This window comes from Nocardia sp. NPDC059180 (genome assembly GCF_042754945.1).
Lineage (GTDB): Bacteria > Actinomycetota > Actinomycetes > Mycobacteriales > Mycobacteriaceae > Nocardia.
The window spans coordinates 113,226-224,327 of sequence record NZ_JBHZBU010000009.1 but is presented as its reverse complement, the minus strand read 5'-3'; the positions used below and the strand labels follow the sequence as shown (position 1 = coordinate 224,327).

Sequence of the window (111,102 nt, the reverse complement as noted above, 5' to 3'; positions counted from 1 at the left end):
TGGGCGGCACCTCCGATCGTGGGTCGGTGCCGGTATCCGATCGACCCGGCATGTCGACTTCTGGGGTGCCGCGGCCCGAGCAAAGAGCGGGCTCGGGTGCCGCTGAACCCGGCTCGATCGAGGATGTGCCCGATTCGCTGCGCGCCAAGGCAATGCGCAGGGGAGTGGTGGTCTGGTGGACGCTGCTGGCGGCAATCCTCGCCTGGCAGGGCTATGCCTATGTGCGGCAACCGGATCGGTCGATCGCGCACTACGACTATCCGACGCTGTCGACGTTGATAGATCCGGTTCTGGAACAGGGACCGCTGCGGTTGCTGGGATGGCTGGCGTGGCTCGCGGCCGGCTGGTGGTTGGTGCGGCGATGACCGACAGGGCGGTGATCATCACCGGTTTCGCGATCCTTCTCGGCATCGCGCTGGCCCTCACGGCCGTGGCGCATCTACGCCGCGACAGCCTCGCGTCACTCGGTGTGGTCGTCGCCCTCGCGCTACGCACAAGGACCGCCCGCCTACTCACCCTGCCGCTGTGGTTCTGGCTCGGCTGGCATTTCCTGGCCCGTTGAGCCCCGGCCGGTGTATCCGACGGCTATGCCGCGTAGGACCCGCGGCCCACGTCGTATCCGTGATGGGTTTGCGTTCAGGTGTTGATGACATCAACCCCAACAGGGCTGCGATGGTCGCGCCTGGCGTGACTCAGCGGTGCCCGCCGGAGTGGTCGTGGGCGCAGGTATCGGTGCGACGGCCGTCTGTGCCGGCAGCCGCCTGCCCCGCGCCGTGGCCCTCCAGGGCCGCGAACGGTCCACACTTGTGGGCGGTGATCCACACGTGGACCATCGGGTTGCCCGCGCCGGGGTTGACCGAGTTGGGCGGGCAGTTGCCCTGTTCGTCGGTGACACCGGCGACCTGCGGACCGTTGTCGCCGGCCTTCCAGCAGAGGTTGTCGTGGACGTGCCACTGCATCAGCGGCCCGCCGTAGTCCACCAGCTCGGGGTCGTCGATCGTCTTGTCCTTGGCGATGTACATGGCCGAGACCAGCGTCCGATCGGCGCCGTCGACCCGGTAGACCAGCGATTCAGGGTAGGAGGCGTCGAGGAATCGGTCATCGCGGATGTAGCCGGCATTGATGTAGTGCTCGTAACCGGTGGCCGAGTCGCCGATGGAGCGGAAACCCAGCGCGCCGACCGAATTGACGTCGGCGAACGCGGGCAGCTGGTCGAGGGTGCTGCGAATCAGGGCGGTCGCGCGCTGCTCCTGCGCGGCGGTTACGCCTGGTACGCCGGACACGTCGATCGGAGTCGCCGGATCCCAGGGCCGCGGCCATGCGTCGCCGGTCCCGTGGTCGCCGCCGCCCTGGCTGTGGCCGCCGCCGGTTCCATGGTCGCCGCCGTGGCTGTGATCGCCACCGGCGGCAGCATGAGTGTGGTCGCCGCCCTCGCCGTGGCTGTGCACATGTCCGGCGCCGCCGAGCATCGCCGCGACAGCGAGGACACCGGCCAGACCGGCGGCGGTCGCGGTCGATGCCATCGGCAGTTTGGCCCCTGGCCGCACCAGGGCGACGGTCGCACCAGCGATCGCGAGCACCCCCAGCGCCGCGCACGCACTGTCGAGGAACTGCGGCGCCTCGGCCGTACCGAGACCGTCAGGCCACGGCAGCCCCGCGAACCGGGTGTACCCCCAGATCCCCACCGCGCCGAGGTTCACCCCGATCACCATGACCGGCATGGCCTTTCGCGTACTCACCGACGCCAGCAGCCCGACCACGCACTGTGCCGCCGCCAGCACCACCATCAGCCGGGCGAGCGTGGTGTGCTCGGTATGCAGCCCCGCGGCGAACACGTGCAAAGCACCCGCCCCGATCGATGCCGCCCCACCCAGCAGCAGGAACCCGTTGCGCTCACCGGCCATGTTCGATCTCCTCATTGCTCACCGCGAACTCTACGGGGCCGGGTCGCGGTCGCGCGTCGGCGATTCATGAGGGAACTCTGTGGTTTCCAGGTCGGGGGCGAGGGACGACTATCCAGTTCGGAATCGAGGACGGTCTGCGTCTCGACAGCCATAAACGCCAGAGTTCCTTGGCGCTCTTCGGGCGGCAGAGTCCGGCGGTCATATCGCTCGGTCGGTCAGAACTGGCCGACCAGGAACCCGGCGAACAAGACCAGGAAACCGCCGATCTCTCCGGCGATGAGCGCGAACATGGTCAGGCGCAGGCTCGTGTCGATATCGCCGTGGAACTGGTTGGTGGTGTCGCGACGGTAGCCGTGCCAGGCGTAGGTGGCGATGGCGCCGACGAAGAACGCGAAGACGACGGCATCGGCGATCAGGTTCACCGCCGTCGGCCAGGCGCTCAGCTCGGTGAAAACGGCCAGGACCAGGCCGGCGAAGGCGTACATGAGTGCCGCGCGGTGGGCGATATCGACGTAGATGTGGGCGGCGCCTTCGGGCGAGGTGCGGATGCCGTGGTACTTCCAGGTGCCCAGGACCAGGGCGGACAGGAAGATGAGGCCCGTGGCGACGAGCGTCAGGCGGGTGTCGATCCCCAACGCGAGGTCGGCCGATGCGCCATGCGCCAGGACCTGCTGCAAACCTTCGGTACCACTCACGACCTCAACCTAGCGGTAGGGTCGTTTGGCCTGAAACGGAGACGGTACGGAGCGTAAAGGCGGCAGCTACCGGAATGTCCGCTAGTGCGCCGCCCCTTCAGGGCGGTGGTGAAGGCGGACGCGGAGGGCCGTCAAGGCCCGAGCGTGCCCTAGACCGGTAGGTTCTGCTGTTCCGGTCTCGCAAGGACAACCGGCAGTCGATCCGGTTCACCCGCAATGCCCGGTTCGCGGTGACGGCGGGCGGGAAGCTGCGGTTGCCGAAGATCGGCGACGTCGCGGTCCGTTGGTCGCGGGAGTTGCCGTCGGCCCCGTCGTCGGTCACGGTCGTCAAGGACGCGGCGGGCCGGTATTTCGCGTCGTTCGTGGTCGAAGTGGACAATGAACCGTTACCCACTTCGGACTCCGAGGTCGGTATCGACCTCGGGCTGACCACGTTCGCGGTCTTGTCGAACGGCAAGACGATCGCCTCGCCGAGATTTCTGCGGCAAGCCGAACACCGGTTGCGGAAGGCGCAACAGGCGTTGTCCCGCAAACAGAAGAGTTCCGCGAACCGAGCGAAGGCCCGTGTCCGGGTCGCGAAAGCGCACGCGAAAGTAGCCGACACCCGGCGAGATTGGGCGCACAAGCAGTCCAGGACGATCATCCGCGACAACCAAGCGGTGTACGTCGAGGACCTGTGCGTGAAGGGTTTGGCTCGCACCCGGCTGGCGAAGTCGGTGCACGACGCCGGGTGGGGCATGTTCACCCGCATGCTCGAGGAGAAAGCCGCCCGATACGGGCGCACCTTCGCCCGGGTGGACCGCTGGTTCCCGTCCACCCGCCTGTGCTCGGTGTGCGCAGTCGTGAGCGAGAAGAAACCCCTACACGTCCGCGAATGGACCTGCGTGTGTGGCACGACCCACGACCGCGATCTGAACGCGGCCGTTAACATCTTCGCCTGCGGGAGCATGCACTGGATGCCGTTGACAGTTCGGCAGGTAGCAAAGGAGTTTCTGGCGTGACAGTTGACCTAGCCCATGCCCGTTGGTTCAAGAGCAGTCGGAGTCAACCAACGGGCGAGTGCGTCGAAGTCGACTTCCTCGATAACGACCTCGTCGGCGTCCGCGACTCCAACAACCCGGCAGGCGCCGCCCTCGTCTTCGCCCCCAGCGACTGGGAAGCCTTCACCACCGGAATCACCACCGGCAAGTTCGACCGCTCCTGAGTGACGGGCGCGGGACGTGAGCCTCGAGCCCAACTAAGACCCGAGGCTCACGTCCGGCTGCTCCCGTACTCGCAGGACTTCATGCCCGACGTTCACGTCCAGGCCGAATAGCCGAAGGCGCTCTGGCCGATTCGTCCATCGGGAATCGGCGTGCCAGACAAGGTGTCTGGAGTATTCGACCGAGTCGTCGGGATGCTCCGTATTCCGGGGCTTACACGGCTCAGCCGCAGTGGGTAGGGCCGTTCGGCGACCAGGCGCTCGTCCTGCCGTTGTGCTGGGCGGAACCTCCCCACCGGATGCATTTGCCTGCGGCATCCACCTTCACGGGACCGGCATAGTATGCGAACTGCCCGTAGTCGACCTGAGGATTGGTGTTCCAGAGTCCAACCTCAGCCGAGGTCCATGTCTTTTTCCCGATGTCGAGCTTCTTCCAGGTGACGACACAGTTCGTTCTGCCGTTGTAGAGCAGATAGACGGTGGCGTAACCATCCAGGTTGTGGCTGTCGATAACGTGATAGCTACCGCCTCCACACGCCGCCGCCGGGGATGACGCGGCGTTCGCTGGGGCGGCCATGGTCAGCGATCCGGCGAGAATTGCCGCTACGGCAAGGCCGAGCCGGGCTCCGTTTTTGAGCACACGCATTGTTCAACAGTCCTTCCAACACACAATCGATCGCGCATACGGGCAACGTCACATTGGCGATCGGTTACCGCATGGCAATCGGTGATCCTGCCAAGCTCCGGCGACGAACAGGATGAGGAAGATTCCCAGCAGTGGGAGGTGCTCAAAAGGGCCCGCGAACAGTCCGCATTTACCGGAAGTGCTGAGGCGGTTCTACCCGAGATCGCCCACCAATGCTCAATCGAGCGGCAATTTCTTCCACCAATCCAGCAGCTGGTCCAATGACGGGTCGTTGCTGGCACCGAGGCCGTAGGAGTAGACCAGCAGGTTCTCGCGCTCGGGATCGTTCGGGAAGGTTGTCGCGATCCGCGGAGCCGACGTGGGTTCGGATCCGGCTTTGACGTTTGTGTACTTTGTGCCGTTGTTATTGAGATCTTGCTCTTTGGGCTGGGCGCCGAGGCCGCGGATAACCTGCTGGACTTCCGACGCCGACTCGTACCGGAAGATACGGACGTCGGGCCATCGGATGTTGTCTTCCGGGATCATGTAACTGTTGGCATAACCGCACTCCCAATATGCGGTTGGTCGACCCATATCCGGGGCGGGATTGTTGATGAAATACCAGTGCAGCTGGAGACCGTCCCTCATTACCTGAGCACTGCAACCCATGCCGTCGAATCCGGTGCCCTGCCCCCATGTTTGGCCGGCCGGAATCTCGCCGGGTGGCAGCACATCGGGGAAGGCGAGTCGCATCTCTTCGAGGTGGCGCTGCTCTGGGGTCTTGTCCCGGTTTGCGAGCGCAACGGCGGTTCCGATGCCCGCAACTACAACGATGACCAGCATGATGCTGAGTCCGACAATCCATCCCACGTTCGAACGCCGCGGCCGCATCGGAGGATAGGGGAACGCGCCATGCGGCACATGCCCATGTTGCTGGCGCATTTGCGCGTGCTGCTGGTGAACAGGTGCCGGGTATCCGTTGCGCTGTCCCGCGCCGAGCGGTGGCGCGACGGGCGCCGCCGCGACAGGCATGGCCGCGGCGGGCGTGGGCGATGCCGCGAACTGCGGGGCCTCGCCGATCAACGCTCGCCGAGCCGCTTCCGCGAACTCGGTGCAGGAGGCGAACCGGTCGACGGGACGTTTCGCCATGGCGCGGTTCATTACCGCGTCGATGACTGGGGGTAGATCGGCGCGAGCCGCGGTGACCGGCGGCGGTGGCTGTTGCAGATGCCCCTGGATGACGGTGGCGGGGTGCGTGGATTCGAAGGGCGCGGCGCCGGTCAGCAGCCAGTGCAGCGTGCAGGCGAGCGCGTACTGATCCGACCTGCCGTCCATCGCGGCACCGGTCAGCTGCTCCGGCGAGGCGTAGGCGAGAGTGGCGGTGAAGGAACCGGTTTGGGTGAGCCGGCTCGCTTCGTCGGCGATGCGGGCGATACCGAAGTCGGTGAGGTAGACGCGTTCCTGACCGTTGGTGCTGTTGGCGAGCAGGATGTTGGCGGGTTTGACGTCGCGGTGGAGAACGCCTCTGCCGTGGGCGAAGTCGAGGGCCTTGGCGGTCTCGGCGATGATCTGGACGGCCCGATGCGGCGGCAGGGTGCGGGGGTCGACGTCCGCCGCATCGATACCCTCGATGTACTGCATCGAGATCCACAACCTGCCGTCGTCGGCGCCGCGGTCGTAGACGGTGACGATATTGGGGTGCTCGAGCTGCGCGACCAGATCCGCTTCGCGTTCGAAACGGGCCCGCAGCTCTTTATCGGTGAACAGCTCCTGATTGAGCAGCTTCAAGGCGATCCGACGTGGGAGGCGAGGGTGTCGTGCGAGGTATACCGCACCCATCCCGCCTCGACCCAGTTGGCGGTCGATTGTATAGCCGGCGAAGACCTCACCGTCTTGCATCGTGCTCGCTCCCCGTTCATTGCATCAGCGAGGTCGATCCTAGGGCGTGGCTCGTCGGCCGGCGTGGGTGGATTCCCGCGGCTCTACAACCGGAGCCGGTTCGGCCGGAGTGGTCGGTGAAACTGCTTGTCCGCGAGCCCGAGACAGGCCCGGCCCCTCATTCGCGGTGGTCGGCTTTGTCGCGTAGGTAGCGCTGTTCGACCTCGTTGCTGGTCAGGTCGGCGGCCTCGCGGAAGAGTGTGGCCGCGGTGGAGGTGTCGCCGGTCTGCTGGAGCAGGTGGGCGCGGACGGCGTGTTCGCGTTGGCGGGTCAGCGGGTTCTGATCGAGGTGGTGGTGGCGGTTGAGGTCGTCCAGTAGGGCGAGGCCGCGGGCCGGGCCGTAGGCGTGGGCGACCGCCACGACGCGGCTGAGCTGGACCGGGGCGGTGGGAGTGAGACGTTCGAGCCACAGGTAGAGCATCGCGATCTGGGGCCAGTCGGTCTCCTCCGGTGCGGAGGCCGCGGCGTGCACGGCGGCGATCGCGGCCTGGAGTTGGTACGGGCCTGCCTGGCCGCGGTTCCAGACGCTGTCGATGAGCGTGGTGCCTTCGCCGATCAGGTCGCTGTTCCACTGCGTTCGGTCCTGATCCTCGAGCGGAACCAGTTCGCCGGACGAGCTGCGGGCGGTGCGGCGGGACTCGGTGAGCAGCATCAGGGCCAGTAGGCCGGTCACTTCCGGGTCATCGGGAATCGAAGTGTGCAGCATGCGGGTCAGCCGGATCGCCTCGCGGGTCAGATCGACCCGTGCGAGTTCGTCGCCCGCGGTGGCCGTGTAGCCCTCGTTGAAGATCAGGTAGAGCACACTCATGACTGATGCTGTGCGGCTGTCACGGTCAGCGTCGGTGGGTGGGGTGAAGCGCGCACCGGCCTGGGCCAGTTGCCGTTTGGCGCGACTGATCCGTGTACCCATGGTGGCCTCGGTGACGCCGTAGGCGTGCGCGATCTCGGCTGTGGTCAAGCCGCCGACGGCGCGCAATGTGAGCGCCACCTGGGAGGTGTGGCCCAGTGCGGGATGACAGCACAGCAACAGCAGGGTGAGGCTGTCGTCGGTGGCGTTCACGGTGTGCGCTGCTCGGGCCGGTTCGCTCATTGCCAACTCTGCCGTTCCGGTCTGCAATTCGCGGTGGCGGCGGGCTTGGTCGGAGCGGAGCAGGTCGACCATCCGCCGGTATCCGATGCGGATCAGCCAGCTGCGCGGATTATCGGGAACGCCCTCGTCCGGCCACGTTTGGCTGGCGGCGAGCAGTGCTTCCTGGACCGCGTCCTCAGCGATGTCGAAACGACCGAAGCGGCGGACCAGCGCGCCGAGCACCTGCGGCGCCTCGGTGCGCAACAGGTGCTCGACGTCGGGGGTCATGCGGTGAAGTCCTCGCCCATGATCGGCCGGATCTCGATCGGTTCGCCGAGCGCCTCGACGATGCGCGCGGCGATCTCGACGGCGCGTTCCTGGCCGGTCACGTCGATCACGGCGAAACTTGCCAGCACCTCCTTCAGCTCGGCGAACGGGCCGTCGGTCGCCATGACGCCCTCGGGGGTCTTGCGGACGGTGGTGCTGACCGCGGGGTGCCCGAGGCCCTCACTTCGGACGAATTCGCCGGACTCGAACAGTTCCTGTTCCAGCCGCTGGTAGGTGGCGAACGCGGCGAGCGCCTCCTCCGAGGGGGTGTCGGCGGTGGCCGCGTCCCATGCGGTGGCCGGGGTGTAGCCGAGCAGCAGGTATTTCATGGTTCATCCTCCACATCGGGTGGGAGTCACGTTATCCAGTTTCGTGAATCGTGTCAGGCGGTGCTGGCGAGTCATCGCTTGCTACCTCGGAGCCGCAACGCGGAATCCGACACCCTTTGACTGTGATGCAGGTCACAGCAATTGAGTGTCGAAGTCGGCCGGCCGGCTTCGAGGTAGCAGCAACAACCCACACAGGAGGATCACAATGATCGAGAACCAGTCACAGCCCAGCACCGAAGTGAAGGCCCTCGAGCGTCTCATCGGGACCTGGAAAGTTACCGGCGGCGCGGAAGGAACCGTGCGTTACGAATGGATGTTCGGCCGGTTCTTCCTGATCCAGCACATCGACCTCACGCAGTTCGGGGAACCGGTCGTCGGCATGGAAGTGATCGGCAACCTGCGCCCGTTCGGCGAACCGACCGGCACCGACGTGATGTCGCGGTACTACGACTCGCTCGGCAATACCTTCGACTACGTCTATGAACTCGTCGGTGACAAACTGACGATCTGGGGCGGGGTCAAGGGGAGTCCCGCCTACTACGAGGGCGCCTTCGACGCCGACGGCACAACTGTGACCGGCGAATGGGTCTATCCCGGCGGCGGCGGATACGCGTCGGTCATGACGCGCATCTGATCTCGGCCATGGCCCGGGAACCGTGAGTTGCACACCGTTCCCGGGCGGTCTTGACGGCTACCGCCACTCCGGTCACCGCCGGCGAGATCACGGTGAGTGCCAGCCGATGATCTGCGCGTTCGTCAGCGTTCGGATAACTGGCCGTCGGCCAGGTGCCAGCGGCGGGTGGCGCTCACGGAGTCGAGCATGCGGCGGTCGTGGGTGATCAGCAGCATGGTGCCGGTGAAGGATTCGATGGCCTGCTCGAGTTGTTCGATGGCGGGCAGGTCGAGGTGGTTGGTCGGTTCGTCGAGGACCAGCAGGTTGACGCCTCGGGCCTGGAGTAGGGCCAAGGCGGCTCGGGTGCGTTCGCCGGGAGACAGAGTTTCGCAGGGGCGCTGGACGTGCGGGCCGCGCAGGCCGAACTTGGCGAGGAGGGTGCGGACTTCGGCGTCCGGCCAGTCGGGCATTTCGGTGCCGAAAGTGTCCGCGAGGGCGGATTCGCCGCGGAACAATCCGCGCGCTTGGTCGACCTCGCCGATTTCTACTCCGGAGCCGAGCATCGCGGTTCCGCTGTCCGGCAGTAGCTTTCCGAGCAGTAGGGCTAGCAGAGTGGATTTACCGGCACCGTTTGCGCCGGTAAGGACGATACGGTCGGCCCAGTCGACTTGGGTCGTGATCGGGCCGAGGGTGAAATCGCCGCGGCGCACCGTTGCTTCGGACAGGGTGGCGACGACCGAACCGCTGCGTGGTGCGGCGGCGATCGTCATCCGTAGCTCCCATTCCTTGCGTGGTTCCTCGACCACTTCGAGCCGTTCGATCCGGCGTTGGGTCTGCCTGGCTTTGGCGGCTTGCTTCTCGGTGGACTCGGCACGCATCTTGCGGCCTGCCTTGTCGGAGTCGACGCGGGCTTTGCGTCGAGAGTTGCGCACGCCGTGTTCGAGCCAGTTGCGTTGCATCTGCGCCCTGGACTCCAGATTCGCCTTGGTGTCGGCGAATTCCTCGTAGGCTTCGCGGGCGTGCCTGCGGGCGATTTCGCGTTCGGCCAGGAATGCCTCGTAGCCGCCGTCGTAGACGTCGACGCGCTGCTGCGGCAGATCCAGTTCGACGATCCGGTTCACGGTGCGGGCCAGGAACTCTCGATCATGGCTGATCACCATGAGTGGGACGCGCACGCCCGTCACGAACTGCTCCAGGCGGGCCAGACCGTCCAGATCCAGGTCATTGGTCGGCTCGTCGAGCAGAAGAATATCGAAGCGGGACAACAACACCGAGGCCAAGCCCGCGCGGGCTGCTTGACCGCCGGACAGGCCGATCATCGGGGTATCGAGGCCGTTGGCGAGGCTGTCAGCGAGACCGAGTTCATCGGCCACCTCCAGCGCTCGCTGATCCAGGTCCGCGCCACCGAGCGCCAGCCAGCGCTCCAAGGCGGGTGAGTACTCGTCGTCTCCGCCGTCAGCGAGACGTTCCGCCGCGTCATCCATGACTTGCTGGGCGGCGGCCACACCCGTTCGGCGGCCGAGGAATTCGAGCACGGTTTCGCCAGGAAGGCGTTCGGGCTCCTGCGCGAGGTAGCCGATCGTGGCGTCTGGTGGGCTGAGCGTAATGGTCCCGTTCGCTGCTCTGCGATCGGCCAGCATGCGCAGCAGCGTCGACTTGCCTGCGCCGTTCACACCGACCAAGCCGATCACGTCGCCCGGAGCGAGGGTCAGATCCAGGCCGCTGAACAGGGTGCGTTCGCCGTGCTCAGCGGACAGGTCGCGCGCGTGCAGAGTGGTGCTCACCTGCATGAGTGTGCCGTGTGCCAGGGGTCACCCTGAGTCCGGCCCTGGCAGAAATCAGGGTGGGTATCAGCAGCGTGGCCGATGCCGTCCCGGCGGAATACGCGGACAGTGGATGTCGTAGCGATCGACACCGAGGAGAGTTCCCATGACCGCACCCGCACGCCGTTTCACCCGCTCCACCAGCGACAAGTGGATTGCTGGAGTCTGCGGCGGCATCGCCGAATACTTCGGGTGGAACGCCAACATCGTCCGCCTGGTCTTCGTGCTGTCCTGCCTGCTGCCCGGCCCGCAGTTCCTGCTCTACCTGGTGCTCTGGTTGATCATCCCCAAGAAGTGAGGGCTGGGGGTGCGGTGCCGACACCCCTGGAACCTGAACGGCGGCCGCGCGGTATTCGCGCGGCCGCCTTTGTGTGCCTGCGTACGCACTCGACGGCAACCGCTCGTGGATGACAGGATGTAGCGGTCCGCCATTCGCCTGGCGACCGCGCCCCACACGAGTCCCGTTTCAGGAGGAGCCATGATCAGCTCGGGTGAATTCCCCGGCCTGGATCTGCCCGACATCGACGCATCCTCGTCCCTGGACGGCCTCGGTGCGGTCGAACTCAACAGCCCCACCCAGGACATCAACGGAGACGGCATCCTCGACTCCATCACCACCACCGACGACGACGGTATGCACGTCTGGACGGATACCGACCTCGATGGGTATGCCGACCATGTGACCGTGGTGGAAGACGACGGTGACTATGCGGCGTGGGAGTACCACCGGAATCCGGATGGGTCGGGGGAGTGGAAGAAGACCGATCAGGGGCGGTTAGGGGAGAAGTAGCTCCTCGCCTGCGCTTGGCCCGCCCGGCCGGGCCCAGTAGATTTCCCTGCGGGAGATCCGGCCGAAGTCGGCCGAGATCCGATGGAACCGAACCGGGGTCGCGTGCGTCGAAACCTAGTAGACAGCACTCGACCCCGAGGGCGGTTCGGGTCGTGAACGAGGAGCAGGGATGGAGGGGACTGGGCTATGACGACGGTCGGTGCAAAGACCGCTGAGCTGGAGAAGCTGGGGGCCGATATCAGTAGTTCCGCCGCAGCGGTCAAGGACCAGGTCAAGAAGGTCGCAGACAATATGATCGGTACCGCGGAGGTGGGGAGGAATTACGAGGACAAGGGAAAGAAGATCCAGTCCGGGCTAGAAGCTGTTCGGAAGTGGCTCGAAGATTGGGCAGAGGCGGGAACTCTCACAGGTCAGGGAGTGGGTGCCTCTGCGGTGTCGATTTCCAACGTTGACCTGCAGAACGCCACGAACACAGGGAAGACCGGGAGCTGAGTCCTTTGGCTGGTGAATACTCTGCTGGTATGCCCACAAGCGGTGGCGTTTCCGAGATTTTGGACTGGGGCGCTGCGGGGCTGCGATACTTTGAGAAGTTCGGTCCGTTGTATGAAAAGGCGGTTTCCGGCGACGCGCCCGCGGGGATCCTCAGCTACAACAAGCTTTGCCAACGTTACGACGAGCAGCGCGAGCTCGATGATGACAAGATTCAGAATGCTGCCGACGGACTGAAACAAGCCATCGACGGAGCGAAAGAACAGCACGGCGTACAAAAGGGCTATGCGCAGACCATGCCGACCATATGGCAGGGCGAATCTGCGACGAAGGCGACCGGGATGTTCGGCACGCAGCTGTCTATGGCTGAGAAGGATATCGCGACGGCTGAAAAGGTGTGGACTGAGCTCAACAAAGCGCCTGAAGCTTTGCGTACTGTCGTGAAGGCAAAAGCGGACTTAGTTTTCAAATTTCTCGACAACGGTTATGTAAGAATGGGTGGCAAAACGGTCGATGATGTCGAGGCGATCGTTGCAGGGCGCGACATCGGCGCAACTAATGAGTGGTCGAGCGACACGCTGCTGAGTAAAATTGAAAGGATATTCCCCGAGCTCAGTTCGGGAGTGGGCGGGAGCGTCAACAAGTATCTTTCGACGGGCGGTGGCACGGGTCTCTTGATTCAGGGTACTCCGTATGCCGACAAAATTGAGGCTCGTTGCCATCACTGGGTCGACAATGTGCTGAAGGTTGAATACCCGCAGAAAATGTCGGTTTTCACCGGGGCATGCGACACCGCGAATAATGGCATCGAGGTTATTTATGACGGAATAATTGCGCCATTCGCCGATCTAACCGAGGAGCCCTACCCGTGCCCGGAGGGTCCGCAGACTCCGAGCACGCCAAGCCAGCCGAGCACACCGAGTACGCCAAGCACGCCGAGTACGCCGAGTACGCCGAGTACGCCCTCGACTCCTAGCACGCCGAGTACGCCGTCGACTGAGGAGGAAGAAGACGACGACGACTCGGCGACCGACTCATTAGTGAGCGGTTTGGCGGCGTTGGCCGATGTGGCGACCGAGCTTTCACCGTTGATCACCACGGTTGCTTCTGCGGTCGGGGATGGCCTGACTTCGTTGGCGGGTGCGATCACCGACGGTGTCGACGGCGCAATACAGCAACTGCAAGCGAACGCTTCGGGCTTGGTGGACGCCGACGGAGACGGTGTGCCCGATAACGACAAGGATGGCGATGGGAAGCCGGACGAGGATGGGGGCCTCGACCTTGCCGGGAAGCAGGTGAAACTCGAGATGGGTCCGGATGGACAGCTGAAGATGGTTGTCACGGAGCCGGATGGAACGACCATGGACTACAAGGTCGAACTCAATGAGCAGGGGCTGCCGGTGGTCGTCGGTGAAGGAGGCAAGACTGGCGAGGAGAAGCCGGAGGGGGAACAAGGCGAGAACTCGGACCAGAACCAGGGGCAGTCCGGAGGCGGCTCGATGCCGCGCGGTGTGCCCGGTGGCAAGCGAGAAGAGGATGGCGAGCACAAGTCGCAGAACTATCCGACGCCTGAGGTCGAGGGCGGCGTCGATCCGGGTTTCGTGCCCGAGCCGGTTCCCATCCCCGAACCTGTGCCGCCGGCCCAGCCCGTGCCGCCGCAGCCGGTTCCGCCGCAGCCATTCGACACCGGTGCCGAACTGTCCGAAGCGGGCCCGCTATGAGGCACTTTTCGTGAGTGAGAACCGATAGCCGAGGAGGACCAGAATCGTGAGCTACGAGACCGACATAGACAGCATCGTCGAGGAAACTCGTCGCCGTTGCGCGATGCTGATCGACGAATTGGACGACATCGATCGGCGCACTGCACAAAAGAGCCGCGAACTGGACGAACAGGCGGCTATCGACATGCGCCAGTTCTGGGAGGAACAGGCCGAGGAGTACGAAAAGGCTCAGGCGGAGGCTGACAAGGATCGCGAAGCGGCGGAGGCCGAGGCCGAGAAGGAAAGGCTCGCCGCCGAAGAACGGGAACGCGTCGAGGCTGAGGCTCGTGAGCAGCGGGACGCTATCGCTCGGTCTATGGCGGCGCGGCAGTCCAAGGATGTGGTTGTGCCGATCGACGAGGACGACGAGGAATCGCAGTACTACCAGCGGAAGAGTTGGTTGGTCTAGTCAGCGTGGCGGGTCCTGTCGGACAACGTGATAACGAGTGGCACATCAGCGAGGCGAAACCCGAGAGGTGCCGCGATGGTGTGCCACTCGCCGTTGTCGGTTGCGGCAGTCGCTGGTTGACGTGACGGCCAGGCGCTACTTCCGCAGAAGAGCAACCAACTGCCCCAACTTCGCCGGGCTCGGCTTGTCGACGGGCGCCTCGTCGGCGCTGGGGTCGATGAGGTGGGTGTGGGGGATGGACGCCTCGGGGTCGGCGAAGGGGGCGTAGGTTTTGTCGCCCTGGACCGTCGCGAGCAGGTAGCCGGTGAGCAGGGCTCGGGTGGTTCGGGTGGTTTTGTGTTCGTGTTTGCCTGCGCCGAGTAGGGCTATCAGGCGGCGGCCTTCGGCCAGGCCGTCGGCGGAGGCCTTGTCGATCGTGCGCAGGAGCATCGGGCCGCCCCAGGCTGCGGCCAACGGGATGGCGTTGGAGTTGGTGGAGCGGAGGTCGGTGGCGCCGGCGAGGATGAGGGCCGGGGTGTCGATGTCGGCGGCGATCGATTCGGCGGCGGGGGCGGTCGGCGCCGGGAAGAGAGCGGCTACGGCGGCGACGCGGCGTTGGGCGGCGGCGATGACGGCTGCTCCCGCGCCCATGCCGTGGCCGGCCACAACAAGCCGGTCCGGGTGGACGCTGATGTCGCCGTCGCCGAGGCGTACTCCGGCGCAGATGTCGAGGGTGGTGAGCAGGTCGGTGGCCAGGCCCAGGTGGGAGGGGATGGGGCCGCGTTCGGTGTCGGGGGCGGCGGCTACGAAACCCCAGGACGCGAGGTGTTCGAGCAGGGTCCGGTAGTTGTCGGAGCCGGTCATCCAGCCGTGGCCGAAGGCGATCGCGGGTAGATTGCGGCCGGATTCGGGGGTGTACACGACGCCGGGCTGGCCCGCGATAGCCAGGTTGCCGCGCAGCACCCGATGCGGGCCGCGGCTGGTCAGGGTGCTCAGGAGGGATTTCACAGACGCCGACACGACGTGAACGTTATCCGATAAGTACTCTGGTGAGCCATGTGCGGAATCGTGGGGTACGTCGGGTACCGGGATGCTCTCGGCGTCGTCGTCGACGCGTTGCGCCGCATGGAATATCGCGGATACGACTCTGCCGGGGTCGCGATCCTCGACGGCGCGGGCGCGATCGCGGTGGAACGCAAGGCCGGGCGCCTCGCGAATCTGGAGGCTGAGCTGGGCGAAGCCGGTGCAGATCAGTTCGCGGGCAGCACCGGTATGGGGCACACTCGCTGGGCCACGCACGGAGCGCCGACCGACCGCAACGCGCACCCGCATCGGGACGGAGCGGGTGCCGTCGCTGTGGTGCACAACGGGATCATCGAGAATTTCGCGCCGCTGCGTCGCGAGCTCGAGGAGGCCGGAGTCGAGCTGCGCAGCGACACCGACACCGAGGTCGCGGTGCATCTGGTGGCTCGCGCTTACGCCGAAGGGCCGACGGCGGGCGACTTCGAGGCGAGTGCGCTGGCTGTGCTGCGCCGGCTCGAGGGTGCGTTCACGCTGGTCTTCACCCATGCCGAGCATCCGGACAAGATCATTGCCGCGCGTCGCTCCACCCCGCTGGTAGTGGGTGTGGGCAAGGGCGAGATGTTCATCGCCTCGGATGTGACGGCCTTCATCGAGCACACCCGCGAGGCCGTGGAGCTCGGCCAGGACCAGGCTGTGGTGATCACCGCCGACAGCTACCGGGTCACCGACTTCTCCGGCGACGACGCGGGCTCGCGCACTCGGCCGTTCACCATCGACTGGGATCTGGCCGCCGCCGAAAAGGGCGGACACGATTACTTCATGCTCAAGGAGATCGAGGAGCAGCCCGCCGCGGTCGCCGAAACCCTGATGGGGCATTTCGACACCAGCCACGGTGGTTCGGGGCGGATCGTGCTCGATGAGCAGCGCCTCGCCGATCAGGAACTGCGTGACGTCGACAAGGTGTTCGTCGTCGCCTGCGGCAGCGCCTACCACTCGGGCTTGCTGGCCAAGTACGCGATCGAGCATTGGACCAGGCTGCCCGTCGAGGTGGAGCTGGCCAGCGAATTCCGCTACCGCGACCCGGTGCTGGACCGCTCCACGCTGGTGGTGGCGGTCTCGCAGTCCGGCGAAACCGCCGATACGCTGGAGGCGGTGCGCCACGCCAAGGAGCAGAAGGCGCGCGTGCTGGCGATCTGCAATACCAATGGCGCCCAGATTCCTCGCGAATCCGATGCGGTGCTCTACACCAGGGCCGGACCGGAGATCGGTGTCGCCTCGACCAAGGCGTTCCTGGCTCAGGTGACCGCCAACTACCTGGTCGGGCTGGCGCTGGCGCAGGCGCGCGGCACCAAGTACCCCGACGAGGTGGCGCGCGAGTTCGCCGAGCTGGAGGCCATGCCGAAGCTGGTCTCGCGGGTGCTCGAGGTGGCGCCGCAGGTGCGGGCGATCGCACGTGAGCTGGCGCAGGTGCCGACGGTGCTGTTCCTGGGTCGCCACGTCGGCTACCCGGTGGCGCTCGAAGGTGCGCTCAAGCTCAAGGAGCTGGCGTACATGCATGCCGAGGGTTTCGCTGCGGGTGAGCTCAAGCACGGACCGATCGCCCTGATCGAGGACGGGCTGCCGGTGATCGTGGTGATGCCGTCGCCGAAGGGGCGCGCGGTACTGCATTCGAAGCTGCTGAGCAATATCCGCGAGATCCAGGCGCGTGGCGCGCGCACGATCGTCATCGCGGAGGAGGGCGACGATACGGTGCGCCCGTTCGCCGACGACCTCATCGAGATTCCGTCCGCGCCGACCCTGTTCCAGCCGCTGCTGTCGACGATCCCGTTGCAGATCTTCGCCGCCGAGGTGGCGCAGGCGCGCGGTTACGACGTGGACAAGCCTCGCAACCTGGCGAAATCGGTCACGGTCGAATAGGTACCTGAAACGACCAACATCGACCTGGCCGAAATCGGCCAGGTCGATGCGGTCCCGATCCGTATCACGTAGCGCCGAGCCGCCCCACCGAGGGCGTCGAGTGGCACATGGCTGCGGCATCGCGCGAGTAGGCCCCTCGCTGAGGTGCCACTCGGCCGGGGGCTGGTGCCGACGGCGGCGTGCGGTCGATCGCGGTTCGATGACCTGGTCGGCTGGTTCGGCGCTACCGAACCTGTGCCATGACGTCATCGTCGACGGCCGTGACCTGGGCGCTGTGCTCCTGCTTCGCCGAGACTTCACGGCGTTCCAGCGTTGCCGACAGCACTGCCAGTCCAAGCGCACTCACGGCGAGCAGCGCCCCCACCCAGTTGGGTGCGGTGTAGCCGAGACCGGCGGAGATGACGAGCCCGCCGAGCCACGCCGCCAGCGCGTTGCCGAGGTTGAACGCGCCGATATTGATCGCCGAAGCCAAGGTCGGCGCGCCCGCTGCCTGATCGAGCACTCGCTTCTGCAAGGGCGGGACGGTGGCGAATCCGAGTGCCCCGATCAGCACGACGGTGATTGCCGCAAGAGGCTTGCTGTGCGCGGTGACGGTGAACAGCGCGAGGACCGCGGCGAGCAGGCCGAGCGCGACGTAGAGCATCGGCATCAGATGGCGGTCGGCGTAGCGGCCACCGATCAGGTTGCCCGCGAACATGCCCAGTCCGAACAGCACGAGCAGCCAGGTGACCGAGCTTTCGGAATATCCGGTGACCTCGGTCATCATCGGCGCGAGATAGGTGATGGCCGCGAACACGCCACCGAAGCCGAGGACCGTCATCGCCATGGCGAGCAGCACCTGCGGATTGGCCAGCGCGGAGAATTCCGTCCGCAGCCTGGCCTCACGCGGTGCGGGCTGCTCGGGGACAAGCGCGGCGACACCGATCATCCCGATCACGCCGATCACCGCAACCAGCGCGAAGGTGAGTCGCCAGCCGAACTGCTGTCCGAGCAGCGTGCCGAGCGGTACGCCGACGACGGTCGCGGCGGTGAGGCCGGTGAACATGATGGCAATCGCGCCGGCCTTACGTTCCGCGGCGACCAGGCTGCCCGCGACGACCGCGCCGATGCCGAAGAACGCGCCGTGCGCCAGCGAGGCCACGATCCGCCCGGTCAGCATGAGGGCGAAGCTCGGAGCCAGCGCCGACAGTAGATTTCCGGCGATCAGTAGCAGCAATGACCCGAGCAGCATGCGTTTGCGAGACACACGGGTACCGAGCCCGGTCATGACCGGCGCGCCTGCGACGACGCCGAGCGCGTATCCGGTGACCAGCAGGCCGGCAGTGGGGATGGACACCGCGTAATCGGCAGCGATGTCGGGCAGCAGTCCGACGACGATGAATTCGGTCGTCCCGATGGCGAACGCCCCGAGGGTGAGGGCGAGCAGTGCGAGCGGCATGGGATGAGCCTCCACTTGATGTTGCGTATGAGCTTTACAGGCGTTGACAATAATTGCACATGCATTTAATTGCAAGCGCGGGCTATTTCGGAAGTCATCTATCCTGTGGAGGAGAGTTCCGAGGGAAGGACCACCATGACCGCCGATGCCGCCCTCACCGGCCTCGCCGATGGCTGGTACGCGCTATCGCTGCTGCACGCTCGGATCGAGGCGCATATCGAACGCGCCTTGCAGACCGGCCACGATCTGAGCGTGCGCGAATACTCCCTGCTGGTGGTGCTGTCTCGGCAGCACGACGGACCGGGCGGGCACCTGCGGATGAACCAGGTCGCCGAGGCGGTCGTGTTGAGTCAGAGTGCGACGACGCGCCTGGTCTCGCGGCTGGAGGATCGGGGACTGCTGCAGCGCTACCTGTGCCCCGATGACCGCCGCGGCATCTACACCGATGTCACGCCGAAGGGGCTCGAGTTGCTCGAGCGGGCGCGCCCCACCCATGACGCAGCCCTGACGAGCGCACTACAACAGGCCGCCGCGAATCCAGAGCTGGCGCCGCTGGTCTCGGCGGTCGAGGCGTTGAACGCGGGAAGCCCGCGTACCCGCGAATATCGTCCCGTCTGAGGACTATTCGACGGTGATCGTGCCGCGCATCTCCGGATGGATCGGGCACAGGTACCGGAAGGATCCGGCGCTGGTGAAGGTGTAGCTCCACTCGCCCTCGGTGAACAGCGGGCTGTTGATGCCCATCGCCTTGTCGCCGATGCCCTGCACGCCGTGCACCACGTCGTCCTCGAACTTCCATGTGACGGTGTCGCCAACGGAGATGGTGAGATCGGCGGGGGAGAAGGTCATATCGTCGACGGTGACGGTGAAGGTCTGCGCCTGCCCGTTGTCGGTGGCCGGGGCAGCCGGGGCAGAGGTAGCGGCCGAGGTCGCGCTGGTGGCGGGCTCGGAGGGACTCTCGTCGTCGGAACCGCATCCGGACAGTAGCGCCGCGGCCAGGACGAACCCGGCGGCGATGACGGAGGTGGCGTGACGACGGGGCATGGCCATGAAGGTCAAGCGTAGTCTGCTGACGTCACGGCCCGAACAACCAGTGGAGGTGCGTGTCCGATGTCGTCACAGCGTGGCTATTTCACCGTCGATGCGGTCCGGGCGGCCGAGGCGGAACTGTTCACCAGGGTCGCTGATGGTGTGCCGATGCGACGCGCGGCCTACGGATTGGCGACCGTCGTCGCCGGGGAATTGCGTGCCCGCACCGGGGGCGTGGCCGGGCGGTCGGTGACATTGCTCGTCGGGTCGGGTGACAACGGCGGTGACGCGTTGTGGGCCGGCTATTTCCTGCGACGACGTGGGGTCGCGGTCGACGCGGTGCTGTTGAATCCGGATCGGGCTCATGTGGAAGGCCTTGCTGCGCTGCGGAAAGCCGGAGGCAGAGTGCGGCCCGAGGTCGGTGATCCCGACCTGGTGATCGATGGGATCGTCGGGATCTCCGGGCGCGGTTCGTTGCGGGCGGCCGCGGCGGAGATCGTGTCGAGGATCGAGGCGCCGATCGTCGCGGCCGATCTGCCGAGTGGGGTCGATCCCGATACCGGTGCGGTGCACGGTCCGGCGGTGCGTGCACAGGTGACCGTCAGTTTCGGCGCGCACAAACCGGTGCATGCGCTGGCTGCCGCGTGGTGTGGGCGAATCGAGTTGGTGCCCATCGGGTTACGGCTCCCGTCACCAGATCTTGCCGCGCTCGAACCCTCCGCGATCGGCGCGCGGTGGCCGGTGCCCGGTGCCGCCGACGATAAGTACAGCCAGGGCGTCACCGGGATCTGCGCGGGCAGCGCGGCCTATCCGGGCGCCGCGGTGCTGTGTACCGGAGCGGCGGTCGCGGCGACATCCGGCATGGTCCGCTACGCGGGCACCGGGGCGGAGGATGTGCTCGCGGCGTACCCCGAGGTCGTCGCCGCCCGCAATATCGCCTCGACCGGCCGCGTCCAATCCTGGGTGTTCGGCCCCGGCGCGGGCACCGATGACGGCGCATGGGCCCGCCTCGCGCAGATCCTGTCGACCGACCTGCCCGTGGTCGTCGACGCCGACGGCCTGACTCTGCTCGCCGACCATGCCGCCATGGTGCGCGAGCGCACCGCGCCGACGGTGCTGACCCCGCATGCCGGTGAGTTCTCCCGTCTCACCGGGGAACCGCTCGGCGACGATCGAGTGGCTGCGGTCCGCGAGCTGGCCGAGTCGTGGGGAGTCACAGTGCTGCTCAAAGGGCGCGCGACCTTGATCGCCGAACCTGGACGTCCGGTCCTTGTGAACGAGGCGGGCGGCTCATGGGCGTCGACCGCCGGTGCCGGTGACGTCCTGTCCGGCGTGATCGGCGCCCTGCTCGCCGCGGGGCGGGACCCGGCCTGGTCCGCCGCTGCCGCCGCCCGCGTCCATGCCCTCGCTGCCAACCTCGCCGCCGCCGAGGGCCCGGCCGCTGCCCCGATCTCCGCGACCCCGCTGCTGCACCATCTCAGGCCGGCGATCCGCACCCTGCGCGCGCTGGCAGATTGAATGGGTCAGGCGGCCTGCTCTCTGCCGCCGAGGATCCAGCTGCCGCGCCGATCTCCGCATTATTCCCGCAATCTTCGCCCGGGGATTCGGGCCATGCGCGTCGCGGTCGGTGGTGGAATCGCCGGTGCTGATCGTCGGTGTCGGGTGCTCGGCACCGCGGGAGTGGCCGGAGCGACCTGGAGAAGGGCTCGGGCGGTGTGCTCTCTGCCGGCTGATATCACCCTCGCGAAGTGGTCTCGGTCCTGTGCTTGCCGCGGTCGGAGCCGTAGGTCGAAACAAGTGATCGCCCCGGGCGCCGCAACATGCACGGCGTCGCCGCTCGGAGCGCTGTGTTGTAGCTTCAAGTTAATCGGACCGTCGCCGCGAATGACAGGTGGTCGCTCACCGTCGGAGACCCCCGTGGTGGCAGGATCGGGAATCGTGAATGCGCAAGTGGAGACGGTCGTCGATCTGGATGCCATCGCTCATAACGTGCGGATCCTGCGTGAGCACGCCGGCGACGCGGCGGTGATGACGGTGGTGAAGGCCGACGGCTACAACCATGGCGCGGTCGAGGTCGGGCGGGCTGCGCTGGCGGCGGGAGCGGCCGAACTCGGCGTCACCACGATCACCGAGGCGGTGCAGCTACGGGAGGCGGGGATCACCGCCCCGATCCTGTGCTGGCTCAACAACTCCGGTGCCGACTACGGTGCGGGCATCGCCGCCGATATCGAGATCGGCGTCTCCTCGATGTCGCAGTTGCGGGCTGTCGAGGCGGCGGCGCGGCAGTTGGGGCGCACCGCGACGCTGACGCTCAAGGTCGATACCGGACTCAACCGCAACGGTGTCTCTGTCACCGAATATCGCGACGTACTCACCGCGCTGCGCCCCCTCGTCGACGAGCAGGTGCTGCGATTGCGCGCGATCTTCTCCCACCTGGCCCACGCCGACGAACCACATCACCCCACCATCGACGTCCAGCGCGACCGTTTCGTCGACGCCATCGCCACCGCCAAGGAATACGGCCTGGTGCCGGAGGTGACGCACCTGGCCAATTCGGCTGCCACCCTGACCCGCCCGGATCTGGCCTTCGACATGGTGCGGCCCGGCATCGCGATGTACGGGCTGTCGCCGGTCCCCGAACTCGGCGATTTCGGCCTCCGCCCGGCGATGACCTTCCAAGCCGAGGTCTCGCTGATCAAACACGTCGCCGCCGGTGAGGGCGTCTCCTACGGGCACGAATGGATCGCACCGCACGACACCACCGTCGCACTCATCCCGGCCGGATACGCCGACGGCGTCGCGCGCCGACTCGGCGGACGCTGCCAGGTGTGGGTGCGAGGCGCACGCCGCCCTAGCATCGGGCGAGTGTGCATGGACCAGATGGTCATCGACCTCGGCGACAACCTCGACGGCGTCGCCGAGGGTGACACCGCGATCCTGTTCGGCACCGGAGAATCCGGCGAACCGCACGCCCAGGACTGGGCCGACCTCCTCGACACCATCCACTACGAGGTGGTGTGTTCACCCCGGGGCCGCGTGGTGCGCCGCTTCCGAGGCGGTCCGCGGTGAGCCGCAGGCGGGTGACCATCCTGCGCGGTGGGATGGCGACGGCGGGCCTGGTCGGAGCATTGGCGGGCGTGCACGCGCTGCGCCGCGCTGGAGCGCGCGTGCTCGTGCCGGTGAGCCGGGACCCCTACCGTGGCGAAGACTTCTCCCTCATCGATGCCGACACGGCCGACGAGGTCAGCGCCGAGGACGGCGTGCTGCTCGCCACCAGGGAATGCGGTCCCGTCGACGCGCCGGTCACCGTCGTCTTCGTGCACGGTTTCTGCAACACCATGGAGTCGTTCCACTTCCAGCGCCGCCACCTCGAACAACGCTGGGGCCCGCAGGTGCGGATGGTGCTGTTCGATCTGCGCGGACACGGGCGCTCGGGAGTCCCGGAGACCGAGACCTGCACCGTCGGCCAACTCGGTCGCGACCTGGCGCACGTCATCGAGGCGAAGGCGCCCGACGGACCGCTGGTGCTGGTCGGGCATTCGCTCGGCGGGATGGCGATCCTGGCCGCCGCCGCCCAGTTCCCCGACCTGTTCGCGCAGCGGGTGGCGGGCGTGGCGCTGCTGTCGACGGCGGCGGCCGAGGTGGCCGGCGCCGGTATCGGGCAGCTGTTGCGCAATCCGGCGCTGGACGGGTTCCGGATGGCGGTGCACACCGCGCCCGCGCTGGTGCAGACCGGGCGGGTGACCGCCAAACACGTGATCACGCCGATCCTGCACGTCAGCTCGTTCCATGGACCGGTGAGCCCGACGCTGTCGCGGTTCGCCACGCTGATGATCGACCGCACTCCCGTCGAGACGATCGTCAAGTTCCTGAAGGCGATCGAACTGCACGACGAATCGGCCGCGCTGCCGGTGCTGGCCGATATCCCGGTGCTGATCATGGGCGGTAAACACGACCTGGTCATTCCGTTCCGCAATTCGCGCGCACTGGCCCGCGAACTGCCCGGCGCCGAACTCGTCGAACTGCCGGATGCCGCGCACATGCCCCAACTGCAATTCCCCGACCTGATCGACACCGCCCTCGACCAGCTGCTGCTGCGCGCGGGCGTCGTCACCGAGACCGGCACACCGGAGGTGAGCGGTGACTGAACCACACCGGCGAGTCCTGCCCACCGTGGACGACACCGAGGCGCTCGGCCGCGAGCTGGCCGCAGACCTGACCGCGGGCGATCTCGTGGTGCTCGACGGTCCGCTCGGCGCGGGCAAGACCGCACTCACCCGAGGCATCGCCGCCGGGCTCGGGGTGCAGGGCCGAGTCAGCTCGCCGACCTTCATCATCGCCCGCAGACATCGGGCAGGCGAACGCGATGACGCGGCGCCGGTGGCCCTGGTGCACGTCGACGCCTATCGCCTCGGCGGCGGGCTGGACGAACTCGACGCCCTCGATCTGGACACCGATCTGCATGACGCGGTGGTCGTCGTCGAATGGGGCGGTGGTGTCGTGGAACACCTCTCCGACCGTCATCTGCGGGTGCGGCTGGCCCGCGATCCGGAATCGGAAGTGCGCACCGCGACCTGGGAATGGGTTGAGCGCCAGGCCGATCCCGCCGCGGGCTAGGGGCACCCCGCCCACGCTTCGGACAGGCGCGCCCCCTCGGCACGCCGTGCCCGGCTGCGCGGTGGGGCGTACCTGCGCCACACGCGGCCCGACTCCGAGGCGCCCGCCACGGCCCGGCAACGCTGTGACGTGGGCAACCTCGACGGGGACGGGCACATACGCATCCCGGCCGCGACCCTCATGGCTGCGCGGCGCGTGGGGACCAACCGGTATCGTTGGGCCAATCATGCTTGTACTTGCTGTCGACACCGCGACGCCCGCCGTTACAGCGGGATTGGTGGAACTGGAGCAGTCCGCGGCCGGTGCCGAGGCACCGGCCGACGTGCGCACCATCGCAGTCAGGGTGCGGGTCGACGCCCGCGCCCACGCCGAGGTGCTCACCCCGCAGATCCTCGAATGCCTCACCGAGGCAGGTCGTTCCAGGACCGATATCGCGGCCGTCGTTGTCGGTCTCGGGCCGGGTCCATTCACCGGATTGCGCGTCGGAATGGCGACGGCGGCGGCGTTCGGCGACGCGCTCGGCATCCCGGTGTATGGCGTATGCAGCCTGGATGCGATCGCCGCCGACGGCGCGCGCGATCTGGCCCCCGGCGCGGAGCTGCTGGTGGTCACCGACGCCCGTCGCCGCGAGGTGTACTCCGCGCGCTACCGCGAGGACCTGCCGTGGGCGATGGGCGGCATCGGGCGCCGCGTCGCGGGCCCGGATGTCGGCAAACCCGGCGAGCTGGATACCGAGCAGGCGACGGTGATCGCGGGCTCCGCGTCCCACGTCGATCTGTTCGATCTGCCGGTTCTTCCGGTGGAGACCCCGTCACCGGCCGGCTTGGTGCGCGTGGCCGCACCCGCCGTGCTGGCGCGCGCGGTGCCCGAACCGCTGGTCCCGTTGTATCTGCGCAGGCCGGACGCGGTCGAGAAGAGCTACCGCACCCTCGATCGGACGGGAGCGTAAGCGTGGGCATCCGCATCGAACTGATGACCGTCGGGGATATCGACCGCTGCGTGGAGCTCGAGCAGTTGCTGTTTCCCGAGGACGATCCGTGGCATGCGATCTCGTTCCGGTCGGAGCTGGCGGCACGGCACAACCGCTACATCACCGCACGCGACGACGACGGCCGCATGGTCGGCTACGCCGGAATCGCGCTGCTCGGTGACGCCGAACACCCCGAGGCCGAGGTGCACACCATCGGCGTCGACCCGCAATGTCATCGTGGTGGGGTCGGCACCAAACTGCTCGAGGCGCTGCTCGCCGAGGCCGGACGACGCGGCGGGCCGGTGTTCCTCGAGGTCCGTACAGATAACGCCGCGGCCATCGCGCTCTACGCCAAGCACGGCTTCCACATCATCGGGCTGCGCAAGAACTACTACCACCCCAGCGGTGCCGACGCGTACACGATGCGCAGGCCCGCGCTGTCGTCGATGACCACCGAGTGGGGCGACGCGAACCGACCGGACGAGGTGCTGTCGTGATCGTCATGGGTATCGAGAGCTCCTGCGACGAAACCGGTGTCGGCATCGTCCGGCGCAACCCGGACGGCAGTTGTGAGCTGCTGGCCGACGAGGTCGCCTCCAGCGTGGATCAGCACGCCCGGTTCGGTGGTGTTGTGCCCGAGATCGCCTCACGCGCGCATCTGGAGGCGATCGTGCCCGCGATGCGGCGCGCGTTGTCCACGGCGGGCATCGTCGCGCCGGACGCACTCGCGGTCACCATCGGTCCCGGCCTCGCCGGTGCGCTGCTGGTCGGTGTCGCCGCCGCCAAGGCGTACGCGGCAGCGTGGGACGTGCCGTTCTACGCGCTCAACCATCTCGGCGGGCACGTCGCGGTGGACACCCTCGAACACGGTCCGATGCCGCCGTGTGTCGCGCTGCTGGTCTCGGGTGGGCACACGCATCTGCTGCACGTCACGGATCTGGCCGAGCCGATCGTCGAGTTGGGCAGCACCGTCGACGACGCGGCGGGCGAGGCCTTCGACAAGGTCGCCCGGTTGCTCGGCCTCGGATTCCCGGGCGGTCCCGCACTCGATGCGGCCGCAGCTGCCGGTGACCCGAAGGCGATCGCGTTCCCGCGCGGTATGACCGGCCCGCGTGACCCGCGCTACGACTTCTCCTTCTCCGGCCTGAAGACCGCGGTGGCCCGCTATGTCGAGGCCGCGCAGCGTGACGGGGTGGCCGCCGCGGATCTGCCGATCCCGGATATCGCCGCCTCGTTCCAGGAAGCCGTCGCCGATGTGCTCACCATGAAGGCGGTGCGTGCCGCGCAGGACGTCGGTGTCGGCACGCTGGTGCTCGGCGGTGGCGCGACGGCCAATTCCCGGATCCGCTCACTGGCCGAAGAGCGTTGCGCGGCGGCCGGTCTGGAGCTGCGGGTGCCGAAGCCTCGGCTGTGCACCGACAACGGCGTGATGATCGCGGCGTTGGGCGCCCATGTGATCGCGGGTGGCGCGCAGCCCTCGCCGTTGACCGTGGCGACCGATCCGGGCCTACCGGTCTCGGTCAGCCAGATTTCCTGAGCGGCGCGGACGTTGCGTCCGTCGACGCCATCGGTTCATATCGGACGAGCTGACACCGACGTGGTTGCAGGGCGCCGTGTTTCAGTCCGTCGGAGCCATCGGCCGGCCATCGGAGGACCCGGTGCCGACTCGTGGCACCGGAATACGACCGTCTGCGGGCGCCTGAGCGGGTGAACTGCTCGGCCGCGAAGAACTCGGCGCCGCACCCGGTGTCGGTGTGCCACTGGTGGTCGGTTCCGAATCCGTGTCGCCCTGCCGGTTGTTGTCCGGAGCTGCTCCCGAACCCGACGGTGGGGTGGTGGTCGGCGGGAACAGCGGGCCGAGCAGTTCCGGCAGCTCCGGGAACGGGATCGGCGGCAGGTTCGGGTCCGGGCGCAGCGTCGGCTGCGACGGCGAGGCGTGCGGAGTGGTCGGCGTGACGCCGGTGGTGTCGGGCACCTCATCGGGGCTGCTCGGCGCGACGGTGGTGCCGGTGGGCCGGATCGGCGGAGCCTCGCGCACGCCGCCGGTGGTGGCGCTGCCGGGAACCGCAGGCGGGTAGGCCGTCATCGGTGGCGGCAGCTGAGTGCTGCTGGTGGTGCCCGCGGGGGAGACCTCCTCACCGGAGGTTGGGGCGAGCGCTTTCACCCCGTAGCCGATGACCAGCCCGACGACGACGATCGCGCCGGCCAGCGTGCCGACGACCTTGGTGAACGTGCCCACCGGCGCGTCCGAACCGCGCGCGGCGACGGGGCCCGCGGCGGGCTGGGCCTCATCGGCGACCAGGGCCGCGCCCTTGGCGATGACCGCGTCCGGGTCCGGCATGGTGAGCACCGGGACGTCGAGTTCGTGCTGCAGTGTGTCGACCACGGCGGGAACATTGGCGCCGCCGCCGATCACCGCGACCGCCTCCGGACGCTCGGGCGCGCGCCCGAAGGTCACCGCGGTGAACGCGGCCAGTTCGCGCAGCTGATCGGCGATCAGTTCTTCGAAGTCGGTGCGGGTCAGCTTGAGTGGGCGCCCGGCGACATGGTCGATGGTGACCGCGGGCGCGATGGACAGGTGTTCCTTGGCCGCGCGGCCGCGGTTGGTGAGCATGCTCCGATTGGGCCGGGTGCCCCGGCGGGCGTAGTGGGCGTCGACCAGATGGTGGTAGATGAGTTCGTCGATCGCGTTGCCGCTGACGGTGGTGGTGCGAGCCGAATGCAGGATGGTGCCGTCGGCCTGAGTGGCGACGGTGACGGTGACCCCGGAAGCGCCGACATCGACCAGCGCGACGGTGCGATACCGGTCGACGAGACCGGTGTGGCGCAGGTAGGCGAGGGCGGCGGTGGCTTCGGGGACCAGCTGGAGCTCGTGCTGCTTGCCGGTGGCCGATCGAATGGCCTGGGCCTGAGCCTTGCTGCGGTAGGCGACGGCGACGGCGGTGGGTGGACGGCTGAGGGCCGCGTCGAGGTTGTAGGCATGCGTGCCCGCGTACCGAGCCCCTGCCGCGCCCGTATCGTGCGGATGGGTGGCAGGTAGCTGGGTGGTCATCAGTTCGATCGATGACGCGACGAGATCGCCGAGATCGGAGTGGGCCTCCGCCGACACGACGCGGTAGTCGAAGCTCTGGGCCCCGTTGGTCGCGGTGGCGACGAGCGCCGAGCACACCACCTCGTTCCCGGCCGAGATACCGAGGGATGTTCGCATGTTCACCTCCCTTCGAGCGGATGGTCCTGGTATCGGGCGACCATCTCGAATGGACTCCCGGAACGCCGTGTGGGTCACGATCGAACCGGGTTCGCTATCCGGACCGTTTCGTTGCCTGGTAGGCGCGGAGACGGCCGTGGATCAGGTGTTGCTGTGGCTCTGTGCAGCTGTCCGGATCGTTCGTGACGACCTGTCGTTCGGCAGGACGCCGGTTCGTGATGAACACGGCGGCCGCTGAGCGACCGTCGTCAATACTGTCACAATCCGTTATCCGAACGTTACAGATTTTGTGAAGTAATAGGAAGCCCTCGGAGCTGGGGGCGCGCCGAATGTATAGATCGGCCCTGCGCTGCGGCGATCGTTGTTCCCTCGATCCGGCTCGACGCCGGGAGGTTGGCACCTCCCGCCCTTGAGCGCTGGCACTCGCGTGTATAGAGTGCTAGTGGCGCTGTGTGATGTGTGTCAGTGCCGAGTTCGACTACTGAGCAGGTCCCGGCACCCGCGACGACGGGGCTGTGCGCAGGGTCGGCATTGTGACCGAACCGATGGTCAGGGACAACAGTCCCGGACGACCGTAAATCCCCTGAAAGTGGAGGGCTCAACGTGGCGAGCGTGAACATCAAGCCGCTCGAGGACAAGATCCTCGTCCAGGCCAACGAGGCCGAGACGACGACGGCCTCCGGCCTGGTCATCCCGGACACGGCGAAGGAAAAGCCGCAGGAGGGCACCGTTGTCGCCGTCGGCCCCGGCCGGTGGGACGAGGATGGCGACAAGCGCATCCCGCTCGATGTCCAGGAGGGCGACACCGTCATCTACAGCAAGTACGGCGGCACCGAGATCAAGTACCAGGGTGAGGAATACCTGATCCTGTCCGCGCGCGACGTGCTGGCTGTCGTCAGCAAGTAAGTCATCGCTGCGCATGCGTTCCGCCCCGGTGTCGAGTTCTGGCCCGGGGCGGAGTGCGTTCCGCGCACTGTGACAGCGCACCGAAACACAGGAGCGAACACATATGGCAAAGCAGATCGAGTTCGACGAGAAGGCTCGCCGGGCTCTCGAGCGCGGCGTCGACAAGCTCGCCGACGCGGTCAAGGTCACCCTCGGCCCGCGCGGCAGGCACGTCGTGCTGGCCAAGGCATTCGGCGGCCCGACCGTGACCAACGACGGTGTCACCATCGCGCGCGAGATCGATCTCGAGGACCCGTTCGAGAACCTCGGCGCCCAGCTGGTCAAGAGCGTCGCCACCAAGACCAACGACGTCGCAGGCGATGGCACCACCACCGCCACCGTGCTGGCGCAGGCCCTGGTGCGCGGCGGACTCAAGAACATCGCCGCGGGCGCCAACCCGATCGGTCTCGGCTCGGGCATCGCCAAGGCCGCCGACGCGGTCTCCGAAGCCCTGCTGGCCCTGTCCACCCCGGTCTCCGGAGAGCAGGCCATCGCGCAGGTCGCGACCGTCTCCTCGCGTGATGAGGAGATCGGCGAGATGGTCGGCAAGGCGCTGACCACCGTCGGCAAGGACGGCGTTGTCACCGTCGAGGAGTCCTCGACGCTGCAGACCGAGCTCGTGGTCACCGAGGGCGTCCAGTTCGACAAGGGCTACCTCTCGCCCTACTTCGTCACCGACACCGACACTCAGCAGGCAGCGTTCGAGGACGCCTACATCCTGCTGCACCGCGAGAAGATCAGCTCGCTGCCCGATTTCCTCCCGCTGCTGGAGAAGATCGCCGAGTCCGGCAAGCCGGTGCTGATCATCGCCGAGGACGTCGAGGGCGAGGCGCTGTCCACCCTGGTGGTCAACGCGATCCGCAAGACGATCAAGGCCGTTGCGGTCAAGGCGCCGTTCTTCGGTGACCGCCGCAAGGCGTTCCTCGACGACCTCGCCGTCGTCACCGCGGGCACCGTGATCAACCCCGACCTCGGCATCAACCTGCGTGAGGCCGGCCTCGAGGTGCTCGGCAGCGCGCGTCGCGTCGTCGTCACCAAGGACGACACCACGATCATCGACGGTGCGGGCACCGCCGAGGACATCGCGGCCCGCGGCGCCCAGCTGCGTCGCGAGATCGAGGCGACCGATTCCGATTGGGATCGGGAGAAGCTCGAGGAGCGGCTGGCCAAGCTGGCCGGTGGCGTCGCGGTGATCAAGGTCGGCGCGGCCACCGAGACCGCCCTCAAGGAGCGCAAGTACCGGGTCGAGGACGCGGTCAGCGCGGCCAAGGCAGCGGTCGAGGAAGGCATCGTGCCCGGCGGCGGTACCGCGCTGGTGCAGGCAGGCACCAAGCTCGTCGAACTGCGCGACTCGCTCTCGGGCGACGAGGCGGTCGGTGTCGAGGTCGTGCGGCAGGCCCTGCGGGCGCCGCTGTTCTGGATCGCCACCAACGCGGGCGTCGATGGCTCGGTCGTGGTCAGCAAGGTCACCGAGGGCAAGGAGGGCTTCAACGCCGCCACCCTCAGCTATGGCGATCTGCTCACCGACGGTGTCGTCGATCCGGTGAAGGTGACCCGTTCCGCGGTGATCAACGCCGCATCGGTGGCGCGGATGGTGCTCACCACCGAGAGTGCCATCGTGGACAAGCCGGCCTCGGACGAGGGCGACCATCACGGACACGGCCACAGTCACTGATCGATTGATCGGCGGCCATCGGGCCAGGTGATCGAGCGGACCGTTCATGTTCCCCGCGGACGTGAACGGTCCGTTCGTCTTTCGGCCGTCAGGGCCGGAACGCGGGAAATCTCGGGAGAATCCGGGGAGAAGTCAGGAGGCGACCGGCGGCTGCTCCGCGGAGATCGCGGTGAGCAGCCGCCCGCGCAGCGCCGTCGGCGGCTGGAGAGCCGTCGCGACGGCGAGCATTGCGAGAGCTTCCCTGGTCGAATGCACTTCGGTGATGAACTCGGCACGCCGAGCAGGGTCTTCACTGTCGAGCAGTTCTTGTACCGCTTGATGGTCTTCGTCGTCGATCGATCCGAGCGCGACGGTGTGCGCGAGATCGATCTGGCGTTCGTTCATCTCACGTCACCCCCAAACTTTTCTTCAGTCGTGTCAGGCCGTCCCGAATTCGGGACTTAACGGTCGGTAACCCTACGCCGAGATGGCTGGCCACCTCTGCGTAGGTTCGCCCACCGTAGTAAGCGAGCGAGATGGCTTCCCGCTGTGTTTCGGTCAGTGTGCCGAGGCTGTCCAGTACCGCTTGCTGTTCGAACTTTCGCTCGACTTCTTCGGTGACCTCGTCGAATTCGTTGCCGAGAACCCGTATCCCGTAGGCGACTTCGCGTTGGGTATGGGCCTGTTCGGCGCGCACCCGGTCGACGGCGCGGCGATGTGCCAACGTCATCAGCCAGGTGGCGGCCGAACCCTTGTCGGGATCGAAACTCGCCGCCGTTCGCCAGACCTGGAGATAGACCTCTTGTGCGGTCTCCTCCGCATAGCCCGGGTCGTGCAGGACGCGCAACACCAGGCCGTAGACGCGCGCACACGTTCGGTCGTATAGCTCGGCGAAGGCTTCCTGGTCGGACTGGCCACACCTGTGTAAAAGCGCGGCGAGTTCGATGCTTTCCGCTGCGCGTGCCGAGACCGCAGATTCCACACTGAGTGGAAAGGCTTCTCCACTGAACGAGTCGCCCTCTGCGGCCGGCGGCCGCGTTGTCACAACGCTCCATTCTGTGTCATCGGTCACTACCGTAGCGTGCCGCTATCGGGCTCGCCCGGCAGGGGCCTGTGAAACAGCGTGCGTTCGACGCCGACAGGCACACCCGGTGGTGACCGGGGGCCTGACGGGCGTTGTCGTGCGTGCGAGCCGAACGACTGTGTGCCAGTGCGCGGCTCGAACCCATGGTGCTGGTCGGCAGTTGTTGCTAGGGATTCGGCGCCCTGCGTGGTGCGGATGGGAAGGGATTCACAATGGCCCGCTGACTCGGGCGCGTCATCGTGACCAGCGGCTTCTCAGACCGCCACACGACGGCGGTTACGCCGGGCGTGGGTCTCGCGCTCGGTTTCGGACAGGCCGCCCCAGATGCCGTAGGGCTCGCTGACTTTGAGCGCGTGGCTGCGGCACTGCATCAGCACCGGGCAACTGTGGCAGATCTCCTTGGCGCGCATCTCGCGCGCGGTACGGGCACGGCCGCGTTCGCCGTCGGGATGGAAGAACACCGCGGAGTCCACGCCGCGGCAGGATCCGCGCATCTGCCAATCCCAGACATCGGCGTTCGGTCCGGGAAGGTGGGTGGGCATGGGCATGTATGAACTCCTCGTGGTGCGAGCTCGTCGGCGTTGTCGAGCAGGTGATCTGCAACGGTCACTCGGCGCGGATGGTCGTCCGGCCGAGCACATTCGGCCACGGTGCGGCGTATGTCGTCCGAGAGCCCGCCAATGATGGTCGCTGCAATTTCGCGCGGCGCCGTCCGTGGCGATGAGCTACGTTAGGTCCCGCCGCGAATTTCCGTCAATAGTTCGGCGCAGCGGTTTCGCAAATCTTCGGCGGCCAAATTTAACCTTCTCGCTGTTTACTTTTAACGACGCTTCCGGAGATAATGGCCGGTTGGCCCAACGGTGCTGTGCTGCCGTGTCTTCGACGTCGGCGGATTCGCGCAGGTAGTGGCCTGGTTTCGAGCGTTGGATGGGTAGTCGTCACGTCGGTGTGCCGGAGTCGGCGGTGATCCGGTTCACCGGCCGGTGTGACCGCAGTCGGGGGAGATGGCGATAACGGGGCGCGCGGGTTAATTGCTAGAAACGCATATGAATTCATGGGGTGCATGCCCGGCGATTGCCGGGGTGGTTTTTACCTGATGGAAACATGATGCGCGAACCTCCGCATTCCCTCCGGCTGTGCACTCCCGCAAAGAAATGCTGATCGGTTGCTCGTCGGCTCCGATCTTTCGCCGGATGCGGTGGCGGTAGTGGGCGCCGAGATAGAGTGCGGCCGTGTTCGTCCCGGATCCCCGCCCAGATGACCGTTGCGCGCTCCTGGTCGACGCCGCCTTCGGTGCCAACCCCGCAGTGGCCGCTGCCGAGTTGCCGCTCGCGCGTGACGCCCGTGAAGGATGGCTGCGCGCAGTCGTGCTCGGCGGTCAGGGCCGCTACGCCGCGGCCCGCGCCGAACTCGGTGGCCTCACGGTCCACCGCACCGATCCGGTACTCGCGGCCCTCGCCGCCTCCACCCGCGGCTCGCTGTTGCGTCAGCTCGGCTGGCACGCCGCGGCCGCACGCCACGACGGTGCCGCGGCCGCGCTTGTGCTCCCCGGTCCGGCTCCGGACCGCGCGGGTGAGCTGTCGGTGTCCTTGGGCGAAGGCTGCGGGCCCGACCGATTCGACGCCGCATGTGACGCCCTGACGGGTCTGGCCGCCGACGCGCTCGGCACCGGTCGAACCGATCTCGCCACCCGTCTGCTCGGCCGGGTGCGGGTACTGCTCGCCGACGCCGACGCCCCCGATCCGCGCAGGCTGCGGCTCGCCATCCGGCTGTGCTGGGTAAGCGCCGAGACCGCGCTCGCCGCCGGCCGCTTGTCCGAGGCCACACCCCATGCCGAGGCCGCGCTCGCGCTGGCCGAGCAGGGGCCCTCGATGCGCCATCGGGTGAAGTCGCGTCTGCTGGTCGCGGCCGCCACCGCGGCCAACGGCGGCGATGCGAGCGAGCTTGCCGAGACGGTAGCCACCGAATGCCGCGAGCACGGACTGCTGCCCCTGCGCTGGGCCTGCGCCATGTTGCGGACCGGGCTGCCGGGACGTGACATCGATCGCAGTGCGGCCGAGCGAGAAGCCGCAGAATGCGCGATCACCATCGAACGGCTCGGTGGGCACTTCCGCCCGGCGGGCGCCCGCTGAGGGTTCGCGAACCTCCGGATCGACCCGGTCCGATGATCAGTTGATGACGCAGTTACCCGGTTCGCCAACGGGTATCGCTATTGTTAGATCCGTTCCGCTGCACCCGCGGAAGCATCGGTCGACACCCGGCCGTGCCACTTGTAACGCCAGGAAATTCTCTGACGATGTCGAACACGGGCGAAGAGTTGGACCTCGCCGTCACTGCCGCTGCGCAGGGCGACAGATCCGCTCTAGCTCAGGTACTGGAGTTGATCCGCCCGCTGGTAATGCGTTATTGCCGGGCAAGGATCGGAGCTGCGGAGCGTGGATCACTCTCTGCGGACGACGTTGCGCAGGAGGTCTGTCTGGCGGTCATGACAGCCCTGCCCAGGTATCAAGACCAGGGCAGGCCGTTTATGGCCTTCGTATACGGAATCGCTTCGCACAAGGTCGCCGACGCTCATCGCAACGCCTCACGTAACAAGGCGGAGGCGATGGCCGAAGTACCAGATGTCATATCCACCGACCACGGGCCGGAGCAGCGCGCTCTCGAATCCGAAACGAGCAGGCAGATGAACCGTTTGCTTGCCACGCTTCCGGAGAAGCATCGGGAGATCCTGATCCTGCGCTTGGTCATGGGTTTGTCAGCAGAAGAAACCGCGACCGCCGTGGGCAGTACGGCGGGAGCGATTCGAGTCGCCCAGCACAGGGCACTCGCGAAATTGAAGTCACAAGTGGCGAGGGCAGGTGAAATGTATGGCTAGGGATGGCGGACGCGGTCGGGGTGACTGGAGGGCGCGACGTGGATCGCGGGACAGCGGTCCCTACGCCGAGGGGTCCTCTGGCGACAACGCTCCGGTCGACATCGCGGCAGTACGCCGCGACGACGCGCTGATTGATGCCATCGCCAGCGACGGGCCGGTACAGACCGATAGCACCGAAGAGTTCCAGCTGGCGGCTTTGCTTGCCGACTGGCGGGCAGAGATCGTCACACCACCGATTCCGGAGGCACCGGATCTCGACACGGTGGTCGCGGCGGTCAATCAAGAAATCGGCGCGCGACAGGCGCGAGTCGGTGCGAGGACGACCAACCGGCTGCGGCTGGTGCGTCCGATCGCCGGCGCCGCCGCCGGGTTGGCGCTGGTGTTCGGCGGTATGACGGCCTTCTCCTATAACGCCGAGCCCGGCGACCCGCTGTGGCGGTTCAAAGAGGTCGTGTTCAGCGAGCAGGCCCAGTCGACCGTGGTGCAGCGCGCCGACGACGATCTGGCGGCTGCACAGGAACTGATCGACCAGGGCAATCCCGAGCGAGCCAGGGCACGGCTGGAGCAGGCATCCGCCAACGCGACCAAGGTCGATGATCCGGCCAAGCGCGGCGATCTGATGGATCGCTGGGAGCGACTACTGAACGACCTGCGTGGCCTGTCGCCGGAGGCGGCGGCTCAGCTGGAGCAGTCGCGTCCCGGTGAGGTGCGGCCGGGTTCGACGACCGACCCCCGGGCGACGACTACCGAGCCGACCAAGCCCGGCGAGACGACAAAGCCCGGCGAGACGACGCGGCCAGGTGACGGCAGCACCGCGCCGACGATCATGGGCGTGGATCCGTCGGTGTCGGCTACCAAGCCGCCGCCGGTGACCACCGCCCCTGACACCACGGCGCCGACGACCGCCCCCGAGGACACCGGCACTCCGCCGACTGTCGAGCCGACCACGCCGCCGGTGACCACCCCTCCGGTGACGCCGACCACCGTGTCGCAGCCGACGGTCATCGAGCCGCCGGTCGTCACCACCCTCCCGGATTCGCCGCCGACCGGTGGCAACACCGGGACTCCGGGGACGGGCGGAAGCACGAGTTAACCGGTCGCGCCTCGATGTGGTCAACGGCCAAGAGAACTGAAGCGGGATCCGAAGACGGGTGAAACCGATCGCCGAGGGGCGGTCGGTATTTTTTTTCCGGCCGTTATTCCAGGCCGTGGGAAGTGTGGTGATATGCCGCACATCATGATCTCGCGCACGTGGCGAAGCGGCGCTCATGGTCTCCGCGTGGCGTATTCGCGTGGGGGACCGAGGGTCGGGCCGAGTGTGGCCGACCGAGAAGAGAATCAGCTGTCGAAACCGTCGAAGCCGTCGCCGTGGAATGCCTCGTTCATCGAAGCGTCGGCGTAGCCCCGGCAGTAATCCCAGGTGACGTAGGCCTCGGGAGTCGGATCGTAGGCCGGCTCGTGCGGGCGGACCGTTCCGTCGACCAGTAGCTGAAGTAGGTTGGCGCGCAGCATGTCCCAGTCGTGGTAGTGATCCTGCCTGCAGTCCTCACAGCTGACCACCAGGCCGCGGATGCCACGATGGCCGAGTAGTGCTTCGTACACTGCGAGGTCGGCGAGATCTTCCTCGACCGCGAGGCGCTCATGAGGATCCAGCGGTTCGCCCGGCTCGATGGCATCGAGCGCGGCCGACGGGTCGGAGGGGTCTCCGGCGAATGGATCCGGCGGCAAGCCAGGTGGTAGATGGTCACGCACATCCCCACGGTACGCAGAACAGGGCGGTCTGCGCCAGCTATGCGCGCCGCCAGTTTCGGCAACGGCCTCACTTGATGGCGTGTTCCACCGGACAGATACCATAGGTGAAACGCGCCGACGCGTACCCGACAACCCGTCGGCGGTGTCAGATCCGCACAGTCCATCCCATGAAACAGTCCGCACGGCTATCTCGGCCTTCGCGGCTCTGTCGACGTCCAGGAGGGGTCGATCCGAATGAGTAATCCCGTAACGGGCGAACGAAGCGCTGTCCGCCCTCATACGGGTGGTGACGATCCGAACAAGATCGCCATGCTCGGCCTCACGTTCGATGATGTGCTGCTGCTGCCCGCGGCGTCGGATCTCATTCCCAGTTCGGTCGAGACCTCGAGCCAGCTGACCAGGGAGATCCGGCTGCGTACCCCGCTGTGCAGCTCGGCAATGGATACCGTCACCGAGGCCAGGATGGCCATCGCGATGGCGCGCGCGGGCGGTATGGGCGTACTGCACCGCAATCTGTCGGTCGCCGACCAGGCAGGCCAGGTGGAGACGGTCAAGCGGTCCGAGGCGGGCATGGTGACCGATCCGGTGACCTGTCGTCCCACCGACACCCTCGCCGAGGTCGACGCGATGTGCGCGCGATTCCGCATCTCCGGCCTGCCCGTGGTGGACGAGACCGGCGCGCTGGTCGGCATCATCACCAACCGCGATATGCGCTTCGAGGTCGACCAGGATCGCCGGGTCGCCGATGTGATGACCAAGGCGCCGCTGATCACCGCCCAGGAGGGTGTCACGGCGGAGGCCGCGCTCGGCCTGCTGCGCAGGCACAAGATCGAGAAGCTGCCGATCGTCGACGGTAAGGGCACGCTGCGCGGCCTGATCACCGTCAAGGACTTCGTCAAGACCGATCAGTACCCCAACGCCACCAAGGACCGCGACGGCCGCCTGCTGGTCGGTGCCGCGGTCGGTGTCGGTGAGGACGCCTGGTCGCGCGCGATGACCCTGGCCGATGCCGGAGTGGACGTGCTGGTGGTCGACACCGCGCACGGCCACCAGGCGCAGGTGCTGCAGATGGTCACCAAGGTCAAGGCCGAGGTGGGTGACCGCATCCAGGTGGTCGGCGGCAATATCGCCACCCGGGCCGGGGCGCTGGCCCTGGTCGAGGCGGGCGCGGACGCGGTGAAGGTCGGCGTCGGCCCCGGCTCGATCTGCACCACCCGTGTGGTCGCCGGCGTCGGTGCTCCGCAGATCACCGCGATCCTGGAGGCCGTGGCGGTGTGCAAGCCCGCCGGTGTTCCGGTCATCGCCGATGGCGGCATCCAGTTCTCCGGTGATATCGCCAAGGCCATCGCCGCGGGCGCGTCCACCGTGATGCTCGGCTCGCTGCTCGCGGGCACCGCCGAATCGCCCGGTGAGCTGATCCTGGTCGGCGGTAAGCAGTTCAAGAGCTACCGCGGTATGGGATCGCTCGGCGCCATGCAGGGCCGTGGCCAGGCCAAGTCCTTCTCCAAGGACCGCTACTTCCAGGACGACGTGCTCGCCGAGGACAAACTGGTCCCCGAGGGCATCGAGGGCCGGGTGCCCTTCCGTGGCCCGGTCAACCAGGTCATCCATCAGCTCGTCGGCGGCTTGCGCGCGGCCATGGGCTACACCGGTTCCGACTCAGTCGCCCATCTGCAGGAAGCGCAGTTCGTGCAGATCACCGCGGCCGGTCTGAAGGAAAGCCACCCACACGACATCACCATGACGGTCGAGGCCCCGAACTACACCGGCCGCGGCTGACCGAGCCGCCGTCGCCTGCCCGCACCACCGGCGCGGGCATGGTGCGACCCGAGCGTTCGAACCCAGTTCGTCCGGGTCGCATCGGCATGCCCTCGACCGTCGGCCGGGCCACGGTGGGTATCGTTCGTTATCGGTGACGGCACAGCGATGCCGTAACCACCACAAACAGAAACCAGCCCGTGGCACGACCACGGACGCGAGCTTGCGATGCAAAAGTGCCGCAAGTCCATACAACGGAGGGGCGACCTCGAGGAGCCCCGTTCGCGGCCCGTCTCGCGCGGAAACGCGAGACACCAGGGGGCCGCGAACACGCCGCGCCAGCGGCAAATAAACACAGGAGCGAGCAGTGCGCGACATGGTCGAGATCGGGATGGGCCGGACGGCTCGGCGTACCTACGAGCTGGACGATATCGATATCGTCCCCTCGCGCCGGACCCGCTCGGCCAAGCAGGTGTCGCTGGCCTGGCAGCTGGATGCCTACCGGTTCGAGATCCCGTTCCTCACCCATCCGACCGATGCGCTGGTGTCGCCGGAGTTCGCGATCGAACTCGGCAGGCTCGGCGGTCTCGGGGTGATCAACGGCGAGGGGCTGTGGGCGCGGCACGCGGATGTGTCGGCCAAGATCGATCAGCTGCTCGACCTGGTCGCCAAGGGTGGCTACGAGCGGGCGATCGCGTACCTGCAGGAGTTGCACGCCGCGCCGATGCAGCCGGATCTGCTGGCCGCCGCGGTGGCGCAGGTGCGGGCCGCGGGCGTGACGACAGCGGTGCGGGTGAGCCCGCAGAACGCGCAGGCGCTGACGCCGGCGCTGGTGCAGGCGGGTATCGATCTGCTGGTCGTGCACGGCACGATCATTTCCGCCGAGCATGTCGGCGATGGTGAGCCGCTGAACCTCAAGACCTTCATCGCCGAGCTGGATGTGCCGGTGGTGGCAGGCGGGGTGAGCGATCACCGTACGGCGCTGCACCTGATGCGTACCGGCGCGGCGGGCGTCATCGTCGGTTACGGCTCCTACCCGGGTGCGACCACTACCGGTGAAGTGCTCGGTATCGGGGTCCCGATGGCAACGGCCATTGCCGACGCCGCCGCGGCGCGCCGCGACTACCTGGACGAAACCGGCGGCCGCTACGTGCATGTCATCGCCGACGGCGATATCGCGGCCTCGGGCCAGCTGGCGAAGGCGATCGCCTGCGGCGCGGACGCGGCCATGATCGGTGTGCCGCTGGCCACCGCCGCCGAGGCACCGGGTCGCGGCTGGTACTGGCCGTCGGCGGCGGCGCATCCGTCGGTGCCGCGTGGCTCGATGTTGCATGTAGACGATCCGTGGGATCTGGGTGGCGACGGCGAGGACTCCGTGCGGCCGAGCCTGGAGCGGGTGCTGTTCGGCCCGTCCGACGATCCGTTCGGCTCGCTCAACCTCGTCGGCGGATTGCGCCGGTCGATGGCGAAGGCCGGGTACTCGGATCTGAAGGAGTTCCAGAAGGTCGGGCTCAGCGTCCGCGCCTGATCGCGCTCAGTGTCGGCGGGTGGCGGTGCTGACCGCGCGGCCGCGCAGGAACTGCCGGATCGCGTGATTGACCGGATCCGGATGGGTCATCGTCACCGCCAGCCGCGCGCCGTCGATCTCGACGAAGGTCGAGCCGGGAATCGACTCGGCGAGCAGCTTCCCGCGCTCACGAGCGATGCCGCTGTGGCTGGCGTGCACGACAAGCGCGGGGCAGCTGATCTCGGAGAGCCGGTCCAGCACCGAATCCCGGCCGAGCAGGCAGCCCGCGGCGACTTCGATGCCGTGCCGGTCGTGTGCGAGCCAGCGTTCGGTCCATACCGTGCGGTGCCGGTCGTGGTCTCCGATGAGCCAGTGCGCCAGTCGCTGCACCGCGCGCGGACGGGATCCGTCGTCGTACCATTCGGCCAGGAAACGCTGTGTGGCCGTTGACTGTTCGGGTGTCGGCCCGTGCGCCTCGGTGCTGATCAGGATCAATGCGGAGACCCTCTCGGGCGCGATGAGCGCGGTGCGCAACGCGGTGAACCCACCCTGGGCGGTGCCGCCGACCACGGCACGCTCGGCGCCGAGATGGTCGAGCACGGTCAGCGCGTCACGCGCGGCGGTCCAGTAGGTGAACGGCAAGCCCTGGTCTCTGGTGCGGCCGTGACCGCGCGCGTCCCAAGTGACGATGCGGAACTCCGGCGCCAGCGCATCCATCTGTTCGGCGAACATGGTGCGGTCCATGAAGAATTCGTGTGCCAGCAGAACCAGCGGGCCGTTGCCGCCGGTGTCCTCGTAGTGGATGTCGGCATCGATCGCGCGGGCGAATGGCACGACGTCGAGGATAGTCAGCAGTCCGGGAGCGCGTCGGGCGATTGGGCGGGGTGCGGGCTGAGGTCGGAGCGGTGATGGGCGAGCTCTAAACTGTTCGGGTGGCAGATTCGCAGAGACCCGTCCTCGTCGTCGACTTCGGTGCGCAGTACGCGCAGCTGATCGCCCGTCGAGTCCGCGAAGCGAGTGTCTACTCCGAGGTGATCCCGCACACGGCCTCGGTCGAGGAGATCGCCGAGAAGCAGCCGCTGGCCGTCATCCTGTCCGGCGGACCGTCCAGCGTGTACTCCGAGGGTGCACCGCAGCTGGACGCGCGGCTGTTCGACCTCGGTCTGCCGGTGTTCGGCATCTGCTACGGCTTCCAGGCAATGGCGCAGGCGCTCGGCGGCACGGTGGCCCACACCGGAACCCGCGAATACGGCCGCACCGAGCTCAATATCGACGGTGGCGTGCTGCATGGCGGTCTGCCGACCATCCAGCCGGTGTGGATGAGCCACGGTGACGCCGTCACCGACGCTCCCGCCGGTTTCGAGGTCACCGGCACCACCACGGGCGCGCCGGTCGCGGCATTCGAGGATCGGGCCCGCCGGCTCGCCGGTGTGCAGTACCACCCGGAGGTGCTGCATTCGCCGCACGGCCAGCAGGTGCTGAGCCGGTTCCTGCACGAGATCGCCGGGATCCCCGCCACCTGGACGCCCGCCAGTATCGCCGAATCGCTGATCGAGCGGGTCCGTGAGCAGGTCGGCGACGCGCACGCCATCTGCGGTCTGTCCGGCGGCGTGGACAGCGCGGTCGCGGGCGCGCTGGTGCAGCGCGCCATCGGCGACCGGCTGACCTGCGTATTCGTCGATCACGGACTGTTGCGTTCGGGTGAGCGCGAGCAGGTGCAGCAGGATTTCGTCGCCGCGACCGGTGCCAGGCTGGTAACCGTCGACGCGGTGGACAAGTTCCTCGGCGAGCTGAAGGGCGTCACCGACCCCGAGGAGAAGCGCAAGATCATCGGCCGGGAGTTCATCCGCTCCTTCGAGGACGCGGTGTCGGAGGTCGTCGGCGAACAGAGCAACGCCGACGGTGTCGCGCCCGAGGTCGAGTTCCTGGTGCAGGGCACGCTGTACCCCGATGTGGTCGAGTCCGGTGGCGGTACGGGCACGGCCAACATCAAGTCCCATCACAATGTCGGCGGCCTGCCGGAAGACCTGGAATTCGAGCTGGTCGAGCCGCTGCGGCTGCTCTTCAAGGATGAGGTTCGCGCGGTCGGTCGCGAGCTCGGCCTGCCCGAGGAGATCGTTGCCCGGCAGCCGTTCCCCGGCCCGGGTCTTGCCATCCGCATCGTCGGCGAGGTGACCGAGGACCGGCTGCACACGCTGCGCCAGGCCGACGCCATCGCCCGCGAGGAACTCACCGCGGCCGGGCTGGACCGCCAGATCTGGCAGTGCCCGGTGGTGCTGCTCGCCGATGTCCGCAGCGTCGGCGTGCAGGGCGACGGCCGCACCTACGGTCATCCGATCGTGCTGCGTCCGGTGTCCAGTGAGGACGCCATGACCGCGGACTGGACCCGCCTGCCCTATGAGGTGCTCGAGCGCATCTCCACCCGGATCACCAATGAGGTGGCCGAGGTCAACCGTGTGGTGCTGGATGTGACGAGCAAGCCGCCGGGCACCATCGAGTGGGAGTGATTCAGCCGATCCGATAGGGCCAGGCTCGGCCGAGGATGATGCGGCCGAGTGGGACGCCGTCCGACGGCGCGGCGGGCGCGGGTTCGAGGGTGTGCTCGTCGGTGATCGGCGGGTGTTCGGGATATTCGTGGTGCTCGGAACGGTGCTGCGACATCGGATCTCCTGTCGGCCGGGATTCGGCGGCGTCGGTCGGTGCGAGTCGGGTTGCCGCGGAAAGGTTCTCGGTTCTACTGCGGCGGTGGTGCTACGCGAACAGCCCGCCGGGTGCGGGCGGGCCGTTCCTATTCGGTTGTGTTACCTGCGTTTACGTGGGGAAAGTACGAGCAGCAGCCCGACGACGATGGCTGTCGCCACGATCACCCAGCCGATCGAGAGGACGCCCGCGGCAGGCCAGGACACCGGGCCGGTCAGTGCCCAGATGCTCAGGGCGAGCGCGAGCAGCCCGACGATCAGCAGGGAGAACGACGGTCCACGGCGCTTGTCGGTCGCATTGCCGGTGTGATTGTCAGCCACGGCGCACCTCCGCACTTCCCGCTCGGACATCGATGTTCAGGTCGAGCACCGGAGCGTCGCCACCGGGACCGGTCAGCCCCTCGGGGCATAAGGCGTCACCCATCCGCACCGTGCAGTCGGCCCGGACGTTCATATTCTCAGGTACCAGCACGATCGCCTCGCCCATCTGCACCGACACGTCGACGGTGCGGTTCTCGGTCAGGCCGAGCTCGCGCAGATCCAGCGTCCCCGAACCCATCGTGACGCTGTATTCGGGCTTCAGATCACCGGTCGCCAGCGGAGTCCAGGTGCGCTCACCCATGGTGGCGCCGTCGAAGCTGACCGGACCGATCATCGAGGCAAGCACCACGAACCCGGCCAGCGGTGCCGTTACCACCAGCAGGCCGTAGCCGCGCCGCAGGAACGCACCGAGAATCAGGCCGAGCCCGACCACGCCGAGCGCCACCGCGGCGATCCGCCCCGGCGTCATCCACTCCGCTCCCGACGCGGCCGCTGCACCCGCGGCCGCGGCGGCCAGGATCGCCAGGCCGAGCACCATGGGCGTCAGCCGGGAGCGGGGCTTCTTCGGCTCCGGGGCGACGACGGTCTTCGCCGGGGACGGTTCGGGGAGATCCCAGGCCATCGGAGCGACACCGAGGGGGTCCCAGGAGGGCGGGGTGGGGCTCGGAGTTAGTGGGCTGGGGCGGAGAGCACTCGGTGTGCTGGGCGTTGCCGGATTCGAGGCCTTCGTGAGCTGCGGTTTTGCGGTGTCGGAAGGCGGGACGGCGGACGGTGTGTCGGCGTCGGGAGCTGAGGTCGCCGCACTGTCGGTGGCGTTCAGACCGGTGCTGAGGACCTCGGTGGCGTGCGTGTTTGCGAGGGCCTCGGTTGCGTGTTCGGGCTCGAGCACCTCGGTGCTGCTCTCGTCGGACTTCGTCGAGGAGTCACCGGCTATGAGGCTTGCAGGTGCCTGCTGCAACGAGTCGGCCGCAGGTGCCGCGCCCTGATCGGTGGGTGCGCTCGGGTCTTTGTCGAGCACCACCTGCCGGTCCGGCACATACTGCTCGGGCAGTTTCGTGTACGGCGTGTACGGGCCGTAGGTGGGGGATTCGAAGGAGTCCTGGCCGGTCCACAGCGGTGTCGTCTGCGGGAAGGCGGTGCCCGGGTACCCGGTCCCGGTGACTCCGTCCATCTCGCCGAATCCGAGAGCCGGTGGTTCCGGAGTGCGCATGAACAGCATCCACCAGCCGGCCAGCATGGCAGCCAGCCCGATCACCCCGGACCCGCCGAGCCCGACCCCGATCGGCCCCACCGCGCTCACCGCGATGGCCAACGCCACGATCAGCACGATCGTCTTGGTCTGCGACTGCGAACTGTGCCCCTTGCCGATCAACGACTCGGCCGCCGAGGTCTCGTCGCCCTGCGCGCTGCACAACAGCCAGGCCAGCAGATACAGCACGATCCCGGCACCGCCGAAGATCGTCGACACCACGAACGCGACCCGCACCAGCACCGGATCGACGTTGTAGCGCTGCCCGAACCCGGCCGCGACCCCTGCGATAGGCCCGCGCCGCGGCAACCGCACCGGCCGCGTCTGCCACATCTGCTGAAGCTGATCGCCGAAGCTCGTCCTAGTCATGCCAACTATCGTCAGCCCCGGGCTGCCCCCGGCGCATCGGGGTTCACCCTGAAAATCATCCTGAACCGCATGGACGGGATCGGCCACCTGGATTTCAGGGTGTTTCCCCATGGCTGGCTGTCGGTGAGCCGTGCCAGTATCGGGAGTATGTATCCGTCTGTTCCGGCGTTCGACTCGCGTGGGTTCGATGCTGCGCGGGGGGTTGAACCCGTCGAGGGAACCCATGGGCGGTTGGTGCGGCGGTCGGGTGGACGGATCGTCGGTGGGGTGGCCGGCGGGATCGCCGATCATCTCGGGGTCGACGTGTTCAAGGTGCGGATGGCGTTCGTGTTGCTGTCCGCGCTCGCGGGGGCGGGGATCGTCGCGTACGCGATGCTGTGGATCTTCACGCCGGGCGGTGCCGACGATGCGCGGCCGTCGGGGCAGGAGCGGCGCCAGGCCATCGGGCTCGCGCTGCTCGGGTTCGGGTTGTCGGTGGCGATGTCGGCGCTGTTCAGCGGGACAGCGGCGCGGATCATCGTTCCGCTGATCGCGGTCGCTGTCGGTGCGGCGCTGGTGTGGCGCGAGTACGACGCGGACGGTCCGCGATCATTGCTCGGCCTGCCCGCGAAACCGACCATGGTCACGTGGTCGCGCATAGTCGCGGGCATCACCTTGATCGTGGCGGGGCTCGCGGTGGTGGTGCTTGCCCGCATCGACATCGGCTCGCTGGGCTCGGCATTGCTGGCGGTGGCGGTCACCCTGCTCGGTGCCGGGCTGCTGTCGGTGCCGCTGTGGCTGCGCATGATGCGCGCACTGAACACCGAACGCGCCGCCCGCATCCGCAACGAGGAACGCGAGGAAATCGCCTCGCACTTGCACGATTCGGTGCTGCAAACCCTGGCGCTCATCCAGCGCCAGGCCGATGATCCGCACGAGGTGGTCCGGCTGGCCCGCAGCCAGGAACGCGAACTACGCAAATGGCTGTTCGAGGACTCCGCGCCCGCGCAGTCGAGCCTGGCCGCCGCGCTGCGCACCATCGCAGGCGAGGTGGAGGACCAGCACGGTGTGAAGGTCACGCCGGTGACCGTCGGCGATGTCTCGATGGATATCGCCGAGACCGGATCGGGCCTGCCGAAGGAGCATTTCACCGCCGTCCTCGGCGCCAGCCGGGAAGCGCTGGTCAATGCCGCCAAACATGCGGGCGTTCCCGTCATCGACCTGTTCGCCGAGACCGAACCGCATCAGGTGAGTGTGTTCGTCCGCGACCGTGGCGTGGGATTCGACGTCGACGAGGTACCCGCGGATCGGCAGGGACTGGCCAAATCCATTCGCGGTCGGGTGGAACGGCGCGGCGGGCAGGTGGAGATCGTGTCCAACCCCGGCCGCGGCACCGAAGTGCGGATCATCATGCCGCGCACCGATTCCTGGGTCGAGGACGAATCGTCCGCCGATCCGGGCGACGGTTCGACCGATGATGTGGGCGTGGGTGAACCCGATACGGCCACCGATTCGCGTAACGGCGATGCAGCGGAACATAACCGTGCGACCTCGGGTGATGTAGCCGATACGCGTGACGGTGGCACAGTGGCGAACTCGAAGCGCAACGGCGCGGATTCCGATGCGCCGAGGGCCACGGTGCCGTTCGGCTCGTTGTCGAACGACACCGGCCAGGCGCGCGAGACGAATCCGGTGCGAAGCGGTGACGCGGCGACGCAGCCGATCGCGCCCGCGGTTCGAGCCGATCGACGCTGACGGCTTTATCCGGCTGGTTCGCGGCCGCTGTGGTACCGATGGAATTGTTCCGGGCGACCGGGACACAGTGGTGACAGCGGATCGGGCTGTCCGGTGAAGGAGAAGTAGGTGGCGGTGCGGGTTTTTCTCGTCGACGATCACGCCGTGTTCCGTTCCGGTGTGCGAGCGGAATTGAGCCGGGAAACCGATATGGAGGTGGTCGGTGAGGCAGGCGGGGTCGCCGAAGCCGTCGCCGGTATCAACAACACCCGACCCGATGTCGTGCTGCTCGACGTGCACATGCCAGACGGCGGCGGTGTCGCGGTGCTGGCCGGTATCGAAGACGGCCCGGTCTGCCTGGCGCTGAGCGTGTCCGACGCCGCCGAGGACGTGATCGCGGTGATCCGCGCCGGCGCCCGCGGCTATGTCACCAAGACCATCTCCGGAGCCGAACTGGCCGACGGGATCCGCCGGGTCGCGGGCGGTGACGCCGTATTCAGCCCGCGGCTGGCCGGTTTCGTGCTCGATTCGTTCACCGGGAAATCCCCGGCCCCGGAACCGCCCCTCGACCCGGAACTGGATTCGCTGACCCCGCGTGAGCTGGAGGTACTGCGTCTGCTCGCCCGCGGCTACACCTACCGCGAGATCGCCGAAACCCTGTTCATCTCGGTGAAGACTGTGGAAACCCATGCCTCCAACGTGCTGCGCAAAACCCAGCAGTCCAACCGGAACGCCCTCACCCGCTGGGCACACCGCAGGCGGATAGATTGACCGCTACATCACCGCGACGATGACAGCGATGATGATGACCAGCCCGATCAGCAGCCCGACGGCGATGGCCAGCGGTGCGGTGCTCGGCTGCGGCAGCTTGGCGCCCAGCGGTGCCGGGGCGGCCGCGACGGGCGCCTGCGTGGGCTGGGTGCGGCGCGGCAGCGGCGTCGACAGCGGACTACGAAGCCCCGACGCCGAATTGCGGGCCGCCCACGCCGGAATGGTGCCGTCCTCGGTGCGGACCGGGGCGCCGAGAATATAAGGCCCGGTGCCCGGACCGAACACGGCGGTGAGGATTTCGTCCCTGGCCTCGGCCATGGTGGGACGACGCTGCGGCGCCGGTTCCATCATGTGCAGCAGCGCCTGGGTGAGCACACCGCTGCGGCTGGGCGGAATGATCTGCGCCATGGCCGCGCGCTCGACGACGGCGCCGCTGTCGTCGTCGAAGCCGAACGGCGGCTGGCCCTCGACGGCGGTGTAGAGCGTGGCGCCGAGGGAGAACACATCGCTGGCCTCGGTCGGGCGGGCGCCGCGGGCCACCTCGGGCGGCAGATAGGCGGGTGTGCCGGTGATGACGCCATCCGGTTCGTCGGCGGACTCACCCGAACCGCGGGAGATGCCGAAGTCGCTGAGCTTGGCCATACCGACGCCGGGCCCGCGGTCGGCGACGAGGATATTTCCGGGTTTGATATCGCGGTGCACGATGCCGACGGCATGGGCGGCGGCCAGCGCGTCGGCGACCTGCGCGCCGATCTGCGCCACTTCGATCGGCGGCAGCGTATCGACCAGCCCGAGCGCCTTGGCCACATTGCGCGACGGTAGGTGCTCCATCACCAGCCAGGGCTCACCGGCCTCGAGCACCACGTCGTAGACGGCGATGGCGTGTTCATGGGAGAGCTTGGCCGCGACCCGGCCCTCATGGATGATCTGCTCGCGGATCCGGTTCGCCTCGTCCTCGTCGAGCCCGGCCGTGGACAGGACCTGCTTGATGGCGACATCGCGGTTCAGCAGCCGGTCGGTCGCCAGCCATACCGCGCCCATTCCGCCGCCACCCAGTTTCGACTGCAGACGGTAGCGACCGGCCACCAGATAATCCGGGCCGACGTTGGGACGGGGACGATCGATCATGGTGCCGAGACTAGCCGAATTCCGTGGTAGCTGGCCGGATTCGGGCCGGGAGTTCGCCGCCGTGACAGTGGTCACGGCGCCGGTTTCGGGGCGGTGAGCGGCGCGGGCTCGACGGATTTCAGGGGCGGGTTTCTACCGAGAGCAATTCGAACGTATATTCGATAGTGATCGATAGCTGAATCGGTGCTGGATCGCCGAGACGTCCCGGTGGCATGTGCTCGGCGGGGAGTGCCGGTGGTCGGCGCCGGATGCGTGCCGTGTCGCGGTGCTCGCCGGGTCGGGCCCGGAGAGCGCCGTGGCGGGCTCCGGCGGCTGTGCTCGGAGTGGGAGTCCATCCGTGGAGGTAGGTGAGTGTGATGGGTTCGGATTCGCGAGAGGCGGGGCGCGCGACGCCGCAGGAACTGGCAGAACTGCGGCGCAAAATGGCGGCGGTGCCCGGGCGTGGCGAATCCGCGGTCCAACGGCCGCCCACCTCGGACGGAACGCCTCGGGAGACGTTGCCCGTCCCGTCGGCGCTTGCCGAACTCCTGCCCGATGGTGGCTTGGTCCGGGGATCGGTGGTGGCCTACACCGGGGCGGGATCGCTGCTCGCCGGTGTGCTTGCCTCGGTCACTGCGGGTGGCGGGCACGCGGTAGTGGTCGGGATGCCGCGGCTCGGTTTGCTGGCCGCGGCGGAAATGGGAGCGCGGTTGGAGCGCCTGGCCGTCGTCGCCGACCCGGGGCCGGATCCGCTGGAGGTGGCCGCGGTGTTGCTCGATGGGCTCGACCTGGTGCTGCTCGGCCTCGGTGATCGCGCCGTCGCCCCCGCTCGGGCCAGGGTGATCGCCGCCCGCGCCCGCAACAAGGGCGCCACGCTGATCGTCACCGAAGGGCGCTGGCCCGCACCGTCACTGCGCCTGGGCGCCCGGGTCGCCGAATACACCGGACTAGGCGCAGGCCGTGGCCGCCTCGATTCCATCTCCCTCGACGTCGAGGTCACCGGTCGCTCATCGCTGCCGCGCAACGGCCGGATCACCCTGCGCCCGCGCGGTGGCCGGATGGAATGGGTGACTCGCGAAACAAGCACCGCCACAACTGAAACGACCAGCGATGTGCGTGAAACCGCATCGTGAGTGCGCAGCGTCGCCTGGGCGCAGCCCATGAACCGGCCTGCCCGTGTCCTGGCGGTATGGTGCCCGGACTGGCCTGCGGTCGCGGCGGCGGCACTGGGGAAGGTGCCCGCCCACCGACCGGTGGCGGTGTTGTCGGCGAACAAGGTGGTGGCCTGCTCGGCGATCGCCAGAGCCGACGGGGTGCGGCGCGGGCTGCGTCGACGTGAGGCGCAGGCGCGGTGCCCGGAACTGTTCATCGCCCAGTCCGACCCGGATCGGGACGCGCGCCTGTTCGAGCCGGTGGTGGCCGCGGTCGATGCCGCGGTGCCCGGAGTGGAGGTGCTGCGACCAGGGCTGCTGATCCTCGGCGTACGCGGCGCGGCGCGGTTCTTCGGCTCCGAGGAAGCCGCGGCCGAACGGCTCGTCGACGCGGTGGCCGCGGCCGGGGCCGAAGCGCAGATCGGGATCGCCGACGAACTGTCCACCGCGGTGCTCGCGGCGCGCCGCGCCACCATCGTTGCGCCGGGCGCGGGTGCCGAATTCCTCGCGTCGCTGCCGATCGGTGAACTCGCCGTCGAACCGGCGTTGGCGGCGCCCGAGCGCGTCGACCTGGTGGATCTGCTGCATCGGCTCGGCCTGCGGCGCGTCGGCGATTTCGCCGCGCTGACCCCGACGCAGGTCGCCTCCCGGTTCGGCGTCGATGCCATCGCTGCGCACCGCTGCGCCCGCGCCCTGCCCGAACGCCCGCCGTCCGTACGTACCCCGCCGCGCGACCTGACGGTGGAATTGCGCTGCGATCCGCCGATCGACCGCGTCGACGCCGCCGCCTTCGCCGGGCGCCTGCTCGCCACCCGCGCCCATGCCGCGCTCTCGGCTGCGGCGGTGGCCTGCACCAGGCTCGCGGTCTTCGCCGAGACCGCCGCCGGCGAACATCTCACTCGCATCTGGCGTTGTGCGGAGCCGCTGACCGCCGACGGTGTCGCCGACCGGGTGCGTTGGCAACTGGACGGCTGGCTCACCCACCGCGACACCGGTGGCTCCGGCGGACCCACCGCACCGATCACCCTGCTGCGCCTGGAACCGGTCGAGGTGATCCCGGCCGCCGCGCTCCAGCTCGGCCTGTGGGGCGACGCGGGCGGTACCGACGCACGGGCGATGCGCGCCCTGGTCCGGGTACAGGGCCTGCTCGGCGGTGCCGCGGTGCAGGTCGGCGTACTCAGCGGCGGTCGTGGACCCGCCGAACGGATCACCATGGTCGCCCTCGGCGACGAACAGGTGCCCGCCACCGATCCCGCGCTGCCCTGGCCGGGTCGTCTGCCCGAACCGGCACCGGCGGTGCTCATGATGAACCGTCCACAGGTCCAACTGGAATCCGCCGGTGGCGACCCGGTGCACGTCACCGATCGCGGCCTGTTCAGCGCGACCCCTGCCCGGCTGCGCTGGGGCAGCAAACAGTGGGAGCTGACCGCATGGGCAGGCCCATGGCCGATGGACGAACTCTGGTGGGCCTCGGGATCCGCCCCGGCGGCCCGCGTCCAAGTCGAACTACCGGGGCCACACACCCTGCTGCTCATCACCCGCGAGGGGAGCTGGCATGTGGAAGGCCTCTACGAATGAGGGGCTGTCCAGACGGTCGCGAGGGTGAACGACTGATCGCGCAGCTCCGCCCAGCGGGGTTTGCGTTCGATCCACGCGTCGTCGACCAGGGCCTCGGCGACCTCGGTCATGACGTATCCGGCGTCCAGCGCGGCCGTCATCCGCTCGCCGAGCAGATATCGGTGTGTGGCAGATCATGCCCTGCCCCCGCTACCCGCCGGTACCCTCGAAGATCGTGGATCTGACGACGGCCAGGGTCGCACTCGGCGACGTGCTGATCGCCTACCGGGACTCCGGGGCGGTCGCGGTCGACGATGTCCCGGTCGTGCTGGTGCACGGTATGGGCGGTGACGGCCACACCTGGGATCGGTTCGCCCGCGAACTGGTGCGCGCCGGACGCCGGGTCATCATTCCCGACCTGCGTGGACACGGTCGCAGCGCGCATACCGAGTCCTATCTGTTCTCCGAATTCGGCGACGATGTGCTGCGGTTGTGTGAGTTCCTGGAACTGGACCGGGTGGACCTGGTCGGGCATTCGCTCGGCGGTTACGCGGTGTCCTGTGTCGCGCAGGAACAACCGAGCCTGGTCCGTCGACTGGTGATGGAGGAATGCCCGCTGCCGCTGCGATCGGGTACCGAGGAGCTCACCCTCACACGCAGGCTGCCGAGCATTCCGGAGCTGTGGCACGCCACCTCCAGCCTGGTCCGTCATCCCCGCGCGGTGCTCGCCTTCGACCGGTCGATGACGCGGACCGCGCTCGAACAGTTCCGCAAGCCGCATCCGGAGTGGTGGGAACGGCTCACCGAGATCACCGCCCCGACCCTCGTCCTGCGCGGCGGCCCCGGCGGCATGGTCGATCCGGACAAACTCGAGATCATGCGCACCTCGGTCCCCGACTGTTCGGTCACCGCCTTCACTTGTGGGCACAGCATCCACCGCGACCGCTACCGCGAATTCGCCGCCGCGGTGTTGCCGTTCCTCGGTCACTGAGTCCGGTCCCGCCTGGCCGGGGATGCGTACGGGGCCGGAATTTCTCGTGGTACCTGCGATCGCCAAAGTCACGTGCTTCGGTTCCGGGTCCACGTGGCCGGCCGGCAGCTGCTGTCGGAGTAGGGTCCATGGGCGTTGCCAGACGAGGGGAGGACACGCATGACACCGCCGTGGGGGCCGGGCAATTACCCGCAGTATCCCGGGGGTCCAGGATCCGGGCAGCCGCGGTATCCGGGAGCGCCGCCTCCGCCGGGGCAGTATCCGCCTCCGGTGCCTCCCTATCAGGGGCCGCCGCACCATGTTCCGCCCCAGCAGGTGCCGCAGTATCCGGCCGCGCCTGCTCCGTATCCGGCGGCACCGCCACCACCGTTTCCCTCCGCGCCGCCGCAACCCCCGCCTCCGGGGCCGGGATCAGGTCCCGCACAGGCGTATATCGGCGCGGTCGCGCAGCGGTTGATGGCCGACCAGCTCAGGATCCAGCACGCCTGGGTCGGCCCGGTCCAGACGATGATCGGCATCATCACGATCAACCCGCTGGCCTCGTTCGGTTCGCCCGTCGAGTTCGTACTCGGCGTCGCCGAAGTCCCGGAGGTGTCCCCGATGGCGATGGACAACTTTCCGCGTCAGCTCGATCAGTTCGCCCGATCCCAGCGTTCGCTCGGTGCGCTCGGTGGGGCGATGTCGGTGGCGGCACTGGTTTCCGAACGTGTCCACCCGGCCGCTCTGTCCCGCCTGACCACCAGGGCGCAGTGGGGCTCAGGCGTGCTGCCTGCCATCGCCGACCTCGGTACACGCCAACTGCACATGGCCACAGACTCACCCATCTTCGGCTACGCCATGTGGGGCAAACTCCGCAAACAAGCCAACCGCTACCTCCCGCACCCCGCCCAAGTCCTCGGCTGAGCGCGCCGCGAGTGGTACCTGGCTGCGGTATCGGTCGAGTAGGCCCCGCAGCCAGGTACCACTCGCCGGATCACCAGTGGGTGCCGGGGACCCAGCGGGCAGCGCGGCGCAGGGCTGCACCGGTGGCTTTGCGGGCCGCCGAACGAGGCCGGGTGTCCGGTTGCGGGGCAATGGTTTCGGCGGGCTCGGGGGTGTCGTCCTGTTCGCCGCGGGCGGCGGGGGAGTCGGGGAGGGCGCGGTAGTAGCGGTGCAGAATGCGGTCGCGCAGCTTGGGGGTGACGATGCCGCCGTATTCGGCCAGTGTGCCGAGCGGGACGTCGATGCGCTTGGGGCGTTCGCTGAGCGCGCGCACGATGGTGGCCGCGGCCCACTCCGGGGATTCGGACGGGCCCTGATTACCACTCGGGGTGATCATCGGGGTCCGTACCAGCGGCATGTGGATGGTGGTGAAGGTGACTCCGTCGGCCAGCGTTTCCACCGCGGCCACCTCGGTGAATTTGTCCAGGGCCGCCTTGCTGGCCAGGTAGGCCGCGAACCGGGGAGTGGCGACCTGCACGCCGGCGCTGCTGATGTTGACGATGTGGCCGAATTTGCGTTCGCGCATCTGCGGTAGCAGGGCGAGGGTCATCCGGAGCGCGCCGAAGTAGTTGACCGCCATGGTGCGTTCGAAATCGTGCAGGCGGTCGGTGGAGCGGTGGATGGCGCGCCGGATGGAGCGGCCGGCATTGTTCACCAGCATGTCGACGTGGCCGTGCTCGTCGAGGATCGTCTTGACCGCCTGGTCCACCGACTCGGAATCGGTGACGTCGCACTGGTATCCGTAGGCGCTGCCGCCCTCGGCGCGGATCTGCTCGACCACGGCCGTGAGTTCGTCGGCGCGCCGGGCCAGCAGGAACACCACCGCGCCCTTGTCGGCCACGGCGAGCGCTGCCGCCCGACCGATTCCGGAGGAGGCGCCGGTGATCAGGACGTGTCGTCCGGTGAGGTCGCGGTTGCGCTGATTGCGGCGGATCTGTTCACGTACGACGGCGTCGTCGGCTCGGGTCATCGCTGCTCCTTCGCAGGTCTGTCGGCACCGAACTTACTCCGAAGTAAGTTCCGTGCCAAGTGGTTTGTATCACATCTGAAGAACATCGGCGCGACACGTTCGAACGCGCGAAATCGTTCGAACATATGTGCGATAATGGAGTCATGACGGACGATCGGATGGCGGACATCTATGCCGCGGTGCGGCTCGGCGGCGTTGACCAGGAGGCGGCGCGGCGTGCGCTGCATACGCTGTGGGAGGAGATCGGCGAGTACGGTGATCCGCTGCATCGCTGCGTGATCGCCCATCATCTTGCCGATGTGGTGGAGACGGCCGAGGAGGCGCTGGTCTGGGATCAGCGGGCGCTCGCGGCGGTGTTCGCGCCGGGCAGTCCGCTGGACGAGGGCATGCGTGGGTTTCTGCCCTCGCTGTACCTGAACCTGGCCGACAGTCACCGCCGCGTCGGCGATTTCGACTCCGCCCGAATGCAATTGGCGCTCGCCAAAGGTCATCTCGAGGTGCTCGCCAACGATGCCTACGGCCAGGTGATCCGCACCGGGCTCGATCATGTGTCCGGCGCGCTCGACGCCGGCTCCACCGAACGGCTGAAGGCGAGCTGATCGGCGTCCGGTGATGTGGGGACGATGCCATGGGTTGGGGTAACGGGCCGCCCAGCTGGTCGGAGATGGAGCGAGTCCTGTCCGGGCGGCCGGGCAGGCACGACCCGGAGTCGATGTACCCGGGCGACGGCGGCGACAGCCCGGCGTGGTCGCGTAAACGTGGTGAGTATCTGACAGACGGCGACGAGCGCCCCTTCGGCCCGGTCGTGCCCTATGCCGAACTGCACGCGCATTCGGCCTACAGCTTTCTCGACGGCGCGAGCCAGCCGGAAGAACTGGTCGAGGAGGCGGCCCGCCTCGGCCTGGAAGCCGTCGCCCTCACCGACCACAATGGCTTCTACGGCGTGGTCCGCTTCTTCGAAGCCGCACGGGAATGGGGCATCGCCACCGTCTACGGAGCCGAATTGACCCTCGCCGCACCGGAATCGGCAGCGACGACCGTGCACCCTCGACCTTCGCGGCCGGCCGGTCCGGTCGAGGCTCAGCCGCGAACACTCCGGCCGGTCGATACGACAGATCCGGATACTTCGGCGGATTCCTCGCCGCCGGAAACGGTTTCGCCGGTGCCGCAACCGGCGGGCCGAACCACCGAGCTTCGCGGCGTCGGGCCGGGTGGGCCACCTGCCGATGCCGAACGTGCCGCGGCGGGGAGCTGTGCTGTGCCGGAGACGGCGACGGCAGGGCATGCGGATGCGCCCGACTCCGCGGCGCGGACGGGGGAGCCGGATCCGGCGGGGATACATCTGCTGGTGCTGGCCAGGGGGCAGGAGGGGTATCGGAGGTTGTCGCGGGAGATCGCGGCGGCGCATATGGCTGCGGGGGAGAAGGGGATTCTGCGCTACGACCTGGACACCCTCACCGCGGCGGCGGGCGGGCATTGGCAGATCCTGACCGGATGCCGGAAGGGGCAGTTGCGGCGGGCGCTCGAGCAGGATCTGCGGGCGGGCGGGGAATTGGTGCGGGCCGAAGCGGTGCTGCGTGATCTGGTCGATCGTTTCGGTGCCGGCCGGGTGAGCGTCGAGCTCACCCACCACGGGCTCCCCGCCGACGACGAACGCAACGCCCACCTCATCGCGCTGGCCGAACGGCTTGCACTGCCCGTCGTCGCCACCACCGGCGCACATTTCGCCTCCCCGGCCCAGCGGCATCGCGCCATGGCGATGGCCGCGATCCGTTCCCGGCGCAGCCTCGACGAGATCGCGGGGTGGCTGGCCCCCACCGGCGGCGCGCATCTGCGGTCGGGTGCGGAAATGGCGCGGTTGTTCGCCGACTGCCCGCAGGCCATCACCAACGCGGTCGCCCTTGCCCGCGAATGCGCCTTCGACCTGCACTTGATCGCGCCGGAGCTGCCGCCGTTCCCGGTGCCGCAGGGGTACGACGAGGATTCCTGGCTGCGGGATCTCACCCTCAGGGGAGCTGCCGAACGCTACGGCACCCCACAGCAGAACCCCGCCGCGTACCGGCAGATCGAGCATGAACTCGCGGTGATCACCGAGATGAAATTCCCCGGCTATTTCTTGGTGGTGCACGACATCGTCATGTTCTGCAAGAACAGCGACATCCTCTGCCAAGGCAGGGGATCGGCGGCCAATTCGGCGGTCTGCTACGCCATCGGCATCACCAATGTCGACCCGGTCGCCAACAATCTGCTGTTCGAACGGTTCCTGTCGCCCGCGCGTGACGGCCCGCCCGATATCGACATCGATATCGAATCCGATCGCCGCGAGGAAGCGATCCAGCACGTCTACACCGCCTACGGCCGCGAATACGCCGCTCAGGTGGCCAATGTGATCACCTACCGCGGTAAATCGGCCGTCCGTGACGCTGCCCGCGCGCTCGGTTTCTCGACCGGTCAGCAGGACGCGTGGAGCAAACAGGTCAGCCGCTGGAGCGGTGTCGGCGCCGAAACCGGTACCGACATCCCGGAGCAGGTGCTGGAACTGGCGGCCGATATCGAAGGTCTGCCACGGCATCTCGGCATTCATTCCGGCGGCATGGTGATCTGCGATCGCCCCATCGCCGATGTGTGCCCGGTGGAATGGGCGCGGATGCCGGGACGCAGCGTATTGCAGTGGGACAAGGACGATTGCGCCGCCGCCGGGCTGGTGAAATTCGATCTGCTCGGCCTCGGCATGCTCTCCGCACTGCACTACATGATCGATATGGTTCGCGAGCACGAAGGCACCACCGTCGAATTACACACACTCGATCTCACCGAAACCGCGGTGTACGACATGCTTTCGCGTGCCGATTCGATCGGTGTATTCCAGGTGGAGTCACGAGCCCAGATGGCCACGCTGCCCCGGCTGAAACCACGCGTGTTCTACGACCTGGTGGTCGAGGTGGCGCTGATCCGCCCCGGTCCCATCCAAGGCGGTTCGGTGCACCCGTATATCCGCCGCCGCAACAAGCAGGAGAAGTGGGACTACGACCATCCCTCGCTGGAAAAGACACTGGAACGCACCTACGGCGTGCCGCTGTTTCAGGAACAGCTCATGCAGATAGCTGTCGACGTCGCCGGATTCACTGCCGCCGAAGCCGATCAACTGCGCCGCGCCATGGGTTCCAAACGGTCACCCGAACGCATGAAACGGCTCGAGGCGCGGCTCTATCAGGGGATGCGTGATCTGCACGGCATCACCGGTGAGGTCGCCGACCGCATCTACGAGAAACTGTATGCCTTCGCAAATTTCGGGTTCCCGGAAAGTCATTCGCAGAGTTTCGCCGCGTTGGTGTTCTATTCGGCGTGGTTCAAACTGCATCATCCGGCTGCGTTTTGCGCAGGTTTGCTGCGCGCCCAGCCGATGGGTTTCTACTCACCGCAGTCGCTGGTGGCCGACGCCCGCAGGCACGGTGTCGTGGTGCACGGTCCCGATATCAATGCCAGTCGTGCCGAAGCCACCCTCGAGCAACGCGGTACTCAGGTGCGGCTCGGGCTCGCCGCGGTTCGCTACATCGGCGACGAGCTCGCCGCGAAAATCGTCGGCGTCAGGGAAGAGGGTGGCCCCTATACCTCGCTTCTCGACGTGACCGGGCGAGTGGAACTCACCGTCCGCCAGGCAGAATCGCTGGCGACCGCCGGTGCGCTGGACAGCATCACCGCCACCGCCACCGCGACCTCGGCGCCTTCTGCCGACACGCTCGGCGCGCGCAGCAGTCTGCGTCGCACCGCGCTGTGGGCGGCGGGCGCCGCGGCGGGCGAACGACCGGATCGCCTGCCCGGCATGGTCGCCGCCACCGCCGCCCCTTCGCTACCAGGAATGAGCGCGCTGGAACTGGCCGCCGCCGATGTCTGGGCCACCGGCATCTCGCCCGGCAGCTACCCCACCGAATTCCTCCGTGCCCAGCTCGACGCGATGGGCGTGATCCCGGCAGATCGACTGCTGTCGGTTCCCGACGGTTCCAGAGTCCTCGTCGGTGGCGCTGTCACCCATCGGCAGCGGCCGGCAACCGCAGCCGGTGTCACCTTCCTGAACCTGGAAGACGAGACCGGCATGGTCAATATCGTCTGCTCGGTAGGTCTGTGGGCTCGACACCGCAGGCTCGCCCAGAGCGCCACGGCACTGATCATCCGCGGCCGAGTCCAGAATGCCGAAGGCGCGGTGAGTGTGCTCGCCGAGCACTTACAACAGTTGGATCTGCGCATGGCCGCCAAGTCCCGCGACTTCCGGTGAACGAGAAGCATGTCGAGACCGAGACGAGCCGCTACGCTGCGACCATGCGGAAGCTTGCGGTGCTGTTGATCGCCCTGCTCGGCCTGGCCTTGCTGATCGGCGGCTGCGGCGATGACGACGACGCGGATGATTCGGCCACCAGCGGCCGCGCGTCCATGGACATGCAAGCTCCCGCGGCGACACCGGGTTTCCGGGAACAGGCACCCGCCAGAGAACAGGACACCGGCGGCGCGACGAACGCGGACCGCAAGGAAGTGATCACCGGCCAGGTCGAGATCACCTCCGCCGACCCGATCGATGCGGCGGGCAAGGTGACGGCTGAGGTGACCGCGCTGCAGGGCCGCGTCGACAGCCGCACCGAACGTCCCGGCACCGGTGACAGCGATCCCAGCGCCCGGCTCACCGTCCGGATCCCCGCCGAGCACACCGACGCCTTCATCGCCGGTCTCGGCGATATCGGTGAGGTCACCGAGGTGAGTACCAACCGCGATGACGTGACCATGCAGTGGCAGGACCTCGACGCGCGCATCAGCGCCCTGCAGGCCTCGGTCGACCGGCTGCGGGTCCTCATGGCCGAAGCCACCAATACCGCCGACCTGCTCGCCGCCGAGCAGGCGCTGTCGAGCCGTCAGGCCGATCTCGACAGCCTCACCGCGCAGAAACGGCTGCTCGACGATCAGATCGCGCTGTCCACACTGACCATCGAGATCTCCAGCACCCATACCGATTCCGACGATGGGCCGACCAACTTCTGGGACGGCATCGTCTCCGGCTGGAACTCGCTGGTCGACTGGTTGAAGGATGCGGTCGTCTTCCTCGGCAAGGCGGTGCCGTGGCTCGGCTTTGTCGCGGTGATCGGTGCGGTCGTGTGGGTGATCGTGTGGCTGGTGCGTAGGCCACGGCGCGCGCAGGTCGCTGCGTCGCCCGGCGCCTCTACCACTGCGAACTCAACCGCGCAGTCCGGCGCCGCAGATGTCGGCACGACCGGGAAAGCTACTGCCGCAACAGGAGAATCGAGTGCCGACGACGGTTCGGGCGACGATAAAACCGAACAGCCGTAAGGGCCCGCTCGTCGAAACCCTGGACGACGGCACCGTGCAGCTCTACGTCCGCGCACCCGCAGTGGAGGGCAAGGCCAACAAGGCCGCGATCGAGCTGCTCGCCACGCATTACGGCGTGCCGAAGAGCGCAGTCCGCCTCGTCGCGGGCGCGACGTCGCGTTTCAAGCGTTTCGAGATCGACGACTGAACCTCACACCGCGTCGGGAAATCCATGCTGTCGCCACGCCTCGTAGACGGCGACCGCGGCCGAATTGGACAGGTTCATCGACCGCCGCCCCGGCAGCATCGGGATCCGCACCAGCTCGGTGATGTGCGGGTCGGCGAGCACCTCCTCGGGCAGCCCGGTCGGCTCGGTGCCGAACAGCAGCACATCGCCTGCGCGATATTCCACATCGGTGAACCGCGTGCTCGCCTGCGTGGTGAACGCGAACACCCGCTCCGGCCGGATCGCCTCCCATGCCGCCGCCAGATCCGGATGCACCGTCACCGACGCCAGGTCGTGATAGTCCAACCCGGCCCGCCGCAACTTCGGCTCGGACAGATCGAACCCCAACGGCTCGATCAAATGCAGCTCACACCCCGTCCCCGCCGCCAGCCGAATCGCATTCCCGGTATTCGGCGGAATGCACGGCTCATGGAACATCAGTCGGAACACGCCCACCATTCTGTGCGGGTGCCGTGCGGGCTGATCATCCGGGTCATCGGTAGGGCGGTGCCGCACGCCGCGAATGTGTCGGTAGGGCGGGATACAGTCCGCGGCATGGGGAGCACATCACATAATCCGGCGGGCGCACAGCCTCCCGCACCAGGCTTCGCGCACGCGACGGCTTCCAAGGGAAGCACGATCATCCATCTCTCCGGGCAGGTCGGAGTAGACGAAACGGGCGTGGTAGCCGAGGGGCTGGCCGGGCAGACGGCGCAGGCGTTGATCAATCTCGGGAAGGCGCTGGAGGCGGCGGGCGGGACCGCGGCCGACCTGGTCAGCGTCCGGTTCTACGTGGTGGATTGGGATCCGTCGAAGTTCGAGGCGCTCGGGGCCGGTGGCGCGGCGGCGCGGGAGTACTACGAGTTCCCGGAAACCGCGGTCACGTTGGTCGGTGTGGCGGCGTTGTTCACGCCCGAGCATCTGATCGAGGTCGAGGGTGTCGCGGTGGTCGCGTAGGGGCAGGTAGCGGCGATCGAAAGGTGTTGCGCTGTCCAGCGCTCGCGCGGTCCGGCAGGTCTGCAACAATCGAAGCCGTGACCGATGCCGACACACCGACCGCCGAACGACGGCCCGGCGACAGTTGGGCTACGCAGTTCTTTCGCTGTCACCTGCCGATGGTGATCGTGGCGCTGGTCATTCTGGTGGCGATCGTGTTCGTGGCCTCGGAACGCTGGCGCCGCGGTGCGCTGTTCTTCGGCGGCGCCACTCTGCTCGCGGCTACCTTCCGGCTGTGCCTGCCGACGGCGCGGGTCGGCTTGCTCGCGGTGCGCAGCAAACCGTTCGACGTCGGCGCGCTCGCGCTGCTCGGCAGCTCGATCGTGTTCATCGCGGCCACCATCAATACCCTCGGCGTCAGCTAGGGATAGCGGCGCGCCGGTCGTGGGGGTGATTCGGGTGAGCCCGGCCGTGTAGTAGAGCGAGGGCTGCGGCCGCGACCTGCCGGAGGTACAGGTGGCCTGCGGCATTGCCGACCTGGCCGCGAATCCGCGAACCTATCGCGCGTTGCGGGCCAGGTTCATGGTCTGGATCAGCAGCTTGGACACCGCAGCCGCCTCGGTGAGGAAGCCGTCGTGTCCGTCGCGGGAGTGCACGACCTCGAGGCCCTGACAGCCGGGCAGCCCGTCGGCCAGCTCCTGCTGGGTGTAGAGCGGGTACAACCGGTCGGAGTCGACGCCGCCGACCACGCACGGCACCGGCGTGGCCGCCAGCGCCGCTGCGATACCGCCGCGACCGCGACCGACATCGTGCCGGTTCATGGCCTCGCTCAGCAGCACGTAGGTGGCCGGATCGAAACGCTTGCACAGCTTTTCGGCCTGATACTCGAGGTAGCTCTGCACCGCGTATCGCCCGCCGCGCCACGGATCCTCATCGCCCTGGGCGTTGTTCTCGAAGCGATGATCGAGTTCGCCTTCGGTGCGGTAGCTCAGATGGGCGATGCGCCGCGCGATCCCCATGCCTGCGGTCGGGATGCGGCCGGTGTCGTGGTAGTCGCCGCCCTGCCAGTGCGGATCGGCCTGAATAGCGGCGATCTGGGTGGTCTGGGTGCCGATCTGGTCGGCGGTGGCGCGTGCACCCACCGCGAGCACCAGCGCCGCCGAGACTCGTTCGGGGGCGCCGACCATCCACTCCAGGACCCGCATGCCGCCCATCGACCCACCGACCACGGCGGCCAGGCGTTCGACGCCGAGCAGGTCGAGCAGCACGGCTTCGGCGGTCACCTGGTCACGGATGGAGATCTCCGGGAACCGAGAACCCCACGGCTTCCCATCGGGTGCTGCCGAGGACGGCCCGGTGCTGCCTTTGCAGCCGCCGAGCACATTGATCGCCACGACGCACCACTCGTCGGTGTCCAGCGGAGCGCCGGGACCGACCATGCCGTCCCACCAGCCTGGCTGCGGATGAATGTCGTCGGGGTGGCCGACCACATGAGAGTCGCCGGTCAGGGCATGCTCCACCAGCACCACATTGTCCAGCTCGGGTGACAGCTCACCCCAGCGCTGCACGGCCAGGTGCACATCGGGGACGATCTCGCCGTTCTCCAGCGCGATATCCCCGACGGCGATGGTGCCGAGCCGCCCGTCCGGCGGCGGCAACTCGGCCGCCGTCACACGGGCGGTCCTGCGGTCGGCACTCACGGTCACGTCGCCGCCGCCGTGAATCCTGCGTGGAGGTCGGTGAGGATGTCGTGGATGCCTTCGATGCCGACGGCGAGGCGGATGAGGCCGGGGGTGACGCCGGCGGCGAGCTGCTCGTCTGGTGTGAGTTGGGAGTGGGTGGTGGAGGCGGGGTGGATGACGAGGGAGCGGACGTCGCCGATGTTGGCGACGTGGGAGTGCAGGGTGAGGGCGTCGACGAATTTCTTGCCTGCGTCGATGCCGCCGCGTAGTTCGAAGGACACGATGGCGCCGACGCCTTTGGGGGCGAGTTGTGTGCCGCGTTCGTACCAGGGGGAGGTGGGTAGTCCGGCGTAGGCGACGGATTCGACGTCGGGGTGCCCAGTCAGGTATTCGGCGACGGCGAGGGCGTTGGTGACGTGGCGTTCGATGCGCAGGCTGAGGGTTTCGATGCCTTGGGCGATGAGGAAGGCGTTGAAGGGTGAGACTGCGGAGCCGAGGTCGCGTAGCAGTTGGACGCGGGCTTTCAAGGCGTAGGCGGGTGCGCCGAGGTCGGCGAAGACGGCGCCGTGGTAGCTGGGGTCGGGGGTGGTGAACCCGGGGAACCGTGACTGTCCGTTGGCGTCGGTGATGGTCCAGTCGAAGGTGCCGCCGTCGATGATGACGCCGGCCACGGCGGCACCGTGGCCGCCGAGGTATTTGGTGGCGGAGTGGACGACGATGTCGGCGCCGTGGGTCAGGGGCTGGATCAGGTAGGGGGTGGCGACGGTGTTGTCCACGATCAACGGCACACCCGCCGCATGCGCGACCGCGGAGATACCGGGAATATCGAACACCACGCTGCTCGGGTTGGCGACGGTCTCGCCGAAGAAGGCCTTGGTGTTGGGCCGGACCGCGGCCTTCCACTGCTCCAGATCATCCGGATCGTCGACGAAGGAAACCTCGATACCCAGCTTGGGCAGCGTGTAGCGGAAAAGGTTGTAGGTGCCGCCATAGAGGTGCTGGCTGGACACGATGTGATCACCCGCGCCGGCCAGGTTCAGGATCGCGTAGGTCTCGGCCGCCTGTCCGGAGGCCACCAGCAGCGCCGCGACACCACCTTCCAGGGCGGCGATTCGCTGCTCCACCACGTCCTGGGTGGGGTTCATGATGCGGGTGTAGATGTTGCCGGGCTCCGCGAGCCCGAACAGTGCCGCCGCGTGATCGGTATCGCGGAAGGCATAGGAGGTGGTCTGGTAGATCGGCAACGCGCGGGCGCCGGTGCTCTCGCACGGGGCCTGACCGGCATGGATCTGCTTGGTCTCGAAGGACCAGGCTGCGGTCGGATCGGGCACGGTGGCGTCGGTCAAGGCATGCTCCAAAGGTTGTTCGCCGGGATTACTGGGTTATCTGTGCGCGAGCGACAAACAACAACAACACATCTCGGTGACCTCCTACGTGCGCGCTTGCTCCCGGCTCTCGGGAGCCCGGTCCTCACCCGGAGCACCCCACCGCTGCAGGAGGGTTGCCGTCCAGCTAGCCGGGGCTTGGCACTGGCTCTCATGACCTGACCGCCATCGTAACCGGCGGGCCCTCACGGCCCGAACCCCGGCTTCCCATGCTCGGGATCGGCGGCGGGTGAGCTGCGGTGGAATCGACGGCGAACCGTAATCCGGCTCACACCCTGACCTACCCGCACAGTGAGGTCGCCAGCAGCAGTACGCTCGTCTTGTTTGCACCAGACGTCTCGCGGACAACACGAGGCGTATACGTTGTCTGTTGAACAGCTGGGGTCCGCTCACAAGCGTGTTCGCCTGGCCGTGCAATAAGGGCACCATCCTAGGAGGACACGAAGATCCATGTCCAAGATCAAGGTTGAAGGCACCGTCGTAGAACTCGACGGCGACGAGATGACCCGGATCATCTGGCAGTTCATCAAGGACAAGCTGATCCACCCGTACCTCGATGTGAACCTCGAGTACTACGACCTCGGCATCGAGTACCGCGACAAGACCGACGACCAGGTCACTGTCGACGCTGCGAACGCCATCAAGAAGCACGGCGTCGGCGTGAAATGCGCGACCATCACCCCCGATGAGGCCCGTGTCGAAGAGTTCGGCCTCAAGAAGATGTGGCGCTCGCCCAACGGCACTATCCGCAACATTCTCGGCGGCACGATCTTCCGCGCGCCGATCATCATCTCCAACGTTCCGCGCCTGGTACCTGGCTGGACCAAGCCGATCATCATCGGCCGTCACGCCTTCGGTGACCAGTACCGCGCCACCGACTTCAAGGTGTTCCAGGGCGGCACCGTCACGCTGACCTTCACCCCGGAAGACGGCAGCGAGCCGATCGTGCACGAGGTCGTGAAGATGCCCGAAGACGGCGGCGTCGTCATGGGTATGTACAACTTCAAGAAGTCGATCGAGGACTTCGCGCGGGCATCGTTCAACTACGGCCTGCAGCAGAACTACCCGGTCTACATGTCGACCAAGAACACCATCCTGAAGGCCTATGACGGCATGTTCAAGGACACCTTCCAGGAGGTCTTCGAGGCCGAGTTCAAGAGCCAGTTCGAGGCGGCGGGCCTGACCTACGAGCACCGCCTGATCGACGACATGGTCGCCTCCTCCATGAAGTGGGAGGGCGGCTACGTCTGGGCCTGCAAGAACTACGACGGCGACGTGCAGTCCGACACCGTGGCGCAGGGCTTCGGTTCGCTGGGCCTGATGACCTCGGTGCTGCTGACCCCGGACGGCCAGACCTGTGAGGCCGAGGCCGCGCACGGCACGGTCACCCGGCATTACCGTCAGCACCAGCAGGGCAAGCCGACCTCGACCAACCCGATCGCGTCGATCTTCGCCTGGACCCGCGGCCTCGAGCACCGCGGCAAGCTGGACAACACCCCCGAGGTGATCGGTTTCGCGCAGACCCTCGAGGACGTCGTCATCAAGACCGTCGAGGGCGGTCAGATGACCAAGGACCTCGCGCTGCTCGTCGGCGGTGACCAGGGCTACCTGAGCACCGAAGAGTTCTTGGCCGCGCTGGATGCCAATCTGGCACGCGCCACCCGCTGAGCTGATCCGCTGAGCTGATCTGCCTCGGCAGGACCGCTGCCGGCCGTGAGGCGCCCCTACCGAGGCGCCGCGGCCGGCGGACAAGGGTCCGGCTGGATACACGGGCACCCCGCACATCATGCGGGGTGCCCGAGGTGTTTCCGGGGGTGTCAGCGAACGCCGACCGGGCGCCCGGAGGTGAGCAGACCGGAGACCGCGGTGGTGAAGCTCTCCGCACCGTGACCCAGCTCGGTCTGCTTGTCGAACAGGCGTTGCAGCGGGTCGATGAGCTCGCTGGAGACGCCCTGGTTGTGTGCGGCGGTGCGGATATTGTCGAGTCCGACGCGGTTGGCGGCGAGGTCGGAGAAGTTCACCGGGAACTCCCGTGAGTCGATCTCAGCAGCCAGCGTCGGCAGCAGATCCAGCAGCGAGCGCAGCCACGGGATCAGGTAGTCGGCGGTGAACGTGGTGGCGCCGACGCCCTCGCTGTCTACCATGGCCACCGCCTGGAAGAAGCCGCCGAACAGGCCGTACATCCCGGCCAGCACGGCCATATCGTGCAGTCCGGCCAGGCCGGCGTCGGCGCCGAGATAGTTCACGGTGCCGAGTTCGGCGAGGGTGCTCGCATGCCGTTGCTGTGCCTCGGCGGAGCCGCTGTAGAGGAACAGCGTGTCGGTGGTTCCCAGGGTTTGCGGGACGCCGAGGATGGCGCCGTCGAGGAACCGCCCGCCCAGTTCGGTGACCAGGGTCGCCAGTTCGCGGGCCTGATCGGGGCGACCGGTGGCGACGTTGAGGATGTCGCGTCCGGCCACCAGCTCGCCCACCTCACTCACCAGCGCCGTCGCGGTCGCGGTATCGACACCCGCGATCACGATCAGCTCGCCCGCGCCGATCGCGGCCTCCGCCGAATCCACTCGATGCGCCCCGAGCCCGTCGAGCTGGTCCGCCTTGCCCGGGGTGCGGTTCCACACGGTGGTCCGATGGCCGTTGCGCAGGAACAGTTCGGCGAGTGCGGCGCCGATCCGGCCCAGCCCGAGGACGGTCACCGGAGTGCTGTTGTTGGTCATGATGTGACTCCTGTTGGCAGACGTAGCTTGGGGCGCCGCTACGACTTTGGGGTACAACGCCGCGCGGCGATACCAGGAACACATCCTCCACGCGATAATTCCCGTAGTAATGCTGTAGTTCATGTGTAGCAACCGGGTTATGCTGGGCCTATGAGTGTGCCAGCCGAGTGGCCCGAGATCCCTCAGCGCGAGCTTCGCAACGATGCGAGCAGGGTGCTGCGTGAGGTTCGAGCCGGCCAGGCCTACACCATCACCGTGGACGGGGCGCCGGTTGCCGACCTGGTGCCGCATCGTCACCTGAAGCGTCGCGTCGCGGTGCCGCGCGACGAGGTGATCACGGCCTTTACCGGACTACCGGCGGGAGCTGAGAGGTGGCAAGCCGATCTCGACGAAGCCGTTGATGACTCGCTGTACGACCCCTATGACCGCGCGCATCGTCGCGGCGAGTTCGCGCCGCGAGATGATCGGTGACCGGCGGGGTGGCGCGCGGTCTTGTCGATACCAGTGTGATCATCCTCCTGGACGGGATCGATCCCGAAGAGCTGCCTGAGGAGATGGTGATCAGCGCCGTGACCATGGCGGAGCTGGCAGCGGGGCCGCACTATGCCAGGACGGGTGGTGAGCGAGCGGAGCGAATCGAGCGCTTGCAGAACGCTGAGGCGCTATTCGATCCGCCGCCTTTCGATACGCGCGCTGCGCGTCGCTATGGCCACATCGTGGCGTCCGTGCTGGCGGCCGGGCGAAATCCGAAGCCGCGCCGGGTCGATCTCATGATCGCGGCGATCGCCTCGGTCGGCAGGTTGCCGCTGTACACGGTGAATCCCGCCGATTTCAGCGGGTTGGAAGATCTGATCGACGTTCGGACGGTGACGCACCCGGGTTCTCGATGACGATGTCGTGAACATACCGACCTGAATGTAAAGGTAGAATCGTCCGAATGGTCAGAACCGCACTCTCCAAGCCCGCGCGCCGCACCCAGGAGCAGCGCAGTAGTGAGATGCGGGTCCGGCTGCTCGACGCCACCATCGACTGCCTGGTCGAGTACGGATACGCGGGCACAACGACGCCACGTGTCGCCGAACGCGCCGGCGTGACCCGTGGCGCTCAGGTGCACCACTTCGGGTCCAAGAACGACCTCGTTGTCGCGGCCATCAGCCACCTCGCGCAGCGTCGCGCCGAGACCGCCATGCGCGATATGGGCCGGGTGGAGGAGGTCGACGATCCGGTCGACGCGGCCCTGGAATTCCTCTGGGAGCTGCATCAGGGGCCGCTGTTCATCGCCACCGTCGAACTGTGGGTAGCAGGCCGCACCGATTCGGTGCTTGCGGCCGCCATGGAAAAGGTCGAGCCGTTCGTCAACAATGCGGTGCTGCTGGCGGTGGCCCGGTTCGTCCCGGATGAGGTGCGCCGCAAGGACGCCCGCGATTTCGTCTACACCGCCATGGATGCCCTGCGTGGCATCCTGATCTCGAACTTCATCGATCCGGATCCGGATCGTGCGCGCCGGCGGTGGACTCGCGCGAGTGCTCATCTGCGCACGATCGCGGAGGCTGCGCTTACTCCGAAGGTTGCCTCGGAATCGTGAGGCGCTGACGCTGCTCTCGGCGGCGGATAACGGTGCTGTGTTGCCGCCGCTTACGCACGTCACCCGCGCCGCCACTGGCGAATGTGTCCTCGCAGCGGCGCGGCGGAATGTTCGAGCACTGCCCTTTACTGGGGCTGACGGGGGACTTCACCCAAAAATCAGCCGCACCCTTGCGTAGTTACATACACGCTCGTATGTTTGTAACTGGTTGAGCCGCGCGGCTGGCGCGGTTACCTGCGAGCGGCTCCGAGGTCTTCGGGGTGGCACAAGGTGAGGAGTTCGATGGCGAACAAGGTCTACGTCGTGGGTGTCGGGATGACGAAGTTCGAGAAGCCCGGCCGGCGCAAGAACGAAGACGGCAGCGACTGGGACTACCCGGACATGGCACGGGAATCGGGGACCAAAGCCCTCGCCGATGCCGGAATCGACTACCGCGAAGTGGAACAGGCCTACGTGGGCTACGTCTACGGCGAGTCGACCTCCGGTCAGCGGGCGGTCTACGAGCTCGGAATGACCGGTATCCCGGTGGTCAACGTCAACAACAACTGCTCCACCGGGTCGACCGCGCTCTACCTTGCGGCTCAGGCGATCCGGGGCGGTCTGGCCGAATGCACCCTCGCGCTCGGATTCGAGAAGATGAAACCGGGCTCGCTGGAATCCACCTGGGACGATCGCGAACAGCCCATGGGCAAGCACATTCTGGCACTGGCCGAGATCTCCGAGGTGCTGTTTCCGGTGGCGCCGTGGATGTTCGGTGCGGCCGGTCGTGAGCATATGAAGCAGTACGGCAGCACGCCGGAGCATTTCGCGAAGATCGGCTACAAGAACCACAAGCATTCGGTGAACAACCCGTACTCGCAGTTCCAGGACGAGTACACGATGGATGACATCCTCGGCGCACGGATGATCTACGACCCGCTCACCAAGCTGCAGTGCTCGCCGACCTCCGACGGTTCCGGTGCGGTGATCCTGGCCAGTGAGGCGTTCGTGGATTCGCACGATCTGGCCGGGCAGGCAGTGGAGATCGTCGGACAGTCGATGACCACCGACTACGGCTCCACCTACGACGGCACCGCGAAGAACATCATCGGCTACGACATGAACGTGCAGGCCGCGCGCAAGGTCTACGACCAGGCCGGACTCGGCCCGGAGGATTTCCAGGTCATCGAGCTGCACGACTGTTTCTCCGCCAATGAGCTGCTGCTCTACGAGGCGCTGGGCCTGTGCGGTGAGGGTGAGGCGGCGAAGCTGCTCGATGCCGACCAGACCACCTACGGCGGCAAGTGGGTCGTCAACCCGTCCGGCGGGCTCATCTCCAAGGGGCATCCGCTGGGCGCGACCGGTCTGGCGCAGTGTTCGGAGCTCACCTGGCAGCTGCGCGGCACGGCCGACAAACGTCAAGTCGACAACGTCACCGCGGCCCTGCAGCACAACATCGGTCTCGGCGGCGCCGCCGTCGTCACCGCCTACCAGCGCGCAGTGCGCTGACACTACGAAACCCGTACTCGACGAGGAGCACGACCATGGGTCATATCGACGCAACCAAGAACCTGAACGCCGCCCCCGACGCCGTCTGGGCCGTCGTCTCCGACACCGGCACCTGGGACAAGTGGTTCACCATCCACGAGCGCTGGATGGAGGAGCCGCCCGCCGCTTTGACCGCCGGATCCAAGCTGGTCGCCAAGATCTTCATGCTCGGCATGGCCAACAAGATCGAATGGGTCGTCGAGAGCGTGGACGCACCGAACAAGCTGGTGCTCAGTGGGACCGGTATGGCCGGTGTCAAGGTGCGGTTCTCCTTCGAGATCCAGCCGGAGGGCGAGGGCAGCAAGTTCTCCGTCGACGGTGATTTCGAGGGCGCGCTGATCAAGGGCGCGCTCGGCAAGGCAGTCGAAAAGGACGGCGCCAAGCAACTGGACAAGACCCTCGAGCAGCTCGACGCGCTGGCGTCGGTCTGAGTGCGGGAGCGCGCATGTCGACCGAAACAGCGGGCAAGAGCGTCGAATTCGACGACTCCGGTCTGAACGTCTGGTCCGATGAGGAACGTTTCGAGGTTACCGCGGAGCGGATCGCCGAGTACGCGGCCGCGACCAATGACCCGATCCCCGCTCATCTGGCCGGTGAGGTGGCCTCGCCGGTATTCGGCATCGTCCCGGTTTTCGAGGCCATGATGATGCCGGTGATCGACGTGGTGCCGATGGACATCTTCGGCCGGGTCGTGCACGGCGAGCAGGATTTCCATTTCCATCGCCCGATCAGACCCGGTGACAAGCTGGTTTCGCGGGCCAAGGCGATCGGTTACGAGGGCCGCGAGAACGGCACCACGATCACCATCGTCATCGAATGCCGCACCGAAGACGGCGAACTGGTCAACAAGCAGTACCTGACCGCGTTCTTCCGCAATATCGATGTCGGCACCAAGGTCGGCGAGTCGGCGCCTGCGCACAAGTTCGATCCGGCACTGGCCGAACAGCCGCCGCTGGCGGCGGTCGCCCACCATGTGGATCACGACCAGACCTACCGCTACGCGCCGGCCTCCGGCGATCCTGTCCCGCTGCACCTGGACGAGCAGGTGGCCGAGGACGCGGGCCTGCCCGGCATCATCGCGCATGGTCTGTGCACCATGGCGATGTCGTCGTGGGGTGTGCTCACCGAGGTCGCGGGATCGGATGTGCATCGGCTGAAGCGGTTCGCGGTGCGGTTTTCGAAGATGGTGTTCCCCGACGACGACCTGGAAACCCAGATCTGGCGGGTCGGTACCGAGGACGGCGCCACCACCTACGCGTTCCGGACCGCGCGCGGTGCGGATCTGGTGCTCACCGACGGGCTCGCCGTCGTCGCCGACTGATCCGGTCGCCACACCGGGCCTCCGGACGAGGCTCATCGAACACCGACTGATCACCTCGCCGCGGCGCCGACACCGACAAGTCCGGCGCCGCGGCGTTTTCCCTTAGCTGTGAAGGAGTTTCGAAACATGGGTGCACTCGAAGGGCGGGTTGCCGTCATCACCGGCGCGGGCCGAGGGATCGGCCGCGAACACGCACTGCTGTTCGCCGCCGAGGGCGCCGCGGTGGTTGTCAACGATCTCGGCGGTAGCAATGCTGGTGAGGGCTCCGATGTGGGTCCAGCGCAGGAGGTCGCCGACGAGATCGTGGCCGCGGGTGGGCGCGCGGTGGCCAATACCGAGAACATCGCCACCTGGGCCGGGGCGAAGAAGCTGGTCGATCAGGCCGTCGCCGAGTTCGGCAAGCTCGATATCGTCGTCAACAACGCCGGCATCCTGCGCGATGGTTTCGTCGCGGGCCTCGAGGAGTCCCAGTGGGACGCGGTGATCGCGGTCCATCTCAAGGGCCACGCCGCGGTGCTGCATCATGCCGCCGCGTACTGGAAGGACCAGAGCAAGGCGGGTAATCAGATCAACGCCGCGGTGATCAACACGGCCTCCGCTTCGGGTGTCACCATCCCCAATCCGGGGCAGGCCAATTACGGTGCCGCGAAGGCGGGTATCGCGGCATTGACGCTGGTCGCTGCCGACGAGCTGGAACGCTACGGCGTCCGCGTCAACGCCATCGCCCCCATGGCGCGTACCCGCCTCACCCTCGCAACCCCCGGCATGGGCGCCATTTTCGCCGCCGAGGTCGAGGAGGGCGAATTCGACGCGTTCAGCCCGGCCAACATTTCTCCGCTCGTGGCCTATCTGGCGTCGGAGAAGTGCCCGATCACCGGCAAGGTTTTCGCGGTCCAGGGCGGCGCCATCTCCGAGCTGGCAGGCTGGCATGACGTGAAGACCATCGAGGCCGACGGGCCGTGGCTGATCGACGATATCGCCGCCCGGCTGCCCTGATATCACCACCGAGCACAGGAGAACGACGATGTTCGAATGGTCCGAAACCGACGAGATGATCCGCGAGGCGGTGCGGACCTTCATCGACAAGGAGGTCCGCCCCAACCTCGACGCCCTCGACAGCGGTGAGATGACGCCGTACCCGATCCTGCGGAAGCTGTTCGCGGACTTCGGGATCGAGGCGATGGGCGCCGAGGCCGTCGGCAAGCTGCTGGCCAAGCAGCGCAAGCGCGAGGATGCCCTGGCGGCAGGGGAGGAACTGCCGGAGAAGAAATCCTCGGGTGGTTCGAGTCCGTTCGCCGGCCAGGAATCGCTGATGGCGGTGCTGATCGGGGAGCTGTCCGGGGTGTGTATGGGCTTGGTGACGGCGCTTGGCGTCAGCATCGGGCTCGGCGCGACCACCATCATGTCCCGCGGCACGCTGGCACAGAAGGAGCGCTGGCTCGCCGACATCGTCACCATGAAGAAGGTGGCCTCCTGGGCGATCACCGAACCGGATTCCGGTTCCGACGCCTTCGGCGGGATGAAAACCTACGTCAAACGCGACGGTGAGGACTACATCCTCAACGGCCAGAAGACCTTCATCACCAACGGTCCCTTCGCCGACGTGATGATCGTCTATGCCAAGCTCGACGAGGGCGACGGTACCGACAAGCGTGACCGCAAGGTGCTCACCTTCGTGCTCGACAAGGGTATGGAGGGCCTCACGCAGGGCAAACCCTTCAAGAAGATGGGCCTGCATTCCTCGCCGACCGGTGAGCTGTTCTTCGACAACGTCCGGGTGGGCCGCGACCGGCTGCTCGGAGAGACCGAGGAACACAAGGGTGGCGACGGCCGCGACAGCGCGCGTTCCAGCTTCACCGCCGAACGCGTCGGGGTGGCGTTCATGGCGCTGGGCATCATCAACGAATGCCATCGGCTCTGCATCGACTACGCGAAGAACCGCAAGCTGTGGGGCCAGGAGATCGGCCGCTTCCAGCTGGTCCAGCTCAAGCTGGCCAAGATGGAGGTCGCGCGGATCAACGTGCAGAACATGGTGTTCAGCATCCTCGAACGCGGTCGGGCCGGTAAGCCGCCGACGCTGGCCGAGGCCTCGGCGATGAAGCTGTACGCGTCCGAGGCGGCTACCGATGTCGCGATGGAGGCGGTGCAGTTGTTCGGTGGGAACGGGTATATGACCGAATACCGTGTCGAGCAGCTGGCGCGCGACGCCAAGTCACTGATGATCTATGCGGGTAGCAATGAGATCCAGGTGACGCATGTCGCCAAGGGGCTGCTGGCGTAGCCGACGTGACCGAGTTGTTCGCGCGAAACGCCGCCCACCGAAGAGTGGTGGGCGGCGTTTCGCTGTCCGGACCCTGGGACAGGCTGTGCCCGGGTCCCCATGGGGAGAGCCTCAGTTGAGTGCTCCGTTGTAGTCGGGCAGTTTGAAGGTCGTCTCGGCATGCCCACCCGCGAGATCAGAAGGGCTGTTGCCGATATTGGCGACGATCGTGTAGCCGTCGGACTCGATATCTCCGCGGGCACCGGTCTTGTACTGCTCGAGCCCGGTGGCGCCGGCCGAGAGCGTGGTGAGCGGGCTGCCGTACAGGCCGTCGACCGGGTAGCCGACGGCGGTGAGGTTGTGCTGGGTGTAGATGTTCACCAGCTCCGGCCGTCCGGTGACGAAGATGATCGTTGCGCCCTGGCCCTTCGCCCAGGTGACCAGCCGCAGGATGGGATCGATCGCGGGGATGATGACGCCCGGGTTGTACTGAGTCTCCAGCGAGGTGTTGTCGATATCGAGGACGATGGCCGGACGGGTGGCGCCGGGCAGACGCTGGGCGAGTTCGCCCTGTGCCTGGTCGGCCACCGTCTGCACCTCGCCGATCCACTGCTCATAGGAGGGGAGTGCGCCGCCGGAACCGGAGGGCGTACCGGAATCGGCGGAGTCCGTGGGGGTTTCGGTACCGCCGGTATGTGGGCGGGAATTGGGGGTGCGCGAGGGCGATTCGGTGTCGTTGTCGGACCTCGACGACGATCCGGTGCCGTCATCGGAGCGCGAGGAGGATCCCGTGTCGTCGTCCGTACGCGAGGAAGAGCCGGTGTCGTCGTCGGAAGATGAACCGGAATCACTGGACCCGGATGCCGAGCCGGACTTCCCCGAGCCCGACGAAGAACCGGATTTACCTGAGCCCGACGAGGATCCGGACTTCGCCGACCCCGACGCCGAACCCGACTTCGCCGAACCGGACGCGGAACCGGATTTCGCGGACCCCGACGACGAACCGGTACCACCGGGCAGAATGGACGAACCGGTATCGCCCAATGCAGGCAGCGGAACGATGAGAGTGACGGCGACGCCGAGAGCAACGCCTGCGATGGAGCGCTTCATGGTCGGACGTTAGCTCCCGGTAAGTATGAAGCGCAGGTGTTTCACAATCCCGAGACTGGCCCGTGATCTGCTGGGCCACTCTCGAATCGCCCCGCATCGCGCCACTGGCTTACCCCGCCGCCCATTCTTCGCTCGCTCTCAGCGCAGCTCAGCGGGCTATCAGGGTGGGCGGTTAAGCTCGGGCGAATGACGGCAGGACCAGGCACGTTGATCGCAGTCACGAACGATCTGGACGCGGTGACCACGCGTGGCCCCGAGGACGAACCCGCAGCGGCGGGGCTGGCGCGCGGGGATGTCGAGCGAGTGTGGGCGTCGGTCCAGGACTGGTATCGGCTGGGCACCACGCCCGCGATCCAGGTCTGCGTCCGGCGTCACGGTGCGGTGGTGCTCAACCGAACCATCGGCCACGGGTGGGGAAACGGGCCCGGTGACGGCCCGGATGCCGAGAAGGTCCTCGCCACGCCGGATTCGCCGTTCTGCGGGTTCTCCACCGCCAAGGGCGTCTCGGCGACATTGATGTACATGCTCATCGAGCAGGGTGCGTTCGGTGTGAACGACCCGGTGTGCGAATACATTCCGGAGTTCGCGGCCAACGGCAAGGAATTGATCACCATCGGCGATGTGCTGTCGCATTCGGCGGGCGTGCCGTTCATGACGCCGCCGTACCGTGCCGTCGACGTGGTGGTCGATGAGGAACTGGCGGTGCAGGCGCTGGCCGATCTGGTGCCGAGCTGGCGTCCGGGCCGATTCCGCGTTTACCACGCACTTACCGGCGGCCTCATCCAACGCCTGCTGGTGCGCCGGGCCACCGGGAAGCCGATGCGCGAACATCTCGCCGAGCAGGTCCTGGACCCGCTGGGCTTCCGGTGGACCAACTTCGGCGTGCGCGCCGAGGACGTCGACAAGGTGGTGCCGAGCGTGAAAACCGGGCCGGGACCGTCGCGGATCTCGAAGTTCCTCGCGCGCAAGGCACTCGGTGGCGGAATGGGTGGCGCGGTGGTGTCCAAAGAGGCCAACGCGGCCTTCCTCACCGCCGAACTACCCTCCGGCAATCTGGTCACCACCGCCTACGAGCTGTCGCGCTTCTATGAAATCCTCGCCCGCGGTGGGGAACTCGATAGCATCCGCATCATCGACCCCGCCACCCTGCGCGCCGCCGTCCGGCCCGCCCACCGAATGCCGGGAGCCGCAGGCCGAGTCTCCTGCGCCGGTTTCGAACTGGGCGCTCGCCGCTCCAAATTCGGCCGCAACACCCAGTCCCATTTCGGTCGTAGCGGTTTGACCACCCAATACGGCTGGGCCGACCCTGCCCGCGCCCTCTCCGGCGCCATCCTGACCAGTGGCAAAGCCACCACCGACACCACCCGCCCCTGGCAACTGGTCGCCCAGATCTCCGACCTCATCGGTTAGTCGCAGCGAACCAGGAGGCGGAGGTTGCGCTGATGAGCTGTAGGGTCAGCGGCGTGGGGTGGAATTCACATGGCTCGGCGGCGAAACTCGTCATGGTGATCTCGGCTGCCCTGATGATGGTGGCATCGCTGACGGGCTGTGCGCAGCGCATCACCGGTGACGCGAACGCCGCCGGAACCGCGGAGACCTACCGCCAAGGTCTGTCGGCCGAGGAGCGAGCGGCACTGCGAGTGTCCGACCAGATCAGGCGTCTCGATCCGTGCGGGTTCATCAACGATGCCGCGATCGCAACCCTCGGCACACCTGTGTACTTCGGTGGCAGTCAAGGGTTCGACGAATGTCATGTGGCGTTTCGGCCGAAAATCGGAGCGGCCGGGATCACCGGGGTGGGGGTCGACATGAGCCATCACTCGATGAATGCACCGAACGACACGATCGACGGAACGCCGGTTATCGTCGAGCGCGTACTGGGCTGCACGATCACCGTGCCGTACCGTGTGCGCGACTTCATTTACTCGATGTATGGCTCGGAGGGCGCCGACGTGTGTCCGGCTGCCAAGGAATTCGTGCGCGCCGCACTGCCGACGCTCGACACCACGCCGCTGCGCAGCGACACTACGCGCGCATTCGATACGCCACTGGCGGCCATGGACCCGTGCGCGGCACTGACGGTTCTGGGTACGGATCCGGACCGATTGAAGATCGACACCCATGTGGTCGCCTACAACTGTGAGGTACAACTCGACAAGGACGACGAGTCGACGTATTACTCCATCATCTCGACCCAGAAAACGCTCAGCCTGCTCGACTACGGCCAGTCCGAGGGCGAAGTCATCACCGTCTCAGGAGTCAGAGCGGTACGCAAGCCGAACAGCTGCACCATGGACCTGTACCTGGGTGAAAATGATCCTCGGACAGTGGACATAGGCGCCGACGGTCCACCGCCCGCGCATCAAGGACGGGCCGATACCTGGGCCGACGTCGTCGAACTCACCGGCAGCCGAGGATGCACCGACCTGATGCGGATCGCCGAGGCCGTGGTCACCGCGTACAAATCCGCCTGAGCGCGCGCATTCTCACACCGCGCGCAGATGGTTGCGGCTGGCGTAGATGTGTTCGGCGATGAGGGTGGCGATGCGGTCGGGGGCCTCGAGCATGGGGACGTGGCCGACACCGTTGACCAGGATGCGGTCCGCGGATTCGGGAAGTTCGCGCAGGTAGCGGCGGGCGTAGACACGATTGGGGATGATGCGGTCGGTTTCGGCGAGCAGCAGGCGCACCGGGGTCGTCAGGTCCGACACGTCGTTCATCGCCGACGCTCGCAGACTGCCGATGATCATCGGCACCATCGCCGGACAATGCAATGCGGCGGTGATCTGGGCAGCGAGGTCGCGGCGCGGCACGGCGCTCACGTTCTTGCTCAGCAGGAGCCCGACGGCCAGCTGGATGAGCCGGTTGTTCGCCGGGAATCCGCCCAGCCGCTTGCCCAGCTGTACCAGCGGAATCAGCGACGCGAACTTCAGGCCCACCCGGATCTGGGTGAACGAGGGCGAATTCCAGCCGCCTGCGGGCGCGATCGCGGTGAGGGTGCGGGCTCGGCCGCGGCGCGCCAACTCGAAACCGACCCAGGCGCCCAGCGAATTGCCGGCGATATGGCAGGTGCGCCAACCGAGTTCGTCCAGCTGCGCCTCGATCTGATCGGCGAAATCATGGAACTCGAGCGTGCGGCCTGCGAATTCGGGTCCGCCCCAGTGCCCGACGAATGCGGGCGCGAACACTTCGCAGTGCGAAGACAATCGGTTCGCGACCTGCTCCCAGCAATGCGGTGAGAGCATGAAACCGTGCAAGAGCAGCACCGGGTCACCGGACCCGACGTGCAGTGCCTTGATCGGCTCGAGTGGGGAAGTGGGCTTGGAGGTGCCTGACGTCATCGTCATCACCCCTTCCTGGCGCGATGTCCTCGGGGAGTGTCGGTGCATTGCATTGTACGGTCGTCGGGTGCCCCACATCATCTCGACAGTGAACGTCAACGGCGTGCGTGCGGCGGCGGGCAAAGGCATGCTCGCTTGGCTCGCCGCCACCGAAGCCGACATCATCTGTCTGCAGGAGACCCGCGCGACCGACGACCAGGTCGCGGCCGCGCTGGCGCCCGCACTCGACCAGGGCTGGCAGCTCTCGCACGCCGAACCGGACGCCAAGGGCCGGGCCGGGGTCGGCGTGCTGTCGCGGCGGGCGCCGCGGGCGGTGCGCACCGCGATCACTCCGGACAGCGAATTCGCGGCGACCGGCCGGTTCATCGAGGTCCAATTCGACGAGGTGACGGTGGCCAGCGTGTACGTGCACACCGGTGAGGCCGGTACCGAGCGTCAGGAGGCGAAGTATCGGTTCCTTGCCGAGATCGGTGCGCACCTGAGCGCCAGGACCGGCGACTATGTCATCGCCGGCGACTGGAACATCGCCCACACCGAGCGTGACATCAAGAACTGGAAGGGCAACCTGAAGAAGTCGGGTTTCCTCCCCGAGGAGCGCGCCTGGATCGACGCGCAACTGGCGGCGGGCTACGTCGACGTGGTGCGCGCACTGTATCCGGAGGGCGAGGGCCCCTACAGCTGGTGGTCCTACCGCGGCCGCGCCTTCGACAACGACGCCGGCTGGCGGATCGACTATCAGCTCGCCACACCCGCACTGGCCGAACGCGCCAAACAGGCGGTCGTCGAACGCGCCGACGCCTACGACCAGCGCTGGTCCGATCACGCGCCGGTCACGGTGCAATACCGCTGAACCCTCTGTCTCAGGTAACACCGCTGAACGTGCAGTACCGAAGAAAGCAGGAGCTGTGAAAGCGAAGGTCATCCGCGTCCTGTCGGCATTGGGCACGGTGGTGCTCGCCGTGGTCGTGGCGCTGCTGGCGACCAAGGGCGGTGATGAGAAGACCACCGACGCGTCGGCCACTTCGACCCGGGTTGCCGCAACCAGTGCGGCCACTCCGGACGGTGTGCCGCGCGACCCCGGGAAGGGGACCGCCGCGCCGGTGGCGTCGAAAGCGCCCGGCGTCCCGGATCGCGCCTACACGACGTTGCGGGAGATCGACGCAGGCCGGTGGCCCGGCTCGGCCAACTCGCCGGGCACCAAGGGCGGCGACCGGTTCTTCAACCGCGGCGGCGACCTGCCCGCCAAGGACGCTGCCGGTAAGGCGATCACGTATCAGGAGTGGGACGTCAATCCCAAGCAACCCGGACGCTCCCGCGACGCCGAACGCATCGTCACCGGCAGTGACGGTTCGGCGTGGTACACCGGTGACCACTACGAAACCTTCACGAGGATGCGCTGATGACCATCGCGTTATCGCAGTTCCTGACCGCGGACCTGGTGTCGGCTCCCGGCGCGCGCGGCCCGGCACCGGTGTTCGGTGCGCTCGATGTGGGCGCACCGGAGTTCAGCGGTGTTCGTTATCAGGCGCCGTCGGGATTTCGGGTGCGGGAACTGCGCGGGAAGAAGATGCGCACCGTGGCCGGAGTCTTCGACGAGTTCGCAGCCGCGCTGCAGTTCCCCTACTACTTCGGCAACAACAAGGACGCCTTCGACGATTGCCTTCGTGATCTCGACGATTGCCTCGGATCGGCCGAGGGCTACGTCGTCGTGGTGCGCGACGCCGGTCAGGTTCTGGCAGACGCGCCGGGGGAGTACGAGTGGCTTGCCGAAGCGTTGAGCGAGACCGCCGACTATTGGCTCCGGCGCGAGATCGTGTTCCGGGTGGTCGTGCAGGGCGAGTCCGCGGCGTTGCCCGCCGTCGGGTTGCACCTCTGAGGATTGCCGGCCGCAGGTCGGCGCGGCAGTCCATGTCCGGCCGGGCTGTTCCCGGGACCAGCTGATCCGGGGGAGCCGGTTCAGCCGAGCCTGCGTGCCAGGTCTTCCCCGAGCAGCACGAAGACATCGGTGGTGTGCTCGATCAACTCGTCGCGGCTGATCGGCAGATCGCCGCGCAACCAGCCGGTCAACGTCTGGACCAGGCCGCCGACCAGGTAGGTGGCCCGGAAATCGATCACCGGATCCGGCTCTGGGTCGGTGATGCCATAGAACTCGACACCCTCGGTGGCGACCAGGCGCGCGAACACCCGCACCGTTTCGGTGGTGCGCGCCCGCAGCTCAGGGGTCGCCATCCCGGCGACCAGCGCCACCTCCGCCTTACGCGGATCGTCGGTGAGCAGGTGGATCCCCGCGGTGATCGCCGCGTGTGCTTTCGCCCTGGTGTCTGCCGGCGCGGTGTGCAGGGACGTGACGATCACGGCGGCCAGCTCCTCGGCGATGCCATCGATCAGCGCCGTCAGCACGGCGTCGCGGCTGTCGAAGCTCTCGTAGTAGTACCGCTCGTTGAGCCCGGCGCGGGTGCACAGCCCGGAAACAGTGAGCTTGGCCAAGCCCTGGGTGCCGATGATCTCGAGCGCCGCCTCGAGCAGCGCCGTACGTCGCTGAGCCCGGCGTGCGTCCGCCGAGATTCCGCCGTAGGTCCGCTGCGCAGTCACGGGTTCGATCTTAGGGTGAGCCGCCCACGGTTGGGCTCGGGTACGACCTGTCAGGTGCGTGCGTCACCCGCCGGTCGCGGGCGGACGGGAAATGGGTTCGGTCCACCGGTAGACGGCATGCGAAGATCGGGGGCATGTCCAGTCCTGCTTCCAGCCCGGTCGCCGCCGGTGAACGCAAACAGCGGGTCCTGTCCGGGATCCAGCCGACCAGCTCCTCGTTCCATCTCGGCAACTACCTCGGTGCGCTCCAGTACTGGGTGACCATGCAGGACGACTACGACGCGCTGTATTTCATCCCGAACATGCACGCCATCACCGTGCCGCAGGACCCCAAGGAGCTGCGCCTGCGCACGCGCAGCTCGGTCGCGCAACTGCTGGCACTCGGCATCGACCCGAAGCGGTCGACGCTGTTCGTGCAGAGCCAGGTGCCCGAGCACGCCGAGCTGACCTGGGTCCTGAGCTGCCTCACCGGATTCGGCGAGGCGAGCCGGATGACGCAGTTCAAGGACAAGTCGGTCAAACAGGGCGCGGAGAACGCGACCGTCGGCCTGTTCACCTATCCGGTGCTGATGGCCGCCGACATCCTGCTCTACCGGCCGCATCAGGTGCCCGTCGGTGAGGATCAGCGTCAGCATCTGGAACTGACCCGGAATCTGGCCCAGCGCTTCAACTCTCGGTTCAAGAAGACCTTCGTCGTGCCCGAGGCGCATATCGTCAAAGGCACCGCCAAGATCTACGACCTGCAGGACCCCACCGCGAAGATGAGCAAGTCGGCCAACACCGACGCCGGTCTGATCAACCTGCTCGACGATCCGAAGGTGACGGCCAAGAAGATTCGTTCCGCGGTCACCGACACCGAACGCGAGATCCGCTACGACCCCGACGCCAAGCCGGGTGTCAGCAATCTGCTGGTGATCCTCGGCTCGCTCACCGACACCCCGATCGTGACCCTGGAGAAGGACTACGAAGGCAAGGGCTACGGCGATCTGAAATCCGACGTCGCCGACGCGCTGGTCGAATTTGTCACGCCCTTGCAGGCGAAGGTGGAAGAGTATCTGGGGGATCAGGGCGAACTCGACCGCATCCTCGCAGCAGGCGCGGAGCGAGCACGAGAGATCGCCGGCAACACCCTCGCGCAGGTGTACGACCGGGTGGGTTTTCTGACCCGCTAGACCCGTTGACTCCGGCTGCGAGGTCCGTCTGAGGGGCTGACAGTGCAGTTGATCGACAACATCAAAGCGGCGGTCTCACGGCAGGTCGAGGCGCGGCCGTGGATCGACCATATGGTGCGCGCCGGTGGGCGATATCAGAGTCAGCGCGGCGACTACTTTGCCGCAGGCATCACCTATTTCACGGTGCTGTCGCTGTTTCCGCTGCTGATGGTGGCATTCGCCGCGGCCGGTTTCGTGCTGGCGGGCAATCCGGAGTTGCTCGGCGAGATCCAGGACCGGGTGGTGGAGAATATTCCCGGTGAACTGGGAACCCAGCTCAACGATCTCATCGATCAGGCCATCAAATCCCGTACCGCCGTCGGCGTACTCGGCCTGCTGACAGGTCTGTACACCGGTCTCGGCTGGATGGCGAACCTGCGTGCCGCGCTGACCGAACAGTGGGAACAGAAGACCGAGGACGGCAACTGGATCGTCACCAAGATCAACGATCTCGGCGCGCTGATCGGCCTCGCCCTTGCGTTCGTGGTGTCGCTCGGCCTGTCGGGCCTGGCCTCCAGCGGACTAGGTGGGCAATTGCTCGAGCTGGCAGGCATGCGTCATCTGCCCGGTGCGCGGGTGGTGCTGTGGCTGCTGTCGACGGGGCTGGCGCTCTTGGCGTCCTGGGCGGTGTTCGCGTGGATGATCGCGCGGCTGCCGAGGGAACCGGTCACGCTGGCCAGCGCGGCCAAGGCCGCGGTATTGGCCGCGCTGGCCTTCGAAGTGTTCAAGATGATCGCATCGATCTACCTGCAATCGGTGATGAGCAGTCCGGCCGGTGCGGCATTCGGCTCGGTGATCGGTCTGATGGTGTTCAGCTACATCACCTACCGAATTGTCTTGTTCGCCACGGCATGGGCCGCTACGGCCGCGGAGAACGAGCGGGAAGCCGAGGTTCCGGCGCCAGGGCCCGCGGTGATCCGGCCGCGGATGCAGGACGCCGGGCGGTTCGGGACCGGGGCGACCTACTTCGGGGCGGGTGCTGTTGCCGCGTTGGGGCTTTCGCTGCTGCGGCGGCGGAAGGACTGAGCTGCTCGGTCGGCGGTCGGGTCGGCTGCACCGCAGTGGTATTCGGTGCGTGCCGGGAGAAGGTCAGCGCCGCCGGATGATTCGCCGCGCGCCTGCGAGCAGAACCAGCACCATGATTCCGCCGCCGGCGACGAGCACCCATCGCAGGTCGTCCCGATCCGGTCCGCCCTGCGATTGCGCCAGGTGCCCGACCTCCGAACCCTGTGGTGGCGCGGCGAGCGCGACACCGGTGGGCTCGGCCTCGGTGTCCGGGCCCGGCAGCGCGCCGACCGAGGCGTCGGCGTCGAGGGCGAACCCGTAGTCCAGCAGCCGCGCCGCCTGCTCCCACGGCCGGATCGGCAGCACGTCGGCTTTGAGCAGGGTCACGATGAGCGTGCGCCCTCCGCGCTCGGCCGCCGCGACGTAGGTCTGCCTGGCATCGTCGGTGAACCCGGTCTTGCCGCCGAGCGCGCCCTCGTAGTTGTAGAGCAGGTGATTGTCGTTGCCCACCGGGAAGCCGGGATGGTCCTTGTCCTCCGGAATCCGCGGATCGGCCGGGTATCCCGGGAAATCGATCTGTTCGGTGTGGATCAGCTCGGCGAACAGCGGGATCGTCATCGCCTCGCGGAACAGCAGCGACAGATCGTAGGCCGAGGTGCTCATCCCGGGGCCGTCGAGACCGGACGGGGTCGCCGCGCGGGTGTCGAGCGCGCGCAGCGACCGTGCCAGCTCGTTCATCTTGGCCACCGCTGCGTCGTCCCCGCCGAGCTGGGCGGCGATCGCGTGCGCGGCGTCGTTACCGGAGGCCATGATCAGCGCCTGCATCAGCTGACGGTTGGTGTAGCGCCCGCCGGGACCGATGCCGACCCGGGTGCCGTCCACGTCGGCGTCGGCCTGTGTACCGGTCACCACCGTGTCCAGGTTCAGCGTGCGCAACGCCACCGTCGCCAGCAGCACCTTGATCGTGCTGGCCGGCCGATAACGACCGTGCGGATCCTTCGCGGCCAGCACCTGACCGGTCTCCATATCCGACACCATCCACGAGGTCGCCGAGATCTCCGCAGGCACCGGCGGCGCCCCCTTCGGCACGACCACCCCGCACGCACCCAACCGCTTCCCGCCGACCGGCGGATCCGGCACCGGCAGCGGCTTCGGTGTCGGCTGCCCTGGCTTCGGGACCTCCGACAGGTCGATCGGCGGGGGCGGCAAGGTCTGCTGCGGGCAGTTGTCGGTGTTCGGCGTGGTGAAAGGCGTCGTCGTCGGCCCTGCACTGCTCGCAGGCGCGGCGACCGCAGGCGCCCCGGCCGCTACCGTGCCGACAGCCAGCAACGCCGCCAGCGCCACCGCAGCCCGGCGGCGAAGATCCCGGATGTTCATCGGGCGTGAGCCTAGCGGGCGCAGGGAGATTCACCGTTTCTGGCGGGTGTTCGACGCCACGGGGACATTCCCGAACTTGAAATTTCGGGTCCCCGAACATTACTATTCGGTAGTGGATAGAGTGCGTTCCGAACCTGGATTTCGTCGTTGGGCAGGAATCGGGGCGTTTGTCGTCGCGTGTGCGGTCGCGCTGGGGGCGACCGGATGCGGGGCGATCGAGGCCGAGGACGGGAAGCCGACGGTGCTGACGACGTTCACGGTGCTCGCCGATATCGCGTCGAATGTCGCGGGTGAACATCTGAAGGTCGAGTCGATCACCAAGGTCGGTGCGGAGATCCACGGGTACGAGCCCACCCCGGGGGATATCAAGAAGGCGGCCAAGGCCGATCTGATCCTGGACAACGGGATGAATCTGGAGGCGTGGTTCGGGCAGTTCGTCGAGGACTCCGAGGCCGCACATGTGACCGTCAGCGACGGTGTCGCGCCGATGAGCATCACCGAGGACGCCTACCAGGGCAAACCCAATCCGCATGCTTGGATGTCTCCGCTGAACGTGCGGACCTATGTCGACAATATGGTCACCGCGTTCAGTGAGCTCGACCCGGCTCATGCCGCCGACTTCCGCGCCAACGGCGATAACTACAAGGCCGAGTTGCAGCGGGTGAACGATGAGCTGGTCGCAGATCTGAGCGTGTTGCCGCAGAACCAGCGGGCGCTGGTCTCCTGCGAGGGCGCGTTCTCCTATCTGGCGCGTGATGCCGGACTGACCGAGAAATACATCTGGCCCGTCAACGCCGAACAGCAGGCCACACCGCAGCAGATCACCTCCGCGATCGAATTCGTGCGCGCAAACCAGGTGCCTGCGGTGTTCTGCGAATCCACCGTCTCCGACGCCCCGATGCAGCGCGTCGTCGAAGCGACCGGTGCGGCATTCGGCGGGGTGCTGTACGTGGACTCGCTGTCCGAGGCCGACGGCCCCGTGCCGACCTACCTGGAGCTCATCCGCCACGACGCCGATCTGATCGGCACGGCACTGACCGGGAGCAAGCCATGAGCGATACATCAGCCATCGAGGTCAGTGACGTCACCGTCCATTACGGATCGGTGCTCGCGCTCGACGCGGTCGACCTGACCGTCGAATCCGGTCGGGTATGCGGGCTCATCGGGATGAACGGCTCCGGCAAATCGACGCTGTTCAAGACGATCATGGGCCTGGTCACCCCCGACCGCGGCACCGTCCGCATCGGCGGCGGGACACCAACCGCGGCGAGAAAGGCCGGCGTGGTCGGATACGTTCCGCAGAGCGAGGACGTCGACTGGTCGTTTCCGCTGTCGGTGCGCGAGGTGGTGACCACCGGCCGCTACGGCCGGATGGGATTCACCCGCCGTGCCCGGCGCAGCGATCGCGATGCGGTCGACCACGCGCTGGAACGGGTCGAACTCACCGAGCTGGCCGACCGGCAGATCGGCCAGCTCTCCGGCGGCCAGCGCAAACGTGCCTTCGTCGCCCGCGGGATCGCCCAGGGCGCCACCGTTCTGCTGCTGGATGAACCGTTCGCCGGCGTCGACAAACGCTCGGAAGCCACCATTACCGGCCTGTTGCGGGAACTGGCCGCCGACGGGGCGACGGTGCTCGTGTCGACCCATGATCTGCACGCCCTGCCCGGACTCGCCGACGAGGCGGTCCTGCTCATGCGGAAGGTACTGATGCACGGCGACCCCGACGAGGCATTGCGGCCCGAAAGCCTGGCTCTCGCTTTCGGTCTCGATGTGATGGGACAGCGGTGAGCACGATGAACTTCGTCGATTTCTTCGTAGACCCGTTGCGCTACGAATTCATGGTGCGCGCGCTTGCCACCAGCGTGATCGCGGCCGTGGTATGCGCGGTGCTGTCGTGCTGGCTGGTGCTGATCGGCTGGTCGCTGATGGGCGATGCGGTATCGCATGCCGTGCTGCCGGGAGTGGTGCTCGCCTACATCGTCGGCGCGCCGTTCGCGGTGGGCGCGGTGATCTTCGGTTTTCTCGCGGTGGCGCTGATCGGAGTGGTTCGCGACACCAGCCGGGTGAAGGAAGACGCGGCCATCGGCATCGTGTTCACCACGCTGTTCGCGTTCGGTTTGGTGCTGGTGTCGGTGACGCCGAGCCACACCGACCTCAACCACATCATTTTCGGCAATCTGCTCGGTGTCAGCCGGTCGGATCTGCTGCAGATCGCCATTCTTGCCGCGATCGTGTTCGCCGCGCTGATCCTCAAACGGCGTGACTTCACCCTCTACGCCTTCGACCCCACCCACGCCCACGCCATCGGGATGAGCCCGCGGCTGCTCGGCGCAGGCCTGCTCGGACTGCTGGCCTTGACGTCGGTGGTCGCGCTGCAGGCGGTCGGGGTGATCCTGGTGGTGGCGATGCTGATCATTCCAGGGGCGACGGCGTATCTGCTGACGGATCGGTTCGGGCGGATGCTCGTCATCGCGCCGACGGTCTCGGCCGCCTGCGCCGTCATCGGCCTGTATCTGAGCTACCACCTCGATACCGCTTCCGGCGGCATGATCGTCGTGGCCCAGGGTGTCGCATTCGCGCTGGTGTATTTGTTCGCGCCGCGCCATGGTGTGATCGGCGCACGGCTGGCCGCCGCACGCCGACGGTCCGCGAACGTCCCGGCGAATACCTAGCCGGCCAGCGGCGGCGCGCTGCGCCATTGCTCCCCCGCGATCACCACGTGATCCAGAAATCGCAGGCCCACGGTGCGGGCGGCTTCGATGAGCATGGTGCTGGCCCGCCTGTCGTCGACGCTCGGGCTGGGATCACCGGACGGATGATTGTGCGCGATGGCGAAGGCGCGGCCGTCGTGCCGCAGCACCGTATTCAAGATCTCGCGGACCGGGACCGCCACCTGGTCGATCGCACCTTCGGCCACGAATACCGGCTGCCGCAACCGGTTTCGCGCATCGCACACGAGGACCAGTAGCCGTTCCACCCGTGCGCCCGCGAACAACGGCTGCGCGACCCGCGCGATATCGGCGGCGCCACGCAGACAGGTGACGGTCGCGGTGTCACGGCGGGCCCGGGTGGCCAGATGGAAGGCTGCGATGATCGAGGCCGCCTTGGCGGCGCCGACGCCGCAGCGCATAGCGAGCTCCTCCGGGCGCGCCACCGCCAGTCCGGCGAGACCGCCGTGTTCGGCAAGCAATTGCGCCGCCATTTCCAGGGCGCTCTCACCGCGTCTGCCGTGGCGCAGCAGCAGAGCCAGGAGTTCGCCGTCGGTGAGGGCAGCTGGGCCCAGCGTGGCCAGCCGTTCCCGCGGACGCTGGCTACTGGGCAGATCAGCGATGGGTACCGACATCGTTCCCCCTCGGTGCGGCGATGCCTCGAATGTTGGACAGCCCAGATGATGCCAGCACCCACCGACAGATCAGCGCGTCGAATTCCGCGGCCGTGCAGCGGCGTACGCCACCGGCACTGATCGATGGACGGATACGGCCGTCCTCCGTGTCCTCGAAAAGTGCGCCTATCCGTCGACCACGGCCAGCTCGCCGCGCGCACGATCACCGGAAGCGAGCTTCTCCAGGTGCCGAAGCTGTCGCTCGTGCACAACTATGCGGCGCAGCGCCTCGTTGATGGTCGCCGCGTTGGTCGAGGTGCCCATAATGGTCCCCGCGGCGGCGAGCAGTTTCTGGTCGAGATCGATTCGCACGGTCCGCATGCGTCCTCCTTCATACATTCGCCATCTTGCGCCATGAACCGCGCCGATGTGCGGTGAATGGGCGCCGCCGAGACGGCCTGCACGCGGTCCGGCACTTGCGCGCAGGCTCGCTTTACGCACAATAAGTAGACAGTTTGCGCAGTTGAGCGTGTGTTTGTTGTCAGTATGCCTCGGCGGTGCTTGCATCGAAGTATGTTCAGCGAAGCACAGCTCTATTCGCCGGTGACCCGCACCGGCGAGGGTGACGTGACGGTGCATCTGAGCGACGAGCATCCCGGCGTGAACGACCCCGACTACCGAACCAGGCGCAATGCCATCGCCGCGCTCGCGCTCGACTACCGGCCGGGCGGTCCGCTGCCGCGGGTCGAGTACACCGACGACGAACAGCAGGTCTGGCGGATCGTCTCGGCCGAACTGGCCCGCAAACACCGCACGTACGCCTGCACCGAGGTGCTGGAAGCCGCGGCGCGGCTGGCACTGCCCATCGACCACATCCCGCAGCTCGACGAGGTGTCGGCGGCGCTCGAACCACTGACCGGATTCCGCTACGTCCCCGCGGCGGGGCTGGTGCCGTTGCGCGAGTTCTTCGGCTCCTTCGCCGACCGGATCTTCCATGCCACGCAATACATCCGGCATCATTCGGCACCGCTCTACACCCCGGAGCCCGATGCCATCCACGAGGTGATCGGGCATGCCAACCAGGTCGCCAGCCCCCGCTTCGCCGCCGTCTACGAGACGGTCGGCGCGGCCGTCGCCCGGCTGGAGACCGAGCACGCGCTGAAATTCCTCGCCGATGTGTTCTGGTTCTCCATGGAGTTCGGCGTGGTCCGTGAGCACGGCGAAATCCGTTGCTATGGTGCGGGTCTGCTGTCGTCCTACGGCGAGATCGACGAATTCCGGCACGCCGAACTTCGCCCCCTCGACGTTGCCGCCATGGGCACCGCCTCCTACGACATCACCCACTACCAGCCGATTTTGTACTGCGCGGAGTCGATCGGCGAGATCGAAGACGTGATCGGCGGATTCTTCGCCGAGATGGACGACGACACACCGATGCGGTTGGCCACCGCACGCTGAGCGATCGGAAGTGCGGGTCTGCTCGAGGTGACATTCGAACTGGGTGGAACTGCGGCCGTTACCGCTCGACTGCCAGGCCACGGAGTCAGTCGATACTGCCTTGCGGCGCCACCCAGATGTGCGGCTGTCGAGTCACGGTGGCGATGTGCTCGAAGTCTTGGTCGTAGTGGACGAGCACAGCTCCGTGGAACTCCGCGACCGCGGCCGTCAGGAGAGCGACGATCCCCGCAGCACGGTGATGCCCGGTCCGCCCCATGAGGAGCTGGACTTCACGAGCCCGCTCGGCGATGGCCTCGTTGATCGAGAGGTTTTGGTATAGAGCGCGGCGCCGCTGCGCGATATTCTGCAAATCTGCGAAATTCCGGCCAGAGTACCCAGCCTCCAGGTCGACGGTGACACAGGTAGCCGCCGCGCGGTCGGCGATGAGCGCGGCGATGACGGATCGCACTGATTCATGCTTGATTCGCGCGGTGGCGGAGGTGTCTACGAGGTGGAGTCGGAGCGGAACAGCTGTCCTCAACGGCGAGCCTGCCGCATGATCGCCGGATCTTCGATATCGGGTCCGACTCCGAACCCGTACGGATCGTTCAGCACGGCGTCGATACGTCGTCCCCGCTCGGCAACGAAACGCAGCGCCGCGTTTACCGTCTCCTTCTTCGTCGTGGTGCCTAGCTCTCGGGCGGCCCGCTCCAGTGCGTCATCGTCTACGTCGATCATGGTCTTCATAGGTCCCACGATATGTCTCCGAATGTTGTAGCGGATATATCGTTAGATATTCGAGACCCTGGGGCCTGTGGATGGTTGCAAATTCGTCCCGACGGATCGCCGCTGAGGCGGCGGAGGGGGCGAAACGCCGAAGGCCGCCTTCCCGGTTGGGGAAGGCGGCCTTCGTGTTCAGCCGGTGGATCTCGCGGGATCCGCCAAGAACCTCAGCGGGCGAACAACAACGCCCGCTTCACTTCCTGGATGGCCTTGGTGACCTCGATGCCACGGGGGCAGGCATCCGTGCAGTTGAAGGTGGTGCGGCAGCGCCAGACACCTTCGACGTCGTTGAGGATGTCGAGGCGTTCGCGGGCGCCTTCGTCGCGGCTGTCGAAGATGAAGCGATGGGCGTTCACGATCGCGGCCGGGCCGAAGTAGCTGCCGTCGGTCCAGTACACGGGGCAGGACGTGGTGCAGCAGGCGCACAGGATGCACTTGGTGGTGTCGTCGAACCGGGCGCGGTCGGCCTGGCTCTGGATGCGTTCGTAGGTGGGCTCGTTACCTGTGGTGATCAGGTACGGCTTCACCGCGCGGAACGCGTCGAAGAACGGCTCCATGTCGACGACGAGATCCTTCTCCACGGGCAGGCCGCGGATCGGCTCGACGGAGACGGTGATGGACTTGCCGTTCTTGGGCAGCATGTCCTTCATCAGCACCTTGCAGGCCAGCCGGTTCACACCGTTGATCCGCATGGCGTCGGAACCACACACACCGTGGGCGCAGGAACGCCGGAAGGTGAGGGTGCCGTCCAGGTAGGACTTGATGTAGATGAGCACGTTCAGGAAGCGGTCGGTCGGCAGGACCGGCACCTGGAACGAATCCCAGTGCGCGCCCTTGTCGTCCTCCGGGTTGAACCGGGCCACCTTGACCGTGATCATGACCGAGCCCTCGGGAACGGGGGCCGGCGCCTGCGACGCGGGTGCTTCGGCAACAGCAGTCATCAGTACTTACGCTCCATCGGCTCGTAACGGGTCTGCACCACCGGCTTGAAGTCGAGGCGGATGTCGGACAGCAGGTCCTCGCCCTCCTTGTAGGCCATGGTGTGGCGCATGAAGTTCACGTCATCGCGATCCGGGTAGTCCTCGCGGGCGTGGCCGCCGCGCGATTCCTTGCGGTTGAGCGCGCCGACGACGGTGACCTCTGCCAGCTCCAGCAGGAAGCCGAGCTCAACGGCCTCGAGCAGATCGCTGTTGTAGCGCTTGCCCTTGTCCTGCACCGTGATCCGCGAGTACCGCTCCTTGAGCGCATGGATATCGGTGAGTGCCTGCTTGAGCGTGTCCTCGGTGCGGAACACCGAGGCGTTGTTGTCCATCGACTTCTGCAGTTCGGTGCGGATGTCGGCGACGCGCTCGTTGCCGTGATCGGACAGGATCAGCGCGAGCCAGTCCTGCACCATCTGCGCCGGGTTCTCCGGCATGTCGACGAACTCGCTGCGCTCGGCGTGCTCGGCGGCGGCGATACCGGCGCGCCGGCCGAAGACGTTGATGTCGAGCAGCGAGTTGGTGCCGAGGCGGTTGGCGCCGTGCACCGAGACGCATGCGCATTCGCCCGCGGCGTACAGGCCGGGGACGATGTCGGTGTTGTTGCGCAGCACCTCGCCGCGGATACGGGTCGGGATACCGCCCATCACGTAGTGACAGGTCGGGAACACCGGTACCAATTCCTTCACCGGGTCCACACCGAGGTAGGTGCGGGAGAACTCGGTGATGTCGGGCAGCTTCTCCTCGAGCACGTCCTCGCCGAGGTGGGTCACGTCGATGTAGACGTAATCCTTGTTCGGCCCCGCGCCGCGGCCTTCGAGCACCTCGAGCACCATCGAACGGGCGACGATGTCACGCGGCGCGAGGTCCTTGATGGTGGGGGCATAGCGTTCCATGAAGCGCTCGCCGTCGGCGTTGCGCAGGATGCCACCCTCACCGCGGACCGCCTCGGAGATGAGGATGCCGAGGCCGGCCAGGCCTGTCGGGTGGAACTGGTGGAATTCCATGTCCTCGAGCGGCAGGCCCTTGCGGAACACGATCGCCATACCGTCACCGGTCAGCGTGTGCGCGTTCGAGGTGGTCTTGTACATCCGGCCCGAGCCGCCGGTGGCGAACACGATCGACTTGGCGTGGAAGACGTGCAGCTGCCCGGTGGCCAGCTCGTAGGCCACGATGCCGGTGGCGACCGGACCGCGATCGGTCTCGGTGAGCACCAGGTCGAGGGCGTAGAACTCGTTGTAGAACTCGACGTCGTGCTTGACGCAGTTCTGGTACAGCGTCTGCAGGATCATGTGGCCGGTGCGGTCGGCGGCATAGCAGGCGCGGCGGACCGGAGCCTTGCCGTGATCGCGGGTGTGGCCACCGAAGCGACGCTGGTCGATCTTGCCCTCGGGGGTGCGGTTGAACGGCAGACCCATCTTCTCCAGGTCGAGCACCGCGTCGATGGCCTCCTTGGCCATGATCTCGGCGGCGTCCTGGTCGACGATGTAGTCGCCACCCTTGACGGTGTCGAAGGTGTGCCACTCCCAGTTGTCTTCTTCGACGTTGGCCAGCGCCGCGCACATGCCGCCCTGCGCCGCGCCGGTGTGGCTGCGGGTGGGGTACAGCTTGGTCAGCACCGCGGTGCGCGCCCGGGGCCCGGCCTCGATCGCCGCACGCATACCCGCGCCACCGGCGCCGACGATGACGACGTCGTAGCGGTGCTCCTGAATCCGGGATTCACTCATCGGAGGTGGCCTGTTCCTAACTGATGTTGGGGTCGAAGGTGAAGATGACGTAGGTGCCGACGCCCATGACGAGGACCATCGACAGCACCAGCAGCGTGTTCAGCCAGAAGCGGGTCGAGTCCTTGCGGGAGTAGTCCGCGATCACGGTGCGCAGTCCGTTGCCGCCGTGCAGCTGGGCCAGCCACAGCATGGAAAGGTCCCAGATCTGCCAGAACGGGCTGGACCAGCGGCCTGCCACGAACGCGAAGTTCAGGCGCTTCACGCCGCCGTCGAGCAGCAGCATGATCGACATGTGGCCGATGACGAGCACGATCAGCGCCAGGCCGGAGAAGCGCATGAACAGCCACGCGTACTTCTCGAAGTTGCTGTTGGCGCGAGCGCGCGGGGAGCGGGGCAGGTCCAAGCTCGCCGGGCGGTCATACGACTTGCCGAGTACAGGGGCGCTCATAATTATCAGTGCTCCGTGAACAGTAGGAAGGCCATGCGGCCGATGGCGGGCACCATGAGTACGACCAGCAGGCCGAGGATGCCCCAGAGCATCTGGCGCTGGTAGCGGGGACCCTTGGACCAGAAGTCCACCAGGATCACTCGCACACCGTTGAGCGCGTGGAACAGCACGCAGAAGACCAGGCCCATCTCCATGAGCGCGACGATCGGGGTCTTGTAGACAGCGATCGTGTCGTCGTACAGGGCGGGGCTGACGCGCACCAGTGCGGTGTCCAGAACGTGGACGAAGAGGAAGAAGAAAACGGTGACGCCGGTGATCCGGTGCAGCGCCCAGGACCACATTCCAGGGTCGCCTCGGTACAGCGTCTTCCGCTTCGGCTGTGCCGGAGCTTCTATCGTGGTCATAGAGTGCGGTGCCTCCAACGTCGTCGATGGACCCGGTCGCAGATCCGACGCCGGCGCTTCGAGCCGGAAATCCGATGGAAAACCAGCTCGCGGCCACCAGGCGTTTTGTCTCATGTGGCTGCGCTCCGGCCCGCCGCCGGGAACCTGAACCGATCTGTTGTGGACTCTAATCCTCTCCGAATCGCGGAACTAATTCGGAGTGCCGCGCGTTGCGTGCATTTCCGCTAGGTTAGGGTTACCTTTCTCGGTAGGCGAGGGGTTGTGCGGTGGCCCGCCCATGCCCTGGTGCGGCCGGTTCGACGGGAGCTCACGATGACCGAAATCGACTGGAAACTCCTGCGTGACAAAGCAATTGGAGTAATGCGCAATGCGTATGCGCCATACTCGCGGTTTCCGGTCGGCGCGGCGGCTCTCTGCGCCGACGGCCGAATTGTGAGCGGGTGCAATGTGGAAAATGTCTCATACGGTCTCGGCCTTTGTGCCGAATGTGTACTCGTCGGTAACTTTCAAAGCGGCGGTGGGGGTCGCTTGCTGGCCGTATCGGTGACCGATTCCCGCGGCGAAATCTTGATGCCGTGCGGGCGGTGCCGCCAGGTGCTCTACGAGTTCGGCGGAGCGGACTTGCTCGTGGATCATCGGCGCGGGCCGGTGCGGTTGGGTGCACTCTTGCCGGACGCCTTCGGCCCTGACGATCTGGATGCCGGCCAGGCGAGCCGGTCGCCGCTCGGCTGACGAGCGGCCGTTTCATCGCCGAATCGAACCGATCCTGTTCGGCTCGTCGTATCTCCTGACGCCCGCGCGAACCGGCCGGGCTCCGGACGAGAGGTTCGTATGAGCAGCACCGATATCCCCTCGACAATCAGCACCGGACTGCCCGGCGCCGAGACCGACGGGCGTGGGCAGGCACTCGCCGAACGCCTGTTCAGCGACATGCTGTCGGGGCTCGAATTGCTGACGGTGGAGCTGGGCCGTCGCCTCGGGCTCTATCGCGCGCTCCACGACGCGGGACCGACGACCGCCGATCGATTCGCCGCGAGCGCGGGAATCGCGCGGCGCTATGCCCGCGAATGGCTCGAGCAGCAGGCCGCAGCGGGCATCGTCGATGTGGTGACGGCGGGCAGCGCCGCCGAGCGTGAATTCGCGCTGCCCGCGGCGCATGTCGGGGTGCTGCTCGACGAGACCGATCCGCTGCATCTGGCAGGCGGGGCGATGGGCGTGGAGGGCATCGCGTTGACGCTGCCCGAGGTCGCCGCCGCCTACCGCGCCGGCACGGGTGTCGGCTACGAGCGCTTCGGCGACGAGATCCGCCGCGGTATCGCCTCCCTCAACCGGCCGATGTTCACCCATGAGCTGGCCGTCTGGGTCCGCGCCCTGCCGGATATCGCCGCTCGGCTCGACAGCGGTGGTGTGGTGCTCGACGCCGGGTGCGGTTCCGGGTGGTCGTCGATCGCGCTGGCGAAGGCGTTCCCGGCGGCGCGGGTGGTCGGCGTCGATCTGGATACCGCGTCGGTCGTCGAGGCTCGTCGCAATGCCGAGTCCGCGGGGTTGTCGGACCGGATTCGGATTATCGAGGCCAACAGTGCGGACGTGCCCGCGTTACGAACCGCCGCCGGGGCGCACTGTGAGTTGGTGACGGTGTTCGAGGCCCTGCACGATATGGGTGAACCCGTGCAGGCGCTGGCTGCGTTCGCCTCGGTACTCGCCCCAGGCGGCGCGGTCCTGGTGGCCGACGAGCGGGTCGCGCCGGAGTTCACCGCGCCCGCCGGCGAGCTGGACCGGCTGAACTACGCGTTCAGCGTGCTGCACTGTCTTCCGGCGACCATGGCGGAATCCACGCATATTGCCAACGGCACCGTGTTGCGCCCGGATACCGTGCGGAGCTGGGCGCAGGCTGCGGGGTTCGGCCGCGTGGACGAGCTGCCGATCGACAACGAGCTCTGGCGGTTCTATCGGCTGTCCGGGTAATACCGGCTGGACCTGCTGCGACCGCGGACACGAAAGGCGGAAGACCCCGGCGGCGGCTGCTACTTGCCGCGGGAAGAGCGGCACGCTGCGCGACAGGCAGCCGACTGCCAGACTGACGGTCGTGACGGCACTGGACGCGGTTTCCATCATTACTGCCAAACGCAACGGCGGGCAGCTCTCCGATGAGCAGATCGACTGGGTGATAGACGCTTTCACCCGTGGCATGGTGGCCGATGAGCAGATGTCGGCGCTGGCGATGGCAGTGCTGTGGCGAGGGATGACGCGGCGGGAGACGGCGCGCTGGACCGCGGCGATGATCGCATCGGGGCAGCGGATGGACTTCACCGATCTGCCGCGGCCGACCGTGGACAAGCACTCCACCGGCGGCGTCGGCGACAAGATCACCTTGCCGCTGGCACCGCTGGTCGCGGCGTGCGGTGCGTCCGTTCCCCAGCTGTCCGGGCGCGGGCTCGGCCATACCGGCGGCACCCTGGACAAACTCGAATCCATCCCGGGCTGGCAGGCCGACCTCGCGGTGCCACGCATGCGGGAAATTCTCGCCGACCCGGCCGCCGGCGCGGTGGTGTGCGCAGCGGGTGCGGACCTGGCACCTGCCGATAAGCGGCTCTACGCCTTGCGTGACGTCACCGGCACTGTCGAGTCCATTCCGTTGATCGCCAGCTCGATCATGAGCAAGAAGATCGCCGAGGGCACCGGTGGGCTGGTGCTGGATGTGAAGGTGGGCTCGGGTGCCTTCATGAAGAGCATCGCCGACGCTCGGGAGCTGGCCACGACGATGGTTGAGCTGGGGCAGGACGCCGGCGTGCGCACGGTGGCTCTGCTGACCGGCATGGACACCCCGCTCGGCCGGACCGCGGGTAATGCGCTCGAGGTCGGCGAGGCGGTCGAGATACTGGCCGGCGGCGGACCGTCCGACGTCGTCGAGCTGACCTTGGCGCTGGCCGGGGAGATGATCGCGCTCGCCGGGCTCGACGCCGATCCCGCCGCCGCGCTCGCCGACGGCCGAGCCATGGACCACTGGAAGGCGATGGTCCGGGCCCAGGGCGGCGACCCGGATGCGCCGCTGCCGCGAGCTCGGCACACCGATGTCGTGCGCGCAGACCGGGACGGCGTACTCACCCGCCTCGACGCGATGGGTGTCGGCATCGCTGCCTGGCGCTTGGGTGCCGGCCGGGCGAGGCAGGGAGCGCCGGTGCAGGCGGGTGCGGGTATGGAGATTCATGCCCGCCCCGGCGATACGGTTCGTGCAGGGAGCCCCCTGTTCACCCTGCACACCGATACGCCGGAAACCTTTGCCGACGCGCGCGCAGCGGTGGCCGGCGCGGTGACGATCGGTGCGGAGCCCGCCACCACCGCCGCGCCATTGATCCTCGACCGCATAGCGATGTAGGGCGCGCACCGGAGAGCCAGACGACACCTCATCGATCGCAGAGGCGGCGGAACCGTCGAGACCGGTCATCGAGCGGTCCACGCCGGCCTGCCGCGCCGGCACCCGTGGCGCGCAATCGGGGAGCCGGGTCGAACCGGAGCCGGCCGGTCGGCAACGAGATCGTCACCACGCCTCGACTGCACTGCCGATTCGGCGCGCGGCGGCTACCGTCAGAACATGACTGGACCGATGCCACTGACCCTTGCTTCGATCCGCCAAGCGCCCAAGGCGTTGCTGCATGACCACCTCGATGGTGGCCTGCGTCCCGCCACGGTGCTCGAGCTCGCCGCCGACTGCGGCTACGACCAGCTACCCGCCGCCGATGCCGACGCATTGGCCGTCTGGTTCCGCGAGGCCGCCGACAGCGGTTCGCTGGAACGCTATCTGGAGACCTTCACCCACACCGTCGCCGTCATGCAGACCCCCGAGGGCCTGCGCCGGGTCGCCCGCGAATGCGTGGAGGATCTTGCCGCGGACGGCGTCGTCTACGCCGAGGTGCGGTTTGCGCCCGAACAGCATCTGGAACAAGGCCTGACCCTCGACGAGGTGGTCGAGCACACGCTGGCCGGGTTCCGCGAGGGTGCGGCGGCGGCCGCCGAGGCGGGCACACCGATCGTGGTGATCTGCCTGCTGACGGCTATGCGGCACGCGGCTCGTTCCCGGGAGATCGCCGAACTGGCGGTGCGATTCCGCCACCTCGGCGTCGGCGGGTTCGATATCGCCGGCGCCGAAGCCGGCTACCCGCCCACCAGGCACCTGGACGCGTTCGAATACCTGCGCGTCAACCACGCCCACTTCACCATTCACGCGGGCGAGGCGTTCGGCCTGCCGTCCATTCACGAGGCGCTGGCGTTCTGCGGCTGTGATCGGCTGGGCCACGGCGTGCGCATCACCGACGACATCCACGTGCCTGGCGCGATCGAGGAGGCCAAGCTCGGGCTGGTCGCCAACTATGTGCGCGATATGCGGATCCCGCTGGAGTTGTGTCCGTCGTCGAATGTGCAGACCGGGGCGGTGCCCTCACTCGACAAGCATCCGTTCGACCTGCTGGCCCGGCTGCGCTTCCGCGTCACGGTCAACACCGACAACCGCCTGATGAGCGATACCACCATGAGCGCGGAGATGCTCAAACTGGTCGACACCTTCGGCTACGGCTGGAGCGACCTGGAACGCTTCACCATCAACGCGATGAAGTCGGCGTTCATCCCGTTCCCGGACCGGCTGCGCATCATCGACGACATCATCAAGCCGGGGTATGCGGTGCTACTGGGCTAGGAGATGTGGTCAGCCCTCCCGGAAACCGTCGTCGGCGGCGGACGGAGGGTCTGAGAGCGCCGGTTAGGTTGGAGTCGTGACGGATTTGCGGATTGCTCGCCGGTTCAATGGCCCCGCCGACTCAGGGAACGGCGGTTATGTCGCGGGCCTGGTCGCGGCGCACCTGCACGGGACGCCGCCGCGGCAGGTTCGGGTGATGTTGCGTGCCCCGGCGCCGCTGGATGTGCCGCTGGTCCTGCGCGAGGGCAGCCTCTACGACGGTGACACCGTCATCGCCGAAACCTCCGAGGGCGCATTCGAGCGAGAGGCGCCCGGCGCGGTATCGCTCGACGACGCTCGGACGGCGGCCGCGGCTTACGAGAACGACAGTGAGATGTTCCGGTACTGCTTCGTCTGCGGAACCGCCCGCCCGGACGGTCTGCGGATCGCGCCCGGCGCGGTGCGCGACGGTATCGTGGCCGCGCCGTGGGTGCCGACGGATGCGGTGCCGATCGACGAGACCCTGCTGTGGGCGGCGATGGACTGCCCCGGTGGCTGGGCATTGCCGGGAATGCTGGAGCGACCCGCGCTGCTCGGTTCGATGACCGCGCGGGTGCTCGAACTACCGGCTGTGGGGGAGCAGTGCGTCGTCGTCGGCGCCGAACAAGGCGAACAGGGACGCAAATCGTTCGCGTCGACCGCTGTGTACGGCGTCGACGGTCGTTTGCTGGGACGGGCCGAGCAGATCTGGATCCGGCTGAACCGGGCATAGCACTGACGCCCGGTCCGGCCGGGCCGGATCACTTCTGGTTCAGCCGGGCCTCGAAGTTGCGTTCCAGTTCCCGCCAGGCCTGCGCCTCGGCGGTGAACGGCGGATTCGGGGCCATCCGGGTCGGATCCGGGTTCAGCAGGTAGGAGACGTACCAGCCGAGCGGGGTGGACTGGGCCAGACCCTGCTCCACCGCGTCGTCGTCGGCGTAGTCGGCGGCATCGGTGAGCAGCTCGACCGCAAGATCGAGCTGTTCGATATCGACGGATTCGGGACCGTCGCCGAGGTCGTCGGCCAGGCCGGGCAACACATAGACGTTCTCGTCGGTGACCTCTACCTCGAGCGAGCCGTCCACCGCGGCGGTCTGCACATCGCTGAAGGTGCTGACCCGTGCGAGATCGTGTTCGTGATCGTCGGCCAGGTAGCGGGCCAGCGCGCGCTCGGAGCCGAAGACCGCGATCGCGCCCTTGGTGCCGAGGAAGATCGGCTCGTCGTCGAGGTAGCACCGCAGCGTGAAGTAGGTGCCCTCGCCGGAGACGATCTTGATCGGGTCGATGCCGACCTCATGCCACAGCGAGTCGTCCTCGTCCTCGTCGTCTTCGTCCTCATGGCTGTCCTCGGTGAGATCGACCGGCTCGTAGTCGCTGTCGCTGTCGGTATCGGCCGCATCATCGGCATCGACAACGTTCTCCTCCGCGGCGAGCAGCTCGGCCTCGGCCACCGACACCGCCGCGGCGTCGACATCCGGGGTCTGCACCACGGAGTCGATCGCGTCGACGACGGCATCCCAGTCCTTGGCGACGGCGGCGCCGATCTGATCCCAGAGCTCTTCACCGTCGCGTCCGATGAAGGCGTTGAGGCCGCCCGGCAGCGCGCCGAGCACCGGATGCGAGCCGAAGAACTTGGTCACCACCTCCAGCTCGCACACCTCGCCGATATTGCGGACCATCGCGAGAGTGTCCTCGAGTTCGGCGACGGTTTCGGCGTCCGGATCGCCCGCGACCAGCTCGGGAACCCCGATCAGGTCGAAGGTGAAGTTCTCCTCCGGCTCCAGTTCCACCGCCGATAGACCGGCCACGACCTTCCAGGCCGGATGGTCGACCAGATCGTTATCGGAATCGGTCCGGATGAATGCGGCCAGTTCCGCGACGGAGTCGAAACCGTAGAGGGCGTCCTCGTGGCCGAGGAACGCCTCCCACTCGTCGTCACCGTCACGCCAGCGCGGTGCCCACAGGGTGACGAGATCGCCGTCGGTCAGGCCGAGTTCGATCGGGACGATGTCTCCAGAAGCCATGTGCCGAAGCCTATCGAGCTTCTGGCTCAGGCACTATCCGGGCTGCCACCAATGGCACCCGCGGCGGCCTGCGGCTCGGGCGCGAACGACTCGTTCAGTGCGGCAACGACGTTCGAGCGCTGCCCGCCCGCGTCCTCCGCGGCCTGCCGACAAGCCCAGATGATGAGCTGGGCGACCTCGGTGGGCGGCAGTGATGTGGCGGTTTCTGCCAGCGTCAGCCCGACCAGCGCGCCGTCGCTGTTCACCTCGGCGCTGATCATGCCGTCTTCGGTGGTGAACTGCCCGCGCACCTGCTCGAGCCCGTACAGCGCGGCCTCGAGCGCCTCGAGCTTCTGCGTGGCCCCGGCAACCAGGGCATCCATTTCGGCACTCATGCCAGCACCTCGCTGCTCATGCTTCGCTCGCTCATACCGGCCTCATCCAGCTCGTCTGTCCAGTGTCGGCATCATCGATGCGATCCAGCTCGTCCACGGCCTGCTGACGCGTGGGCAGGCCGAGCCGGTCGAGGATGTCGTCGGGCATGCCCGATTCGGCGAGGACCTCGCGGCGGCGCGCCTTGGCGGCGACGGTGGAGCGCTGGGTCAGGCGCAGGATCTCCGCGGCGAGAGCCTGGGCGCCGTAACGGTATTCGCTGCGCTCGAACTTGATCTCCACCGGCATCCCCTGGTCGGTGGCCCGGACCGAGATGGTGCCCGATCGGTTGCTGCTGGCCGCCACGGTGACGTTGGGGACGGGCGCGCCCTGCTGTTCGCTCATTCGGTAGGCCTGTAGAAGCCGTAGAACTCCATGTCCAAGTTCTCCGTTCGGATCGAGCTGATGGAGACCGGGTCACCGGCCTCGACGAGTTGACCATTGCCGACGACCATGGCGACATGGCCGTCCCATACCGCCAGGTCGCCGGGCTGAAGGTCGCCCGGTGACACCTGGGGGTGTCCGATGTGCTGTTCCTGCGCCAGACGTGGCAGCTCGACTCCGGCTTCGCCATAGGCGTACTTCGTCAGGCCGCTGCAGTCGATTCCCGAGCCGGGGGTGTTGCCGCCCCAGACATAGGGCGTGCCGACCGCACCGATCGCGGACTTCACGGCGGTCGCCGCCTTCTCGTTGGGCGCTTCGACCTCGCTGCCGTCGGGCAGGGTGATCATGACGCCCTCGCCGGTAGCCTTACCGCTGGTGGTAGTGCCGGAGCCGGACTTCGAGGCCGCGCTCGTGGAGGTGCGACCCGAGGAGCTGCTGCTCGTGCCCGAGCTGCTGGACGACGAGCCCATCACCGAGCTGATCATCGAGCCTGCGGTGCCCATGACGCCGGACGCCATCGAACCGAGGCCCGAGGTCGCGCTGCTGACCGGCGAGGCCACGCTCGCGAGCGAGGTGGACGGCGGTGGCGCCAGCTGCTGCATCGAGGCCGTTTGCGTGGTCAGCTCGTTCTGGACCCGGCCGACCACGCCGAGCGCCTGGCCGAGGTGGTCGATGGCCGAGCCGACGAGCACGCTCAGCCCCACCGGCGTGCCAAGTGTGGGGCCCGCGGCAACAGCGGAGTCGACGAAGGACTGGGCGATGGAGGTGAGATCTTTCTGCCCGGTCTCGACCTCGGCCGCGGCCTGCCCGACGACCGTGGACATCTCGTTGCCGCGGTCGGAGATGGTGGCGGCACTGGTCTGCACCCGCAGGGCCTTCGAGGTGGCGGCGTCGGCGCCCTTGCCGTCCCACACGCCGTTCATCTGGTTGATGCCCGTCCGGCCCAGCTCGTGCACCTGGTCGATCGCGGTCGAGGTGGTCCGCAGTGCGTCGCCGGGGCCGCCGACCTGAAGCACACCGGTTCCGAAGCTGGAGAGCAGATCGAAGATCGGCTTCGCCAGCACGTTGATGTCGATCACCGGCTCACCCTTCTGCGGACGTGGTCCGCAGCGAGTCGGCGATATCGGTGTCGGTGGTCGAGTAGTTCGTCGCCGCACCCACCGCGGCGGTGCTCATGCTCGACACCACGGCGGACAGCTGGCCGATCGCGGCGACGTGCCCTGCGTGCGTGGCGGCGTAGGCGGTCATGAAATCACCACCGATCAGACCGAAGATCGGGCCGAGTAGCGCCGGACCCGCACCGGCGGCACCCGCACCCGCCGCGGCCAGTTCACCCGCCATCACCCCGGCGGTGGCACCGTACGCGGCGATGCCCTCGGTATCCGCTGAGATCCTCTTCATCAGAGCTTCCCCCATCGTCTTCGTTTCCGGGCAGAGTATGTCATCTACCTGATTCGACGCAGCGATCCGCCGATCGGTTCCAGATCGTCGGAAAAAGTTTCGGCGACTTCGGCGGCGAACCCGGATTCGACTTTATCGTTCCTTCATGCGAACGCACACTGTGGATCATCCGCTGGCCGCGGCCCTGTTGACCATTCTTCGGGACGAGCGCACCACGAACTCGGCGTTTCGTTCGGCGTTGCGCGATCTGACAGGTCTGCTGATCTATGAGGCGCTGCGCGACGCGCCGCTGACCCGTTTCGACATCAACACGCCGATCACCGTCACCGACGGTGCGCGCTTGGCGAAGCCGCCGCTGCTGGTGCCGGTGCTACGGGCCGGGCTCGGAATGGTCGATGCCGCTGCCGCACTCATTCCCGACGCACGGGTCGGCTTCGTCGGAATCGCGCGCGATGAAACGACCCACCAACCGGTGCCGTACTTGGAATCGCTGCCTGCCGACCTGTCCGAGATGCCGGTGTTCGTGCTGGATCCGATGCTGGCCACCGGTGGGTCCATGCGATACACCCTGGAACTGCTGGCCGATCGCGGCGCCACCGACATCACCGCGCTGTGCGTCGTTTCGGCCCCGGAAGGGGTTGCGACGCTGGAAGAGTCGGGTCTTCCGGTGCAGCTGATCACCGCGGCCATTGATACCGGGCTGAACGCCGACGCCTACATCGTGCCCGGCCTCGGTGACGCCGGTGATCGGCAATTCGGGCCGCGTTGAGCTGACGTCGGATCGACACTGCCGCAGTAGCGGATGTGTTCAGGCCTGTTCTTCCAGCGTGGTGCAGAACGCGCGCAATTCTGAGAGCTGCTGCGCGGCAGTGGTCCTGGCCGCAGCGAGGTCGCTCGAAACGCCCACGGGTCGCACCACCTCGAGATAGCACTTGAGCTTGGGCTCGGTCCCGGACGGCCGGATGACCATGCGCGTCGACTCGCCCTCGAAGATCAGCGCGTCGGTGCGCATGCGTCCGCGGACCGCGCTCAGATCGGTGACCTGCATCGGCATACCGGCGATGACGGCAGGTGGGTCCGAACGCAGCCTGTCGAGTACCGCTGCCGCAGCGCCCTGATCGGGTAGGCGCAGTGAAACCTGGTCGCCGGCGTGCAGGCCGAATTCGACCGCGTAATCGTCGAGTTCGTCGAGCAACGTGCGTCCGCCCGCTTTCAGCCGTGCGACGAAATCGGCAGCCAGCACGGCCGCGGAGATGCCGTCCTTATCGCGCACCGCGGCCGGGTCGGCGCAGTGCCCGATCGCCTCCTCGTACGCGTAGACCAGCCCATCACCCGCGCGGGCCAGCCATTTGAAGCCGGTCAGGGTCTCGGCGAACCGCGCGCCTCGGGCGGGTGCCAGCCGCGACAGCAGCCGCGAAGAGACGATCGTGGTCGCGACCAGTGCGTCGGCGGGGGCCGTGCGCAACACGCAATCCGCCAGCAGCACACCGGTTTCGTCGCCGCGCAGCATCCGCACCTTGCCATCGGCCTCGGGCACGCCGACCGCACACCGGTCGGCATCGGGATCGAGCGCGATCGCGATATCGGCGCCGACCCGTTCGGCAAGCGCCACGAGCAGATCCGTGGCACCGGGTTCCTCTGGATTCGGGAATGCGACGGTCGGGAAATCCGGATCGGGGGCGAACTGCTCATCCACCACATGCACATCGGTGAACCCGGCCGCAGCGAGCGCCGCGCGTGCGGTCTCGCCACCGACTCCGTGCAGCGGGGTGAGTGCGATCCGGATGTCCGCGCGCTCGCCGGGGCCGCCGATGAGTTTCGGCAGCGCGCTCACCCGGTCGAGATAGCGGCGCACCAGATCGGCACCGGAGGACTCGACCGGCGTGCGTGCGATCGGCTCGGTGACCGCCTCGATTCGGCTTTCGATCTCGGTATCGGCCGGTGCGAGCAGTTGCGCGCCGCCGTCGAGGTAGACCTTGTAGCCGTTGTCGGTGGCCGGATTGTGCGAGGCGGTGATCTGGACCCCGGCTACCGCACCCAGCTCACGCACCGCGAAGGCGGTCACCGGGGTCGGTAGCGGTTCGGGCAGCAGCGTCACCGGGAACCCGGCGGCCGCGAAGATCTCCGCGGTCGCGGTGGCGAATTCGGCCGAACCGTGGCGAGCATCGCGCCCGACGATCACTCGGCCGCCACCGAGGCAGCGATCCCGCAGCCAGTCGGCGATGCCCGCGCTCGCGCGGCCGACCGTGGTCACGTTCATGCCGTCAGAACCCTCGCGTAGTGGGCCGCGCAGTCCGGCCGTCCCGAATCGCAGCATCTACAGCAGCTCCAGCACGCCGCGCAGCAGCTTGCCGAGTCGCGGCGCCGCCGCCCGGCCCTCGGCCAGAACCTCGGCATGCGAGAGCGCCTCGCCGGTGACGCCTGCCGCCAAATTGGTGACGAGGGAAATACCGAGAACCCTCGCGTCGAGTGCGCGGCAGGCGATCGCCTCCAGCACCGTCGACATACCGACCAGATCGGCGCCGAGGGTGCCGAGCATTCGGATCTCGGCGGGTGTTTCGTACTGCGGGCCGTTCAAGCCCGCGTAGACGCCCTCGGTGAGCGACGGATCCACCCGGCGCGCCACCGCGCGTAGTTCCGGATCCCACGCGTCGACCATGTTGACGAAGGTCGCGCCGGACAGCGGAGTCCGGCCGGTGAGGTTGAGATGGTCGCTGATCAGCACCGGCTCACCGACGTGCAGGCCGGGCCGGATACCGCCCGCGGCATTGGTGAGCAGCACCGTGCGGGCGCCCGCGGCGACGGCGGCGCGCACCGGGCGCACCACGTCGTCGGGTGTGTGGCCCTCGTAGAGATGCTGGCGGCCCATGAGAACCAGGACCGGTGTATCGCCGACCGGTATGGAGTGCACCATGCCGACGTGTCCCAGCGCGGTGGGTACCGCGATGCCGGGTAGCTCCGACATCGACACCGACGCGGTGGGTGTCCCGATCTCGGTGGCGGCGTCCTGCCAGCCCGATCCGAGCACCACCGCGACCGGGTGGCGCGGCACTCCTGTCCGCTCGGCGATCGCTTCGGCGGCCTGTTCGGCAAGCATGACGGCAACTGTATCGGCCCGGACCCGTGGCGGCCGGGACTCGGAGGTGACCGAGCACACCGAATCACTTGCTACCCGTGAGTAGGACTTGCTCGCCGATACCGATACGCTGCACGCATGCCGTATCTGGAACGTGATGGGGATGTGTTCGTGCTCTACCTCGGCAACGAGGGACAGACCGACAGCGAGAACCGCTTCCACCCGGACTGGATCGCCGAGATCCACGCCCACCTCGACACCGTCGAGGCCTCCGAGGGCCCGGCCGCGCTGGTGACCACCGCCTCCGGCAAGTTCTACAGCAACGGCCTCGACACCGACTGGCTGTTCGGCAACCTGGATCAGATGCACGGATACCTCGACAAGGTGCATTCGATCTACACCCGGCTGCTGACCTTCCCGATGCCGACCGTCGCGGCCGTCAACGGGCACGCCTTCGGTGCGGGCGCCATGCTCGCCACCTCGCACGACTTCCGGCTGATGCGCGCCGATCGCGGCTTCTACAGCCTGCCCGAGGTGCACCTGGGCATGCCCTTCACCATCGGGATGAACGCGCTGCTGACCGAGCGGCTGACCAACCAGGTCGCGGTCAAGGCCATGACGACCGGGTATCGCTTCGCGGCCGACGAAGCCATCGCCGCGGGCATCGTCGACGGTAAGGCCGAAGCGGACGCACTGGTCGCCGCCGCGGTCGCGCAGGCAGCCGCGCTGGCCGGTAACCGCAAGCCGAACCTGCCGGTGATCAAGCGTGCGCTGCACGCGAACGCGCTGGCCGGGCTCGCGGTGCCGACCACACCGGAGAACCTGGCGTTCGCCGCCGGATAGCCACCCGGCCACTGCGCTCGGCCACGGCGGCGTGCGCGGACATCGGTACGCAGTGCGACACTGAATGCCATGTCACCCCCGCGCAGCGGCCAGTCCGAACAGCGCAGCGCCGACACCGCCCGGCGCGGCGACGGTGATTCGCGTCACGACGACCGCGCAGCTCGCGGAGGCTTCGTCGCGCACTCGGGAGTAGGGCGCGCCGCCGACGCCGCCATCGCCGCCGCCTCGGATGAGCTGATCGCGCTCTCCCACTCCATCCACGCCGAACCGGAGCTTGCCTTCGAGGAGACCCGCAGCGTCGCCAAGGTGATCGCGCCGCTGGCCGCGCGCGGATTCGAGATCGAGACCGGCGTCGCCGAGCTGCCCACCGCCTTCCGCGCCAGCTACGGCAGCGGTGAGCTCACCGTCGGGCTGTGCGCCGAATACGACGCACTGCCCGAACTCGGACACGCCTGCGGGCACAACATCATCGCCGCGAGCACGACCGGTGCTGCGCTGGGGCTGGCCGAGGTGGCCGACGCGCTCGGCATCACCGTCGTTGTGCTCGGTACCCCAGCCGAGGAGAGCGGCGGCGGCAAGGTGCTGATGCTCGAACGCGGCGTCTTCGACGACATCGCGATGGCGTTGATGGCGCATCCCGGTCCGTACGACATCGTCGGTGCGCGTTCCCTGGCGCTGGCCGACCTGTCGGTGGTCTACCACGGCCGTGAAGCGCATGCCAGCGCCGCGCCGGAAGAAGGTCGCAACGCCGGCGACGCGATCACCGTCGCACAGGTCGCCATCGGCTTGCTGCGCCAGCATCTGCGGCCGGGCCAGCAACTGCACGGTATAGTCGGCGACGGTGGCGTAGCCCCCAACATCGTGCCCGGACGTGCGGAACTGCTGTATTACCTGCGAGCAGCCGACTCCGCATCCCTCGGCGAACTGATGCGACGAGCATCCGATTGCTTCGAGGCGGGCGCCCTCGCGACCGGCTGCACCCACGACATACGGACGCTCGCGCCCACCTATACCGAGCTCACCCCTGACCCGGCATTACTGTCTGCCTATCGAGAGCAGATCGCCGATCTGGGACGGACGCCGATCGCGCCCGAGCTCGAAGCGCAGCGACCGCTCGGGAGCACGGACATGGGCAACGTCACCAACGTCATCCCGGGGATACACCCGGTCATCGGCATCGATGCCGATGGCGCGGTGACGCATCAGCCCGGCTTCGCCGCGGCAAGCGTCAACGCCTCGGCCGATCGAGCGGTGATCGATGCGGCCACGGCGCTCGCGCGTACCGCGATCGCGGTGGCAAGCGATGCACTACACAGAGACAGGTTGTTGCAACGGCTCGTTCAGCGACAGGAGGAGTTTCGGTGAGTAGTTCGGTATCTACCGGACAGGAAGTGGTCGACGCGTGGCTGGCCGAGCACACGGTCGACCTCGTCCACTGGCGGCGCCACATCCACGCCAACCCGGAACTATCGCGTACCGAGTTCGGGACCACCGAATTCGTCGCCACCTGGCTCACCAAGGCCGGGCTCACGCCCAAGGTGCTGCCCGGCGGCACCGGCCTGATCTGTGACATCGGCCCCGAGACCCCGCGGATCGCGCTGCGCGCCGATATGGACGCGCTGCCGATGCAGGAGTTCACCGGGCTGAGTTTCGCCTCGACCGTCCCGGGTGTCTCACATGCCTGCGGTCACGACGCGCACACCACCATCCTGCTCGGAACCGCGCTCGCGCTGGCCGAGGCGGACCTGCCGGTCGGCGTGCGGTTCGTATTCCAGCCCGCCGAAGAGGTGATGCCGGGTGGTGCCCTCGATGTGGTCGCGGCCGGCGCCATGGAGGGTGTCGACCGGATCTTCGCGTTGCATTGCGATCCGCGGCTCGAGGTCGGCCGGGTCGGTGTCCGGGTGGGTGCGATCACCTCGGCGGCCGACACTGTCGAACTGGTCCTCGACTCGCCGGGCGGGCACACCTCACGCCCGCATCTGACCAGCGACCTGGTCTACGCCATCGGCACCGTCATCACCGGGCTGCCCGGGCTGCTCAGCCGCCGTATCGATCCGCGCACCAGCACGGTGATGGTGTGGGGCGCGGTCAGCGCGGGCAAGGCGCCCAACGCGATCCCGCAGACCGGCATGCTCACCGGCACCGTGCGCACCGGCGACCACGCGACCTGGTCGCTGCTCGAGCCGATGGTGCACGAGATCGTCGACGGCCTGCTGGCGCCGACGGGGGTGCGCTACCAGCTCAACTACCGTCGCGGCGTGCCGCCGGTCGTCAACGACGAGCACTCCACCCGGATGTTCGAGCAGGCGATCCGCGCCGCAGGCCCCGACGCGCTGGCCGACACCCCGCAGTCCGGCGGCGGCGAGGACTTCTCCTGGTACCTGGAAGAGGTGCCCGGCGCGATGGCGCGCCTCGGCGTCTGGTCCGGCGAGGGCGACCAGCTCGACCTGCACCAGCCCACCTTCGACATCGACGAGCGAGCGCTCGCGGTCGGCGTGCGGGTGCTGAGCAATATCGTTTTGCAGGCGGGCTGACTCAGGCGCTGAAGTTACCGGGGCCGACGTTGCGGCTGTTGCGGGTGCGCAGGGCGTGGACGTACTCCTCGGGGGCGCCCGCCTTCTCCGCGGCGTCGGCCATCACGCCGATGTATCGGGCCGAGGGCAGCCCGCCCTCGTAGGCGTCGAGGACGTAGAGCCAGGCCAGGATCGGTTCGGTGCCGCTGCCAGGGCTCGGGGTCACCCGCAGCCGGATCTTGCGATGGATACCGAAATCCGAACCCTCCCAGCGGTCCAGCCGCTGCTCGTCCTCGGGTGAGACGTCGTAGAGCACGACGAACACCCGGGAGCCGGGTTCCTCGACGACGGTGGCCAGCGGGCCTTCCCAGCCGATGTCGTCGCCACTGAAGGTGAGTCGCCAGCCCTCCAGCCACCCCGTTCCGGACATGGGGGAGTGCGGACAGCGCTCGAGCATCTGGGACGAGTCCATGTTGGACCCGTAAGCGGCGTAGATCGGCACCAGCAAAGGGTAACCGGTGTTGGATTTGGCGCGCTTGCGGCGCGGCCTACCGCGTCGATCCGGCGCGGGCCTGGCCGGATAACGTTGACGAGAACCGGAGATCCCGGTCCAACTGCTCGAGCGGAGGTATCCATGACCCGCATTGCGATCATCGGTGGGGGACCGGCCGGTTACGAGGCGGCGCTGGTGGCGGCCCAGCACGGCGCCGAGGTCACGCTGATCGATTCCGACGGAATCGGCGGGGCGTGTGTGCTGTGGGACTGCGTGCCTTCGAAGACCTTCATCGCCTCTACCGGAGTGCGCACCGATCTGCGCCGCGCCCGCGATCTCGGGATCACACTCGATCCGAGCCAGGCCATGGTGAAGTTGCCCGAGGTGAACTCCCGAGTCAAGGCGCTGGCGCTGGCCCAGTCCTCCGATATCCGCTCCAAGCTGCAGACCGTCGGGGTGACGGTGCTGGCGGGCCGCGGGCAGTTGATCGATCGAGCCACCGGCCTTGCCGCCCATCGGGTGCGCGCGGTCCTCGACGACGGCACCGAGGAGGTCATCGAGGCCGAGGTGGTGCTCATCGCCACCGGCGCCAGTCCGCGGGTGTTGCCAGGCGCCGAACCCGACGGTGAGCGCATCCTCAACTGGCGTCAGCTCTACGACCTGACCGAACTGCCGGAGACCCTGGTAGTGGTGGGTTCCGGTGTCACCGGCGCCGAATTCGTCTCCGCCTACACCGAAATGGGTGTGCGGGTGAAGCTGGTATCCAGTCGCGACCGGGTGCTGCCCGGTGAGGACGCGGACGCGGCCCTCGTATTGGAGGAGGCGCTGGCCGAGCGCGGTGTCGAGCTGGTCAAACACGCCCGTGCCGACGCGGTAGAGCGCACGGCGGAGGGCATTGTGGTGAAGCTGGCAGACGGGCGCACGGTCTCCGGGTCGCATGCGCTGATGACCGTCGGCTCGACGCCCAATACCGCTGATCTCGGCCTGGATCGCGTCGGTATCGAACTCGACCGCGGCGGATACTTGCGCGTCGACCGTGTCTCGCGCACCTCCGTGCCCGGTATCTATGCCGCGGGTGACTGCACCGGTCTGCTGCCGCTGGCCTCGGTGGCCGCCATGCAGGGCCGGATCGCGATGTACCACGCGCTGGGCGAAGGTGTGAACCCGATCCGGCTCAAGACCGTCGCCTCGGCGGTGTTCACCCGGCCCGAGATCGCCACCGTCGGCGTCAGCCAGACCGCCATCGATAACGGTGAGGTCCCCGCCCGGACGGTGATGCTGCCGCTGAACACCAATCCGCGCGCGAAGATGTCGGGGCTGCGGCGCGGATTCGTCAAGATCTTCTGCCGCCCGGCCACGGGCGTGGTGATCGGCGGTGTCGTGGTGGCGCCGATCGCCTCGGAACTGATCCTGCCGATTGCCCTTGCAGTACAGAACAATCTGACCGTCACCGATCTGGCGCAGACCTTCTCGGTGTATCCCTCGCTGACCGGGTCGGTCACCGAAGCCGCTCGCCTGCTCATGCGTCACGACGATCTGGACTGAGTGACCCCGCGCGGCACCGGGGCGAGTGTTCCTGCGAGTGGGTAGGTTTCGTCACGTTGCCTGCACGGCACAGTTGTGGTTCACTTCCCGCAGAGATGCGATCGATGGGTGGTCGTGTGGTTTGGTGTCGGGGGGTTTCCTTTCCTGACGCGAACGGCGGGCAGCCCTGGGCTGTTGCCAGTCCGAGCGTCTCACCAAAGACAGCTGAGTGCGGTCCGCGCGACCGCACCCGGGAAAGGGATTGGGCGAAAAGTGAAACATCGTAAGCCGAGTCGGGCGCAGCGAGCGATGGCGAGTACTTCGTTGCCGCTGGCCACCGCGGCGGCCGTAGCCACTCTGTTCGCATCGCCGGCGGGGGCCGTTCCGAACGAACAGCCGGAGAACCCGGCGCCGACGCAGGACGAGTCGCCGAGCCAGCCGGGTACCACGCAGCCGGAGCAGTCGCAGTCGCCGACGCAGCCGGGTGTCACCGACCCCGCGCAGCCGGAGAACCCGCAGGGCAACGCCACTCCGAGCCAGCCGGGTGTCACCACCCCGAACACCGACGACCAGAAGGACCCGAAGCTGGCCGCGCCGCGCCAGCCCGGTGTCACCGCGCCGCGCGTTGCGCCGCTGCCGGTGCCCGGCCAGGGCCCGGTGCAGCCGGTGGTCGTGCCGGACCAGAAGCCGGGCGAAATCGATCCGAACCGTCCCGGTGTCATCGATCCGCGGGCCGAGGGCGTCGTCACGCCCGAGGGCGGCAGTGAGGCCGAACCGGCCATCGACGCCGACCGCGCGCGTGCCATCGAGCCGGGTGCCGAGTCGGACACCCAGACCCTGGTGCAGCCGCAGTGGGAGGCCCCGCGCCTCGACGCCGCTCCGGCCGCTCCGGTCGTGCAGATGACCGGTCCGCACGCCGAGGTCGGCGCCACCATCGACGCCGGTGGCCTGCTGCCCGGCCACTTGGCCAACACTCACCACTTCACCAACGAGGCCGGCTACGTCGGCACCGTCGGCTACAGCACGCCCACCGGCCGCGGTGACGCGGGCATCGCGTGGGAGTACCTGGACCAGAACCACATCAAGGTGAACACCTTCACCGGTGGCGCGGGCCTGGCCGACAACAAGTTCGAGACCGTGCTCGACACCACGCAGCTCAACGCCGCGAAGGCGACCGTCGAGCAGTGGATCGCCCAGCAGCCGGGTGGCGTCGCCGCGCTCGATGCGGCGTCGCAGGTTAAACTGCCGACTATCGTGCAGCCGGGCAACTTGGACCCGCAGACGATCAATGTCGCTGGCGTCACCACCCAGTGGGGTGGTTCACTCCAGTACTGATATGTGCTGAATCGGCGGGTGGGGCGGTCGTTCGCGGCCGCCCCACACGTGTGTTCCGGGGAAAGGATTGGGTGTGTCGGGCGAGGGCGAAGGCAAG

The 111,102-nt window shown here is 67.4% G+C and carries 116 protein-coding genes, 2 pseudogenes and 1 riboswitch (2 of these 119 running past the window's edge); of the genes and pseudogenes, 72 read left to right on the top strand and 46 right to left on the bottom strand.

Going from position 1 to position 111,102, the window contains the following annotated elements:
• A protein-coding gene (locus ACFXNW_RS25560) for a hypothetical protein (protein ID WP_379420325.1) crosses the window boundary here: on the top strand, positions 1-365 show its 3' portion. Its footprint begins 223 nt before the window's first position; only the last 365 of its 588 coding nucleotides appear in the window; the start codon falls outside the window, past its left edge; the stop codon is at positions 363-365.
• Entirely contained in the window at positions 362-562 is a 201-nt protein-coding gene (locus tag ACFXNW_RS25555; RefSeq protein WP_379420324.1) for a DUF6186 family protein, read from the top strand. Before ACFXNW_RS25560 ends, ACFXNW_RS25555 begins: the two co-directional genes overlap by 4 nt.
• 130 nt (positions 563-692) lie before the next feature.
• On the opposite strand, the gene ACFXNW_RS25550 is transcribed toward ACFXNW_RS25555, so the two are convergent.
• On the bottom strand, positions 693-1,904 hold the full coding sequence (locus tag ACFXNW_RS25550) for a hypothetical protein (RefSeq protein WP_379420323.1): 1,212 nt from the start codon (positions 1,902-1,904) through the stop codon (positions 693-695).
• Between the two features lie 215 nt (positions 1,905-2,119).
• On the bottom strand, positions 2,120-2,599 hold the full coding sequence (locus ACFXNW_RS25545) for a hypothetical protein (RefSeq protein WP_379420322.1): 480 nt from the start codon (positions 2,597-2,599) through the stop codon (positions 2,120-2,122).
• Positions 2,600-2,763: 164 nt separating this feature from the next.
• Here ACFXNW_RS25545 and ACFXNW_RS25540 point away from each other — a divergent pair, with 164 nt between their 5' ends.
• On the top strand, positions 2,764-3,600 hold the full coding sequence (locus ACFXNW_RS25540) for an RNA-guided endonuclease InsQ/TnpB family protein (protein ID WP_379420385.1): 837 nt from the start codon (positions 2,764-2,766) through the stop codon (positions 3,598-3,600).
• Positions 3,597-3,803, top strand: a complete 207-nt coding sequence (locus ACFXNW_RS25535; protein WP_379420321.1) for a DUF397 domain-containing protein — start codon at positions 3,597-3,599, stop codon at positions 3,801-3,803. Before ACFXNW_RS25540 ends, ACFXNW_RS25535 begins: the two co-directional genes overlap by 4 nt.
• Positions 3,804-4,023: 220 nt before the next feature.
• Here ACFXNW_RS25535 and ACFXNW_RS25530 read toward each other — a convergent pair whose 3' ends face one another.
• The 4 genes from ACFXNW_RS25530 to ACFXNW_RS25515 form a co-directional block, all read right to left on the bottom strand.
• Positions 4,024-4,446, bottom strand: a complete 423-nt coding sequence (locus ACFXNW_RS25530; RefSeq protein ID WP_379420320.1) for a hypothetical protein — start codon at positions 4,444-4,446, stop codon at positions 4,024-4,026.
• 216 nt (positions 4,447-4,662) lie between these two features.
• On the bottom strand, positions 4,663-6,324 hold the full coding sequence (locus ACFXNW_RS25525) for a serine/threonine-protein kinase (protein WP_379420319.1): 1,662 nt from the start codon (positions 6,322-6,324) through the stop codon (positions 4,663-4,665).
• Positions 6,325-6,481: 157 nt separating this feature from the next.
• Positions 6,482-7,720, bottom strand: coding sequence for an RNA polymerase sigma factor (locus tag ACFXNW_RS25520; RefSeq protein ID WP_379420318.1), 1,239 nt, complete (start codon positions 7,718-7,720; stop codon positions 6,482-6,484).
• On the bottom strand, positions 7,717-8,088 hold the full coding sequence (locus ACFXNW_RS25515; protein WP_379420317.1) for a YciI family protein: 372 nt from the start codon (positions 8,086-8,088) through the stop codon (positions 7,717-7,719). The genes ACFXNW_RS25520 and ACFXNW_RS25515 overlap by 4 nt, the downstream gene beginning before the upstream one ends.
• A gap of 205 nt (positions 8,089-8,293) precedes the next feature.
• On the opposite strand from ACFXNW_RS25515, the gene ACFXNW_RS25510 reads away from it, so the two are divergent.
• A complete protein-coding gene (locus ACFXNW_RS25510) occupies positions 8,294-8,722 on the top strand; it encodes a hypothetical protein (protein ID WP_379420316.1) in 429 nt (142 codons plus the stop codon).
• 122 nt (positions 8,723-8,844) lie between these two features.
• Here the strand turns inward: ACFXNW_RS25510 and ACFXNW_RS25505 are convergent, their stop codons facing one another.
• The gene (locus tag ACFXNW_RS25505; RefSeq protein ID WP_379420315.1) at positions 8,845-10,491 is read right to left on the bottom strand and encodes an ABC-F family ATP-binding cassette domain-containing protein; all 1,647 of its coding nucleotides are present in this window, start codon (positions 10,489-10,491) and stop codon (positions 8,845-8,847) included.
• A gap of 139 nt (positions 10,492-10,630) precedes the next feature.
• Here ACFXNW_RS25505 and ACFXNW_RS25500 point away from each other — a divergent pair, with 139 nt between their 5' ends.
• The 5 genes from ACFXNW_RS25500 (at position 10,631) to ACFXNW_RS25480 (ending at position 13,972) form a co-directional block, all read left to right on the top strand.
• A complete protein-coding gene (locus tag ACFXNW_RS25500) occupies positions 10,631-10,822 on the top strand; it encodes a PspC domain-containing protein (RefSeq protein WP_379420314.1) in 192 nt (63 codons plus the stop codon).
• Between the two features lie 180 nt (positions 10,823-11,002).
• Positions 11,003-11,314, top strand: a complete 312-nt coding sequence (locus ACFXNW_RS25495; RefSeq protein ID WP_379420313.1) for a DUF6802 family protein — start codon at positions 11,003-11,005, stop codon at positions 11,312-11,314.
• A 186-nt stretch (positions 11,315-11,500) separates the two neighbouring features.
• Positions 11,501-11,806 carry a hypothetical protein gene (locus ACFXNW_RS25490; protein WP_379420312.1) on the top strand — a complete coding sequence of 102 codons (306 nt, stop codon included), beginning with the start codon at positions 11,501-11,503 and terminating at the stop codon, positions 11,804-11,806.
• Between the two features lie 29 nt (positions 11,807-11,835).
• The gene (locus tag ACFXNW_RS25485) at positions 11,836-13,524 is read left to right on the top strand and encodes a hypothetical protein (protein ID WP_379420311.1); all 1,689 of its coding nucleotides are present in this window, start codon (positions 11,836-11,838) and stop codon (positions 13,522-13,524) included.
• Between the two features lie 46 nt (positions 13,525-13,570).
• On the top strand, positions 13,571-13,972 hold the full coding sequence (locus tag ACFXNW_RS25480; protein ID WP_379420310.1) for a hypothetical protein: 402 nt from the start codon (positions 13,571-13,573) through the stop codon (positions 13,970-13,972).
• A 135-nt stretch (positions 13,973-14,107) separates the two neighbouring features.
• Here ACFXNW_RS25480 and ACFXNW_RS25475 read toward each other — a convergent pair whose 3' ends face one another.
• Positions 14,108-14,971, bottom strand: a complete 864-nt coding sequence (locus tag ACFXNW_RS25475; protein WP_379420309.1) for a dienelactone hydrolase family protein — start codon at positions 14,969-14,971, stop codon at positions 14,108-14,110.
• Positions 14,972-15,007: 36 nt separating this feature from the next.
• Here ACFXNW_RS25475 and glmS point away from each other — a divergent pair, with 36 nt between their 5' ends.
• A complete protein-coding gene (gene glmS / locus ACFXNW_RS25470) occupies positions 15,008-16,891 on the top strand; it encodes a glutamine--fructose-6-phosphate transaminase (isomerizing) (protein ID WP_379420308.1) in 1,884 nt (627 codons plus the stop codon).
• A gap of 223 nt (positions 16,892-17,114) precedes the next feature.
• Here the strand turns inward: glmS and ACFXNW_RS25465 are convergent, their stop codons facing one another.
• Positions 17,115-18,329, bottom strand: coding sequence for an MFS transporter (locus ACFXNW_RS25465; protein WP_379420307.1), 1,215 nt, complete (start codon positions 18,327-18,329; stop codon positions 17,115-17,117).
• Between the two features lie 135 nt (positions 18,330-18,464).
• On the opposite strand from ACFXNW_RS25465, the gene ACFXNW_RS25460 reads away from it, so the two are divergent.
• The gene (locus ACFXNW_RS25460; protein WP_379420306.1) at positions 18,465-18,947 is read left to right on the top strand and encodes a MarR family winged helix-turn-helix transcriptional regulator; all 483 of its coding nucleotides are present in this window, start codon (positions 18,465-18,467) and stop codon (positions 18,945-18,947) included.
• 3 nt (positions 18,948-18,950) lie between these two features.
• On the opposite strand, the gene ACFXNW_RS25455 is transcribed toward ACFXNW_RS25460, so the two are convergent.
• Complete coding sequence (locus ACFXNW_RS25455; protein WP_379420305.1) at positions 18,951-19,379, bottom strand: plastocyanin/azurin family copper-binding protein; 429 nt, start codon at positions 19,377-19,379, stop codon at positions 18,951-18,953.
• A 60-nt stretch (positions 19,380-19,439) separates the two neighbouring features.
• Between ACFXNW_RS25455 and ACFXNW_RS25450 the strand changes: the two genes are divergently transcribed.
• From ACFXNW_RS25450 to tsaD, 7 genes are all read left to right on the top strand, one after another.
• The gene (locus ACFXNW_RS25450) at positions 19,440-20,876 is read left to right on the top strand and encodes an NAD(P)H-hydrate dehydratase (RefSeq protein WP_379420304.1); all 1,437 of its coding nucleotides are present in this window, start codon (positions 19,440-19,442) and stop codon (positions 20,874-20,876) included.
• A 366-nt stretch (positions 20,877-21,242) separates the two neighbouring features.
• The gene (alr, locus tag ACFXNW_RS25445; protein WP_379420303.1) at positions 21,243-22,427 is read left to right on the top strand and encodes an alanine racemase; all 1,185 of its coding nucleotides are present in this window, start codon (positions 21,243-21,245) and stop codon (positions 22,425-22,427) included.
• The gene (locus ACFXNW_RS25440) at positions 22,424-23,506 is read left to right on the top strand and encodes an alpha/beta fold hydrolase (RefSeq protein WP_379420302.1); all 1,083 of its coding nucleotides are present in this window, start codon (positions 22,424-22,426) and stop codon (positions 23,504-23,506) included. The genes alr and ACFXNW_RS25440 overlap by 4 nt, the downstream gene beginning before the upstream one ends.
• Positions 23,499-23,975 (top strand): tRNA (adenosine(37)-N6)-threonylcarbamoyltransferase complex ATPase subunit type 1 TsaE, encoded by a 477-nt coding sequence (gene tsaE, locus ACFXNW_RS25435; RefSeq protein WP_379420301.1) that lies wholly within the window; start codon positions 23,499-23,501, stop codon positions 23,973-23,975. The genes ACFXNW_RS25440 and tsaE overlap by 8 nt, the downstream gene beginning before the upstream one ends.
• Before the next feature lie 226 nt (positions 23,976-24,201).
• Complete coding sequence (tsaB, locus tag ACFXNW_RS25430) at positions 24,202-24,924, top strand: tRNA (adenosine(37)-N6)-threonylcarbamoyltransferase complex dimerization subunit type 1 TsaB (protein WP_379420300.1); 723 nt, start codon at positions 24,202-24,204, stop codon at positions 24,922-24,924.
• A gap of 23 nt (positions 24,925-24,947) precedes the next feature.
• Positions 24,948-25,442, top strand: coding sequence for a ribosomal protein S18-alanine N-acetyltransferase (gene rimI, locus ACFXNW_RS25425; RefSeq protein ID WP_379420384.1), 495 nt, complete (start codon positions 24,948-24,950; stop codon positions 25,440-25,442).
• Positions 25,439-26,482: a tRNA (adenosine(37)-N6)-threonylcarbamoyltransferase complex transferase subunit TsaD gene (tsaD, locus tag ACFXNW_RS25420; RefSeq protein ID WP_379420299.1), complete on the top strand. Its 1,044-nt coding sequence runs from the start codon at positions 25,439-25,441 to the stop codon at positions 26,480-26,482. Before rimI ends, tsaD begins: the two co-directional genes overlap by 4 nt.
• Positions 26,483-26,563: 81 nt before the next feature.
• On the opposite strand, the gene ACFXNW_RS25415 is transcribed toward tsaD, so the two are convergent.
• Entirely contained in the window at positions 26,564-28,153 is a 1,590-nt protein-coding gene (locus ACFXNW_RS25415; protein WP_379420298.1) for an Hsp70 family protein, read from the bottom strand.
• Between the two features lie 603 nt (positions 28,154-28,756).
• On the opposite strand from ACFXNW_RS25415, the gene groES reads away from it, so the two are divergent.
• The gene (gene groES / locus ACFXNW_RS25410; RefSeq protein ID WP_163827378.1) at positions 28,757-29,059 is read left to right on the top strand and encodes a co-chaperone GroES; all 303 of its coding nucleotides are present in this window, start codon (positions 28,757-28,759) and stop codon (positions 29,057-29,059) included.
• A 103-nt stretch (positions 29,060-29,162) separates the two neighbouring features.
• Positions 29,163-30,773 (top strand): chaperonin GroEL, encoded by a 1,611-nt coding sequence (groL, locus tag ACFXNW_RS25405; protein WP_379420297.1) that lies wholly within the window; start codon positions 29,163-29,165, stop codon positions 30,771-30,773.
• Positions 30,774-30,905: 132 nt separating this feature from the next.
• Here groL and ACFXNW_RS25400 read toward each other — a convergent pair whose 3' ends face one another.
• The 3 genes from ACFXNW_RS25400 to ACFXNW_RS25390 all read right to left on the bottom strand — a co-directional run bounded on the left by ACFXNW_RS25400 (position 30,906) and on the right by ACFXNW_RS25390 (position 32,384).
• Complete coding sequence (locus ACFXNW_RS25400; protein WP_379420296.1) at positions 30,906-31,157, bottom strand: hypothetical protein; 252 nt, start codon at positions 31,155-31,157, stop codon at positions 30,906-30,908.
• Between the two features lies 1 nt (position 31,158).
• Positions 31,159-31,734, bottom strand: coding sequence for a sigma-70 family RNA polymerase sigma factor (locus ACFXNW_RS25395; protein ID WP_379420383.1), 576 nt, complete (start codon positions 31,732-31,734; stop codon positions 31,159-31,161).
• Between the two features lie 356 nt (positions 31,735-32,090).
• On the bottom strand, positions 32,091-32,384 hold the full coding sequence (locus tag ACFXNW_RS25390) for a WhiB family transcriptional regulator (protein WP_379420295.1): 294 nt from the start codon (positions 32,382-32,384) through the stop codon (positions 32,091-32,093).
• A gap of 684 nt (positions 32,385-33,068) precedes the next feature.
• Between ACFXNW_RS25390 and ACFXNW_RS25385 the strand changes: the two genes are divergently transcribed.
• The 3 genes from ACFXNW_RS25385 (at position 33,069) to ACFXNW_RS25375 (ending at position 35,804) form a co-directional block, all read left to right on the top strand.
• A complete protein-coding gene (locus tag ACFXNW_RS25385; RefSeq protein WP_379420294.1) occupies positions 33,069-33,968 on the top strand; it encodes a hypothetical protein in 900 nt (299 codons plus the stop codon).
• Positions 33,969-34,132: 164 nt separating this feature from the next.
• Positions 34,133-34,711 carry a sigma-70 family RNA polymerase sigma factor gene (locus ACFXNW_RS25380; RefSeq protein WP_280233964.1) on the top strand — a complete coding sequence of 193 codons (579 nt, stop codon included), beginning with the start codon at positions 34,133-34,135 and terminating at the stop codon, positions 34,709-34,711.
• The gene (locus ACFXNW_RS25375; RefSeq protein WP_379420293.1) at positions 34,704-35,804 is read left to right on the top strand and encodes an anti-sigma-D factor RsdA; all 1,101 of its coding nucleotides are present in this window, start codon (positions 34,704-34,706) and stop codon (positions 35,802-35,804) included. Before ACFXNW_RS25380 ends, ACFXNW_RS25375 begins: the two co-directional genes overlap by 8 nt.
• A gap of 245 nt (positions 35,805-36,049) precedes the next feature.
• Here ACFXNW_RS25375 and ACFXNW_RS25370 read toward each other — a convergent pair whose 3' ends face one another.
• On the bottom strand, positions 36,050-36,463 hold the full coding sequence (locus ACFXNW_RS25370) for a DUF5319 domain-containing protein (RefSeq protein ID WP_036533470.1): 414 nt from the start codon (positions 36,461-36,463) through the stop codon (positions 36,050-36,052).
• A 234-nt stretch (positions 36,464-36,697) separates the two neighbouring features.
• Between ACFXNW_RS25370 and guaB the strand changes: the two genes are divergently transcribed.
• On the top strand, positions 36,698-38,242 hold the full coding sequence (guaB, locus tag ACFXNW_RS25365) for an IMP dehydrogenase (protein ID WP_379420292.1): 1,545 nt from the start codon (positions 36,698-36,700) through the stop codon (positions 38,240-38,242).
• A gap of 346 nt (positions 38,243-38,588) precedes the next feature.
• Positions 38,589-39,749 (top strand): GuaB3 family IMP dehydrogenase-related protein, encoded by a 1,161-nt coding sequence (locus tag ACFXNW_RS25360; protein ID WP_379420291.1) that lies wholly within the window; start codon positions 38,589-38,591, stop codon positions 39,747-39,749.
• Positions 39,750-39,755: 6 nt separating this feature from the next.
• Here ACFXNW_RS25360 and ACFXNW_RS25355 read toward each other — a convergent pair whose 3' ends face one another.
• Positions 39,756-40,562: an alpha/beta fold hydrolase gene (locus tag ACFXNW_RS25355; RefSeq protein ID WP_379420290.1), complete on the bottom strand. Its 807-nt coding sequence runs from the start codon at positions 40,560-40,562 to the stop codon at positions 39,756-39,758.
• Positions 40,563-40,660: 98 nt separating this feature from the next.
• Here ACFXNW_RS25355 and guaA point away from each other — a divergent pair, with 98 nt between their 5' ends.
• Complete coding sequence (gene guaA / locus ACFXNW_RS25350) at positions 40,661-42,235, top strand: glutamine-hydrolyzing GMP synthase (RefSeq protein ID WP_379420289.1); 1,575 nt, start codon at positions 40,661-40,663, stop codon at positions 42,233-42,235.
• Between the two features lies 1 nt (position 42,236).
• Here the strand turns inward: guaA and ACFXNW_RS25345 are convergent, their stop codons facing one another.
• From ACFXNW_RS25345 to ACFXNW_RS25335, 3 genes are all read right to left on the bottom strand, one after another.
• Positions 42,237-42,389: a hypothetical protein gene (locus tag ACFXNW_RS25345; protein WP_379420288.1), complete on the bottom strand. Its 153-nt coding sequence runs from the start codon at positions 42,387-42,389 to the stop codon at positions 42,237-42,239.
• A 140-nt stretch (positions 42,390-42,529) separates the two neighbouring features.
• The gene (locus ACFXNW_RS25340) at positions 42,530-42,748 is read right to left on the bottom strand and encodes a hypothetical protein (protein WP_379420287.1); all 219 of its coding nucleotides are present in this window, start codon (positions 42,746-42,748) and stop codon (positions 42,530-42,532) included.
• Positions 42,741-44,366, bottom strand: coding sequence for a PspC domain-containing protein (locus ACFXNW_RS25335; protein WP_379420286.1), 1,626 nt, complete (start codon positions 44,364-44,366; stop codon positions 42,741-42,743). The genes ACFXNW_RS25340 and ACFXNW_RS25335 overlap by 8 nt, the downstream gene beginning before the upstream one ends.
• Positions 44,367-44,513: 147 nt before the next feature.
• Here ACFXNW_RS25335 and ACFXNW_RS25330 point away from each other — a divergent pair.
• A pseudogene (locus tag ACFXNW_RS25330) lies at positions 44,514-45,800 on the top strand (PspC domain-containing protein); the annotation flags it as partial.
• A 414-nt stretch (positions 45,801-46,214) separates the two neighbouring features.
• The gene (locus ACFXNW_RS25325) at positions 46,215-46,850 is read left to right on the top strand and encodes a response regulator (RefSeq protein ID WP_379420382.1); all 636 of its coding nucleotides are present in this window, start codon (positions 46,215-46,217) and stop codon (positions 46,848-46,850) included.
• Between the two features lie 3 nt (positions 46,851-46,853).
• Here the strand turns inward: ACFXNW_RS25325 and ACFXNW_RS25320 are convergent, their stop codons facing one another.
• On the bottom strand, positions 46,854-47,978 hold the full coding sequence (locus ACFXNW_RS25320) for a serine/threonine-protein kinase (protein WP_379420285.1): 1,125 nt from the start codon (positions 47,976-47,978) through the stop codon (positions 46,854-46,856).
• 356 nt (positions 47,979-48,334) lie between these two features.
• On the opposite strand from ACFXNW_RS25320, the gene ACFXNW_RS25315 reads away from it, so the two are divergent.
• Positions 48,335-49,090 (top strand): hypothetical protein, encoded by a 756-nt coding sequence (locus ACFXNW_RS25315; RefSeq protein WP_379420284.1) that lies wholly within the window; start codon positions 48,335-48,337, stop codon positions 49,088-49,090.
• Positions 49,091-49,117: 27 nt separating this feature from the next.
• Positions 49,118-50,686 (top strand): DNA polymerase Y family protein, encoded by a 1,569-nt coding sequence (locus ACFXNW_RS25310; protein ID WP_379420283.1) that lies wholly within the window; start codon positions 49,118-49,120, stop codon positions 50,684-50,686.
• Here the strand turns inward: ACFXNW_RS25310 and ACFXNW_RS25305 are convergent.
• Positions 50,677-50,826, bottom strand: a complete 150-nt coding sequence (locus tag ACFXNW_RS25305) for a hypothetical protein (protein WP_379420282.1) — start codon at positions 50,824-50,826, stop codon at positions 50,677-50,679. The genes ACFXNW_RS25310 and ACFXNW_RS25305 overlap by 10 nt on opposite strands.
• A 74-nt stretch (positions 50,827-50,900) precedes the next feature.
• Here ACFXNW_RS25305 and ACFXNW_RS25300 point away from each other — a divergent pair, with 74 nt between their 5' ends.
• Both ACFXNW_RS25300 and ACFXNW_RS25295 read left to right on the top strand, forming a co-directional pair.
• Positions 50,901-51,656 carry an alpha/beta fold hydrolase gene (locus ACFXNW_RS25300; protein WP_379420281.1) on the top strand — a complete coding sequence of 252 codons (756 nt, stop codon included), beginning with the start codon at positions 50,901-50,903 and terminating at the stop codon, positions 51,654-51,656.
• 270 nt (positions 51,657-51,926) lie between these two features.
• Positions 51,927-52,559, top strand: a complete 633-nt coding sequence (locus ACFXNW_RS25295) for a hypothetical protein (protein ID WP_379420280.1) — start codon at positions 51,927-51,929, stop codon at positions 52,557-52,559.
• 70 nt (positions 52,560-52,629) lie between these two features.
• Here ACFXNW_RS25295 and ACFXNW_RS25290 read toward each other — a convergent pair.
• A pseudogene (locus ACFXNW_RS25290) lies at positions 52,630-53,568 on the bottom strand (SDR family NAD(P)-dependent oxidoreductase); the annotation flags it as partial.
• A 182-nt stretch (positions 53,569-53,750) separates the two neighbouring features.
• On the opposite strand from ACFXNW_RS25290, the gene ACFXNW_RS25285 reads away from it, so the two are divergent.
• Genes ACFXNW_RS25285 through ACFXNW_RS25270 form a run of 4 tightly spaced genes read left to right on the top strand, consistent with a single transcriptional unit; the run spans position 53,751 to position 59,128 of the window.
• The gene (locus ACFXNW_RS25285) at positions 53,751-54,206 is read left to right on the top strand and encodes a hypothetical protein (protein WP_379420279.1); all 456 of its coding nucleotides are present in this window, start codon (positions 53,751-53,753) and stop codon (positions 54,204-54,206) included.
• 29 nt (positions 54,207-54,235) lie between these two features.
• Complete coding sequence (locus ACFXNW_RS25280) at positions 54,236-57,880, top strand: error-prone DNA polymerase (RefSeq protein ID WP_379420278.1); 3,645 nt, start codon at positions 54,236-54,238, stop codon at positions 57,878-57,880.
• 44 nt (positions 57,881-57,924) lie between these two features.
• A complete protein-coding gene (locus ACFXNW_RS25275; RefSeq protein WP_379420277.1) occupies positions 57,925-58,941 on the top strand; it encodes a DUF4349 domain-containing protein in 1,017 nt (338 codons plus the stop codon).
• Positions 58,898-59,128 carry a DUF167 domain-containing protein gene (locus ACFXNW_RS25270; protein WP_379420276.1) on the top strand — a complete coding sequence of 77 codons (231 nt, stop codon included), beginning with the start codon at positions 58,898-58,900 and terminating at the stop codon, positions 59,126-59,128. Before ACFXNW_RS25275 ends, ACFXNW_RS25270 begins: the two co-directional genes overlap by 44 nt.
• Positions 59,129-59,131: 3 nt before the next feature.
• Here ACFXNW_RS25270 and ACFXNW_RS25265 read toward each other — a convergent pair whose 3' ends face one another.
• Positions 59,132-59,596, bottom strand: a complete 465-nt coding sequence (locus tag ACFXNW_RS25265) for a tRNA (cytidine(34)-2'-O)-methyltransferase (RefSeq protein ID WP_379420275.1) — start codon at positions 59,594-59,596, stop codon at positions 59,132-59,134.
• Positions 59,597-59,701: 105 nt separating this feature from the next.
• Here ACFXNW_RS25265 and ACFXNW_RS25260 point away from each other — a divergent pair, with 105 nt between their 5' ends.
• Both ACFXNW_RS25260 and ACFXNW_RS25255 read left to right on the top strand, forming a co-directional pair.
• On the top strand, positions 59,702-60,103 hold the full coding sequence (locus ACFXNW_RS25260; RefSeq protein WP_379420274.1) for a RidA family protein: 402 nt from the start codon (positions 59,702-59,704) through the stop codon (positions 60,101-60,103).
• A gap of 158 nt (positions 60,104-60,261) precedes the next feature.
• Positions 60,262-60,507 carry a DUF3017 domain-containing protein gene (locus tag ACFXNW_RS25255; protein WP_379420381.1) on the top strand — a complete coding sequence of 82 codons (246 nt, stop codon included), beginning with the start codon at positions 60,262-60,264 and terminating at the stop codon, positions 60,505-60,507.
• 132 nt (positions 60,508-60,639) lie between these two features.
• On the opposite strand, the gene ACFXNW_RS25250 is transcribed toward ACFXNW_RS25255, so the two are convergent.
• Both ACFXNW_RS25250 and ACFXNW_RS25245 read right to left on the bottom strand, forming a co-directional pair.
• Positions 60,640-61,788: a homoserine O-acetyltransferase gene (locus tag ACFXNW_RS25250; RefSeq protein ID WP_379420273.1), complete on the bottom strand. Its 1,149-nt coding sequence runs from the start codon at positions 61,786-61,788 to the stop codon at positions 60,640-60,642.
• Positions 61,785-63,110 carry a bifunctional o-acetylhomoserine/o-acetylserine sulfhydrylase gene (locus ACFXNW_RS25245; protein ID WP_379420272.1) on the bottom strand — a complete coding sequence of 442 codons (1,326 nt, stop codon included), beginning with the start codon at positions 63,108-63,110 and terminating at the stop codon, positions 61,785-61,787. Before ACFXNW_RS25245 ends, ACFXNW_RS25250 begins: the two co-directional genes overlap by 4 nt.
• Before the next feature lie 87 nt (positions 63,111-63,197).
• Positions 63,198-63,308: riboswitch (SAM riboswitch) on the bottom strand.
• Between the two features lie 291 nt (positions 63,309-63,599).
• Here ACFXNW_RS25245 and ACFXNW_RS25240 point away from each other — a divergent pair.
• Complete coding sequence (locus ACFXNW_RS25240) at positions 63,600-64,817, top strand: NADP-dependent isocitrate dehydrogenase (RefSeq protein ID WP_379420271.1); 1,218 nt, start codon at positions 63,600-63,602, stop codon at positions 64,815-64,817.
• A gap of 149 nt (positions 64,818-64,966) precedes the next feature.
• Here ACFXNW_RS25240 and ACFXNW_RS25235 read toward each other — a convergent pair whose 3' ends face one another.
• A complete protein-coding gene (locus ACFXNW_RS25235) occupies positions 64,967-65,863 on the bottom strand; it encodes an NAD(P)-dependent oxidoreductase (protein ID WP_379420270.1) in 897 nt (298 codons plus the stop codon).
• Positions 65,864-66,013: 150 nt separating this feature from the next.
• On the opposite strand from ACFXNW_RS25235, the gene ACFXNW_RS25230 reads away from it, so the two are divergent.
• The 8 genes from ACFXNW_RS25230 to ACFXNW_RS25195 all read left to right on the top strand — a co-directional run bounded on the left by ACFXNW_RS25230 (position 66,014) and on the right by ACFXNW_RS25195 (position 72,577).
• Entirely contained in the window at positions 66,014-66,334 is a 321-nt protein-coding gene (locus ACFXNW_RS25230; protein WP_379420269.1) for a type II toxin-antitoxin system Phd/YefM family antitoxin, read from the top strand.
• A complete protein-coding gene (locus ACFXNW_RS25225) occupies positions 66,331-66,753 on the top strand; it encodes a type II toxin-antitoxin system VapC family toxin (RefSeq protein ID WP_379420268.1) in 423 nt (140 codons plus the stop codon). The genes ACFXNW_RS25230 and ACFXNW_RS25225 overlap by 4 nt, the downstream gene beginning before the upstream one ends.
• 47 nt (positions 66,754-66,800) lie before the next feature.
• A complete protein-coding gene (locus ACFXNW_RS25220; RefSeq protein ID WP_379420267.1) occupies positions 66,801-67,448 on the top strand; it encodes a TetR/AcrR family transcriptional regulator in 648 nt (215 codons plus the stop codon).
• 282 nt (positions 67,449-67,730) lie between these two features.
• A complete protein-coding gene (locus tag ACFXNW_RS25215; RefSeq protein ID WP_379420266.1) occupies positions 67,731-68,936 on the top strand; it encodes a lipid-transfer protein in 1,206 nt (401 codons plus the stop codon).
• Between the two features lie 35 nt (positions 68,937-68,971).
• The gene (locus ACFXNW_RS25210; protein ID WP_379420265.1) at positions 68,972-69,406 is read left to right on the top strand and encodes an SRPBCC family protein; all 435 of its coding nucleotides are present in this window, start codon (positions 68,972-68,974) and stop codon (positions 69,404-69,406) included.
• Between the two features lie 14 nt (positions 69,407-69,420).
• A complete protein-coding gene (locus ACFXNW_RS25205) occupies positions 69,421-70,296 on the top strand; it encodes a MaoC/PaaZ C-terminal domain-containing protein (protein WP_379420264.1) in 876 nt (291 codons plus the stop codon).
• 126 nt (positions 70,297-70,422) lie between these two features.
• Positions 70,423-71,292, top strand: coding sequence for an SDR family oxidoreductase (locus ACFXNW_RS25200; RefSeq protein ID WP_379420263.1), 870 nt, complete (start codon positions 70,423-70,425; stop codon positions 71,290-71,292).
• Positions 71,293-71,320: 28 nt separating this feature from the next.
• Positions 71,321-72,577: an acyl-CoA dehydrogenase family protein gene (locus tag ACFXNW_RS25195; protein ID WP_379420262.1), complete on the top strand. Its 1,257-nt coding sequence runs from the start codon at positions 71,321-71,323 to the stop codon at positions 72,575-72,577.
• A gap of 111 nt (positions 72,578-72,688) precedes the next feature.
• Here the strand turns inward: ACFXNW_RS25195 and ACFXNW_RS25190 are convergent, their stop codons facing one another.
• On the bottom strand, positions 72,689-73,144 hold the full coding sequence (locus ACFXNW_RS25190) for an HAD family acid phosphatase (RefSeq protein ID WP_379420261.1): 456 nt from the start codon (positions 73,142-73,144) through the stop codon (positions 72,689-72,691).
• An 82-nt stretch (positions 73,145-73,226) separates the two neighbouring features.
• Here ACFXNW_RS25190 and ACFXNW_RS25185 point away from each other — a divergent pair, with 82 nt between their 5' ends.
• From ACFXNW_RS25185 to ACFXNW_RS25175, 3 genes are all read left to right on the top strand, one after another.
• On the top strand, positions 73,227-73,679 hold the full coding sequence (locus ACFXNW_RS25185) for a hypothetical protein (protein WP_379420260.1): 453 nt from the start codon (positions 73,227-73,229) through the stop codon (positions 73,677-73,679).
• 173 nt (positions 73,680-73,852) lie between these two features.
• Positions 73,853-75,076, top strand: a complete 1,224-nt coding sequence (locus ACFXNW_RS25180) for a serine hydrolase (RefSeq protein WP_379420259.1) — start codon at positions 73,853-73,855, stop codon at positions 75,074-75,076.
• Between the two features lie 344 nt (positions 75,077-75,420).
• Positions 75,421-76,140: a hypothetical protein gene (locus ACFXNW_RS25175; RefSeq protein ID WP_379420258.1), complete on the top strand. Its 720-nt coding sequence runs from the start codon at positions 75,421-75,423 to the stop codon at positions 76,138-76,140.
• Between the two features lie 12 nt (positions 76,141-76,152).
• Here the strand turns inward: ACFXNW_RS25175 and ACFXNW_RS25170 are convergent, their stop codons facing one another.
• Entirely contained in the window at positions 76,153-77,013 is an 861-nt protein-coding gene (locus ACFXNW_RS25170) for an alpha/beta fold hydrolase (RefSeq protein WP_379420257.1), read from the bottom strand.
• 61 nt (positions 77,014-77,074) lie between these two features.
• Here ACFXNW_RS25170 and ACFXNW_RS25165 point away from each other — a divergent pair, with 61 nt between their 5' ends.
• From ACFXNW_RS25165 to ACFXNW_RS25155, 3 genes are read left to right on the top strand one after another with little or no spacing between them, the layout of a single operon-like run.
• Positions 77,075-77,857, top strand: a complete 783-nt coding sequence (locus ACFXNW_RS25165) for an exodeoxyribonuclease III (protein WP_379420256.1) — start codon at positions 77,075-77,077, stop codon at positions 77,855-77,857.
• Positions 77,858-77,912: 55 nt separating this feature from the next.
• Positions 77,913-78,407, top strand: a complete 495-nt coding sequence (locus ACFXNW_RS25160; protein ID WP_379420255.1) for a ribonuclease domain-containing protein — start codon at positions 77,913-77,915, stop codon at positions 78,405-78,407.
• Positions 78,407-78,883, top strand: a complete 477-nt coding sequence (locus tag ACFXNW_RS25155) for a barstar family protein (RefSeq protein ID WP_379420254.1) — start codon at positions 78,407-78,409, stop codon at positions 78,881-78,883. Before ACFXNW_RS25160 ends, ACFXNW_RS25155 begins: the two co-directional genes overlap by 1 nt.
• 80 nt (positions 78,884-78,963) lie before the next feature.
• On the opposite strand, the gene ACFXNW_RS25150 is transcribed toward ACFXNW_RS25155, so the two are convergent.
• The gene (locus ACFXNW_RS25150) at positions 78,964-79,599 is read right to left on the bottom strand and encodes a TetR/AcrR family transcriptional regulator (RefSeq protein ID WP_379420253.1); all 636 of its coding nucleotides are present in this window, start codon (positions 79,597-79,599) and stop codon (positions 78,964-78,966) included.
• 134 nt (positions 79,600-79,733) lie between these two features.
• On the opposite strand from ACFXNW_RS25150, the gene trpS reads away from it, so the two are divergent.
• Both trpS and yhjD read left to right on the top strand, forming a co-directional pair.
• Positions 79,734-80,771 carry a tryptophan--tRNA ligase gene (trpS, locus tag ACFXNW_RS25145; RefSeq protein ID WP_379420252.1) on the top strand — a complete coding sequence of 346 codons (1,038 nt, stop codon included), beginning with the start codon at positions 79,734-79,736 and terminating at the stop codon, positions 80,769-80,771.
• Between the two features lie 42 nt (positions 80,772-80,813).
• A complete protein-coding gene (gene yhjD, locus ACFXNW_RS25140) occupies positions 80,814-81,836 on the top strand; it encodes an inner membrane protein YhjD (protein ID WP_379420251.1) in 1,023 nt (340 codons plus the stop codon).
• Between the two features lie 63 nt (positions 81,837-81,899).
• Here yhjD and ACFXNW_RS25135 read toward each other — a convergent pair whose 3' ends face one another.
• Entirely contained in the window at positions 81,900-83,192 is a 1,293-nt protein-coding gene (locus ACFXNW_RS25135) for a D-alanyl-D-alanine carboxypeptidase family protein (RefSeq protein WP_379420250.1), read from the bottom strand.
• 112 nt (positions 83,193-83,304) lie between these two features.
• Between ACFXNW_RS25135 and ACFXNW_RS25130 the strand changes: the two genes are divergently transcribed.
• The 3 genes from ACFXNW_RS25130 to ACFXNW_RS25120 are packed head-to-tail and all read left to right on the top strand — an operon-like array spanning position 83,305 to position 85,864.
• Positions 83,305-84,246, top strand: a complete 942-nt coding sequence (locus ACFXNW_RS25130; protein WP_379420249.1) for a metal ABC transporter substrate-binding protein — start codon at positions 83,305-83,307, stop codon at positions 84,244-84,246.
• A complete protein-coding gene (locus tag ACFXNW_RS25125) occupies positions 84,243-84,980 on the top strand; it encodes a metal ABC transporter ATP-binding protein (RefSeq protein WP_379420248.1) in 738 nt (245 codons plus the stop codon). The genes ACFXNW_RS25130 and ACFXNW_RS25125 overlap by 4 nt, the downstream gene beginning before the upstream one ends.
• 5 nt (positions 84,981-84,985) lie before the next feature.
• Positions 84,986-85,864: a metal ABC transporter permease gene (locus ACFXNW_RS25120; protein ID WP_379420247.1), complete on the top strand. Its 879-nt coding sequence runs from the start codon at positions 84,986-84,988 to the stop codon at positions 85,862-85,864.
• Here ACFXNW_RS25120 and ACFXNW_RS25115 read toward each other — a convergent pair.
• The gene (locus tag ACFXNW_RS25115; protein WP_379420246.1) at positions 85,861-86,535 is read right to left on the bottom strand and encodes a RadC family protein; all 675 of its coding nucleotides are present in this window, start codon (positions 86,533-86,535) and stop codon (positions 85,861-85,863) included. The two genes, ACFXNW_RS25120 and ACFXNW_RS25115, sit on opposite strands and share 4 nt — an antisense overlap.
• Positions 86,536-86,700: 165 nt before the next feature.
• Entirely contained in the window at positions 86,701-86,895 is a 195-nt protein-coding gene (locus ACFXNW_RS25110) for a type II toxin-antitoxin system VapB family antitoxin (RefSeq protein ID WP_379420245.1), read from the bottom strand.
• A gap of 192 nt (positions 86,896-87,087) precedes the next feature.
• Between ACFXNW_RS25110 and ACFXNW_RS25105 the strand changes: the two genes are divergently transcribed.
• Positions 87,088-87,972 (top strand): phenylalanine 4-monooxygenase, encoded by an 885-nt coding sequence (locus tag ACFXNW_RS25105; protein ID WP_379420244.1) that lies wholly within the window; start codon positions 87,088-87,090, stop codon positions 87,970-87,972.
• Between the two features lie 85 nt (positions 87,973-88,057).
• On the opposite strand, the gene ACFXNW_RS25100 is transcribed toward ACFXNW_RS25105, so the two are convergent.
• The 6 genes from ACFXNW_RS25100 to sdhC all read right to left on the bottom strand — a co-directional run bounded on the left by ACFXNW_RS25100 (position 88,058) and on the right by sdhC (position 92,293).
• The gene (locus ACFXNW_RS25100; RefSeq protein WP_379420243.1) at positions 88,058-88,492 is read right to left on the bottom strand and encodes a PIN domain-containing protein; all 435 of its coding nucleotides are present in this window, start codon (positions 88,490-88,492) and stop codon (positions 88,058-88,060) included.
• Positions 88,489-88,689 (bottom strand): type II toxin-antitoxin system VapB family antitoxin, encoded by a 201-nt coding sequence (locus ACFXNW_RS25095; RefSeq protein ID WP_379420380.1) that lies wholly within the window; start codon positions 88,687-88,689, stop codon positions 88,489-88,491. Before ACFXNW_RS25095 ends, ACFXNW_RS25100 begins: the two co-directional genes overlap by 4 nt.
• A 212-nt stretch (positions 88,690-88,901) precedes the next feature.
• Positions 88,902-89,675: a succinate dehydrogenase iron-sulfur subunit gene (locus ACFXNW_RS25090; RefSeq protein WP_379420242.1), complete on the bottom strand. Its 774-nt coding sequence runs from the start codon at positions 89,673-89,675 to the stop codon at positions 88,902-88,904.
• A complete protein-coding gene (gene sdhA / locus ACFXNW_RS25085) occupies positions 89,675-91,441 on the bottom strand; it encodes a succinate dehydrogenase flavoprotein subunit (RefSeq protein ID WP_379420241.1) in 1,767 nt (588 codons plus the stop codon). Before sdhA ends, ACFXNW_RS25090 begins: the two co-directional genes overlap by 1 nt.
• Positions 91,442-91,457: 16 nt before the next feature.
• Entirely contained in the window at positions 91,458-91,889 is a 432-nt protein-coding gene (locus ACFXNW_RS25080; RefSeq protein WP_379420240.1) for a succinate dehydrogenase hydrophobic membrane anchor subunit, read from the bottom strand.
• 5 nt (positions 91,890-91,894) lie between these two features.
• Positions 91,895-92,293, bottom strand: a complete 399-nt coding sequence (gene sdhC, locus ACFXNW_RS25075) for a succinate dehydrogenase, cytochrome b556 subunit (protein ID WP_379420239.1) — start codon at positions 92,291-92,293, stop codon at positions 91,895-91,897.
• Positions 92,294-92,605: 312 nt separating this feature from the next.
• Here sdhC and ACFXNW_RS25070 point away from each other — a divergent pair, with 312 nt between their 5' ends.
• The 5 genes from ACFXNW_RS25070 (at position 92,606) to ACFXNW_RS25050 (ending at position 97,734) form a co-directional block, all read left to right on the top strand.
• Entirely contained in the window at positions 92,606-93,025 is a 420-nt protein-coding gene (locus ACFXNW_RS25070) for a cytidine deaminase (protein WP_379420238.1), read from the top strand.
• A 99-nt stretch (positions 93,026-93,124) separates the two neighbouring features.
• A complete protein-coding gene (locus ACFXNW_RS25065) occupies positions 93,125-94,258 on the top strand; it encodes a class I SAM-dependent methyltransferase (protein WP_379420237.1) in 1,134 nt (377 codons plus the stop codon).
• A 121-nt stretch (positions 94,259-94,379) separates the two neighbouring features.
• Positions 94,380-95,669: a thymidine phosphorylase gene (locus ACFXNW_RS25060; RefSeq protein WP_379420236.1), complete on the top strand. Its 1,290-nt coding sequence runs from the start codon at positions 94,380-94,382 to the stop codon at positions 95,667-95,669.
• Between the two features lie 216 nt (positions 95,670-95,885).
• Positions 95,886-96,983, top strand: a complete 1,098-nt coding sequence (locus ACFXNW_RS25055) for an adenosine deaminase (protein WP_379420235.1) — start codon at positions 95,886-95,888, stop codon at positions 96,981-96,983.
• A 76-nt stretch (positions 96,984-97,059) separates the two neighbouring features.
• A complete protein-coding gene (locus ACFXNW_RS25050) occupies positions 97,060-97,734 on the top strand; it encodes a hypothetical protein (protein WP_379420234.1) in 675 nt (224 codons plus the stop codon).
• Between the two features lie 28 nt (positions 97,735-97,762).
• On the opposite strand, the gene ACFXNW_RS25045 is transcribed toward ACFXNW_RS25050, so the two are convergent.
• From ACFXNW_RS25045 to ACFXNW_RS25025, 5 genes are read right to left on the bottom strand one after another with little or no spacing between them, the layout of a single operon-like run.
• The gene (locus ACFXNW_RS25045; RefSeq protein ID WP_379420233.1) at positions 97,763-99,025 is read right to left on the bottom strand and encodes a primosomal protein; all 1,263 of its coding nucleotides are present in this window, start codon (positions 99,023-99,025) and stop codon (positions 97,763-97,765) included.
• Between the two features lie 26 nt (positions 99,026-99,051).
• Positions 99,052-99,399 carry a YbaB/EbfC family nucleoid-associated protein gene (locus tag ACFXNW_RS25040; RefSeq protein WP_379420232.1) on the bottom strand — a complete coding sequence of 116 codons (348 nt, stop codon included), beginning with the start codon at positions 99,397-99,399 and terminating at the stop codon, positions 99,052-99,054.
• Positions 99,400-99,430: 31 nt separating this feature from the next.
• On the bottom strand, positions 99,431-99,781 hold the full coding sequence (locus tag ACFXNW_RS25035; RefSeq protein WP_379420231.1) for a hypothetical protein: 351 nt from the start codon (positions 99,779-99,781) through the stop codon (positions 99,431-99,433).
• Positions 99,778-100,899: a C40 family peptidase gene (locus ACFXNW_RS25030; protein WP_379420230.1), complete on the bottom strand. Its 1,122-nt coding sequence runs from the start codon at positions 100,897-100,899 to the stop codon at positions 99,778-99,780. Before ACFXNW_RS25030 ends, ACFXNW_RS25035 begins: the two co-directional genes overlap by 4 nt.
• A 4-nt stretch (positions 100,900-100,903) precedes the next feature.
• The gene (locus ACFXNW_RS25025; protein WP_379420229.1) at positions 100,904-101,221 is read right to left on the bottom strand and encodes a type VII secretion target; all 318 of its coding nucleotides are present in this window, start codon (positions 101,219-101,221) and stop codon (positions 100,904-100,906) included.
• A gap of 145 nt (positions 101,222-101,366) precedes the next feature.
• Here ACFXNW_RS25025 and upp point away from each other — a divergent pair, with 145 nt between their 5' ends.
• Positions 101,367-101,990, top strand: a complete 624-nt coding sequence (upp, locus tag ACFXNW_RS25020; protein ID WP_379420228.1) for a uracil phosphoribosyltransferase — start codon at positions 101,367-101,369, stop codon at positions 101,988-101,990.
• A 39-nt stretch (positions 101,991-102,029) separates the two neighbouring features.
• Here the strand turns inward: upp and ACFXNW_RS25015 are convergent, their stop codons facing one another.
• Positions 102,030-103,538, bottom strand: coding sequence for a phospho-sugar mutase (locus tag ACFXNW_RS25015; protein ID WP_379420227.1), 1,509 nt, complete (start codon positions 103,536-103,538; stop codon positions 102,030-102,032).
• Positions 103,539-104,318, bottom strand: a complete 780-nt coding sequence (locus ACFXNW_RS25010) for a purine-nucleoside phosphorylase (protein ID WP_379420226.1) — start codon at positions 104,316-104,318, stop codon at positions 103,539-103,541.
• A 117-nt stretch (positions 104,319-104,435) separates the two neighbouring features.
• Here ACFXNW_RS25010 and ACFXNW_RS25005 point away from each other — a divergent pair, with 117 nt between their 5' ends.
• The 3 genes from ACFXNW_RS25005 (at position 104,436) to ACFXNW_RS24995 (ending at position 107,674) form a co-directional block, all read left to right on the top strand.
• On the top strand, positions 104,436-105,140 hold the full coding sequence (locus ACFXNW_RS25005) for an enoyl-CoA hydratase-related protein (protein ID WP_379420225.1): 705 nt from the start codon (positions 104,436-104,438) through the stop codon (positions 105,138-105,140).
• 69 nt (positions 105,141-105,209) lie between these two features.
• A complete protein-coding gene (locus tag ACFXNW_RS25000; RefSeq protein ID WP_379420224.1) occupies positions 105,210-106,505 on the top strand; it encodes a M20 family metallopeptidase in 1,296 nt (431 codons plus the stop codon).
• On the top strand, positions 106,502-107,674 hold the full coding sequence (locus ACFXNW_RS24995; protein ID WP_379420223.1) for a M20 family metallopeptidase: 1,173 nt from the start codon (positions 106,502-106,504) through the stop codon (positions 107,672-107,674). The genes ACFXNW_RS25000 and ACFXNW_RS24995 overlap by 4 nt, the downstream gene beginning before the upstream one ends.
• A gap of 1 nt (position 107,675) precedes the next feature.
• Here the strand turns inward: ACFXNW_RS24995 and ACFXNW_RS24990 are convergent, their stop codons facing one another.
• Entirely contained in the window at positions 107,676-108,155 is a 480-nt protein-coding gene (locus ACFXNW_RS24990) for a gamma-glutamylcyclotransferase (protein ID WP_379420222.1), read from the bottom strand.
• Between the two features lie 132 nt (positions 108,156-108,287).
• On the opposite strand from ACFXNW_RS24990, the gene ACFXNW_RS24985 reads away from it, so the two are divergent.
• From ACFXNW_RS24985 to ACFXNW_RS24975, 3 genes are all read left to right on the top strand, one after another.
• Entirely contained in the window at positions 108,288-109,691 is a 1,404-nt protein-coding gene (locus ACFXNW_RS24985; RefSeq protein ID WP_379420221.1) for an NAD(P)H-quinone dehydrogenase, read from the top strand.
• A 288-nt stretch (positions 109,692-109,979) separates the two neighbouring features.
• Positions 109,980-111,005 (top strand): hypothetical protein, encoded by a 1,026-nt coding sequence (locus ACFXNW_RS24980; RefSeq protein WP_379420220.1) that lies wholly within the window; start codon positions 109,980-109,982, stop codon positions 111,003-111,005.
• Between the two features lie 73 nt (positions 111,006-111,078).
• Positions 111,079-111,102, top strand: partial view of a hypothetical protein gene (locus ACFXNW_RS24975; protein WP_379420219.1) — the 5' end (the start) only. Its footprint extends 1,002 nt past the window's final position; the window shows 24 of its 1,026 coding nt (coding positions 1-24); the start codon lies at positions 111,079-111,081; its stop codon lies beyond the right edge, outside the window.

Excerpts from the sequence above, each read along its gene's own strand:
- ACFXNW_RS25320 (WP_379420285.1), bottom strand. The coding sequence starts at position 47,978 with ATGATCGATCGTCCCCGTCCCAACGTCGGCCCGGATTATCTGGTGGCC.
- ACFXNW_RS25390 (WP_379420295.1), bottom strand. The coding sequence starts at position 32,384 with ATGCCCATGCCCACCCACCTTCCCGGACCGAACGCCGATGTCTGGGAT.
- ACFXNW_RS25045 (WP_379420233.1), bottom strand. The coding sequence starts at position 99,025 with ATGGCTTCTGGAGACATCGTCCCGATCGAACTCGGCCTGACCGACGGC.
- ACFXNW_RS25055 (WP_379420235.1), top strand. The coding sequence starts at position 95,886 with ATGACTGGACCGATGCCACTGACCCTTGCTTCGATCCGCCAAGCGCCC.
- ACFXNW_RS25490 (WP_379420312.1), top strand. The coding sequence starts at position 11,501 with ATGACGACGGTCGGTGCAAAGACCGCTGAGCTGGAGAAGCTGGGGGCC.
- ACFXNW_RS25510 (WP_379420316.1), top strand. The coding sequence starts at position 8,294 with ATGATCGAGAACCAGTCACAGCCCAGCACCGAAGTGAAGGCCCTCGAG.
- ACFXNW_RS25525 (WP_379420319.1), bottom strand. The coding sequence starts at position 6,324 with ATGCAAGACGGTGAGGTCTTCGCCGGCTATACAATCGACCGCCAACTG.
- ACFXNW_RS25170 (WP_379420257.1), bottom strand. The coding sequence starts at position 77,013 with ATGACGATGACGTCAGGCACCTCCAAGCCCACTTCCCCACTCGAGCCG.
- alr (WP_379420303.1), top strand. The coding sequence starts at position 21,243 with ATGACAGGTGGTCGCTCACCGTCGGAGACCCCCGTGGTGGCAGGATCG.
- ACFXNW_RS25205 (WP_379420264.1), top strand. The coding sequence starts at position 69,421 with ATGTCGACCGAAACAGCGGGCAAGAGCGTCGAATTCGACGACTCCGGT.
- ACFXNW_RS25040 (WP_379420232.1), bottom strand. The coding sequence starts at position 99,399 with ATGAGTGCCGAAATGGATGCCCTGGTTGCCGGGGCCACGCAGAAGCTC.
- ACFXNW_RS25000 (WP_379420224.1), top strand. The coding sequence starts at position 105,210 with ATGTCACCCCCGCGCAGCGGCCAGTCCGAACAGCGCAGCGCCGACACC.
- ACFXNW_RS25200 (WP_379420263.1), top strand. The coding sequence starts at position 70,423 with ATGGGTGCACTCGAAGGGCGGGTTGCCGTCATCACCGGCGCGGGCCGA.
- ACFXNW_RS25220 (WP_379420267.1), top strand. The coding sequence starts at position 66,801 with ATGGTCAGAACCGCACTCTCCAAGCCCGCGCGCCGCACCCAGGAGCAG.
- ACFXNW_RS25400 (WP_379420296.1), bottom strand. The coding sequence starts at position 31,157 with ATGAACGAACGCCAGATCGATCTCGCGCACACCGTCGCGCTCGGATCG.
- tsaB (WP_379420300.1), top strand. The coding sequence starts at position 24,202 with ATGCTTGTACTTGCTGTCGACACCGCGACGCCCGCCGTTACAGCGGGA.
- ACFXNW_RS25500 (WP_379420314.1), top strand. The coding sequence starts at position 10,631 with ATGACCGCACCCGCACGCCGTTTCACCCGCTCCACCAGCGACAAGTGG.
- ACFXNW_RS25155 (WP_379420254.1), top strand. The coding sequence starts at position 78,407 with ATGACCATCGCGTTATCGCAGTTCCTGACCGCGGACCTGGTGTCGGCT.
- ACFXNW_RS25080 (WP_379420240.1), bottom strand. The coding sequence starts at position 91,889 with ATGAGCGCCCCTGTACTCGGCAAGTCGTATGACCGCCCGGCGAGCTTG.
- ACFXNW_RS25125 (WP_379420248.1), top strand. The coding sequence starts at position 84,243 with ATGAGCGATACATCAGCCATCGAGGTCAGTGACGTCACCGTCCATTAC.
- ACFXNW_RS25235 (WP_379420270.1), bottom strand. The coding sequence starts at position 65,863 with ATGACCAACAACAGCACTCCGGTGACCGTCCTCGGGCTGGGCCGGATC.
- ACFXNW_RS25240 (WP_379420271.1), top strand. The coding sequence starts at position 63,600 with ATGTCCAAGATCAAGGTTGAAGGCACCGTCGTAGAACTCGACGGCGAC.
- ACFXNW_RS24980 (WP_379420220.1), top strand. The coding sequence starts at position 109,980 with ATGGCGAGTACTTCGTTGCCGCTGGCCACCGCGGCGGCCGTAGCCACT.
- groL (WP_379420297.1), top strand. The coding sequence starts at position 29,163 with ATGGCAAAGCAGATCGAGTTCGACGAGAAGGCTCGCCGGGCTCTCGAG.
- ACFXNW_RS25520 (WP_379420318.1), bottom strand. The coding sequence starts at position 7,720 with ATGACCCCCGACGTCGAGCACCTGTTGCGCACCGAGGCGCCGCAGGTG.
- ACFXNW_RS25495 (WP_379420313.1), top strand. The coding sequence starts at position 11,003 with ATGATCAGCTCGGGTGAATTCCCCGGCCTGGATCTGCCCGACATCGAC.
- ACFXNW_RS25280 (WP_379420278.1), top strand. The coding sequence starts at position 54,236 with ATGGGTTGGGGTAACGGGCCGCCCAGCTGGTCGGAGATGGAGCGAGTC.
- ACFXNW_RS25025 (WP_379420229.1), bottom strand. The coding sequence starts at position 101,221 with ATGAAGAGGATCTCAGCGGATACCGAGGGCATCGCCGCGTACGGTGCC.
- ACFXNW_RS25465 (WP_379420307.1), bottom strand. The coding sequence starts at position 18,329 with ATGCCGCTCGCACTGCTCGCCCTCACCCTCGGGGCGTTCGCCATCGGG.
- ACFXNW_RS25255 (WP_379420381.1), top strand. The coding sequence starts at position 60,262 with ATGGTGATCGTGGCGCTGGTCATTCTGGTGGCGATCGTGTTCGTGGCC.
- guaB (WP_379420292.1), top strand. The coding sequence starts at position 36,698 with ATGAGTAATCCCGTAACGGGCGAACGAAGCGCTGTCCGCCCTCATACG.
- glmS (WP_379420308.1), top strand. The coding sequence starts at position 15,008 with ATGTGCGGAATCGTGGGGTACGTCGGGTACCGGGATGCTCTCGGCGTC.
- ACFXNW_RS25010 (WP_379420226.1), bottom strand. The coding sequence starts at position 104,318 with ATGCTTGCCGAACAGGCCGCCGAAGCGATCGCCGAGCGGACAGGAGTG.
- ACFXNW_RS25095 (WP_379420380.1), bottom strand. The coding sequence starts at position 88,689 with ATGATCGACGTAGACGATGACGCACTGGAGCGGGCCGCCCGAGAGCTA.
- ACFXNW_RS25380 (WP_280233964.1), top strand. The coding sequence starts at position 34,133 with ATGTCGAACACGGGCGAAGAGTTGGACCTCGCCGTCACTGCCGCTGCG.
- ACFXNW_RS25505 (WP_379420315.1), bottom strand. The coding sequence starts at position 10,491 with ATGCAGGTGAGCACCACTCTGCACGCGCGCGACCTGTCCGCTGAGCAC.
- sdhA (WP_379420241.1), bottom strand. The coding sequence starts at position 91,441 with ATGAGTGAATCCCGGATTCAGGAGCACCGCTACGACGTCGTCATCGTC.
- ACFXNW_RS25555 (WP_379420324.1), top strand. The coding sequence starts at position 362 with ATGACCGACAGGGCGGTGATCATCACCGGTTTCGCGATCCTTCTCGGC.
- ACFXNW_RS25005 (WP_379420225.1), top strand. The coding sequence starts at position 104,436 with ATGCCGTATCTGGAACGTGATGGGGATGTGTTCGTGCTCTACCTCGGC.
- ACFXNW_RS25065 (WP_379420237.1), top strand. The coding sequence starts at position 93,125 with ATGAGCAGCACCGATATCCCCTCGACAATCAGCACCGGACTGCCCGGC.
- ACFXNW_RS25035 (WP_379420231.1), bottom strand. The coding sequence starts at position 99,781 with ATGAGCGAACAGCAGGGCGCGCCCGTCCCCAACGTCACCGTGGCGGCC.
- ACFXNW_RS25460 (WP_379420306.1), top strand. The coding sequence starts at position 18,465 with ATGACCGCCGATGCCGCCCTCACCGGCCTCGCCGATGGCTGGTACGCG.
- ACFXNW_RS25550 (WP_379420323.1), bottom strand. The coding sequence starts at position 1,904 with ATGGCCGGTGAGCGCAACGGGTTCCTGCTGCTGGGTGGGGCGGCATCG.
- trpS (WP_379420252.1), top strand. The coding sequence starts at position 79,734 with ATGTCCAGTCCTGCTTCCAGCCCGGTCGCCGCCGGTGAACGCAAACAG.
- rimI (WP_379420384.1), top strand. The coding sequence starts at position 24,948 with ATGACCGTCGGGGATATCGACCGCTGCGTGGAGCTCGAGCAGTTGCTG.
- ACFXNW_RS25090 (WP_379420242.1), bottom strand. The coding sequence starts at position 89,675 with ATGACTGCTGTTGCCGAAGCACCCGCGTCGCAGGCGCCGGCCCCCGTT.
- ACFXNW_RS25310 (WP_379420283.1), top strand. The coding sequence starts at position 49,118 with ATGAACCGGCCTGCCCGTGTCCTGGCGGTATGGTGCCCGGACTGGCCT.
- ACFXNW_RS25285 (WP_379420279.1), top strand. The coding sequence starts at position 53,751 with ATGACGGACGATCGGATGGCGGACATCTATGCCGCGGTGCGGCTCGGC.
- ACFXNW_RS25210 (WP_379420265.1), top strand. The coding sequence starts at position 68,972 with ATGGGTCATATCGACGCAACCAAGAACCTGAACGCCGCCCCCGACGCC.
- ACFXNW_RS25215 (WP_379420266.1), top strand. The coding sequence starts at position 67,731 with ATGGCGAACAAGGTCTACGTCGTGGGTGTCGGGATGACGAAGTTCGAG.
- ACFXNW_RS25115 (WP_379420246.1), bottom strand. The coding sequence starts at position 86,535 with ATGTCGGTACCCATCGCTGATCTGCCCAGTAGCCAGCGTCCGCGGGAA.
- ACFXNW_RS25450 (WP_379420304.1), top strand. The coding sequence starts at position 19,440 with ATGTCGTCACAGCGTGGCTATTTCACCGTCGATGCGGTCCGGGCGGCC.
- ACFXNW_RS25305 (WP_379420282.1), bottom strand. The coding sequence starts at position 50,826 with ATGACGGCCGCGCTGGACGCCGGATACGTCATGACCGAGGTCGCCGAG.
- ACFXNW_RS25195 (WP_379420262.1), top strand. The coding sequence starts at position 71,321 with ATGTTCGAATGGTCCGAAACCGACGAGATGATCCGCGAGGCGGTGCGG.
- ACFXNW_RS25415 (WP_379420298.1), bottom strand. The coding sequence starts at position 28,153 with ATGCGAACATCCCTCGGTATCTCGGCCGGGAACGAGGTGGTGTGCTCG.
- ACFXNW_RS25135 (WP_379420250.1), bottom strand. The coding sequence starts at position 83,192 with ATGAACATCCGGGATCTTCGCCGCCGGGCTGCGGTGGCGCTGGCGGCG.
- ACFXNW_RS24985 (WP_379420221.1), top strand. The coding sequence starts at position 108,288 with ATGACCCGCATTGCGATCATCGGTGGGGGACCGGCCGGTTACGAGGCG.
- ACFXNW_RS25530 (WP_379420320.1), bottom strand. The coding sequence starts at position 4,446 with ATGCGTGTGCTCAAAAACGGAGCCCGGCTCGGCCTTGCCGTAGCGGCA.
- ACFXNW_RS25275 (WP_379420277.1), top strand. The coding sequence starts at position 57,925 with ATGCGGAAGCTTGCGGTGCTGTTGATCGCCCTGCTCGGCCTGGCCTTG.
- ACFXNW_RS25515 (WP_379420317.1), bottom strand. The coding sequence starts at position 8,088 with ATGAAATACCTGCTGCTCGGCTACACCCCGGCCACCGCATGGGACGCG.
- ACFXNW_RS25180 (WP_379420259.1), top strand. The coding sequence starts at position 73,853 with ATGACGGCAGGACCAGGCACGTTGATCGCAGTCACGAACGATCTGGAC.
- ACFXNW_RS25015 (WP_379420227.1), bottom strand. The coding sequence starts at position 103,538 with ATGCTGCGATTCGGGACGGCCGGACTGCGCGGCCCACTACGCGAGGGT.
- ACFXNW_RS25375 (WP_379420293.1), top strand. The coding sequence starts at position 34,704 with ATGGCTAGGGATGGCGGACGCGGTCGGGGTGACTGGAGGGCGCGACGT.
- ACFXNW_RS25110 (WP_379420245.1), bottom strand. The coding sequence starts at position 86,895 with ATGCGGACCGTGCGAATCGATCTCGACCAGAAACTGCTCGCCGCCGCG.
- ACFXNW_RS25345 (WP_379420288.1), bottom strand. The coding sequence starts at position 42,389 with ATGTCGCAGCACCGTTCCGAGCACCACGAATATCCCGAACACCCGCCG.
- sdhC (WP_379420239.1), bottom strand. The coding sequence starts at position 92,293 with ATGACCACGATAGAAGCTCCGGCACAGCCGAAGCGGAAGACGCTGTAC.
- ACFXNW_RS25105 (WP_379420244.1), top strand. The coding sequence starts at position 87,088 with ATGTTCAGCGAAGCACAGCTCTATTCGCCGGTGACCCGCACCGGCGAG.
- ACFXNW_RS25335 (WP_379420286.1), bottom strand. The coding sequence starts at position 44,366 with ATGACTAGGACGAGCTTCGGCGATCAGCTTCAGCAGATGTGGCAGACG.
- ACFXNW_RS25455 (WP_379420305.1), bottom strand. The coding sequence starts at position 19,379 with ATGGCCATGCCCCGTCGTCACGCCACCTCCGTCATCGCCGCCGGGTTC.
- upp (WP_379420228.1), top strand. The coding sequence starts at position 101,367 with ATGCGAACGCACACTGTGGATCATCCGCTGGCCGCGGCCCTGTTGACC.
- ACFXNW_RS25070 (WP_379420238.1), top strand. The coding sequence starts at position 92,606 with ATGACCGAAATCGACTGGAAACTCCTGCGTGACAAAGCAATTGGAGTA.
- ACFXNW_RS25485 (WP_379420311.1), top strand. The coding sequence starts at position 11,836 with ATGCCCACAAGCGGTGGCGTTTCCGAGATTTTGGACTGGGGCGCTGCG.
- ACFXNW_RS25120 (WP_379420247.1), top strand. The coding sequence starts at position 84,986 with ATGAACTTCGTCGATTTCTTCGTAGACCCGTTGCGCTACGAATTCATG.
- ACFXNW_RS25260 (WP_379420274.1), top strand. The coding sequence starts at position 59,702 with ATGGGGAGCACATCACATAATCCGGCGGGCGCACAGCCTCCCGCACCA.
- ACFXNW_RS25230 (WP_379420269.1), top strand. The coding sequence starts at position 66,014 with ATGAGTGTGCCAGCCGAGTGGCCCGAGATCCCTCAGCGCGAGCTTCGC.
- ACFXNW_RS25315 (WP_379420284.1), top strand. The coding sequence starts at position 48,335 with ATGGGTTCGGATTCGCGAGAGGCGGGGCGCGCGACGCCGCAGGAACTG.